This window comes from Nonomuraea sp. NPDC005650 (assembly GCF_040605375.1).
Classification (GTDB): Bacteria; Actinomycetota; Actinomycetes; order Streptosporangiales; family Streptosporangiaceae; genus Nonomuraea.
Genome location: NZ_JBEXCR010000005.1, coordinates 1 through 113468 on the forward strand (window position 1 = coordinate 1; position 113468 = coordinate 113468).

Below are 113468 nucleotides of genomic sequence, written 5' to 3' on the forward strand. Positions count from 1 at the left end.
ATTCCGGCGGCTTCACCAGACGCGCGCCCTGACCAGCCACTATCGGCAGCGCGGCGATCCACTCCCACCGGATCTACGAATGTAGTACGGGGCGGCCCGGATCCGCGAGCCGCCGTTCCCCTGTCGCCTCCAGGAACTGGTCGGCACGCGTGACCTTGCGCCGGAAGTTGCTTGGATCGAGCTTCACCCCCCACACCGTCTCGTAGACTCTGCGCAGCTCGGAGACGGTGAAAGGTTCAGGACAGAACGCCGTTGCCACCGTCGTGCACTCCAGTGGTGACCGGGCCCGCTCCAGCGCGTCACGCAGGATGGTCAGATGGTCGAAGGCCAGCGAGCCGGGATCGATCAGGGTCGATGACACGGGCACCCATAGGCGTCGGAGGCGTCCGTGCCCGCCGTGGGAATGGGCAGGCTGGCGCCAAGGGCAAGGAAGGCCACGGTGATCACGCGACCGCCGGGGTCGCGATCCGGCTCGCCCAGTGAGCCCACAGGCATCTCCGAGCACGATGAGGTGGTCCAAGCCGACGGCTGGGCCAGTGACCTGGTCAATCTGCTGGGCGACGGTCACCGGTGGGTAGCTGCCTGGCGGGAGAAGGGGTACGCCCGGCTACCGGTACGGCGACCTGGCCCGTTGTTCGATGAGATCGTCACCCGCGCACTGGAGGTACATCCACTCCAGCAGGGGAAACAGGCGTCAGCGCGGAATCGCGCCTTGCGATTGCAGGAGCATAAGGGGGAATTTCTGCGTTCGCCGTTGCTTTCTTCAACAATGTTACCGAGCGAGCGATCTGGATGATTAAGACGAAGACCCAGGTCGGCAGTGGCTTCCGCGCGCTCAAAAGGTCCCAGACGTTCCTGGCCGTCCGTAGCTATGTCTTCACCGTCTGCAAGAACGGCCATGCGCGCCGCCCGCGCCCTTCACAACGCCCTGTTCGGTAACCCCCGGATGCCGATCTGCGTACTCACGGGTTGACCTGAACAGTCACATCTACAGATCGTCTACATGTCGCCGGATAGCTGGGATGTGAGGCGACTAATCGTTCTGGAGCTCCAGATCGTTACACGTATTTAGATCCAATTTATGGTGATCTATCTCATATTGATCAGTGATCAAGAAGGCAGGTAAGGATTGTTTGTCATTTCCACAACTTCATTGGAAGGTGGTAAGTGAACGAGTTAGTCAACCTGGCGAGGCCTGCCGGGAAAACGCGCAGGCAGCTCGCCACAGCAACGGCGCTTACGGTGGCAGCGTCGCTGCTGGTAGCTGGTGCCGGCTCTGCTGCCTTGGCCGATCCAGATCCGAAGGTCGCTTCTGGGAGCGCTCCCGTTCCCAGGGTGACAACGTTCCCCCGCCCTGCAGACCCGGACGCGCCGCTGCGGGCGGCGATCGAGGAGGCCAGGAAGCAGGGTAAGCCGGCGGCGGTCGAGGACGTCTACACCGAGTCCTCGCGCACGTGGGCCTATCCTGACGGCCATCTGGCCACGCAATCCTATGGCGGCCCTGCTCAGTTGAAGCAGGCTGACGGCTCCTGGGCCTGGATCGACACCACGCTCGTGGAGCGGGACGGTGTGCTGAAGCCGCGACTGGCCAAAGCCGACGTCACGCTGTCGCTTGGCGGGGGCAGCCCGTTCGCGTCGATGGAACGTGACAAAGGTCAGCGATTTGCCCTGTCGTGGCTGAAGGACCTACCTCGGCCGGAGGTCACCGGCAACGTCGCCCGGTACGTCGATGCAGCTGGAGCCGGCGCAGACCTTGTCGTCACTGCCCTGCCCACCGGCTTTCGGCATGACGTGCTGCTTCGCGAAAGGCCCACGGGCCCGCTGGAGTTCCGGATCCCGGTCGCGACGGACAAGCTGACGCTCTCCACCACCAAGCACGACGGCCTCAAGCTCACCGACAGCAAGGGCAAGACGGTGATGTCGGCCCCGACCCCGCGTATGTGGGACGCGGCCACCGACAAACCCACCACCGACCGGCCAGGTCGCCAGACGACCATCGAGACCGAAGTAGAAACCAAGGACGACCGCACGGTCCTGGTCCTCAAGCCGGACCTCGCGTGGCTGAAGGACCCGGCCACTCAATACCCGGTGACCGTGGACCCCACCACCACCTTGGGAATCACTCAAGAGGTCGGGATCCGATCGCCCAATACTCAGATCAGCCCCGGATACGTCGGACGACGCCAGTACCAGACCTGTTCGCCTTATCCGAACTGCACCCAGTACGAGGACACCAGCCGGGCGCTGATGACCTTCGACACCGCGCCCATCGCAGGCCGCCAGGTCGTCAAGTCCACCATGCAGCTGATGCTGCGTACGGATGCCACATCCTGCAGCGCGTTCCAGGGCATCGTCGCTCAGCGGATCACTCAGTCCTGGGTTGCCGACCAGACCTTCTGGAGCAACCAGCCCACCACCACCGCCGAGGGACGCTCCTCCATCGACCCCTGCTCCCTGCCCCGCACCGCGGGTTCGGTGTGGAGCTGGGACCTCACCGCGATGACCCAGGCCTGGTCCTCCGGGACGCCGAATCACGGCCTGATGCTGCGGCTGTCCACAGAGACTCCGATACCCAAGTCCCTGTGGGAGGACTTTTCCTTCTGGGCGCAGCTGTGGGGCCAGAACGTGCCCAAGCTGAGCGTCGATTGGGTGCTGCCGCCGGAGATTCCCACCGTCACCGCCGAGTCGATCGATTCCCTCAACGGCAACGACGCCATCGCACGCAGCACCAACGTCAAGGTGACCTACAAGTCCAGCGTCCCTGAGGCCACGGGCCTGGACTACACGGTGACCGTGAACGACTCCACGATGACGCCTCCGGCTGCTCAGCTGCCCGCGGGCGAGGCCGCATTCTGGAAGTTCGATGAGACGAGCGGCGCGAGTGCAGCCGATTCCTCCGGCAATATGCGGCCCCTGGCACTGACTGGTTCCTACAGCCGCGTCTCTGGACAACTCGGCCAAGCGCTGACACTGGCCGGCGGGCAGGGCGCTACCAGTGCTCCGGTCCTCAACACCGATCAGAGCTTTACGGTGGCGGCTTGGGTGCGGCTGGACGACAGCACCAAAGCGCAGACCGTTTTCTCGCAGATGGGCGTCAACCAGCCCGGGTTTTCCCTGAAGTATGAGATATCGTCAGCGCCGGAGTACGACCAGCGCTGGTGGTTCACTATGATCACAGCGGATGAGCCGAACACGATCCGCGAGGTTCCGGTGTCTCCCAAGAGCCTGGCGAAGGTCCGCGAATGGACGCACCTGGCGGCCCAGTACGACAACAGCGCCCACAAGATCCGGCTCTACGTGGATGGGGTGCTGGCAGGAGAGCGCGACTACACCGCCACGTGGAATGCCCGGGGTGCCTTCGAGATCGGCCGTGGACGAGTCATCGCCGACAACCTCAAGGGATCGATCGACGACCTCCACGTCTACCAGCGAGTGCTGACGGCAGCCGAGATCCGGACCATGGTCGGCGTGCCTGGCACCACGACCCACAACAACATTCCCTCCGGTCAGGTCTTGGACAAAGTCTTCACCATGGACAACCCGGCGAGCTTCAAGTTCGTCGTCAAAGCCTGCCGCAGCGGCATCACCCCGCCGGCCTGCAACGAGAGCCCGGCCTACCGCATCACCTCTGATGCGCCGGTGTTGCCGTCCGACACAGAGACTGGCCTGGCCGAGCCGACGCAGCCGATCCTTTCCGGCATGGTCCACCGCCCCTCCGGCGGAGCAGTCACGGCGAAGTATTACCTGTATGACAACCAGGGCGCGCCAGTCGGCTCCGCCCCGCTGGGCAGCCGCACGGTCAACGGCGGCGAGCGAGCCTCCTTCCAAATTCCACCTAACACTGTGCAACCCGGCACCACGTACAAGTGGCAGATGACGTCCTGTGTCACCGGCCCGCAAGACCCTGGCAGCGAAGAGGTCTGCACCGCTAAGACGGCCGCTGTCGCTTTCACAACGCCTGGTACACCTCCGCCGCCGCCCACTGGGGACGTCCGGCATCTGACCCTCGGCAAGGACAGCTTCGTCATCAAGACGGCCAAGACCGACCCCACCGCCTGCGGTGGGTCACCATGCACGGTGACCGATGACTCGATGATACGAATCGGCGGTAGCGGTGCCGACAAGACCGCCGCGATGATCGGATTTAGGCTGGACGAACTTCCAGACGATGCCGTACCGGTCGAGGCACTGCTGGATCTCGGCACACCAACGTGTTCCGGCGGTTCATGTCCTCAGGACACGCCGATAACGATCACGCGCCTGGACTCACCGGTCACCAGTGAGACCACAATCGGCACTGTCGTCGAAACCACGAACGATGCCTCAAAGTATTCCGTGACCGTCGCTCAGCCCAAGGTTGACGTCATCGGAGATCAGTACTCGTGGCTGCTGGTGAAGACCGACAATCCGACAACGGTCACTTTTGCGGAGCCGACCGCTTCGACGCCGCCTAGCTTGAAGATTGGCTACACGCCCGCCGGCCCGCCTAGTAAGGTCCAAGACCTCTCCGGTCAGCCCGGCGACGGGGGAGCCATAGTCTCTTGGGCTATCCCTTCCAGCACCGGTTCTCTCGCGCTGCTGGACGGATACGATGTGGAGGCGGTCTCATCGGCGGGCGAGAGCGTGCGCTCCGTCCAGACCACAATGCCCTCGGCAACCATCACCGGCTTGACGAATGGTGAGGCTTACACGATCAAAGTCGCTGCGAAGACGCGTTTCGGCAAAGGAGAGTGGGAAAGCATCTCGCTGACTCCGCGAGCTCTGCCCGCTCCCCCCACAGAATGCGAATCACCGGTCAGCCAGGGGTCTCTCAAGGTGACGGTGCAGGAATACTATCTGCGACAGAGCGGCGTCGTGGAAGGCACCTACCCGGATGTCTGGTCAAGCAGCGTGAGCATGGCGAAAGCACAAAAACAGTCGGACGGCTTGGATCCGCGCAGCCCGGTCACCGCGAAGCTGTCGCTCACCAATCCGATTCTGCTCGCAGAGAGGGAAGGTCTGGAGAAGAGCAACATAGATCGAACGGGCACGTCCGTTTCTCTCAGTAATACGCTTGCCTACACGTCGCCGGACGGAACTCCCACGCTTCGGGCCATCGTCAGCCGGAGTTGGACCGACGTCACGACGGATAAAGACGGCAATCAACTGTCGAAGCCGAGTGACCTGACCGACACGTTCGACTATTCCTTCACAGATTGCGGTGCCGTAAGGCTCATATCCGTGGTCGTCGACGTCGACGTCAGTGACATGGACATGATCCTCGAGGGTCCGGGACCGGACGGGTGCGGGAGCACCTCCTCTATCGCACAAGGCATGGCGGCGGCGGCAGCATCGAATTGGTGCGGTAAGGGCAAGAACGGCGAGACCGTTTTTGGCTACGATCTTAAGTGCGACTTCGGGCAGGACATCTGCCGCTTCGACACTTACGGCAAGCAGAACGTCATGTCTGGCATGAGCTTCGAGTCGGGCGGAGTCCTGCGCTGGTCGGGGGTGCACAATTACACGCTGGGCGGTCCGACGAGCGTGCGGATCGAGGAGCTTCAGGGCTGGAGCCAGGTCAAGATGACGTCGGCTTTCAAAGCCGCGAACAAGAACCTGGTGAAAAACATCAAGGTAAAACTCGCCACCACCGCAAAATTCTTGTTGACGGTGGGAAGCATCAGTATTGACACCGGCGTGGGTGGAGTCGGATTCAGCAAGACAAGCGACTCGGCTTCTTACTCAGTAGACGGCGAAGCAGGAGACCTGTGGGTGCAAATACCAGCCCCCGGCAAGATCAGGCCGTTCACAGTGGACTGTGAGGGAATACTGGGTCTTTGCTGGTTCGACGACATCCGACACGCCATGAATGTCACTGTACAATTCCCGATGAAGGGTGGGCCGCTGGTTGCCGACCCGATGAACCTGCAGAGTTGCTGGTTCAGGGCATCGACGAAGTACTTGTAAGTATGTAGGAGCCGCCGGTGGCCTCGCAGTCCACCGGCGGCTCTGCGATCGAGGGAAAGGAATATCCAGTGGGACTCAGTGATCGCACAGCACGGCTTGTTCGTACTCTTATGTTGTTGCAATCCGCCATTGCGCTGGTCGGACTCACGGCCAAGATCATCCTGATCGTCAATGGATATACCGCTGATCAGGAGATGGTCATACTGCCGCCTCTGTCGATCTTCATTCTCGGGAGCGCCCTTCTTCCAGCCGTGTTGAGCTTCGCGATCGTTCGGCGAATCCGCTGGGGGAGAGGTGTTGTCATCGGTGTCGAAGTTGTCATATCGGCATATTCTCTCCTTGCAAGTTTGAATAGGCCGAACATTTCCTTAATGGCGAATCTCGCCATAGCACTACTAGTCATCATTCTATTGGCCAGTCGGCGGAATTGAGGGTTTGCTCGACTGGAGTCGTGAAAGCTAAGTCGGATTCAATTCGCGATCTGTTATGCTCTGATCGAGCTGAGCATTCGGTAAGCGCTGCGGGGAGCGATATCGAAACTCGCGGGATAGGTGCCTGAAGCCGGTTGTTCGGCGAGTCGGGCGAGGTGTCTTGAACTTGGTTTTGACGCGGTGCCGGATGTCCTCGTCGGGGTGGGTTCGGGCGTGTGGACGGCGGTCGAGACGGCTTCCCTGAGATCGGCTCGGTAGCGACTGGGGTCGAGTTCGAGCCCGGAAGAGGGTGCGTCGCCCGGCTGTGGCCGCGACGGCGGGACGGGTGGCGCTCAACGGGGCCTGCGGCTCCAGGTTCGGTCGGGGCGTTGAGAGAGGCCGAACTCGCACGTCATAAGAGCCGCTATGAGGTTTCTTCTGATGCTGATGGCTTCGGCGGTCTCGAGTCGGTGAGGGGCGCCAGGATGGTCCTGGTTCCACGGCCCGGGTGGGTCGTGGGGGTTGTTAGAGATTCGGATGGCCCCGGTCGGGGCCACTGACCTGGGAAAACGTCCGAAAGATCATCCCGACCATATCCCTGGATCATGGTCCTACGGCTGCATACGGGCGCCCTCGGCTGCCTATCAAGGTCCACTAAGCAAAAGACCTGCGGCCGGGAAGCCGCAGGTCGGGGGCCAAAATACCTGGTCAGATGCGTGCCCCCGGCAGGATTCGAACCTGCGGCACCCGCTTTAGGAGAGCGGTGCTCTATCCCCTGAGCTACGGAGGCGGACGCTCGTAAGCCTAGCGAAAGTCTGGCACTGCGTGGGACGTGGAGGCGGGGTGAGTTTGGTCGGGTTGGTTATGGGTGCTCTGAGCTGCGGTAAAGGCATGACAAGTGGTCAGAATCTTGCGCATCCCGCGTGGATACCGTCTGCCTGTGACCAGGAGGCGATACAAGCAGGCGCGGCGGCGGCCTGTCGTGTTGTTTGGGGCGTTGTTGGCGCCGGCGATCCTTGCTGGAGGGTTGTTGGCTGGGGAGATGCGGGGGTTTGAGGGGAGTGCTCCCGCGGTGGGTCCCGGGCGGGTTGTGCGGGTGGGGTTCGGGCCGGTGGTGGTGCGGGCGCCGGCGCATCCGGATCGGGTGTACGAGGGGAGTGTGCCGGCTCCTGTGCGGGTGGTGAGTCGGCCGCGGGTGGAGGCTGTTCCGCCTGTTCCGCCGGTGCCGGCTGCGGTGGATTCGGAGCCTGGGCGTGAGAAGCCTGTAACGCCGGCTCCGGTGCGGACTCAGGTTGGGTGTCCCGGGGAGTGGGCGGACACCTGGTTGTGGGATCTGTGCCGGGATGGGGAGGGAGGGGTGGGGTTGAGGGTCGGTGGCAGTTTGGTGCCTGGTATCTGAGTGGGCGGTGTTTCGGGGGATATCGGGTGGCGGGATCTGGCTGGTTGTGGGGGGTGGGCGGACAGAGTGCGCTTTTTGTCTCATAACAGCTCTCCCGAGTTCGGTCCGGGCACGCGGGGGGCTGTAGTAACGTGCGTGCCGGACCCAGGTAACGAGTTTGCAAACGGAGGAGTCGAACGTGCCAGCCCCTCGATCAGCGGGTCTGATCGCGGTAGTCATGGCGGTGGCTTCTCTTTTCGTGCCCTCCGAGCAGGGGCGCGCTCAGGCGCAGGTCGTACCGGCGCAGGAGCGGCAGGATCCGGGTGACCTGGCCGGGCTGCGGAAAGAGGCCGAGCGGTCGGCCAAGGAACTGGAGGACGCCACCAAGGCCCTGGAGAAGCGGCGGACGGACATCGCCGCCTCTGAGAAGCAGCTGAAGACCAAACTGGCGTCGCTGCAGGATCTGGAGCGGCGGGTGGCGGTGATGCGGCAGCCGGTGTCGCAGATGGCCGAACTGCTGTATGAGCAGCCGATCATGGCGGACGGGATCGTGCCGTTCCTGTCCGGGACCGCGGACGAGACCACGCTGCGGGCGCTCAGCGACGTGACACAGATCGTCTCCGTACGGCAGCAGGCCGTCGAACAGACCAGCGCGCTGTACAAGCAGGCCGAGGGATTGGCCGCGGAGGCGCAGGAATTGCGGGCGGGCAACCTGCTGGCCGAGGCGCAGCTGGCGGTCGAGGTGGACACGCTGCGGCAGCGTTCCGACAAGATCGTGAAGTCGCTCACCGCTCAGCTCGTGAAGATGGGCATCAAGATCGACAAGGTCGGGCGGGCGGCGCTGGGGTGCAACCCGCTGCGGGCGGCGACGGCCAACGACTATCCCAACGGGCTGATTCCTAAGACCATGCTCTGTCCGTTGCAGCAGAAGGGGTTCAGTCTGAGGGCCGACGCCACCATCGCGTTCGTGAGCCTGAACGAGGCTTACCGGAAGCGGTTCGGGAAGAACATGTGCGTCACCGATGCCTATCGGAGCCTGGCCGAGCAGCAGTCGGTCTACTATCGGCGGCCGGGGTTCGCCGCCGTGCCGGGGCGTAGTAACCATGGGCTCGGGCTGGCCGTGGACCTGTGTGGTGGGGTGGAGAGGTCGGGGTCGACGGAGTTCGTCTGGATGGAGAAGAACTCCAAGAGGTACGGGTGGTTCCATCCCTCCTGGGCCTACAGCGGCCCGTTCGAGCCATGGCACTGGGAGTACGACCCCAAGAACGATTCGCTGCTGTAGCTCTACGCGACCTGTGAGCTGCAGAAGGCGCAGCGGGACGCGGCCTTGGGGATTTCCGACAGGCATTCGGGGCAGTCGCGGGTCTTCGACTCGATCTTGGCGGAGTTGCGGTCTTTGAGGTGCGTGTACGGCTTCACCAGCAGGAAGTAGACCACCGTGGCGACCATCAGGAACGAGATGACCGCGTTGATGAAGTTGCCGTACATGAAGTTGGACTGGCCGATCGTGACCTTGAGCGAGGAGAAGTCGGGCAGGCCGCCGAACGCCGAGATCAGCGGGGTGAGGAGGTCGGCCACGAACGACTGCACGATCGAGTTGAAAGCCGCCCCGATGACGACCGCCACGGCCAGGTCGATGACGTTCCCCTGCATGAGGAACTTCTTGAAACCACTCATGGGAAGATCGTAGCCGAGTGATTACGTTGTGCTAGCTTTGATGGTGATCGAAAGGTGGCCGGTCGTCTGGGCGGACGCGAGTTCGGCGGCCTGGGTCTGAGTGGTGGCGAGCACGACCAAGGCGCCGTGGGACTCGCTCGTGGTCTTGGATGTCTGCGGGATCGTGATGACCCTCACGTCTTCGGCTACTGCGCGGGCCGGGCGGGTTTCCTCGTCGGCCGCCAGGACGGTGATCGTGGCACCGGGGGCGAGGAGGCTCGCGGCCGCCGCGTCGGCGATGCGGACCGGGGCGGCGACCATGCCCGGCGGGAGCCGGTACGAGTGGAGAAGGCGGACATCCGTCAGCGGCTCGCCCTTGCGCATGGGGCTCGCCAGGATCTGCCCCGCCGCGGCCGTGCGTACGGCGCCCGTGGGTGGATGGTTGAGGGCGGCAGGGGTCAGGTCGCCCGGGCCGAGGAGGCCGGGAGACAGGTCGCGGGCGGCCACCAGGACCGTGGGCGACGGCTCGGGGCGGGTGGCGATGAAGGCCGACATGACGGCCAGGGCGGCCAGCGCCGCCGCAACGAGGCGGCGACGGCGGCCGTAGCGGATCAGCCAGGCCCGGATCACGGCAGCTCGAAGGGGAGCTTGATGCCGTCGAGAGCCGACCCGCACGGGCAGGTGCGCTCTTCGGGGAGGGCTTGTACGGTCTCCGCCACCAGGGCGCGCATGCGGGTGACGTTTTGCGCGAAGAACTTCAGGACCTCGTCGTGCGTGACACCCTCGCCGGCCTCGATCCCGGCGTCGTGGTCGGTCACCAGGGAGAGCGAGGTGTAGCAGAGGGCCAGCTCGCGGGCCAGGATGGCCTCGGGGAAACCGGTCATGCCGACGATCGACCACCCGTTGCCGGCGAACCACTGAGACTCCGCCCGCGTCGAGAACCGCGGGCCCTCGATGACCACCAGAGTGCCGCCGTCGACCGTCTCCCAGCCGGTCGAGCGGGCGGTTTTCACCGCGGTGGCACGGCCTGACGGGCAGTAGGGGTCGGCGAAGGAGACGTGGACCGCGCCGTCCACGTCGTAATAGGTCTGGGCGCGGCCTGAGGTGCGGTCCACGAGTTGGTCGGGGATGACCATGGCGCCCGGGCCGTACTCGGCTCTCAGCGAGCCTACGGCGCTGGGCGCGAGCACCTGGCGCGCGCCGAGCATGCGCAGTGCCCAGAGGTTGGCGCGGTAGGGGATGCGGTGCGGTGGGAAACGGTGATCTCGTCCGTGTCTGGGGATGAACGCCACCGAACGTGTGCCGATGCGGCCGACCGTGACGACGTCGCTCGGAGGGCCGTAGGGTGTGGAGAGCTTGATCTCTTCCGCGTCGTCGAGCAGTGAGTAGAAGCCGGAACCGCCGATGACGCCGATGTCTGCGCGAGTGACCATGGGCGAGAGAGTAGCCGGATCGGGGATGGGTCAGGGCGGGCCGAATCCTGTTCTGTGGATAACTCGATTCCGGATCCCGATGGGTCACCAGGGGCAGAGGTCATCGTCTGCCGTTGGCGATGTGCGCATTCAGGCGCGTTGACCCCCCCTCATACGGCTGCGGCGCACGCGTGAGGTGCGCCGTGAGGTGCGCAGGGCCGATGTGGGCTCGCCTAAAGGGTGCGGGTGCAAGGCGGATGGGGTCCTACGCGAGGCACGGTTGAGGGCGATCGTGGGCTGGTGCCTCACGTCCGCCTGACGCGTACATGAAGATCCCGCGCATATGCGAGCGCGCACGGACACCCCGCCCAGGTGTCCATGGCCGCTGGGGCGGCCAGGTCCTGGGTGTGGCTGCCTGGGAAGGTCAGCTGGAGGCCGCGGCGGGGGCGGCGGCGGGGGTGGACGAGCTCGTGTCCGCGGACTTGCCCTCCGCGGGCTTCGACGACGAGGACGACGAGGAAGAAGAGGACGCCGGGGAAGTCGAGGTCGACGACGAGCGGTTGTCGGTCCGGTAGAAGCCCGAGCCCTTGAACACGATGCCGACGGCCGAGAAGACCTTGCGCAGGTTTCCCTCGCAGGCAGGGCAGATCGTCAACGCGTCGTCGGTGAACTTCTGAACGACCTCGAGCTGCTCGCCGCAGTCGTTGCAGGCGTACTGGTACGTCGGCACGCGCTCCTCCTTAAGGTCTGGCACTCGAGGGATGCGACTGCTAATGGTAACCGATTAGGTCAAACGCCTATTCCAGTCCCCGCTCTCCGTACCAGCCCGCCAGCTTTCCGCTGCGGCTCACGGCGCGCAGACGGCGTTCGACCTGGTCACGGCAGGAGGCCGTGGTGACCAGCAGGAGCTGGTCGTCCACCCGGATCCTGGTGCTCCCGGTAGGGACGAAGGATTTGCCGTCGCGGACGATCAGGGTAACCTGCGCCCCGGCGGGCAGGCGGAGCTCGAAGATCTCCACGCCGTGCAGCCGCGAGCCGGAAGGCACCTTGACCTGCAGCAGGTCCGCCTTGAGCTCCTCCAGCGGAGCCGCCTCGACCTCCAGGTCGTGTGCCTCGCCGGGGGCGGCCACCCCGAGGAGCCGGGCCACGAACGGCAGCGTCGGCCCCTGCAGCAGCGTGAACACGATGACGATCACGAAGACCTCGTTGAAGATCTCCTTGGACCCCGTCACGTTCGACGCCCAGGGGATGGTGGCGAGCACGATCGGGATCGCACCGCGCAGCCCCGCCCACGACAGGAACGCCTGTTCGCGCCAGCTCACCCTGCCTATCCGCAGCCCCCGCGCCAGCAGCGAGCTCACCACGACGGAGAGCGGCCGCGCCAGGAGCACCAGGATGGTGCCGGCGATCAGGCCGGGCACGAGGGACGACGGCATCTCCTTCGGGCTGGCCAGCAGGCCCAGCATGACGAACAGCCCGATCTGCGCCAGCCACGCCGCCCCCTCCGCGAACCCCCTGGTCGCCGCCCGGTGCGGCAGCCGCGAATTGCCCAGGATCAACGCCGTCAGGTAGACGGCCAGGAACCCCGAGCCGTGCAGCAGCACGGCGCCGCCGTACGAGACGAAGGTGAGCGAGAGCACGGCGAGGGGGTAGAGGCCGGAGGCGGGGAGCGCGACGCGGCGCAGCGTGTACGCGCCCGCGGGGCCGACGGCCAGGCCGACCGCGGCGCCGATGATCAGCTCGACCGAGGTCTCGAGAAGGAACGTTCCCACGGACGCGGAAGAGCGCGACGCCCCGCTGAGCAGCACCACGGCGATCACCGTGGGGGCGTCGTTGAAGCCGGACTCGGCCTCCAGCACCCCCGCCAGCCGGGGCGGCAGCGGCAGCCTGCGCAGCACGGAGAAGACCGCGGCGGCGTCCGTGGAGGCGAGCACCGCGCCGAGGATCAGCGCCGTCGTCGGGTCTATGCCGAGAATCGCCTGTACGCCCAGCGCGACCACGCCGATGCTGACCGCCACGCCCACGGTCGCCAGGATCAGGGCCAAGGGGACTGAACGCCGCACATGCGACCAGTTCGTGGTAAGTCCACCTTCGGCAAGGATCACCGCCAGCGCCGTCAGCCCGATCTGCTGGGCCAGCTGAGGGTTGTCGAACGGGATCCCGAACCCGGCCTCGCCCAGGACCAGGCCGAAGCCGAGGTACACGAGCAGGCTGGGCAGGCCGGTGCGGTGCGCGATGCGTACGGACGCGATGGCCGCTATGACAATCGCGGCACCAAGAAGAAGCCAGACATCCAGTGTCATCTGGCCCCCTCTCGTACCTGCGGTCACATAAGCCTAGTGAGTCCCCCTGGTGCAACGGCAAAACGGACGTGACGGTCATGAGGCTCCGCCGGGATGCCGTCGATCAGCTCGCCGTCGTGCAGCAGCGCGACCGTCGGGACGTTGGGGCCCACCCTGGCCAGGGCTCGATCGTACGAGCCGCCGCCGCGTCCCAGACGTACACCCGTCGTCCTGTCCACCGCCAGGGCCGGGACGATCACGAGCGCGGCGGTGCGGATGGCGTCGACGCCGCGGCGGGTGTCGACCGGCTCCATGATCCCGAAGCGGCCCGGAGTGAGCGAGTCGGGTCCGTCGTACACCGCCCAATCCAGGTCGAAGTCCTCAAGCAGGACGGGGAGGATAACGGTGGCTCCATGTTTCCAGAGAGCGAACACGAGCCCGTGAGTGTCCGGCTCCGACCCCGTCGACCAGTAGCAGGCCACGAGACCGGCCATCTGAACCCACGGCTGGTCGAGCAGCGTTTCGCGGATCTTGACGGCGTTTGCCCGCTGTTGTTCGGGGGAGAGGGAGGCGCGTGCCGAGCTCAGGTCGCGACGCAGGTTCAGCTTGTCCACAGGTACCTCCACTAGGGTCTACTCATGGCTGACTTCGACCCTGTGACGAAAGCCGTCGTGCCCGCCGCGGGTCTGGGCACCCGGTTCCTTCCGGCGACCAAGGCGACACCGAAAGAGATGTTGCCCATCGTCGACAAGCCCGCGATCCAGTATGTCGTCGAGGAGGCAGCCTCCGCTGGGCTCCTCGACGTGCTCATGGTCACCGGCAAGAATAAACGCTCCATCGAGGATCACTTCGACCGCGCGTTCGAGCTGGAGGAGGCCCTTGAGGCCAAGGGCGACGAGCACCGGTTGTCCCAGGTTCGCGAGCCGGCCTCGCTGGCGACGCTCCACTACGTACGTCAGGGCGAGCCCAAGGGGCTCGGCCACGCGGTGCTCTGCGCCAAGCAGCACGTCGGCGACCACCCGTTCGCCTGCCTGCTCGGCGACGACCTGATCGACTATCGCGATCCGCTGCTCAAGCGCATGATCGAGGTGCGCGACACGTTCGGGGGGAGCGTGATCGCGCTGATGGAGGTGCCCAAGGAGCAGGTCTCCCTGTACGGCGTCGCGACCATCGAGGCCACCGCCGACGACGATGTCGTACGCGTGACCGACCTGGTGGAGAAGCCGCCGGCCGACGAGGCGCCGTCCAACTGGGCGATCATCGGGCGTTACGTGATCGATCCCGCGGTGTTCGAGGTGCTGGAGAACACGCCGCCGGGCCGCGGGGGCGAGATCCAGCTCACCGACGCGCTGCGCACGCTCGCCGGACGCGCCTCCGGGGACGGTGGGCCCGTGCACGGGGTGCTGTTCAGAGGGCGCAGGTACGACACCGGCGACAAGCTTGACTATTTGCGGACGGTGGTGAAGTTCGCGGCGGACCGGGAGGACCTGGCGCCCGAGTTCGTGCCGTGGCTGCGGGAGTTCCTCGATGAAATCGGTTGACGAGCATCTGGCTGAGATCCTGGCCACCGTTCGTCCGCTGGCGCCGCTTGAGCTGGAGTTGGAGCAGGCGCTCGGGGCGACGCTGGCCGAGGAGGTGGTCTCGCCGGTGCCGCTGCCGCCGTTCGACAACTCGGCCATGGATGGCTATGCCGTACGGGCTGCCGATATTTCGGATGTTCCGGTTACGTTGCCGGTGACCGACGATGTGGCGGCCGGGTCCGGGGAGCTGCGGGCCGTGGGGCCCGGGCACGCCGTACGGATCATGACGGGCGCGCCCATGCCCGCCGGGGCCGACGCCGTGGTGCCGGTGGAGTGGACGGACGGGGGGACGGTCTCCGTACAGATCTCGCGCCAGGTGAGCGTCGGCAACGCGATCCGCCGGGCAGGGGAGGACGTGCAGGCCGGCGAGGTCGTGCTCAAGCCGGGCACGGTGATCGGGCCCGCCCAGCTCGGGATCATCGCCGGGGTGGGGCGGCGGCGGGTCCTGGCGCGGCCGAGGCCCAGGGTCGTCGTCATCTCGACGGGCGCGGAGCTGGTCGAGCCCGGCGGTTCGCTGGCTCCCGGGCAGATCTGGGACTCCAACAGTTTCACGCTGACCGCCGCCGTGCGGGAGGCCGGGGGCGAGGGCTACCGGGCGGGTTCTGTCGGGGACGATCCGGGCGTACTGCTCGATCGGCTCGACACCCACCTGGTGCGGGCCGATGCGATCATCACCAGCGGTGGGGTGTCGATGGGGGCGTACGAGCCGGTCAAGGAGGCTCTGTCGCCGCTGGGGACGGTCCGGTTCGAGAAGGTGGCGATGCAGCCGGGGATGCCGCAGGGGTTCGGCGTGCTCGGAGAGGACCAGGTGCCGATCTTCGCGCTGCCTGGCAACCCGGTGTCGTCTTTTGTGTCTTTCAGGCTGTTCGTACGTCCGGCGCTCGACAAGATGCGCGGGCTCCCCGCGAACATCCCCGAATCGATGCCCGCCCGCCTGACCGGGCCGGTGCGCTCGCCCGCCGGGCGGCGGTCGTTCCTGCGCGGCGTGCTGGCTTCGGACGGCACGGTGTCGCCGCTGCACGGTCAGGGGTCGCACCAGCTCGCCGCCCTGGCCTCGGCGAACGCGCTGATCGTGGTCGCGGAGGACGTGACTGAGCTGCCCGAGGGGACGACTGTCGAGGTGATCCGGCTGTGAGCGACTCGGAGGGCTCGGGGCTGACCCATGCGGGCTCGGGGCTGACCCATGTGGATGAGACCGGCGCCGCTCGCATGGTGGACGTCTCCGCCAAGGACGTGACGGCTCGCACCGCCACGGCGACCGGGCGCGTGCTGCTGTCGGGCGAGGTCGTGTCGCTGCTGCGGTCCGGCGAGGTGCCCAAGGGCGACGCGCTGGGCGTGGCGCGGATCGCGGGGATCATGGGGGCGAAACGGACGCCCGACCTGATCCCGCTCTGCCATCCGATCGCGCTGACCGGGGTGAAGGTCACGCTGGACGTCGAGGACTGGGGCGTGGCGATCACCTGCCGGGCGAAGACGGCCGACCGCACCGGGGTGGAGATGGAGGCGCTGACGGCGGTCTCCGTGGCCGCGCTGGCGTTGATCGACATGGTCAAGGCGGTGGATCCGGCCGCGGTGATCACCGATGTGCGGGTGGAGGAGAAACTGGGCGGGAAGACCGGTCGCTGGGCCAGGGAGCCGGAATGATCCGCGCACTCGTGATCACCGTGTCGAACCGGGCCTCGGCCGGGGTTTATGCGGATAAATCCGGGCCGTTGCTCGTGGACCTGCTGCGGCGCGACGCGGGCTGTGAGGTCGTGGAGGGCCCCCTGGTGGTGCCCGACGGCGAGCCGGTCGAAGATGCGCTCCGCGAGGGGGTGGCGCACGGGTACGACGTCGTCGTGACCACCGGGGGCACCGGGCTGACGCCCATGGACCTGACGCCGGAGATGACGGCCAGGGTAATTTCTCGGGAAATTCCCGGTATAGCCGAGGCCATTCGGCAGGCGAATCGGGAAAAGGTCCCGACCTCGATACTGTCCAGAGGGCTGGCCGGGCAGGCGGGCAACACCTTGATCGTTAATTTGCCCGGATCGTCGGGTGGCGTACGCGATGGCGTCGCCGTACTCGCGCCGATTCTTCAGCACGCGGTCGATCAGATCCGGGGCGGCGATCACCCGCGCTGAGCGCGATTCCATGATGCGTGGCGACATCGTGCCCGATGGGGGGATGATGAGAGTTGTGGATCGACTTCGTGGCTGGCCGGTGACCCTCAACGAAGGTCCGGTAGGCCTCCGGCCGCTGCGGCTGAGCGACGTGCGGGTGTGGCGTGAGACCCGGCTGCGAAACGCCGACTGGCTGCGTCCCTGGGAGCCCAGCAATCCGGAGACGCCGCTGTTCAGGACCGGGCTCGGCCCGTACGTCTCCATGGTCGGCACCCTGCGCCGCGAGGCCCGGCAGGGCCTGGCGATGCCGTGGGTGGTCACGTACGGGGGGCGCTTCGCGGGGCAGCTGACCGTGGGCGCGATCGTGTGGGGCGCGGCCCGTTCCGCCCAGGTCGGCTACTGGATCGACGGCGCGCTCGCCGGGAAGGGGATCACCCCCACCGCCCTCGCCATGGCCGTTGACCATTGCTTCTTCACCACGGGCCTGCATCGGCTCGAAGCGAACATCCGTCCGGAGAATCAAGCCAGCCGCCGGGTGGTTGAGAAGCTCGGATTCCGGGAAGAAGGCATTCGGCGGCGCCAACTCCACATCGATGGGGCCTGGCGCGACCACATTTGCTACGCGTTGACCGCTGAGGACATTCCTGGCGGCCTTCTCGTGCAGTGGCGTCGCGCGCGTGAGTCAGCTGCTCACGGGGGGCCTTCCGTCGAAGAGGTTTGACGATCTCGCGACACACCGCACCGAATGCTCGTCAATTAGTGACACGCGGTCTTACGGTGCGTGACGTGAGCACATTGAAGGCGCGACAAGCACACTTGCGTCTTTGTGCTGCCCGGAGGTGGTCGTGAGCAGCGCCTTCCTCTATCTGGTCATCGTCGTGATGTGGCTTTGCGTCCTGATCCCGATGTGGCTGCGCAAAGACAAGACGAACCTGGCCGAACTGGTCGAGCTCGAAGAGCACTACACCGGCGAACACCAGCTTCCCGATCTCGACAACCTGGACCCATCGGACGCGGACGAGGACGACGGGTCGTCTCCTGCCGAGGTCGAGAAGGTCGACGTTCGCCAGTTCCGGCTCCGGCGCCGGGCCATCATCGTGGCCCGCCGGCGGCGGCTGCTGTTCTTCACGGCGCTGCTGGTACTGGCCTCTGTCGTGACGGCCGCGGTCAAGATGATCCCGTGGTGGGGCGTGGCGCCCTCGGTCGTCATCATGTTCGCGTACATGGCGTTTCTCCGCATCGCCGTACAAGTGGATAGGGAACGCCGCGAACGGGGCCGTCAGGCACGCACAGAGCGCCTGCGGCGGGCACGTGAGCGGCGGCGGGCCGCGGAGGCGGCCGCACAGGCGGAGGTCATCGATCTCGCGGCGCTGCAAGCGGACGTCTTGTTCGATCAGTACGCCGAACCGCCCAGGCGGGCGGTGGGCGACTGAAACGATGGCGCGAGGACCCCGCAGAGTTTGCTAACCTGGTCGAGTCCTTGGGGATGTAGCGCAGTCCGGTAGCGCACTTCGTTCGCATCGAAGGGGTCAGGGGTTCGAATCCCCTCATCTCCACCAGGGGCCGTTCTTGAAACGGCTGAACTGAGGTTGACGGGATCCCGTCTGATCATCGCGATCGGGCGGGATCTTGTCGTTTCAGGGGTTTCCGAATCGGGTTCGTCCTGGTTTGGGGATCGCGGAGCAGGTGTCCGGGAAGGCCCGGGTGGTGTCAGGCCGCTGGTGGAGGACCGAGATCCGGCCGTTGGGCATGGCGAAGCCGACGGTGGGCTGGGCGCTGCGGTGGGGTGGCGGGTTTTGTGGCTTATGGGGCGGGTGGTGGTCTGCTCTGGCCTGCGGGTGGCGTGCCGTCGAAGGGCTCGACTGGAGTCTGCGGGGTGTCGGCGGGTGTGATCGGCTCGTTTTGGAGCTGGTGGGTGTGGCGCCACTGGTCGAGGAAGTGGTCGTTGGCGACCGTGACGAGCAATGCGACCAGGATGGTCTGGGCGACGCGGCCGTGGGCGAGCCTGTTCTTGGGATCGCCGAGGTCGAGGTCGTGTCCCTTGAGCCGGCCGTTGATGCCTTCGGTGTTGGCGCGGACAGACTTGTAGGTCCTGATCCAGGCGGGACTCAGGTAGGCCAGGTCCTGGCGGAATTTGTCGAGGTGGCCGAGGTCGTCCTTGTTCAGGGTGATGGTGTGCTGGTGGCAGATCTTCGGCAGATCGCCGGTCTTGTGGTCGGAGGTCGGGGGCAAGATGCGGGGTTTTGCCGCTGGGTGGGCGGCTCGCTGTCGGGCGTCGGTCAGGTCGACCGCGATAGGTCGGCTGGGGCTGCGCTGGTGGAGGCGGTCGAAGCGGGGGCAGGTGACCGACGGGGAGGTGCCTGCTGCCGGGCATTGGAAGCGGATGGTGCCGTCTGCGTTCGCGCTCTGTTTGAGACGCAGCAAGTACGGCTCTCGCGCGCTGATGAGTGCGGTGAGTTCTTGCGATGGCGTGCGGATGGCGGCGTCGTCCAGGCCGGTGGTGGCGGTGGCGAGTCGGCCGGGTATCAGCGGGCAGGCCAGGTGGCCGTCGATGAGCAGCGCGCCGTGGGCGCTGCCCTGCACTCCCCGTTGATCCACTTTGTAGTCGAGGGCGAGTCGGTAGCCGAGTGCGCGTGCGGGCTGGGCGAAGTGGCTGGGTTGCTGGTCGGTGTAGGCGCGGTCGACGGCGGCGAATGCTGCGGGCAAGCCGAGCGCGGCCAGGGGTTTGAGGGTGGTGATGGCGTTGGCGCCGATGCGTTTGTGCGGGGTGTCGAGGACGAGGCCGAGCGCCAGTTGCGGGAAGGAGCCGAGTGCCGGGCGGGTGCGGGCGGCGACAGTGAGGGTGGCGCTGTAGCCGTACTCGGGTGGGCCGTTTCCGGCCGAGTGATGCCAGCCCGCGGTGATCTCGGTGGAGGCGAACAGTTCGCCGGTGGAGCGGCGAGCTCGGGGCGGGCGGGCGAAGACCGGGGCGGCGGTGGTGTCGATGCCGACATCGCCGCGGAAGTGACGGAGGTAGCCCCGGCCTTTGGCCCAGCGCACCGGGGTGAGCACCAGCGCGGTGACGATGTCCTGCAACAGTTCCCGCCTACGCGAGCGTGCTGGGTCGTCATCCTCTCAGGCGGCGGCCAGCGCGTCGGCCTGATGCTGGGGCAGGCGGGCGCGCCGATCGTGGCGGGCTGGATCCAGCACGGTGGTCAGCCGGTCGAAGGCTCGGTAGAAGCGGCGGGAGGAGGCGAGCACCTGGTGGATGTCTTCGCGGTTGATGTCGGGCAGGCCGAGCCGGTGGCGTGCGGCGGCGGTCAGACAGAACGCGGCGATCCGCCAGGCCTCGACGAGAGTGGCCTTGCCGGTGTGGTTGATGGACAGCAGCAGGCAGGTCAGCACCGCGGCGATGGGCAGCCCGGGCGGGCCGGGCCTCGGGCCGAGTTCGGCGTCGATCAGCGGCAGGACGCCGGAGTCGTCCAGCAGCCGGGCGTAGTGACTGACGACCGCGTCGGGGATCTGTGCCCTCTGCTTGGCAGGAGGCCTGGGCCGGGCGGCTCGGGCTCGGGTAGTGCGCGGCGGCCAGGCGCGTGGCTTCGCCGTACTCAACTGGCCTGTTCGTCGGGCCTGCCGCGCAGCAGCGCGACCGCGGTGGGCTCGTCCAAAGCAGGGACGAAATGTTGGTAGCGGGCCAGCGCGGAGGCGCTCATCCCGGCCGCGGCGGCCACCACTCCCAGGTCGATGCGGGCGTTCAGCAGCTCGACGATCCACGAGGAACGCAGCCGGCGCACCGACAAGGCGGGCAGGCCGCCGGTCGGCCGGTGGCGAGCCGTCCAGGAGCTGAACAGGTTCTTGGCATGCCGGGCGGCGCGCCCGGGCCGGAAGACGAAGGCGTCACTGGGCCGGTCGGCGGCATGAACCAGGACGTCCTCCCAGGCGGCGCGGCAGACGATCAACCGCTGCGTGTCAGGGACGGTGACCACCATCGCGCCGGAGCCCAGGTGACGAAGATGCCCTGTCCGGACGGCGGCCACCTCCCCAGAGGTCAAACCGCAACCGAACGCGAGCGCCATCAACGCCAGCGCGTCGCCTCTGGCCTGGCCGGGCAGGCGTTCGGCCCAGCCGCGAAGGCGGCCGAGCTGGGCCGGCGAGTAGGGCGGGCTGACCTTCTTGGGGGCTTTCATCGGCGGCGGCGGCTGCTCGCCGCGTTCCAGCCAGGCCAGCGTGGCGCGCATGTGCCGCAGCCAGGACCGGTAGGTCTGCGCCGAACTCGGCGCCAGATCGGTGCAGCCGGTCAGGACGAACGCGTCAATCGTCTCATGCCGCAACCACACTTCCGGGTCATCGGGCAGGCCGGAGCGGTGACACCACACGGCCAGGCGCATGGTCGCGGTGAGCAGCCGCTCGACCCTGTAGGGGGAGCGGTCGGCGCTGGCGGCGACCAGCATCCGAACCTGCCCGCAGATGTGCTCCCACTCCGGCGGAGCATTTTGCGGCCGGTAGCCGGTGATCTTCGCCGAGGTCGCGGGATCGAGGGTCACACCCCATCCATAGCGGCAGGACAAGCAGCCGTTACGCAGTGCGACGACATCCACCGAAAGGAGTGCTTTGTCATGGTCGGAGGACGCGCGCGCTCGGCCGCCCCCCGGGATCTGGCCGAGGACCCGCAGGCCTGGCCCCACGCGGATCTCGCCGCCCACCCCGCCGCCGCCGTCATCCAGCAGATCGCCGCCACCCTGGCCGGCATCCTGGCCGAACGCCGCCTGAGCCTGCGCGGCCTGGCCGCCGCCTCCGGCGTCAACCGCCAGTCCGTCGCCGACCTGCTGGCCGGAAAGTCCTGGCCGGACGTGGCCACCATCGCCCTGCTGGAGACCTCGCTTGGGATCCGGCTGTGGCCGGAGGGCACTCCGACGCCCCGATGACGACGCCGAACCCCGCGCCGAACCCCGCGCCGAACCCCGCGCCGAACCCCGCGCCGAACCCCGCGCCGAACCCCGCGCCGAACCCCGCGCCGAACCCCGTGATGTTCCCGACGGCATGGTCGAGCCTTCTCTCCGCCGCCCCAGACAACCCGGACATCCGGGCAGAAGCAGCCGCCATTTGGCTCGACAGCCTCCAAGCGATCACCTATCGCGTTACGCTCAGAAGGCGCGAGCCTTCAAAGAGTTAGGTCTGTTGGGTGCTCAAGCAACCCGGTGCCGTCGAGCTGCAACTCGGCGGCACCACTTTTCGATCCAGCCGGCAGACCGGCAAGCGAGCTCAGCTCGTGGCGGCGCTCCCTTCGCCGCCGAACCCGTTCACTCCGGCCGCGATCGTGAACAGGCCCTGCTCCCGCTCGGCCAGCCAGCCATCGTCCACCAGCCGCTTGAGCCGCGCGCGCATCCCCTCCACCTGACCGCGGACATCCTGCTGACCCAGCGCCCGCACCACATCGCGCGCCCGCAGCGGCTGGTCGGAGCTGGCCAGCAACACCACCGCGTCCTTGCGCAGCCCCCGCAGGGCCGGACGCTCCTGGGGAACCTCCTCATGCCCGGCGGTCTCCGGATCGCCGTGGCTCGCCCCATGATGATCGTCGTTGGCAGCTTCGCCGCGTCCCACTTCAGCCGGCTCGTCGGCCGACTCCAGCGCGGTCAGTTCCTCTCGCGCGATGGCCAGTCGTTCCAGGCGCCGCTGTGCCATGGCCAGCCGCTCCTGCAGTTCCTCCATCTGCCTGGACAGCTCGGCGCATTGCTGCCGTGCGGACTCCTCGGCCCGCTCCAGCTTTGTCAGCAGCGACGTCACCATTGCCTCCCTTGCGGCAGTCCCAGACCATCGTCGTCACTCGGCGCATAGCTGCAACTCCACACTGTAGGCGGCGATGGCATCGCTGGCCCTGAAGACTGCAAGATGATCTCCGGCGAAAGACGCCAAGATCGGCAGGGCCGCCGCAGGCGTATGCCGCTGCGGGTGGCCGTTAAAGAAGACGCTCCATCCACAGCGAACTGATGTACTGACCGTTCTTGGCGGCGTACTCGTGGAACGTCCCGACCTCTGTGAAGCCGAACTTCCGATGCAACGCGACCGATGCATCGTTGGGCATGGCGATGCCTACGACGGCCACATGGATCGGTTCGTCGGCAATGCTTTCAAACAGCGCCCGATACAGCGATGTCCCCACTCCCAGGCCTCGGCAACTGGCATCGATCGCGACGCTGAGCTCAACCGTCTCCCGGAAGGCATCGTGATCTCGGTAACGCTGACTGCAGGCATAGCCCACCACCTGACCGTCTCGTCGAGCCACGACCAGTCGGTAAGGGCCGGCGGAGGAGAACCGTTCGAACCAGGCGCGCCGCTCATCCACCCTGATCGGCCGGGTGTCGAAAGACGCGATCGAATTCGCCGCCACGTCGTTGAGGAGGTCGACAATTCCGGGGAGATCGCCCTCATCCCCGATCGCAACCTCAACAGGCCCTGAACCATCCAGCATGCGCACATCGTTCATGAGTTACATTCTGATCAAACCGGGTCTGCCTCGCCACCGCCGGAGCTCAGCCCGCCCGCACACCATCAACAAGAAGGCCACGGACTACTCACCTCACGCAGCTACCGCCTGGGAAACGATCACTTCCCTTCCGGGAAGCGATCTTACCTATGGCCCTCCTGCTCCAGGTCGCACGTATTCGTGAACACCCCACCAGGGGCCGTTCTTGAAACGGCCGGACTGAAGTTGACGGGATCCCGTCTGATCATCGCGATCAGGCGGGATCTTGTCGTTTCAGGGGTTTCCCGAATCTGGTTCGTGCTGGTTTGGGGTCCGAGAGCCGGCGAGATGAGTGGCTCGGGTGCTGTCACGCGGTCGTGTGGGTGTGGTGAATGGCCTGGTGGGCATGGCGAAGCCCTCGGCCTTGCCTGACATCCACCCGCTTGGCACTTCTCGCTCGGGAGGTGCAGAACTGCCTCGGCAGAGTTCGGGAAACGATCACGTGGCGCACGGGAAGCGATCAAGGCGCCTGTCGTGCCGTCTCGCCGATGGGCGCCGCAGAGGTGTCGCCATGGAACAGCTGCCAGCGGGTGAGGCCCGGCTGTTCCGAAGACGGCGTGATCATCTTGCCATCGGGGATGGAGACGTAGGCGGGGGTGGGTAGCGTGCCGTCCCACAGGGTGCGCGCGAAGGCGGGGAGATCGGCGGCCGTGCAATAGGCCACGCGATGTGGGCCGGCGAATGGAAGCAGGCTGGCGGTGAAGTCGACCCGGGGGCCGGACGGCTGGGTGGCGTACGGGCGCGCGACCGTCCGGTCGGCCGTCACTTGTATCTCACCCAGCCGGAACTGCCCCCGCTCTCGTAGGCTGAGCCGATCGTTTCGAAAGGAACGCCCCCGGATCTTGGAGCCGCTCCGCTGCTGACGTGCGTGAAAGGCCCTTTCGGTTATCCGGCGTCGCAGAGCCGTGCCGCGTATGTGCCACGACTGCCCACAGGTTCTCAATTCTCCAGCCGCACTTGGCGATCATGATCTGATCACGCTCGCCTTGTGCGGCTGGAGTGATCACTTCGCGGGGCAGAACAGCGATTTGAGGGCGTTGGTGATGCGCGACGGTACGGTGCTGCGCTCGTCGTTGTCCATGGCCAGGGTCAGGGACACGGCGAACTGCAGACGGCCGTCGGAGGAGGTGATGGTCGCGGCGGTGAAGCCGGGGGCGCTGCCTCCGCCTCCGGCGGCGAACTCGGGGTTGCCGGCGCACGGGCCGCCCGCAGGCGGCGGCGTCTGGCCGGGCGGCGGGTCGGTGATCAGCTTGCTCAGGGACGCCGGCAGGAGCTTGTTCTGGCGGAAGGCGCGCTGGAAGACGCTCATCTCGCGCGTGGTGGAGATCACGCCGCCGGCACCGAGCATGCTGGTGGCGTTCATCATCTTGTCGACATCGCGCATCGTGCCCGTCTCGTCCGGGGCGTAGCCGTGCCCGTGCGGGCCCTTGATACCCTGGCCCGCCTTCGTGGGCAGGTAGGTATGGCGCATGCCGAGCGGGGCGAAGAGCCTGCGGTTGAGTTCGGCCGCCAGTGACCTTCCGGACAGTTTCTCGATGATCATGCCGAGCAGGATGTAGTTGCTGTTGGAGTAGTTGAAGGTCCCGACTTCCACGGGCCGGGCGTTCTTGCGTGAGGCCGCCAGCAGGTCGGTCGGGCGGTAGTTACGCGTGGGGTCGGAGGTGTCCGGGCCGATGTAGTCGGGGATGCCCGAGGTCAGCTGGATCAGGTTGCGTACCGTGATCTCGTCGGCCCGCTCCACCAGGTCCTTCTCCGCCACCTCGGGCAGGACCTTGCTAAGTTTGTCGTCCACGCTCAGCTTGCCTTCCCTGACCAGTTGCAGGACCGCGGTGGCGGTCATGGCCTTGGTCTGCGAGCCGATCCAGTAGCGGGCGCTCGCCGGGATCACGCCGCCCTTGCCGTCGAGCAGGCGGGAGCCGGCTGAGCCCTTCCCGACCCGCTTGCCGTCCACGTACACCTCGCCGATGGCTCCCACCACGTGGCCCGTCTTCACCAAGTCTTCCATCGCCTTCTGCACATCCCCGACCTTGACGGGGGCGGCAGCTGTCGAGGCGGTGGAGGGCGGGGCCGCGCTCAAGACCAGCGCCGCGCAAGCCAGCGAGGCTGCGCCAGTGAACGTCGCTCGACGCAGAATCATGAAGTCTCCCGCTTCCAGGTTCGAATACTCGGCTGTCGAGCCACAAGTTCTAACGAGGGCGGTGTTTCCTCGGCGTTTCCGTGCAGGGCCAGGTGGCTCTGCACGGAGCCCAGAGCACAGGCGCGGACCTTGGCCTCCGCTCCCGCACTCTGGGAAACGATCAGCGCAACGCCGGGAAGCGATCTTCTCGACCGTTCTTCCGGCCCAGGTCGGGGCTATTCGTGAACACCCCACCAGGAAGATGCAGGTGAGAAGGGTCTTTGGAGTAATCCAGAGGCCCTTTTCTCATGTCTGGAAGTCGACGGGAGCCAATCGGGGAGCCATCTCAGTCGGATTCTCTACCCGTGTCGGCTGTCGCCGAAGATGGTGTTCATCGGGTGGGCACCCTTGGTGATCACCGGCCTGAGCTGGTGCCGGTAGACCGCTTCCGTGACGCTGGTGCCCGCGTGCCCGACGAGATCGGCGATGGTCTCGATCGGTACGCCCTGGTCACTCATGATGGAGACGAACGAGTGACGTAGTTCTCGGGGACTCCAGGCGGTTCCGAGTCCCGCTCGTTTGGTGATCTTGCCAAGCCTCGCCGGCCTTGAGCTTGAGGGCGGCTTGGTGGGTGTGGTGTTGCCGGAGAGCCTGCGCCGCCAGCTTGGGCAGCTCCAGCGTGCGGCGTGATTTGCGGGTCTTGGTGTCCCCTCCTTCTCGGTCGGCGCGCCATACGTTGATGGCGAGCTTCCTGTGCTTGAATCCCACCTCCGCCACTGGATGCCAGGTCTTGAGACTCGGTATCCAGGCGACGACGTGATCCCAGCACAGCGCCCGTGCAGGGCGCTCACGCAACCCGGGTGCCCTCTCGGCGGCACCCCCTTGCCGTCGACCCGGACCCCTTGGCTCAAGCCCTCGCAGCAAGAAGGATGACGACGACAAACTCATCAATGGTCAGCGGCGGCCCCGTTCAGCGCCGCGCCGTTGAGGCCCTCAACGATCGAGAACTGCCCGCGCTGGTGTTCTGCCAGCCATCCTTTGTCGATCAGACGCTTGAGACGAGTTCGGACGGCTTCCACCCGCTTGTGAATATCTGGCTCGCCCAACGCCATCGCGACCTCCTTGGCGCGCATCGGGCGACCTGCTGAGGCCAACATGATGACGACCTGCCGGTTAATACCGGTCAATGAGTGCCACGCGGCAGCAAGAGTGTCCGGAGCTCCCATGGACGGCACCGGCTGAAGGTGACGAGACTCGGCGGGGCCTTGACGGTCAGCCTCACCGGTGACCAGTTGGTGCGAGCCCTGGCGTTCTGATCGAGCACTTCCGGCTCGGAATCGTCACTCGCCGCGTTCTTCGCCCGGAGATCCTCCACGGGGTTCCGGCTCGATACCTCGTCTTTGGCCTGCAGTCTGGCCAAGGTGCGCCGAACCGCCGTCAGTTGCTCCAGTCACTCCTCGGCCTCGGCGATTTTCTCGCGCCACGACACGAAGCCAAAGCCAGTTCCGGGTCCATACCCGAGCCGCCTTGCACCGGATCTCCACACTAACCACGCATCAGGCACATACCTGCCTGCTTTGATGGCGCCGTGATCAAGCCAAGGAGGCACTCGACGGAAGCCGGCGACATTCGCTGGGCCTTCGGCTGCGGATTCCCCGTGATCATCGCCCTGGCGTTCGCGACCGTCGGAACCTTCCTCGAGCTTCATCTGGTAGCTCGTGCGCATGTCTACTGCGCTGGTGACCTGAGCGCAGGAGAGAACTTCGCCGGGTCCATCTGGATGGTGAGCCGCCTTGTTCTCTTCCCGGTGGTCTCGGTGGTGTCGGCGCTCATCTCGCTGGCCTTCCAGCTACTCGCCCGACTGCCACGCCTGGCCGGCCGCATGTGGCTGGAACTCCTCCTGCTGGCGCTCACCATCGCCGTCTCGGCCGCCGGTCCGGTAGCCCTGACCCTGTACGACCTGGCCGCCCAAGGCACGCCAGGCAACTGTGTCCTGCCCCGGTGGCCCTCCTGGCTGCCCTCCTAGGACGACGGACTTCCCTCCTCCCTCCAGAGGGATCCTGGGAAGCGACCTTCCGAGCCTCCGCTCCGTTCCAGGTCAGACCAACTCGTGAACACCTCACGCCGAACTCGTGCATAACAGCTTCGACGATCTATCGCTGTCCGCGCCGTCCCTGCGAGGATCTCGAATACCTGTTCGCCCTTAATCGACAGGAGCAGGTGGTGCGCCAGTTCGAGTCGCGCATCCAGGCGGACTGCGGGAGAACGGGCGGCCTCGATCCCGGCCGTCAGCACGTCGCTGATGAAGGTGACAGACGTGCACACGTCGCCGCCTGCAGGGGGGCGAAGCGCATCTCCTCCCCCGCACGGTGCAGGTAGCCGGTGGTGGGCTCCACGGTCACTCGTCGCCTAGAGCTGGAACTGACCCTGCCGGACCTGCACGATCACGGCGGCGGGTGACATCTCGGGAGCGGATCAGCGAGAGTGATCGTCCGTGCACTGGACCGCGCTGATCACAGAGTGCGGGCTTTTTCGCCGTACGCACCGCACAAACCCTACGCATCATCGCCGACCGTGCGGTCTGCAAATTTCTTCAAGACTGAGCGGGCACGTACGGCAGATGCTGGGTGCATGATCGCTCTTGCTCCTCCGTCGACGACGGCTGCCCCCCGGGGCCGGATGCTCGCCGTGCTGCTCACCGGGCAGGTCATGGCGTCCATGGACGGCTCGATCGTGTCAGTGGCGGCGGAGACGATTCGTGACGAGCTGCATGCCGGCAGTGCCGCGATCCAGTTGATCGTGTCGGGCTACCTGTTGACCACCGGAGTGCTCCTGGTCACGTGCGCGCGGATCGGTGACGTTGTCGGACAGCGGCGTGCGTTCTTGCTCGGGCTTGGCTGGTTCACCGGCGCTTCGCTGCTGTGCGGCCTGGCTCCAGACGCGACCGTGCTGGTGCTCGCCCGCATCGTGCAAGCAATGGGGGCGGCGCTGCTCACCCCGCAGATCTTCGCGCTCATCCAGGTGCACTGGGAGGATGCGGCACGCCGTAGGGCGATCGGCCTCTACAGCATGGTCCTCGCCTTGGGAGTCGCGCTGGGGCAGGTCATCGGAGGGCTGGTCGTCAGCGCCGACCTCTTCGGCCTGTCCTGGCGGCCCATCTTCCTGATCAATGTCCCGATCGGCGTGATCTTGCTGGCTGTCGGCCCAGGCCTGCTGCCGAGCTCCCGCACAGACGCGCAGGCGCGTCTTGATCTGGGTGGAGTGGCGGTCCTGACTGTCGCCATGACCGCGGTCACTGCCCCACTCATCTTCGGCCACGACCACGGCTGGCCCGTTTTGGCATGGATCTCGCTGGTGTGTGGCGCAGCGCTGCTGGTGGGGTTCGTCCGGCATGAGACCAAAGCGGGGCACCCGCTGCTGGACCTGGCGGTGCTGCGGCCGAACGGGGTCAAGCCGGGACTGACGGCCTGCTGGATCATCATGGGCTGCTACACCGTCTTCCTGCTCACCCTGACTCTCCATCTCCAAACCGCGCTGGGGTATTCGCCGCTTCAGGCGGGGCTGGCTTTCGTCCCGTACGCCCTGGGGTTCGGCACGCTGAGCTTGAGCTGGCCCCGCTATCCGCAGCGGCTGCAGGCCGCCCTGCCGATAGCGGGCCCGATCGCCTTCGCGGTCGGGGCGGCCCTACTGGTGCTCCTGTTCCGTGATCAGTGGCAGCCGGTCGCGTCCATGCCCCTGCTGCTCCTGGCCGGGGCCGGACACGCCGCCGGGTACAGCCCGCTGATCGCGCAGATCACGTCGCTGGTGGAGCCACGGCTGGCGTCGGCGATCTCAGCATTGAACTCCACCGGTCCCATGCTCGCCGGGGTGACCGCCGTCGCTGGGCTCGGGAGCGTCTACTTCGCAGCGTCTTCCTCCGCCGACGGTCTCCTGCAGGTTGTCACCGCGGTCGCTGTCCTGCTCGCGATCGGTACGACGTGCGCCATCCGGGTCGCGCTGGCTTACCGGGCCGCGGACACGGCTGAGTAACGTGTGCTGCCCACACCGGAGGCTCGACGTGGAGCAGTCGTTCCGACCGGTTCGTGGTCAGAGCCGCTCGTTGATGGCGGCGATCGGCGCAGTCGCTCTTGAGTCGCTGGGAAAGGATCAACTCGCGAGCGGGAAGCGATCTTATGGAGCCCGCGTTGTCGCAGGCCGGCCGTACTCGTGAACACCCCCACCAGGAGGCCGTCGGCGGCGCTTGTGCCTTCACTTGTTCGTCAGGCTCACGCCGATGAGCTTGATGAGGAACCGATCGATCTGCTCTTCAAGAGGCGGCCACGCCAGACCCGGTTCGTTCACCCGGATCGACACGGCGCCGTGCACGGCTGCGCGCAGGTCGAGCGCGAGAGTGGCGGCGTCGCCGGCGGGCGCGAGCCCCGCGTCCAGGCACCGCTGGACGGCAGCCGTGGTGCGCACCGTCAGCTCCTCCTTGAACACCAGGTGCATCCGCTGGTTGAGCGTGCTCTCGTGCAGCACTTTGTACAGGCCCGCGTGGTCGCGGACCCACGTGCCGAGGAACAGCAGGCGCGCTCGTAGCCGGCCCACCGGGTCGCCGTGGACGTACTCCGCCTGATCCAGGTCGGACATGAGGTCGTGCGTGCACTGCTCCAGGGCGGCGAAGACCAGGGCGTCGCGGTCGGCGAAGTGGATGTAGACCGAGGTTGCCGCGATGCCCACCTCGCGCGCGACGGCGCGCAGGGACAGCGCCTCATCGTCGCTCAATTCATCGAGCATCCGCAGCGTGGCATCGATGATGTCGCGGCGCAGCCGTTCCCCCTGGCCTCGCCGGTTACGGCCCCGCGCGGACGAGGGCGAGGTCGAAGAGCTGGCATCCATGGCTCCCATTGTATTGCGACGATCGTTGCCTTACAGTCGTAGCCCTACGAATGTAGGGCTACATCTGTTAACTTAGTGGGGAGATCATGAAGTCGAGGCTTGAAAGCAACAAGCAGACCGTTCTGGCCTTCTACGAGGTGGGTCTGAACCAAAAGGACTTCGAGGCCGCGTCGAAGCTCATCGGCGACCGGTACGTTCAGCACAATCCCCGCATCGCGGACGGCATCGAGGGCTTCGAAGCCTTCATCGGCCAGTTGCGGACGGACTTTCCCACGCTGCGAGCCGAGGTCAAAAAGATCTTCGCCGATGGCGACTTCGTCATCGCACACGTGCACGGCGTACGCGTGCCAGGGCAACTCGGCACGGCCATCGTCGACATCTTCCGGCTCGACGAGAACGGAAAGATCGTCGAGCACTGGGACGTCATGCAGCCGATCCCCGAGACCGCCGAGAACCAGAACGGGATGTTCTAGCCGTGACCACCACGACCGGCACCGGGCGGCATCCCGCCGACGCGACCCTGCCCGACCCCCGGCGCTGGTGGGCGCTGGCCACGGTCGCCACGGTTCAGCTGATGGTCGGCATCGACATGACGATCGTGAACATCGCGCTGCCCTCAGTACAGCGCTCACTCGACCTGTCCGACCCGGCCCGCCAGTGGGTGATCACGCTCTTCGCGCTCTGCTACGGCGGCCTGCTGCTGCTCGGCGGGCGGCTGTCGGGGCTGATCGGCCGCAGGCGGATCCTGCTGGCCGGGCTGATCGGCTTCGCCGCAGCCTCGGCGCTCGCCGGCGCCGCGACCGGCCCGGCGATGCTGCTCACCGGCCGGGCCCTGCAGGGCGTGTCCGGCGCGCTGCTCACCCCGGCCGTGCTGGCCACTCTGGCCACCGCCTTCCCCTCACCCGCCGAGCGCGGTAAGGCGTTCGGCATCTACGGCACCGTGATGGGCAGCTCCTCCGGCCTGGGCGTGCTGATGGGCGGAGTGCTCACCGACTACCTCGACTGGCGCTGGTGCATGTACGTGAACCTGCCCATCGCGGCCCTGGCCGTCACGGGGGTGCTGTACGCCGTGCGCCCGTCCCCACGTGCGGCGGGCGCCCGCATCGACGTCACCGGTGCGGTCCTGGCCACCGCCGGCCTGATGGCCCTGGTCGTCGGGTTCGCCCGGGCCGAGCCCGACGGTTGGGACGCGCCGACCACCTTGGGCCCGCTGGTCGCCGGAGCTTTGGCACTGGTCGCGTTCGTCTGGGTCCAGGCCCGGGTCAAGGGGCCGCTGCTCCCGCTGCGGGTCGTCCTGGACCGTTCTCGCGGCGGTTCGTACCTGGCGGTGTTCGGCCTGGCGGTGGGCATGTTCGCCGCGCTGTTCTTCCTCACCTTCTATCTGCAGAACGTGCTCGGCTATTCTCCGATCCAAGCTGGCCTGGGATTCCTGCCGCTGACCGCCGGTCTCATGATCGGAGTTCGGGCGGTGAGCCCGCTGATGGCCCGCGTCCCGGTGCGGGCGCTGCTGTGTCCCGGACTCCTGACGATCGCGGCCGGGCTCGCCCTGCTCGGCTTCCTGCGGGCCGACAGCGGTTACTGGCTCCACGTACTGCCGGTGTTCCTGCTGGTGGGGCTGGGCACGGGATGGGTACTCGTCACCGCCAACAGCACGGCGACCCTCGGCGCCGGTGCCGACAGCGCCGTGGCGGGAGCCATGGTCATGACCTCACAGCAGATCGGCGCGTCCTTGGGCACTGCAGTGCTCAGCACGATCGCCGGGACGGCTGCGGCCCGTCACATCGGCCACACGCCGGCCGAGACCGCCGTCCATGGCTTCAACGTGGCCAGCTTCGGCGCGGCCGGGTTCCTGTGCCTGGCCGCACTCGTGGTCTTCTTCGTCACGGGTCCGCGCAGACCTCAGCCCTGAGACGCCGCTGAAGAAGGTGGGTTGTGGGCGTGTGGTGCCTCGTCGACGTCTACGGCGACCTGGCCAACTGGTCAAAGCACTCTGCGCGCTCAGCCGCACCGAGGGCCTACCGGGGAAACGATCTTCGATGTTGCTCACCCCGGCATGGCGTTCAAACGCGCCCTCCGCCTGGCGCCACTCCTCATGATCGATTGTAGGGTGAGGCGTTCGCTCCCATCCCCCCGAAACCCTCAGGAAGCGTCCCGTGTTACGTCGTCACCGTTCAGCCCTGCCCGCCCTGCTCGTCACCGGTCTGTACGGCGGCGCGCTGGCGGTCGCCGTCGTCGTCGCCCTGATCTCTGGCGACCTCGGTCCGTTGTGGTGGCTGACGCTGTTCGCGACCGTGACCGAAGGCGTCGCGGCGACAGGGCAGAACCTGCTCCTCCTGGTCCTGGCCGGGCTGTCCTGGACATGGGGGATCTGGCAGATCCTGCGCGGGCCGCTGGCGGGGCCGCCGCCCCAGCAGGACCGGAACATCCTGCGGTTGCGCGTGGCGCTCTACGTCGCGACGGCGGTGACGTGGCTGCTCTACGTCACCGCGTCGTTCATCTGGGTAGATGTGACGGTGATCAACTCTGCGGCGATGTGGTGGGTCGTGCTGGTGTTCATGCGGGTGCTGGGCGGCGACCGGCCGTACATGCGGGGCGCGGGGGTGCTGGGGTACGGCGGTTTCACGGTCATCGGCGTACTCGACCTCGTCGGCTGGCCCGTCCTGGATTGGGCGGAGCTGATCTGCGGCCTGGCCTGCCTGGCCTGGACGGCGCTGGTCCTGTGGGTCCAAAGGTACGACGACCGCTGGGGAACGGCGACCGTCGCGTACGGCATCGCCGCCCTGGTGGTGCCTATCTTTCTGGTACTGGCGGCAATGCCGTTCCCGGGCGAGGGAAGCGCCGTCGAGGCTCTCGGTGTGGTCTCGAGCGTCCTGATCATGATCTGGCTGGCCCGCTCCGCCCACGACCTCGCCGCCCCGCGCCACGAGCCGGCCGCCCAGACTACGTTGGGGGCATGAGCCGACGAGCAGTCGCGTTGTCGGTCATCGCCGCCGCGCTCGTGCTGGCGGCGATGGCCATGGTGATCATTCGGCCGGGCGACCCTGAGCGCGCCGCCCCAGGATCGTGGAACGATCGTGCTCCCGAGGACGTCGCGTCCTACTGGACCACCGAACGCATGCGTGAGGCAGCCCCCGGCTGAGAGACGGGAACAGCGGATCGAGACGTTGATGCGGATGCGGTCGTCGGACGAGTTGGCGCGCGTGGTGTTGCCCAGGCCGTAGCACAGGTCGTTGCCGCTGAAGTCGGTGCGCTGGTAGCCGTCCGGTGGGAAGCCGAAGGAGCAAGGAGCAAAGCGTGAACACCGGACAGCCTCCGACTGCCGACCTGCACGAGCACTATCGGCAACTCCGCTCCGGCCAGCAATGGCTCAACGTGGCCATGTGCTGGACCGTAGTGGTCCCGGACAGCGGACAAACGCTCCCCCTGGACCAGCTCGCCGCCCGGCTCAGCGGAGCTGCGCCGCACCGTCTTCATGAGCCGGCACTGCCCGATGCCCTCGGGCTCCCTTACGACACCGACAATCCTGTGTTCGTCGATTGGTGTGGATCCGCCGCCATGCTCGTGGAGGGCGACTTCCTCGGATCAACCCCCGCCGTGCTCCGGCGGCTCAGTCAGGGGGCCCGGGTCTACAGCGCCTGGTGGAACGTCAACTCCCACAACCGGCTGAGCTTCGCGGCCGGAGGTGAGCTCGTTCTGGCGATCGACGCGTTCGGCCCCGGCAGACCGGAAGACCATGCCGACATCGGCCAATGGCCTGAACTGCAGGCGATGACAGACTTCTTCGTCGACTTCGAGGAACGCGACGAGGACTACGACTGGCAAGCTGCCATGCTCGCGGTCATCGACCAGACCACCGGAGCAAGGCTGACCAGCGAGTGGCTGGAGCAACCACATCCGTACATAACGGTCCGCATGCCTGATGCGGCACGCTGATCCCCTCGGAAGCTCGGCTGGGAAACGATCACGACCCATCTCGGGAAGCGATCTTCGCCAGGACGTTATCGTCGCTGCTCAACCACACTCGAGAACGCCCCATCAGGGGCACGGGATCCCGTCCGAGTGCGGCGGAGGGCTCGGGTGGCGTCAGGCCGTTGGGAAAGTACGCGAAACGGGCTGACGGGCATGGTCAAGCCGGAGACTGGCGCGGTGCTGCACCGGGTCGGTCTGGTTTGTGACTTTGTCTGCCGGGTGGTGGCCTGCTCTGCTCGAAAGGCGGGGCGGCAGATTCTCGGTGATCGACCACTCGCGTGCCGTCTCTGGCAGGATCTCCAAGAGATGCGTGAACGGGTCAGTAGTAGCCCTTCTCGCCGTCGATCAGTTCTCTGATGACGTCCAGGTGGCCGGCGTGCCTGCCGGTCTCCTCGACCATGTGGATGAGCATCCAGCGCAGGCTCGCCGCGGCCGAGCGGTAGTCGGGGTGTTTGCCGACGTCGTCCAGTGAGTGGGTGGCGACGATCTCGTTCGAAATCTGGCACTGGCGCTCGTACTCGTCGAGGAGTTGCGCCAGCGGGACGCCCTCGACCAGCATGTCGGCGTCCTCCACGCTCTCGTCGAACTGCGGGTTGCCGTCGGCGGGGCGGCCCAGGAAGAGCACCTCGAACCAGCAGTGCTCGGTCCAGCGCAGGTGCGAGATCAGGCCCGCCATGGTCATGAGCGGCGAGGTGGGCAGTACCGGCCGGTAGGCGTCCTCCTCCGACAGCCCTTCGCACTTCCATCGGACGATCGCGCGCTGCGTGTCGAGCCAGCCGACAAGCTGGGTGCGTTCGTCGGCGACGAAGGGCGGGCGTACGCGAGGAATGCTCATGAAGGCGGATGGTAGTGCGGTCATCCTGGGCAGCGCACGAGGTTTTCTGCCGTGGCGACACTCCTCTTCTCCGAGGTCTCGGGGCCGCTGGGTGAGCCGGTTCTGACTGGTGCGTGACCGCGAAGCCCTGCTCCACCTTGCGATGGTCGACCTCATGACCCGCCGGCGGATCCATGGCTGGCAGCTGGACCTGGGGTCAGGTAGGGCGAAACGCCCACTTAGTGCTCATGGGCCACTGGAGCCCCTTGAAGCTCACATTTCACTACAAACCAGATGATCGCCTTGAAACCCGCAAACAACACAGCAGCGGATGAACGGCAACAAAACGCCTCCAGACTCGCCTCCAGCAAAATCTTGGAGGTACGTGTTGGGGTACAGCAGACGCGGTTTCCTGTCCGCCGTCGGTGTTTCCGGCGGTGCAGGGGCGCTCTTCGCGACCATGGGCGCGCTCGGTCTCGCGCCGTCCGCCGAGGCGGCCGCGAAGGGAACCTTCGACCCGCCGCAGCAGTCCGACTTCTCGCTCACCGGGCGGGCCACGAAGAAGGTGGTGATCCTCGGCGCGGGGATAGCCGGCCTCGCCACGGCGTACGAGCTGGGCAAGGCGGGCTACGACTGCACGATCTTGGAGGCGCTCGACCGGGTGGGCGGCCGGAACTGGACCATCCGCGGCGGTGACCGCGTGACCGAGCTGGACGGCTCTACGCAGGTCGCGCGGTTCGGCGACGGCGTCTATCTCAACGCGGGCCCGGCGCGGCTGGCGCAGTGGATGGTCACCATGGACTACTGCCGCGAGCTCGGCGTGGACCTGGAGGTCTTCACCAACTCCAACGCCCAGGCCTACATCTACCACCAGAACATGCAGGCCCCCGTCCGCTGGCGTACCGCCAAGGCCGACGTGTACGGGTACGTCTCGGAGCTGCTGTCGCGGGCGACCGACGCGGGGGCGCTGGACGGCGCGCTCACCGCGCAGGACAAGGAGCGGCTGATCGCCTTTCTGTCGAACTTCGGGGCGGTGGGGGACAAGGCGAGCGGGTTCAAGTACACCGGAACCACCCGCCGCGGCCACAGCGTGAACCCGGGCGCGGGCGAGCAACCGGGCACGGTCCTCGGGGCGGTGCCGTCACTGTCGGAGGTGCTGGCGAGCGGCGTCGGGCAGCGGTTCTCGTTCGAGTTCGGCTATGACCAGGCGATGCTGATGTTCCAGCCGGTGGGCGGCATGGACGCGATCCCCAGGGCCTTCGCCGCCAAGATCGGGCGGCAGCGGATCCAGCTGCGCTCCAAGGTCACCAAGATCACCGACCTGCAGGACGGCGTGGAGGTGGAGTACCAGGACCGCCACGGCCGTACCCAGAAGATCAAGGCGGACATGTGTGTCGCGGCGATGCCCCCGCACATCCTCGCCAAGACCGCGCACAACCTCGGCCCGGAGATCCAGGCCGCCCTCGCCACCCCGACCGCCGCGAACGCGGGCAAGATCGGTCTGGAGTACCGCCGCCGCTGGTGGGAGACGGACGAGGACATCTACGGCGGTGTCACCGCCACCGACCTCGACCTGGCCACGATCTGGTACCCCTCCTACGGGTACGGCACGAGGCGCGGCATGGTCGTCGGCTACTACAACTTCGGCGCCCAGGCCGACGCGTACGCCGCGCTGAAGCACGCCGACCGCGAGCGCCGCGCGATCGAGCAGGGCATGAAGATCCACGGCGCGAAGTACCGCGACGAGCTGGCGTCGTCAGTGTCCATCGCCTGGAAACTCCAGCCGCACATCGAGGGCGCCTGGGTGGGCTGGCCGTCCCGCCAGGGCGCGTACCAGCTCCTCAACAAACCGGCCGGCCACGTGTACTTCGCGGGGGACTGGCTGAGCTACATGATCGCCTGGCAGTCGGGAGCCCTGGAATCCGCCCGCAAGGTCGTCACCGAGCTGCACCAGCGCGTCCTGAGCACCTCCTGAGAGGACACCTCCGCATGAAGATCCGCACCATCGCCCTCCCCGCGGCCGTCGTCCTCGTTCTCGGCACCGGTACGGCCGCCGCCAGCCCCACCTGGTCGCCCCGGCCGCAGGAGGTCAAGCCCTTCCTCCCGGCAGGCACCACCAACCCCGCGATCGCCGACGGAGTGGCGCTCGGCAAGCAGGTTGCCTCCTACACCGCCAGCGGCCTGGGCCCGGCGGCGGCCAACACCGGGGCTCCCGCCGACTCTCCCGAGCGCTACGTCGACTTCCCCGGCGGTACGTTGCCTCCGGGCGTCACCGTCACCGAGGCCCAGGCGCTCAACGTGCTCAAGCGCATCAAGGCCAACCTCGCCGCGGCCGGGCTGGGCCTGGCCGACGTCGTCTCCATGCGCGCCTACCTGGAGAAGCCTCCCGGGGCCGAGTCGGCCGACTTCGCCGGCTGGAACCGCGCCTACCGCCAGTTCTTCGCCAACACGGACCTGGCCACCGGCGCGGCCGTACCCGTGCCGCTCGGCACCGCGCCCCCCGCGCCGCCCATGGAGGTCAACCCGGCCCGCCCGGCCCGCGTGACGATCGAGATCGCCAACCTCCCGGTCGCGGGGTGGCTCGTCGAAGTGGAGGTCGTCGCCGCCTACAAGCACTGACCGCCGTACGGGGCTTCGGGCGTGCCCTGCTGCTGGAGCGGATCCGGCAGCCGGCCACGCCCGGCAGGGCTTCCCGCGGCACGCGCGGCCGATCGCGCGGTGTCCGCGGATGTGCCGGCCTGGTTGCCGCCGAGCCCCCGCCGAGCCCCCGCCGAGCCCCCGCCGAGCCCGTGCCGAGCCCGTGCCGAGCCCGTGCCGAGCCCGTGCTGGGCGTCCGGGAACGGCAGGTCGGCCTGGCCGTACGCATGATGATCGAATCGCCCAGCCGGGGCCGCCCCGGCTGGGCGTTCTGATCACACCTTCGCGGAGCGGCCCGGTGTGAATTGCCCGATGCCGGCCTCGGTGACACCCTCCGCGAGGAGGTCGCCCAGGGCATCGCCGACCGCCGGTGCGTACTTGAAGCCACCGCCGGAGAACCCGACGGCGACCGCGACGTGCGCGGCGCCCGGGAGCAGCCCGACGACGGGCCGGCCATCCTCCGTGTACGACTCCACGTGCACCGTGGTCTGCACAGGACGCGGGTTGAGCCCGGGCAGCCAGCGCGCGACGACCTCGCGGATCTCCGCCAGGTGGTCGGCCGTGAGGTGGGGATCCGGGAGTGCCGGGTCGGCCACCTCCGGGTGCGGGCGGCTCTTCACGCCGATCTTCACCGTGGCCCCGTCCTGGCTGGGAAAGCCGTAGATGGAGGCGCCGTCCGGCATGCCGACGCGTTCGAAGACCGGGAAGCGTTCCGCGCCGTACAGTGACAGGTCGTCCGGTGCGAACCAGGTCTGCGCCAGCCGGCGGGCGGTCAGCCTGGTCACTCCGATCGCCTCCCGCAGCCCGTCCGGCAGCAGCGTGGCCGCCCAGGCGCCGGGGGCGAGGACCACCGCGTCGAACGTCTCGTTGTGCGGCCGATCCGCGCCGCTCCGGTAGGTCAGCCCGACGGTCTCGGACCTCACGTCGATGTCGAGGATCTCGGTGTCGTGGTGCACGGTTGCCCCGAGCGTCGCGGCCTGTTCGACCGCGGCGAGGATCGCCAGCTCGGGGCGGAGAAAGCCGGTCGCGGGGTCCTGGACGGCGATGTCCGCGTCCTCGACGGCGTGCTGGGGGAAGCGCTGCCGCAGGTCCGGTGCGTCGAGGATGCGATGAGCCAGCCCCCAGCTTTCACAACTGGTCACGGCCCGCCGGACGGAGGCGCTGTCGGCGGGGCCGAGGATCAGTCCCCCGGTCTGCTCCAGCAGGCGTCGTCCGGTCGCCTCCTCCAGCCGGCGCCACAGCCGCTCGGCCCGGAGAACCAGCGGCGGCAGGTCCGGGTCGCCCATGCTGATGACCGCGAACCGGCGGGTCTGCCCGCCGGAGGCCCCGCGGTGGTGCGGGACGCCCCAGCGGTCGAAGGCGTGCACCTCCAGGCCGCGCTCGGCCAGCTGCCAGGCGGCCATGCTGCCCACCGCTCCGGTTCCGACGATCGCCGCCCTCCTTCGAGCGGTTCCGATGAGGTTCATGAGGCCAGCGCCGGGGCGGCGAGGTATTTGAGGTTCTGGTATTCGACGAGTCCTTCGGCGCCGCCTTCCCGGCCGAGCCCGGACTGCTTGATCCCGCCGAACGGCGCGGCCACGTGGGACAGCAGCCCGCGATTGATGCCGACCATGCCGCTGTCCAACCGGCCCGCGACCCGGGCGATCCGGTCGCTGTCGCGTGCCACCAGGTACGCCGCGAGCCCGAACGGGGTGTCGTTGGCCAGCGCCACCCCCTCGTCCTCGGTCCGGAACCGGCGGATGCCGGCGACCGGGGCGAAGACCTCCTCCTGCTGCAGGAGAGCGTCGGCGCTGAGGTGGTCCAGCACCACCGGGGCGAACCAGCTGCCGGGCCCGCCGGGCACGTCGGCACGCCCCAGAACCGTCGCCCCCTTCGCGACGGCGTCGTCGACCAGCCGGTCGGCCTTGGCGACCGCGCGGTCGTCGATGAGCGGGCCGAGGTCGACGTCCGAGGTTCCCAGCCCGATCCTGATCGCCGTGAGGGCCTCGGTGAGGCGGGCCGCGAACTCGTCGGCCACCGGTTCCTGGACGAGGAACCGGTTGGCCGCCACGCACGACTGACCTCCGAGGCGCATCTTGGCGACGACCGCCTCACGGACCGCGAGGTCGAGGTCGGCGTCGTCGAAGACCAGGAACGGGGCGTTGCCGCCGAGCTCCATCGACGTACGCAGCACGTGCGCGCCGGCCTGTTGCAGCAGCAGTTTCCCGACGGGGGTGGACCCGGTGAAGGACACCTTCCGCAGTCGTGGGTCGGCGATGAGGGCGCCGCAGACCGCCCCCGGATCCGTGGTGGTGACCACGGTGAGAACTCCTGGCGGGACTCCCGCGTCCCGTGCGAGTTGCGCGAAGGCCAGCGTGGTGAGCGGGGTGAGCTCGGCCGGCTTCAGCACGGCCGTGCAGCCGGCGGCCAGGGCGGGCGCGGCCTTGCGGGTGGCCATCGCCAGCGGCACGTTCCACGGGGTGATGAGCAGGCAGGGGCCGACCGGGCGCGGGGCGGTGACGATGTGCCAGCCGCCGTCGGGGGTCGGGGTGCTACGGCCGGAGCTGCGGACCGCCTCCTCGGCGTACCAGCGGACGTACTCGGCGGCGTAACGGACCTCGCCGCGCGCCTCGGTGAGAGTCTTGCCCACTTCGAGGGTGATGAGGGCCGCCAGACGCTCCTCGTCGGCGAGCATCGCCTGGTAGAGCCGGTGCAGGATGTCCGACCGCCGCCGGGTCGGGGTGGCCGCCCAGGCGGGGAACGCGTCGCTCGCCGCGGTCAGCGCGAGCAGGGCGTCATCCGGTTCGCAGTCGGCGACGGCCGTGACCGGCCGGCCGAGCGCGGGATCGGCGACGGCGAAGGTCCGTCCGGAGCGCGGCGCCGTCCACTCGGCGGCCAGGAAGCCGTCGGGCAGCGACTTGGCCGCCGTCTCCGTGAGTTCGCGGTGCCGGGCGATGTCGGCCGGCTGCGGCGCCGACGCCTGCGCGGGCTCAGGCGGACTCGAGGGTACGCGCGCGGTCGAGAGCGGACTTGAGGACGTCGGCGGCACGGGAGATCTCCTCGGCGGTGATGACGAACGGGGGACTGACGTGCAGGGAGTTGTCGGCCAGCAGCCGGGTGAGGACGCCCCGCTCCCGCGCGGCGCGCAGCACGGGGCGCGCGTCGACGTCGGGGGCGAGCTGGACGGCCGCGAGCAGGCCGACCCCGGCCCGGACGTCGACGACGGCTTCGTGGTCGCGCAGGGGGGTGAGGGCCTGGGCCAGGACGGGTTCGAGGTCCAGGACGCGCTCCAGCAGACCTTCCTCCTCGATGATGCTCAGGTTCACCTCGGCGGCGACGCAGGCCGCGGCGTGGCCCGAGTACGTCAGACCGTGGCGGAAGGTCGGGGCGTCGGGGGTCTCGGCGAAGAAGGGCTCCCAGACGCGCCGGGAGACCAGCACGCCGCCCAGCGGCAGGTAGCCGGAGGTGATGCCCTTGGCCATGGTGACGAAGTCCGGCTCGATGCCGAAGCGCTGGCAGGCGAACCACTGCCCGACGCGCCCGAAGCCGGTGATGACCTCGTCGGCGATGAGCAGGATGTCCAGGCGGCGGCACAGCTCGGCCAGCCCGGTGAGGTAGCCGGGCGGGGGCAGCAGCACGCCGCCGGTGCCGATGACCGGTTCGGCGATGACGGCGGCGACGTTGTCGGGTCCGAGCCTGAGCAGCTCCGCCTCGGTGGCGGCCAGGTCGTTCCACGGCACGCGGGCGGTCTCGGGGATCAGCGAGTCGCTGCCGTACCCGTCGCGGTTGCTCTGGATGCCCGTGATGCTCGTACCGAACCCGTGCAGACCGTGGTAGGCGTGCTGGCGGGAGACGATGACGCGCTTGCCGGGCCGCCCGGCCAGCTGCCAGTGCCGGCGCGCGAGCTTGCAGGCGGTGTCGACGGAGTCGGAGCCGCCGCTGGTGAGGAAGACCTTCGCGTCGGGGATGGGGCTCAGCTCGGCGAGGCGCTCGGCGAGCCGGATGGCGGGGCGGTTGGCCATGCCCTGGAACAGGTGGTACGTCTCCAGGACGCTCAGCTGCTGACGGACGGCGTCGGCGACGCGGGTCCGGCCGTGTCCGATGTTGGCGTGCCACAGACCGGCCGGCAGGTCGAGCAGGTCCTGGCCGTCCTCGGTACGCACCGAGGCTCCCCGCCCCGACGCGATGACCGTGAGGGTTTCCTCGATGGTGGACATCGCGGTCTGCGGATGCCACAGGCTGGTGCTCGTCAAGAAAGGCTCCTCATCACGTCGGGGAGGGGAATACAGGGGGAAGGGAGGGTCAGGCGGCGGCCACGACGTCCTCGACGACCTCGGCGTGGATGTGCAGCATCCGGGCCACCAGGCCGTTGCCACGGGTGTACTTCAGGTTCTCCGGCGCCACGGGGTCCTCCTTGCCGGTGAAGAAGGCGGCACCCTGGTCCATCGACTTGTCGGACTTGTCGTCGGGGTAGAGCGGGTTGATCGTGTTCTCGATCTTCGGCCACAGGGCCCGGGCGGCCTCGGTGCTCTCGAACTCCAGCGTCAGCACCAGCGTGTTCGGGATGAGCTCCCCGGCGCACTCACGCAGAACCGAGCCCCCGAGGTAGCCGGGGTGGCCGTCGAGGCTGCGCAGCCAGTCGACGAGGCTGGTGCGGGCCTCCTCGATCTTGGTGGGCTCGGCGACGAAGATGAAGACGTCACGACGCTTGTACATGGTGTTCTCCTGTCTTACCTGTGCGGTCGGGGACTGCGCGGAAGTCACTGCGGGGAGCGCGGCAGGTCGTAGAAGACCGCGCCGCTGGCTCCCTGCGTGTCGTCATGGACGAGCCGGGCGCCGAAGGACTCCCAGAAGGCGACGGCGCCGGGGGAGTGGCGATAGGTGTGCAGGGCGATGGCCAGGTAGTGCCCCTCCTGGTCCGCGCGGTCGAGAACCGCGTGGACCAGGGCCCTGGCGATGCCGCGGCGGCGGGCGTCCTTGCGGACGTAGACGCGTACGAGCTGGCCGTGCCGGCCGTCCTCGTACCGCTCGACGACGTGGTGCGGGGTGAGGCCGGGCTTCAGCCGGCCGCTGCGGATCCCGCCCGTCGCCAGGACCTCACCCGTGCCGTCGTCGGTCACCACGAGGAGGAAAGGACCGTTCCCCGGGGCGTAGTGGGTCAGGGGATCGTCGACGTCGGCGTGGATCCGCGGGTCGTAGGCGTCGCCGAAGTCCTCGGCGATGCTGTGCCGCATCACCGCCTGCGCGCCGGGCAGGGTGTGCTCGCTCAGCGGGTGGATCGACCATCCCGGCGAGCCGTTCACGGGTGTCACGGCGCGCCCGCGCTCTGCGCGGCGAGCTTGGCCCGGTATTCCTCCCGGGCCTGCTTCGAGGCGTGGTGGGCGGACAACTCGTGCAGGTCGTCGGGCATCGCGCCGTCGACGATGGGGTGGACGTGGACGGTGACCCGGTCGAGGTTGCCCACCGTGTGCATCAGGGAGTGCTGCACGTTCTCGGCCACGTTGTGGGCCTCGATCACGCTCAGCCCGAAGTCGACGCCGATCTCGGCGTCTCCCTCCATGCGGTGGCCCGACCAGCGGGCACGGACCTCGCCGACGTTCACCACGCCGGAGACGCCGGCGATGGTGGCGCGCATCCGGTCGATCGTCGCCGGCTCCACGCCGTCCATGAGCCGGCGGATGATGATGACCAGGGAGTTGACCAGGATGCCGCTGATCGCCAGGGCGATGAAGAGTCCGACGATGGCGTCGGCGCGGTCGAACCCGAGCCACACCCCGATCACGCCGGCGATGACGGCGATCGAGGTGTATCCGTCGGCGCGGGCGTGCTGCCCCTCGGCGATCAGCGCGGCGGAGCCGATGCGACGGCCGGTCCGGATGCGGTACACGGCCACCATCTCGTTGCCGATGAAGCCGACGGCCCCCGCGGCGAAGACCCACCACAGGTTGGTCAGCGGGTGCGGGTTGATCAGCGCGTCGATCGACTCCCAGATGATCAGCACGATCGAGGCGACGATGACCAGGGAGATGAACAGCCCGACCAGGTCCTCGGCGCGCCGGTAACCATAGGAGTACTTCTTGGTCGCCGCGCGCCGGCCCAGCCGGAAGGCGATGATCAGGGGGATCGTGGTCGCCGCGTGGCCCAGGTTGTGGATGGTGTCGGCCAGCAGGGCGATCGACCCGGACACCGCGACGATGACCATCTGCCCGATCGCGGTGGCCATCATGCCGGCCAGCCCGATCCAGGCCGTGCGGATCCCGTCCTGGGCCGACTCCTCGGCGCTCTGGATCGCGTCGTTGGCGTCGTGGGCGTGCGGGATCAGCGTGTGCTTGATCTTCGCCCACAGGCCGGTCCCGTGGTCGTGGCCATGGTCGTCGCCGTGACCGTGACCGTGGCCATGCCCGTGTCCGTGCCCATGCCCGTGGTCGCTGTCGTGGTCGGTGTCGTGGTCGGTCTTGGCCGACGCCTCGGCTACGTGGTGGCCGTGATCGGAGTGTCCGTGCCCGTGGCCGTGCCCGTGGCCGTGGTCGTTCACGGCGGCAGGAGTGTCATCGTGCCCGTGCCCGTGGTTGTTCACGGCGGCGGGGGCGTCATCGTGTGGGTGGTCGTGGCCGTGGCCGTGGCCGTGGCCATGCCCGTGATCGTCTGGGGTCGTGGAAGCTCGCATCGAGAGTCCGTTCATGCCGGCGGAGGGTGAGTCGCGGGGCCGAGGGGGTGAGTCGCGGGCCGGGAGGGTGAGTCGCGGGGCCGGGAGAGAGGGGGGCGCGGGGGGTCGCGGGGCCGGGGAGAGGGGCGGCCGGCTGCCGAGTGGCGCCTGCCGCGCCATCACATCTTGTCCACAACAGCCAGCGGCGGTCAACTGTTGTCAACAATCTGCCCGATTGCACTAAGGGCGTACAGGCAATTAAGCCAGGGCCAAGACCTGGAGATAGTTGCGAAACCGGCTTATGAAGATCGATAGAAGTCGGGGAAACATACTCGTTACAAGCAGGCTGCTCAGAATTGTTGACAGCAGAGAATCGGATGCTTAGCGTTCCAGACACCACACGGCCGGTCGCCTCGGGCGGCTCGCACCGGGTGTGATATCTCGCCGCTCAGCCGGCGGCCCGCTCGCATTGACGGGCTCCGGCTCTCACCGGACCGACCACCGACGCTCCTGCTCCCACCGGACCGACCCCCACCGGAGGAACTGCTCGTGGACCTGACCAGCGTGCGCCCTAAATACATCACTTTCGATTGCTACGGGACGCTGACCAGCTTTGATCTCAACCTCACCGTCAAACCGCTGGTCGCCGACCGCGTCTCCGAGGAGGACATGCCGATCTTCCTCAAGGACTACCGCGCGTACCGGATGGACGAGATTCTCGGTGAGTTCAAGCTCTACCCCGACGTGCTCAAGGACTCCTTCAAACGAGCCTGCGAACGCTGGGGCATCGGCTACCGCCCCTCCGACGGCGAGGCCATCGTGGCCTGCGTGCCGACCTGGGGTCCCCATGCGGACGTTCCCCCGGCCCTGGCCAAGCTCGCCGACGCCTACCCCCTGGTGATCCTCTCCAACGCCGTCGACGAGACGCTGCAGCACAACGTCGACCAGCTCGGCGCCCCCTTCCACAAGGTGTTCACCGCCGAGCAGGCCAGGGCGTACAAGCCGCGCTACCAGGCCTTCGAGTACATGCTCGACCAGCTGGGCTGCGAACGCGACGAGATCGTGCACGTCTCCTCGCACATCTGGTACGACCTGATCCCCGCCCACGAGCTGCGGATCCCCCACAAGGTCTACGTCAACCGCGGCTACGACCCCTCCACACCCTTCTACCAGTACGCAGAAACCGCCGACCTGTCCGGCGTCCCCGCTGTGCTGGGTCTCTGACATCGGAAGGAGGATGTCGTGAAGCTGACCAGCTACTGGCTCGACACCGCTGAACCCGCCGGCGACTTCCGCCGCACCGAGCTCCCTGACCACGTCGACGTCGCGGTCATCGGTGCCGGGCTGACCGGCCTGTCCACCGCGCTGCATCTGGCTCGCCGCGGCGTCAGCGTCGCCGTGCTGGAGTCGCACACCGTGGGATGGGGTGCCTCGGGCCGCAACGGCGGCATGGCCACGACCGGCCTGGCCATCTCCTTCCCCGCCGCGGTCAAGCGGTACGGCGCGGAGCGCGCGACGGCGATGTTCATCGCGTACGACGACGCGATCGACACCGTCGAGAAGATCGTCACCGACGAGGAGATCGCCTGCGACTTCGTGCGCTCCGGCAAGCTCACCCTGGCCGCCAAACCGGCGCACTACGCCGCTCTGGAGCGTTCGGCGGCGATGATCGAGAAACTCGTCGGCCGCTCGGTCCAGTTGGTCCCCCGGGGCCGCATGCGGGACGAGCTCGGCAGCGACCGCTATCACGGCGCGCAGGTCGACCCGAACGGGGCGGGCGCCCACGTCGGGAAGCTGGTCATGGGGCTGGCCCGCGCCGCCGTCGGCCACGGGGCTCTGATAGCGGAGAACGCCGCGGTAACCGGCGTCCGCCGCATCGGACAGGGCCAGGGGCATCGGGTGCAGACCACGCGCGGCGCCCTGACCGCCTCGGAGGTGCTGATCGCCACCAGCGGGTACACGGGATCGCTGACCCCGTGGCTGCGCCGCCGCATCGTGCCGATAGGCAGTTTCATCGTCGTCACCGAGCCCCTGCCGGACGACCTCGTCGCCCAGCTCATGCCGCACCGGCGGATGGCGTCGGACACCAAGAACCTGCTGTATTACTTCCGTCCCACGCCGGACAACCGGCTGCTGTTCGGCGGGCGGGCCCGATTCGCCCTGTCGGACGCGCAGTCGGACCTCAAGAGCGGCGAGATCCTGCGCAAGGCCGTCGCCGAGGTGTTCCCGTCGCTGCGTGACGTCCGGCTGGACTACTGCTGGGGCGGGCTCGTCGACATGACGATGGATCAGATGGTCCATGCCGGCGTGCGGGACGGGTTGCACTACTCCGTCGGCTACAGCGGCCACGGGGTCCAGATGGCCACCCACATGGGCAAGGTCATGGCCGACGTCATCGGCGGCGACCCCACGGTCAACCCCTGGAAGGGTCTGGCCTTCCCCCCGGTCCCGGGTCACTTCGGGCCGCCCTGGTTCCTGCCGGCCGCCGGGGCGTTCTTCCGTGCGCTCGACGCCGTGCGCTGATCGATCCGCGAACGTGTGACGGCCCGGAGGTCCCCGAGTGTTGTACGTGCTGAGACGGTTCGCCGTCCTCGTGACGACCCTGCTGGTCGCCTCTTTCCTGGTGTTCCTCATCCCCTACGTCACGCCCGGCGACCCGGCCGCGCGGATCCTGCGGGCGCGGGTGGGCGACCTGGTCCAGGACCCGCAGTCGCTGGCCCGCCTCCGGGCCGAGTACGGGCTGGACCGGCCGCTGCTCCAGCAGTACCTGTCCTGGCTGGGCTCGGCGCTGCAGGGTGATCTCGGCCGGTCGTTCACCAACGGCACGGAGGTTCTCCCTCAGCTGATGCGGGCGCTGTCGGTCACCGCCTCGATCGCCGTCATCGCCCTCCTGCTCGCCCTGCTGGTGGCGGTCCCGCTGGGAGCCGTCTGCGCGGTACGGCGCGGCACCACCCTTGACGGGGCGATCACCGGCGTCACGCAGGCTTTCGTGGCCGTGCCGGAGTACTGGCTGGGCCCGGTCCTGGTCCTGGTCTTCGCCCTGAAGCTCGGCGCCCTGCCCTCCTCCGGCTGGCAGGGGGTGGAGTCGATGGTGCTGCCCTGCCTGACCCTGGCGCTGCGGCCGATGAGTTACTTCACCCAGGTCGCCCGCTCGTCGATGATCGAGGTACTCGAGGCGCCCTACATCACCGCCGCCCGCGGTCGCGGGCTGAGCTTCGCCCAGACCATGCTGCGGCATGGGCTGCGCAATTCCGTCCTGCCGGTCCTGACCCTGTTCGCGGTCTGGCTGGCCGGCCTGCTCGGCGGGTCGGTCGTCGTCGAGGTGATCTTCTCGGTCCCCGGGGTGGGGCGGCAGATGTACGACGCGGTCATCAACAACGACGTCCCGCTCGTCCAGGGCGGGGTCGTGGCGGTCGTCGCCCTGGCGGTGCTCATCACCACCCTCACCGATGTCCTTTACACCGTCATCAACCCGACTGCGAGGGCGAGCCGTGTCCGTGCTTGACGTCTTCGGCGACGACGCCCGTCGCGACGAACCCGGCGCCGCCCCTCCGCCGTCACCGGTCGAGACCGCCGCCGCCCCCGCTCGGCGCGGGCGCGGAACCTGGCCGCCGGCGTTGCTGGCCGGGTCTATCCTGTTCGGCGTGATCGCCACGCTCCTGCTGCTGGCACCGTGGCTGGCGCCCTATCCGCCGGCGCAGCAGGACCTCGTCGCGCGTCTCGAAGGCATCTCCGGGGCCCACCTGCTGGGCACCGACCACCTGGGCCGCGACGTGCTCAGCAGGCTGCTGGACGGGGGCCGGTTCTCTCTCGCCGTCGCCTCGGTCACGCTGGTGATCTGCGCCGTCACCGGCACTCTCGTGGGGTTCGTCTGCGCGCGGCGGGGCGGTCTGCTCGACACCGTCGTCATGCGCATCACCGACATCCTGCTGGCCTTCCCCGAGATGGTGGTCGCGCTCTTCCTCGTCGCGGTCCTCGGCACCGGTGACCTGACGCTGGTGCTCGCCCTGACCATCGGCGGGTGGACCCCGTTCTGCCGGCTGGCCCGTGGCGTCGCGCTCGAACTCAACGGCCGCGACTTCATCGAAGCGGCCCAGGCTCTGGGGTGCTCGGGGTGGTTCATCATCCGCCGCCACCTGTTTCCCAACGCCATGCCCCCGTTGCTGGCCCACGCGGCGGTGCGCTTCGGCCACAAGCTCATCACCGCCGGCGCCCTGTCCTTCCTGGGGCTCGGCGTCCAGCCTCCGTCCTCCGACTGGGGTTCGATGTTGTCCGAGGCCATCCCCTACCTCGATCGCGCGCCGCTGCTGGTCCTCGTACCCGGTGCCGCGATCTTCATCGCCGCTCTCAGCGTCACGCTCACCGGCCGCGGCCTGGAGACGCGACGGGCGCGGGCAGGGCGGTCCTCATGACCTGCGGAGCTCCGCTGCACCCGCGCGGCGGCCAGACCGAAAGTGCTCACCCGCTCCCGCGACTGCAGAACGTGAGCGGTGGGAACACCACACAAACCCGGAGAAGCACACTCATGAGCCATCAGGCCCCGGCGAGCAAGACCTCGAAGCGGACGCTGACGGAGGTGGTCACGGGGCTGCTGCGCGACCGCATCCTCGGCGGGGAGTTCTCACCCGGAACCCAGATGAACGAAGTCGAGCTGGCGGCCTACTTCGAGGTCTCGCGCGGCCCGTTGCGCGAGGCGATGCAGCGTCTGGTGCAGGAGGGCCTGCTGGTCAGCTACCCCCGCCAGGGGGTCTTCGTCCCCACCTTGACCAGAGAGGACCTGGAGGACATCTTCGTCGCCCGCCAGGCGATCGAGCGGGAGGCGCTGCGCCGGGTCACCGCCCGGGGGGTTTCCGCGGCCCTGGTCGCCGAACTCGAGGTGATCGTCGCGCGGATGCGGGACGCCGTCGGCCACGCGGACGAGAGCGCGCTGGCCGCCCTGGACCTCGCCTTCCACCGCCGGCTGGTCCATGCCGCCGGCAGCACCCGGCTGGATCGGCTGTACGGACTCATCGCCAACGAGATGCAGCTGTGTTTCCGGATGATCGTCGACAGCTACAACGACCGTTCCAAGCTGGCGGCCGAGCACGAGCAACTGCTGCACGTCATCGCCAGCGGTGACAGGCCCGCCGCCATGGCACTTCTGGACCGGCACTTCGCCCAGGTCGGCGAGCTCCAGCCGACGGCCTCGGACCAACCGCCCAAGCGCGACCTGCACCCCCACCCGCATCACCACCAGGGCCCGCGCGACCGGATCTTCCACGAACACGCCGACGGCTTCCACCACGGCGACGACCAGCAAGCCCCACCGCATCCCCGGGAGCAGCCATGAGCGCGCGTCTGGAGGTCCGTGACCTCACCGTTCACGCAGGGCGGCCCGGACAGGCCCCGCCCATCCTCGACCGCATCAGCCTGACCCTCGACTCCGGCGAGGTGCTGGCCCTGGTGGGCGAATCGGGGTCGGGCAAGAGCATGACCGCCCACTCGGTGCTGCGCATGCTGCCGACCGGGTTGCACATGCACGCCGAGGGCCTGCGGCTGGGCGACCTGGACCTGCTCGCCGCCTCCTCACGGGCGTTGGACGGCGTCCGCGGCCGGCGGATCTCCATGCTCTACCAGCAGCCCAAGCGCATGCTCGACCCGACCGCCACGGTCGGCAGCCAGGTCGCCGAGCCGCTGCGACGGCATCTCGGCATGAGCCGGCACGCCGCCCGCCGCCGGGTCGTGGAGCTGCTCGCCGCGGTAGGGATCCCCGATCCCGAACGCCGCGCCGGCGACCATCCGCACCAGATGTCCGGCGGCATGGCCCAGCGCGTCATGATCGCCATGGCGCTGGCCGCCCACCCGGACGTCCTCATCGCCGACGAGCCCACCACCGCCCTCGACGTCACCGTCGAAGCGCAGATTCTCCGGCTGATCGCCGCCATGCAGGTCGAGACCGGAATGTCGGTCCTGTTCATCTCCCACGACGTCACCACCGTCGCCTCCATCGCCGACCGCATCGCCGTCATGTACGCGGGCCGCATCGTCGAGGACGGACCGGCCGACGAGATCATCACCGCCGCCAAGCACCCCTATACCCAGGCGCTGTTGCGCTGCTCCACCCTGCAGTCCGACGACACCGGCCATCTGCACACCATCCCCGGCAACGCCACCTCGGCCCGCGCCGTCAGCCACGGCTGCCGCTTCCGCCCGCGCTGCGCCGTCGCGGACGGCGACACGGAGCTGGGCTCCCACTGCGACACCGAGGAACCCGATCTCGCCGGCTGCGGCACCCACCGCAGCTCTCGCTGCTGGGTCACGATCGACCCCCGACGACAGGTTCCGGCATGAACGACCCCGCGCAGAACTCCGACATCGCCGTCATCGACCGCGTGACCAAGCACTATCCGCTGTCGCGGAACGGGTTCGGGCGCCGGCCGCACGTGCACTCCGTCGACGACGTGTCCCTGCGCATCCGTACGGGGGAGGTGCTGGGGCTGGTCGGCGAGTCGGGCTCGGGCAAGAGCACTCTGGCCCGGCTCCTGCTCGGCCTCGTACCGGTGGACTCCGGACAGATCGACGTCGACGGCCTGAGGGTCGGCAAGCTGCGCGGCGCCCAACTGCGCCAGCTGCGCCGGGCGGCGCAACTGGTCTTCCAGGACCCGCACTCCGCGCTGGACCCGCGGATGACGTTGCAGGAATCGATGCTCGCCCCGCTGCAGCAGCACCGCATCGGCACGCCGCAGGAACGCCTGCGGCGGGTCGCCACCGCGCTGGCGGAGGTCGGCCTGGACCACAGCTTCCTGGAGCGGAGGCCGGGCGACTGCTCCGGCGGCCAACTGCAGCGGGTGGTCATCGCCCGAGCCCTCCTGCTGGAGCCCAAGCTGCTCGTCTGCGACGAGCCCGTGTCGGCCCTGGACGCCTCGGTGCAGGCGACCATCCTGAACCTGCTGGTCGATCTGCGCCGCTCACGGGCGCTGAGCATGCTGTTCATCTCCCACGACCTGAGGGTGGTCAAGTTCCTCGCCGACCGGGTGGCGGTTCTCTACCTCGGGCAGGTCGTCGAGATGGCCACGCACGACGACATCTTCACGGGTGCCCTGCACCCCTACACCCTGGCGCTGCTGCATTCCGGTCAGGGACACCGCATCGACGCCGGTGCGCAGGACCAGCTGAGGGGCGAGCCGCCCAGCCCCGTCTCCCCGCCTCCCGGCTGCCGCTTCAACACCCGCTGTCCGCTGGCCACCGACCAATGCCGCACCGAGCAACCCGACCTCGTCGACGCCGGAAACGGCCACCACGTCCGATGTCACCGCTCCGCGGAGAGCAGGAGCCGGCTGGTCGTTGAGGAGATTCCCGTATGAGCGAGCGTAGCGAGCGACCAATTAGACACAGCCCTGTCAGGCTCATGGGCCCGACGAAGGAGGGCGCATGAGCCTTTTGAGCGGATGCGCCGCCGAAGCAGGCGCGCTGCCCGTCACCACCCGCTGGAGCCCACCCGGCAAGGCGTTCGCCGGCGGACGCTGGCGGGAGACGGAGCGGCACACCGTCGTCACCGACCCTGAAACCGGCGCCTTCCTCGGTGAGGTCGCCGACAGCACCGCCGCGGAGGTACGCGCGGCCGTCGACGCGCTCGTGGACACCTTCCGGGTCAGCACCGCCGCCGACCGTGCCGACTGGCCGCTGTGGCGGCGCCGGGAGGCCCTGCACCGCGCCGCCGAGCTGCTGAGGCAGCAGGCCGAACGGTTCACCGCCATCGTGGGCTCCGAGGGATGCAAGACGATCAGAGACGCCCGCCGGGAGGTGGCGAGAGCGGCGGAGACGCTGCAGCTGTCCGCCGGCGCGGGGCACGCCCTGCAGGGCAGCAGCGTGCCGTTCGAGGACACCTCCCGTGGCGAGGACCGGCTCGGGTGGAGCAGCAGGGAACCGCTCGGGGTCGTCGCCGCCATCACCCCGTTCAACGACCCGCTGAACCTCGTGGCGCACAAGGTCGGCCCGGCGCTGCTGGCCGGCAACGTCATCGCGGTCAAGCCGCACGAGGCGACGCCGCTGTCCGCGCTCGCCCTCGCCGAGCTGCTCCTTGAGGCAGGCGTGCCCGGCGACCGGATCGCCGTGCTGCCGGGCGGCCCGACCGCCGGGCGGGAGCTGGTGTCGCACCCCGGCGTCGACGTCGTCTCCTTCACCGGCGGGGTACGCACCGCCGACGAGGTGGCCCGCCTGGCCGGCGCCCGGACCCTGCTGATGGAGCTGGGCGGATCCAACCCCGTCATCGTCGACCACGGCGTGGACCTGATGGCGACCGCGCAGGCGATAGCCGAAGGGGCGTTCGGGTGCGCGGGACAGAACTGCCTGTCGGTGCAGCGGGTCTACGTGGTCGCCCAGCACTACGACGAACTGCTCGGCCACCTGACCCACATGACCGCTCACCTGAGCGTCGGCAGCAAACATGACGAGAGCACCGACGTCGGGCCGCTGATCGACGTGGCGGCCGCGCGGCGCGTGGAGCACCGGGTCGAGGAGGCCGTCGCCCGCGGCGCGGTCGTCCGCGCGGGAGCCGTCCGTCAGGAAGCCACGTACCAGCCGACCATCCTCACCGACCTCGCCCCCGACGATCCCATCGTCACCGACGAAATCTTCGGCCCCGTGGTCAGCGTGCTGGCCGTGGCCGACCTCGAAGACGCCGTGAACCAGGCCAACCGCGCGGCCACCAGCCTGCAGGCCGGGGTCTTCACCCGCGACACCACCGCGGCCCTGCGCACGGCCCGCCGCCTGCGGGCCGGCGCGGTAATGATCAACGACACCTCCGACTTCCGCATCGACGCCATGCCGTTCGGCGGTTTCCACCGCAGCGGCATCGGCCGGGAAGGCGTCACCAGCGCCGTCGTGGCGATGACCGCACCCAAGGTCATCGCGGCCCGGCTGACCTCCATCAGCTGAGCTCGCTCACCGGCAACCATCCGTCCGCTGCCCATCCGACCGGGACAAACGAACGTCAACCGGTCATGCCGTGGTGCCCATTCCCTTGCTCGCCCCCCAAATGACGTTCGGAGGAACACCAGCATGGCACGCACCCTGAACACCCTCGCCAGCTTGTCGACGGCCCTTGTCGTCCTCGTCGGCTGCTCATTCGACTCCGGCAGTCCCGACCCCACCGCGAGCGGCAGCTCCAAGCTGGTCATCGCCGACCTGTGGGCGCCCGACTCCGGGTACGCCCTGGAGACCGACGACGCCTTCACCCTCACCCGCGCCGGCTGCCTGGAGACCCTGGTGGCCGTGGGCAAGGACAACCAGGCCCAGCCCGCTCTGGCGACGGAGTGGAAGCAGACGGCGCCCAAGTCCTGGACGTTCACCATCCGCGAGACCAAGTTCCAGAACGGCACCGCGCTCACCGCCAAGGTCGTCGCCGACGATCTCAACCGGCTGCTGAAGGCCACGGCGCCGCCGCGCAGCTTCGCCCCCAGCGTCATCGCCTCGGTCACCGCCGTCGACGACCGGACCGTACGGATCGACACGCCCGAGGAGGACCATTTCCTGCCGCTCCGGGTCAGCGTCCCCAACACCGGGATCCTCGCCCCTGAGGCGTTCTCCGGCAGCACCACGAACCCGGTCGGCACCTGCACCGGACCGTTCAAGATCGCCAGCATCGGAACCGGCCAGTCGCTGTCGCTGACCGCCAACGCCGACTACTGGGGCGGGGCCGTCGCCCTCGGCAGCGCCGAGATCCGCTACGCCGAGAGCGGCGCCACCCGCGCCACCCAGCTGCGAGCCGGTGAGGTCTCGGTGGCCGCCAACCTCCCCGTCACCACCCTCACCACCCTGAAGGGTGACAACAACATCACGCTGCAGCAGACGCCGCTGCCCCGCACCACCGGCCTCTACCTCAACACCCGCAAGGCCCCCTTCGACAAGGTCGAGGCCCGCCGCGCGATCCAGAAGGCCATCGGACTCGACGCCATCGTCAAGGCGGTCTATGAGGGCACCGCCACCGCGGCGGCCGGACCGTTCACCCCCGACGAGCCCTGGACGCCGGCCGAGCTGAAGCCCGTGCAGGGAACCGCCGCGGACGCCAAGGCCGCGATGACCGAGGCCGGCATCGACCCCGCCTCCCTCAACTTCGAGCTCATCGCCTATTCCGACCGGCCCGAGTTCGCCGACCTCGCCCAGGTGATCCAGGCGCAGCTGGCCGAGGCCGGCATCACCGTGAAGATCCGCACCGGGGAGTACGCCTCGGTCGAGGACGACCTCATGAGCGGCAACTTCCAGGCGACGCTGCTGTCCCGCAACCACCTCATCGACCTGCCCGAGCCCATCAGCATGCTGCGCACGGACGAAACCTGCAAGGGCAGCTTCAACCTCGCCGGATACTGCGACTCGAAGGTCGACGCCCTGGTCGAGGAGGCCGGGAGCACGGCGGACTCGGCCAAGCGCCACACCCTCTACGGCCAGATCGCCACCCAGCTGGCCACCGACGTGGCCTTCGTCCCGCTCGTCCACGAGAGCCTCACCATGGGCGTCGCGGACAACGTCCAGAACCTGCCGACCGACCCGCTGGAGCGCACCCTGCTCACGAAGGACACGAAGCTGTCGTGACCACGACTACCCAGGAATACACCGGCACCGGGACGACGCGGCGCCACGTCGTCGACGTCGTCCCCGGTGACGGCATCGGCACCGAGGTCGTCCCCGCCGCCGTGCGCTGCGTCGACCGCCTGGCTGAGACCTTCGGGTTCGCCATCGAGTGGCGCGACCGCGCGTGGGGGTGCGACCACCACCGGGCGCACGGGCGCATGATGCCCGTCGACGGCCTCGAACAGCTCGCCTCCGGCGACGCCATCCTGCTGGGCGCCGTCGGAGCGCCGGACATCCCCGATGACGTCACCCTGTGGGGTCTGCTGATCCCCATCCGCCGGGAGTTCGTGCAGTACGTCAACCTCCGGCCGGTCCGGTCGCTGCCCGGAATCCATTCGCCGTTGCGCTCGGACGCCCCGATCGACCTGGTCGTCGTACGAGAGAACGTCGAGGGTGAATACAGCGAGGTCGGCGGCCGGGTCAACCGCGGCCGGCCCGGCGAGTTCGCCGTCCAGGAGGCGGTGTTCACCCGGGCCGGCATCGAACGGGTCGCGCGCTTCGCCTCCGACCTGGCCCGGGAACGTTCGGGCCGGCTGATCTCGGCGACGAAGTCGAACGGCATCATCCACACGATGCCGTTCTGGGACGAGGTGGTGGCCGAGGTGGCCGCCGGCAGCGGCGTGGAGCTGGAGAAGGTGCTCATCGACGCCCTGGCCGCCCGCCTCGTGCTGCGGCCGGAGAGCGCCGACGTCATCGTCGCCTCCAACCTGTTCGGCGACATCCTCTCCGACCTCGCCGGTGCCCTGGCCGGGTCGATCGGGGTCGCGCCCAGCGCCAACCTCGACCCCACCAAGACGTACCCGTCGATGTTCGAGCCGGTGCACGGATCGGCGCCCGACATCGCCGGCAAGGGCATCGCCAATCCGGTCGGCACCCTGTGGGCGGCGGCCATGATGCTGGACCATCTCGGCGAGGCCGCCGCGGCGGCCAGTCTCGTGTCGGCCTTCGAGCACGTCCTCCGTACGGGGACCGCCACCGCCGATCTCGGCGGCACGGCGAACACCGAGCAGTTCACGACCGCCGTCCTCCAAGCCCTCGCCGAGGGACCTCCGTGAGCACGGACCGGCGATCCGAGGCGCGGCCGGACCCGCTGGACGCGACCGCCGTCCGGCGGCGGCTGCACCGGCGGCCCGAGATCGGCTTCCTCGAGATCGAGACCGCGGACCTCGCCTGGAGCCTGCTGTCCGACCTGGGCTGGCGGCTACGCGGCGGCCCCGACCTCGTCGACGTGCACGATCATCCCGGTCTGCCGAGCCGCGAGGAGCTCGACGCCGCCGTCCAGCGGGCCGCCGCGCGGGGCGTGCCGGCGGCGTCGGTGCGCCGTTTCCGCGACGGAAACACCGCCTTCGTCGCGGAGCTGCCGGGCGATCGACCGGGTCCGCTGGTCGGCCTGCGGGTGGACATGGACGCCCTGCCGATCCAGGAGAGCCGCTCCGGCGGCCACCACCCCGCGGTCCAGGGGTTCGGCTCGGGCATCGACGGCTCGATGCACGCCTGCGGGCACGACGGGCACGTGGCCATCGCGCTGCGGGCGGCGGCCCTGCTGTCCGACAGGAGCTTCCCCGGCACCGTGCGGCTGCTGTTCCAGCCCGCCGAGGAGGGGGTCCGCGGCGCCGCTCCCATGGTGGCCGCCGGGCTCGCTGACGACGTGGACGTCATGCTGGCGGTCCACCTCGGCTTCGGCACCCCGGACGGATGCGTCGCGGCCGCGACCGAGCTGTACGGGACCTCGAAACTGCGCGCGGAGTTCACCGGGATCGCCGCCCACGCCAGCGGAGCGCCGGAACAGGGCCGCAACGCCCTGCTGGCGGCGGCGACCGCCGTTCTGGGCCTGCACGCGCTGCCCCGCTACGCGCGGGCGACGACCCGCGTCAACGTCGGGACCCTGCACGCACCCGGTGCGGCGAACATCGTCAACGCCTACGCCGTCCTCGACGCGGAGGTCCGGGCCGACGGCGCCGCCGAGCACGACGACCTGGAGCGGCGTGCCCGCGACGTCCTCCACGGCGCGGCCGCCATGCACGGCGTCACGGTGGACATCGCCAGAACCGGCTGGGCGACCAGCGCGACCACCGACGGCGCGCTCCTCGGCAGGATCGAGACCCTCGCCCCGAGCTGCGGCCTGCGCCTGCTGCCACCGCGGCCCCTGGGCGCGAGCGACGACGCGACGCTGTTCATGCGGCACGTCCAGGAACGCGGCGGACTCGCCGGATACCTTCTCGTGGGTGCCGGGGCGTACGGGCCGCATCATTCGCCGACCTTCGACCTGGACGAGGCCGCGCTGGCCCCGGCCGCCGACCTCCTGGCCGCGCTCATCCGATCCTGAGGTTCTGAGTGGCTTGCGCCCTACGACCCGGCCCGAGGCTGAGCCGGGCCGGGCCGGTCCGGAAAGAGGGCGCGCAGGGCGAGGTCGGCGATCTCGCGCAGCTCCTGGCGGGTACGGCCCCCGGCGGCCTGGACCGCGATGCCGTCGGAGACGGTGTGGACGAGCCGGGCCAGGGTGGCCGGTTCGTGGCCGGGAGGCAGGTCGGGGGCCTGTTCAAGGCGCCGCCGAAGGGCCGTCTCCCCGGCCATGCGACAGGCCCGCGCCAGCTCGCGGACGGGGGCGGCGTCGGGACCGCACGCCTGGACGGTGTTCACGTTCAGGCAGCCGCCAACCGGGTGCCCGGCCAGGTGCTGCTCCATGGATTTCTCGACGGCGGTGCCACCGCCTCGGTCGCGGTGTACGGGGAGAGCGGGAGCCTCGCCGTCCCCGACGCGTACCGCACGGTCCCCTTCGACCCGGCGGCCGGACCGGTGGCCAACGTGGCGGCGCTCTACCGGGAGATCGCCCCGGCGTTCACCGGGGGGCGCCCCGCGTCCCCCGACTTCCACGCCGCCGCGCGCCATCACCGGGTTCTCGCGGCGATCGAGCGCGCCGCGGAAAGCGGCGGCACGGAACCCGTCTCATGACGGGGTCAGTCACCCCCACACGGCCTTGCTGAGGATGGCGCCCAGACCCGGCGTCTTCCAGTGGTCGACGACGATCACCTTTTTGGCCTTCACGTACCAGACGCGCTGGATGTAAGAGGCGACGTTCTGCTTGCTGCCGTGGCAGGACACCTTCCACTCGGTGAACCGCGCCTGCTGTCCGGCCCCGAACGCCGCCTTGGAGGTCTTGACGCGGGTGGCCTGCCCGCTGCCGTACTTCTTCATCGGTATGCACTCGGTCACGCCGCTGCTGGGGTGATAGGGCTGGTCAGGCCGGTACGAGCTGCCCTCGGACGCGTACTTGACCGCCTGGGGGCCGCCCAGCAGGAAGCTCTTGCACTCGGCGGCCCGGGGAGAGCAGGCGCCGGTGACGACCCGCAGGTTGACGCCCTCCTTCTTGACCTGCCACTGGGCGGGGACCTGGAGGGTGAACCCCTGGAACGTCACCGGCTTGGTGGCGACATGAGCGGGCGAACCGGTCAGGGCGAGGGAGGCGCTGAGCGCGACAGTCAGGATCATGGGCCGTGATCCTAGGGTGACCACGCTCGGCATCGTCAAGATTGTCAGGATGTGCGAAAAAGCACGCCGGTTTCGCAGAACCAACTGAGCGATCTCCGCATCCAAAGTCTTCATGGAAGTTCTCGGTGCGCGCGTGCCCGACCCCGGCCGGCGGCGGGCGGTTCAGGGGTCAGCCGGCGCTGTCGAGGGCGAACCGCTCGGCGAACGCGGACATCTCGGCGCGCTGCTGTTCCGGTTCCGCCGAGGCGGGGCTGACCACGAGGCGGGTCACGCCTTGCGCGGCGAGGGCCTCGACCTGTTCGGCGGACAGGTCGATCGACCCCCATCGGGTGTACTCAAGCGCGCCGGGGTCGCGGCCGGCCTCCGCGGCGGCGGTTCGGGCCAGCTCCCATTGGGTCGCGCGTTCCTCCGGGGTGAGCCGCCCGCCGGGGAAGTAGCCGTCGCCGCGCCGACCGGCGCGCCGGGCGGCCACCCTGCTCGACCCGCCGATGTGGATCGGCAGGTGGGTGGCGGAGTGCGGCTTCGGGTAGCTGGTCACGTCGTCGAAGCCGAAGAACTCGCCGTCGAAGCTGACGCCCTTCTCGTCGCCTTCCCACAGCAGCCGCAGCACGTCGATGGCCTCGTCGGTACGTCGTCCGCGGGTGCCGAAGTCGACTCCGATCGCCCTGGCCTCGCCGGGCAGCGTGCCCAGCCCCACGGTGAGCAGCCGCATCCGTCCCTTGGACAGCACGTCGATGGTCGCCAGGCGCTTGGCCAGGACCACGGGGTGGTGGTACGGCAGCAGCAGCACGGCGGTGCCGAGCAGGATGCGCCGGGTGGCCGCCGCGACGAAGGCCAGGCAGTCGAGCGGATCGGGGTAGGGCAGGGACGGCGGGAACGCGAACGGGCCGAGCGTGGCGCCGGGATACAGCACGACGTGCTCGGGCAGGTACAGCCCCTCGAAGCCGCACTCCTCAGCATCGCGGGCGAAGGCGACGAGCCTGTCGGGGTCGAGCCCGTCGGCCGTCGAGTAGCTGATCGCGAATTTCATCGTCATCCTCAGGGTCGGAATTCGCGGTCACGCTACATCCCTGACGTCAGTGTCAAGGCAAACGCGGCTCACTCCTGAGGCGAGCCGAACACGACGGCGAGAAGCCCGGGAGGTGGTGCTCGTGCCGGACAGCGGCCACAACCTCCCCGAGGAGCAGCCCGAGCTCGTCGTCGAACACCTGACGCGGTTCTTCGCCTGACGAACGCGAGCTCGAAGGTCTAGGTCACGCACAGTCGTCGACGCCTCACGGGTGGGCGCGAGGCGGCTGTCAGACCGATAGGGTCAGATGGCGCAAATCGATCAGAGGGGTTCAAACGGAACCGTGCGCCTCTCCCCGATCGGCCGGCTCGCACGACAGGAGAGACGATGATGTACCCCCCGTCCGGCTCCGGGCCGGGGTCCCATCCCCCTCAGCCGTTCCCCGGGCCTCCCCACCCGTACGCACCCGGGCAGCCGCCCGCGCCGGAGCCGTACCCGTACCCGCCGGAGCGACCCCGGCGCAGTGCCTGGCGGGTCGTCTTGGGGTTGGTCATCGCGGGGTTCGGGCTGCTCGCCGTGCTCGGCGGTGGCGCGCTCATCGCGCACGCCTACTCCAACAGCCGGCAGGTCATCCACAACCCGGAGTACTCCAGGGAGCTGTGGCGCAACGTGCCCGTCGAGATGCTGTTCCCGCCGCAGCTCGGCCGGGAGCACCCCGACAAGGGCTACACCTCCCCGAACGACGAGCGCGGCTGGACCAGGGCCGCGATCTCCACCGACACGTCCTGCCGGGCGGGGCTCTCCGGCGAGCTGGCCCGGGTGGCCGCGAAGCAGGGCTGCGTCGCGACCCTGCGCGCCACGTACGTGGACGACACCGGAGGGACGGCCGCCACGGTGGCCCTGGTCGCGTTCCGCGCCCTGGGCTCCGGCGCCGATCTGGAGGGCATCGTCCGTGAGGCGCAGCGGAAGCCGGACCACGCGGTCCGCGCTCTGGCCGCGCCCGGCACCCGGTGGAACGACTCCGCGCGCACCGGGAACGGCGGGCGGATCGTCGGGGACGCGCCCATGTTCGTGGCGGTCACCACGGGACCGGCGGACGGCCGCAGGCCCGGGCGGCTGCCCGAACCGTGGGGCAGGAGGGATTTCCCGCAGCGGGAGGACCGCGACGCGTGGGCGTACACCGCCCAAGGGCTCGCGGAAAGCCTGGCCACTCGGCTGTACGCCGAGACCCGGAAGGTAGGGGCATGATCCGCAGGTTGACCTGCGCGACCGCACTGGTCGCGGGGCTGGTCGCGGCCACCGCAGCGCCGGCCGTGGCCGAGGCGCCGCGGGGCTGGGAACAGCAGGCCATGAAGGTGGCCGCCGCGCAGCGGCTCGGACAGGGCAAGGGGATCACCGTCGCGGTCCTGGACACCGGGGTCGTGAAGAGCCATCCGGAGTTCCGCGGACGGGTGACGAACGGCCCCGACTTCATCGGCGGCGGCGCCCGGCCCGGACAGTCGTTCTGGGGCGAGCACGGCACCGCGATGGCCTCCAGCGTGCTGCGGGTCGCCCCCCAGTCGCGGGTGCTCTCGGTACGCGTGATCTGGGACCGGGAGGACCCGGCGCGCAAGCGCGCGGAGGCCGCCGCCAAGTCCGGGCAGATCGCCGCCGACAAGGAGAGCGTCAAAGCGGGCACCGCGCTGGCCAAGGGCATCCGGTACGCCGTCGACAAGGGCGCCCGGGTGATCTCCATGTCCCTCGGCACCGACGAGTGGGGCCTGGGCAGCGGCTACGACGAGACCACGGCCGCGGCCGTCGACTACGCCCTCGGCAAGGGGACCATCCTGCTGGCCAGCGCGGGCAACGGCGGATCCACCGACCCGCTGGAGGTCGACGCGAACAACGTCGTCTCCTACCCGGCCGCCTACCCGGGAGTGATCGCGGTGGCGGCGACGGGGCCCGGCGGCGTGCGGGCGAAGTTCTCCCAGGTGCACACGTACAACACGATCAGCGCGCCCGGCGTGGACATCTACGCCGCGGACAACGGCGGCGGCTATCGGGCCGGCGACGGCACCTCCCCCGCCTGCGCGCTCGCGGCGGGCACGGCGGCGCTGATGTTGTCCCGCAATCCCGACCTGACGCCCCGGCAGGTGCGCGACATCCTGGTGCGGACCGCCAGGAAGCCGCCGTCGGGCTACAACGTGTTCCTCGGCTTCGGGCTGATCGACGCGGCGGCGGCGGTGCGGGCGGCGGGCGCGGCCAAGGACGCCAAGATCGCGGCCGCCCCGTACAAGGGGAAGGAGCACTTCGGCGGCGGGCCGGTCGCCGCGCCGACCTCCAACCCGCCGATCGACATGACCTACGTGGCCGTGGGAGGCACGGCCGCCGGAGTGGGGCTGCTGTTCGTGCTGGGCGCGGTCCTGCTGATGCGCCGGCCACGCGCGCGCCCCATGCCCGGCCCTCCCGTGGGCGGCGCCCGACGCTAGAGCGTCACCCCAGGTGTGATCTCCACTTCGACGTCGACGAACCGGTCGACGAACGGCACCGCGGCCCGCACGCCGAAGGCGGTCCGGTCGATCCTGGCGCGAGCCACCAGGCGCCACTCCCCGCCGGACGATCGGGACTCGGTCACCTCGAAGCGCACCTCCTGGGCGACTCCCCGTACGGTCATGATCCCGGCCATCGCGGCGCTGCCCGCGCCGGTCGGAGCGATCGTCCGGCTGGCGAAGGTCAGCTCGGGGCACCGGGCCACGTCGAGAAAGCGGCGCGAGATCACGTCGCGGTCCCGGCGCGGCCGGCCGGTGGTGAGGCTGGCGGCGTCGACGGCGACGTGAACGGCGGAGCGTGCCGGATCCTCGGCGACGGTGATCTCGCCCTCGCGCACCGCCAACGTCCCGCGCACGGTGTTGAGGCCGAAGAATTCCTTGATCGTGAACCGTACGGAGGCGGTGCGCGGGTCTATCCGGTAGCGCCCGGGGGCGATGGTCTGCTGCGTCATGGTCAAGCCTCTCCTCGTGCTCGGTGCCGGGTCGCCTCTATGACCCGGGCCGATCGGAGGATGTGACCGGCGGCGGATCGGTCGAGGACCGTCGGGTCGACTTCGGGTGTGACCGGCGGCGGATCAGTCGAGGACCGTCGGGTCGACCTCGGCGAGGCGCTCGGGGTTCCTGAGCACGTCGATGGCGACGATCCTCCCGCGGGTGACGGTGAAGGCCATGACCGAGAACACCTGCCCGTCCACGACGGCCACGACTCCGGCGACCCCGTTGACCAGCGCCGGTCGCGCGAACGGGGCGACCCGGGTGTACGTGAGCGCCCGCGCGGCCACGGCCTGCGCGCCGCGGACCGTGACGGTCCGGCCCGAGGGCAGGCCGGGGTCGCCCCGCAGCACCACGTCGGGGTCGAGGACGGCGACGAGCGCGTCGAAGTCGCCGTCACGGGCGGCGGCGAAGAACGCGTCGACGACCTCGCGCTGCCGGGCGAGATCGGGGTCGGGGGTGGGAGCCTGGCCCTGCACCCGGCGGCGGGCGCGGCTGGCGAGCTGCCTGGCCGCGACCGGAGTGCGGTCGATCATGGGGGCGATCTCGTCGAACGGCACCGCGAACATGTCATGCAGCACGAAGGCGAGCCGTTCGGCGGGCGTCAGCGTGTCGAGCACCACCAGCAGCGCCAGCCCGACCGAGTTCGCCAGCAGCGCCTCCTCCTCGGGACCGCCGCCGTCCGCGCCGCTGATGATCGGATCGGGCATCCGCGCCTCAAGAGGCTCCTCGCGCCGCTGCTCGCGCGAGCGCAGCATGTTCAGGCACACCCGCGCCACCACCGTGGTCAGCCACGCGGCGAGATTGTCCAGGTTGCTGTGGTCCGTCCGGCTGAGCCGCAGCCAGGATTCCTGTACGGCGTCATCGGCCTCGCTCAGCGAACCGAGCATCCGATAGGCGACCGCTCGCAGCCGGGCCCGGTGCTCCTCGAAACGCTCCGCCAGCCACTCGCGCTCATCCACCGTGTCACGTTCCTTCCTCGCGGGGTGTCGTACCAGTAGACCCGCGAAGTCCACCAAATGTGACCAGGGAGGAAACCTATGAGCGACCTGCAGGCCATCGCAGATCGTTTCGAGATCGAAGCGCTGCGCGGCGAGTTCACCGACGCGGGAATGATGCGCGACTACGACCGGCTCGCGTCGCTGTTCACCCCGGACGGCGCGTGGCGGATTCCCCACGTCGGCGTAGAGATCGTCGGCCGGGAGGAGATCCGTGCCGGGATCGAGCGGTTACGGGGTCTCTGGGAGTACATCGTGCAGACCGTGCACCCGGGCACGATCCAGCTTCAGGGTGACACCGCGGCCGGCCGCGCGTACGTCGCGGAGTTCGGGCGCTTCCGCGACGGCAGCTCGCACCTGAACTACGCCATCTACCACGACCGCTACCGGCGCATCCCGGACGGCTGGAGGTTCGTGGAGCGGGTCTACGAGCTCAGGTACCACGACAGCACTCCGCTGACGGGCTCGGTGCCCGACGCCCGCGTACTGACGAGTCTCCCGATCGACGCCACGTCGCTCTGACGCGGCGCGGGCCGGGCGAGCACGGCGGCGTGCTCGCCCGGCCCGGCCGGTGACGGGGTTCGTTACGGCGTCACCGGAACGCCGCCGAAGGTCACGACGAGGCGGCCGTCCGAGGCGAACGACCAGTTCAGGGTGCCGCTGTAGGAGGAGCAGCGGGACCCGTTCGAGCCGGACCAGAACTGGTTCGAGCTGTCGGAGTTGCCGACGATCCGGTCGTTGGTGCCGCTGCCGCTGCGGCACGAGACGTTGTTGCGGAACACCGAGGTGCCGGCGTCGAACGAGAAGTTGCGCTCGGTGTTGTCGATGCTGACGTTGTCCGACACCGACATCGTGCCGGGGTTGCGGTTGTAGGTGAACCCGTGCTTGCCGTTGCGGTACGCGATGTTGCGCCGGATGGTGTGGTTGACCGCGATGTCCTCGCCACCGAGCTTGTAGCCGTTGCGGTCACCGTTGCCGGCCTGGCCGCCGTTGCTGAGGGTGCCGTTGTTGTACGACAGCGAGTCCTCGATGGTCACCGCGCCGATGGCTCCCGTGTCCGTCTTGGTGTAGAGGTCCCAGCCGTCGTCGATGTTGTTGCGCGACACGCAGTAGCGGAAGACGTTGCCGGAGCCGACGGTGAGCTTGGCGGCGAAGCCGTCGGCGTCCTCGCCGTCGGAGTCGGCGTTGTCGTGCGACAGCGCGCTCAGGATGAGGTTGTTGGCCGGCCACTGATCGCGGGGGGTGTCCGAGGCGATCCGCGAGAGCTGCAGCCCGGTGTCACGGTTGAAGCGCGTCTCCGTGCGCTCGATGATGTTGTTGCTGCCGCCCACGAAGATCCCGTTGTCGCCGGCGCGTTCGACGATGATGCCGTAGACGTGCCAGTACGACCCGTTCAGGGCGAGGCCGCGGTTGGCCGAGTCCTCGCTCTGGGCCGAGAAGTTCAGGATCGGGGTCTCGCCCGGGTAGGCGGACAGCTTCTTGCGGGCGCTCGAGGTGCCGTTGTTGCCCGCCGCGATGGTGACCGTCGACGAGAAGTTGTAGGTCCCGCCGCGGACGTAGATCGTCCCGCCGGCGGCGATCCGGGTGATCGCCGAGGTGAGGGTCGTCGGGTCCGACTGCGTCCCGGTCGCGCCGTCCCTGCCGTTCGGCGCCACGTACAGCGTGGCACCCGACGGCGGGGGAGTCGTGCCCGCTTCGACGTCGATGTAGTCGACGTTGGGCAGGCCGTTCGCGGTGGTCGGGTTGAGCTGGATGGTGTTGCTGCCCGACCTCAGCGTCACGGTGAGCGTCTTGGTGACCCAGGTGTCCCACGTGGCGGTGCCCTCGTACGAGACGTTCTGGACGGTCGAGCCGTTGACGATCAGGTCGGCGGGCCGGGCGGTCGTGGTGCCGTTCGCGAACCGCACGCCCACCGTCGCCGTCCCGGCCGCGCCGGCGTTGACGGTGAACTGGGCGCCGGCGCCGATGGCGTTGTTGGCGTTGCAGAATCCGCTGCCCGAGTATCCGGACCAGTTGCTGTCGATGGTGCCGGTGCAGACCGCGGGCGAGCTCTCCGCCTCGTACCGCGTCGGGGCGGCCTGTGCGGCGGTCGGTGACAGTGCGACGAACACACCGGCTAACAGGCCGGCGCAGGTGAGGACGGCTTTCAGGCGCATCATCGTTCTCCATGGGGTCGGTACGGTGGCGCGGGCGAAACCGATGGCCACAGTAGGAAAGCGCTTTCCCCCCGTCAATGCGTCACTGCAACCCCGCTGACCCGGAAAGCATCGCCGCTGGCCAGGGATTCACCACAGGCCCGAACCGCCGGTGAAACTTTCATCCCGCCCGCGAAACCGGGCCGCGGTGTACGACCGCGCCGGGCCCAGAGGTGTTCCGGCGAGCGTGAAAGCATTCCCTCCCTTGCGGCAAGAACGGGTGTGATCGTGTACAACACGCGTAACGGGACGGATCGGCTGGTGGTCCCTGGTCTCTTCGACCGCTATTTCGCTGAGATCCACCGATACATCGCTCGCCGCCTGCCCGCGGACGACGCCGACGACCTGGCCGCCGAGGTCTTCCTCGTGGCGTTGCGCGGCGGAGCGTGACTGGGACGGTCACGGGGACCCGGTGCTGGATCGGGTCCTCGATCGGGTGGACGCCGCGCGTTTCACCGGCCCGCTCGCGGGGGTGCCGCGATCCTGCGCCTGCTGGCCGAGCTGCCCGGCACCACGGTGCATGGCATGGCGACCGATCCGCTGGGCAGGCAGGCGTTGTCCGTCACCTTCACCCGTGACACGGGATCTCCCTCGTACACGCATGAGTTCCTGGACCCGCGGACCGGCGCCATGCTGTCCCGGGCCGGCTACGCGCCGGGGAGCTCCGGGGGCGACATCCTGATCTACACCGCGCGCACGCCCGAGACGGGGTGGACCGCGCAGCGGCCCCTTCTGCCGAAGTCCTGCGAGACCAGGTGATCACCGTCGGGCGGGCAGGCCCGCCCGACGGTGATCTACCATGCTGCCATGCAGCACCTTTGTGACTGACCAGCACATGTCCGGCAGCCCGCGCCCCCGCGGAGCCGACGACGTCGCCCTTTTCCGACACCGCTGGAGTCACCGAGTGTTCTCTGCATGCCGCCGGCCTTCCGGCAACCTCTTCGCGCTGGTGCGCGCCAACCCCGATTTCCGGCGCCTCCTCGGCGCCTGTGCGCTGAGCCTGACGGGCGACTGGTTCGCCTTCGTCGCGTTGAGCGGTTTCGTCTACCACAGCACCGGCTCGCCGGGGTGGACGGCGCTGCTGTTCGCGATCAACTCCCTTCCCGGAGTGCTGCTGTTCCCGGTGATCGGCCCGCTCACCGATCGCTTCGACCGGCGGCGTCTTCGGATCGCCTGCGACCTGGGCTCGGTGGTCCCGGTCGCCGGCCTGCTGGTCGCCTTCCACACCGGCTCGGTGGCAGCGGCTCTGGTCTGCCTGGCCGTTCTGTCGGTGTTCGCCGCGGTGGCCGGGCCCATCCCCGAGGCGGCGCTGCCCAACCTCGTCTCCGGCAAGGACCTGTCAGTGGCCCAGACCGCGCTCGGCAGCCTGTACTCGGCCGGCCTGCTGGTCGGGGCGGGGCTCGGGGGCGTGGTCACCGCCGCCTGGGGCCCCTCGGCCACGCTCGTCGTCGACGCCGCCTCGTTCGTCCTCTCCGCCTTGCTCGTCGCGCGGATCAAGCGGTCGTTCTCCAGCGCCGTGTCGACGCGCCGGCTGCGGATCCGGGCCGACACCGCCGAGCTCTGGCGGTTCCTGCGGGCCACCCCGGTGGCCGCCGCCTGGCTGTGGCTGACCGCGGGGCTCCGGCTCTGCTACGGAATGGTCGGGCTCCTGCCCGTCTATGCCCTCGACCGCTTCCACGTCGGCGACGCGGGCGTCGGCGCCCTGTACCTGGCGCAGGGGCTCGGCGCCGTGCTCGGCCCCTTCGCGGGCAGGTGGCTCGCGGGCGGCCCTTTCGCGGGCAGGCGGCTCGCGGGCGGCTCGGCCCGTCGACGGCTGTACGTGGCCGCGGCGGCCCTGGCCGTCTTCGGGCTCGGATACCTGGTCCTCGCCCACGTCTCCGGACTCGGCCCGGGCATGGCCGCCGCCCTGGCCGGCCACCTCGGGGTGGGCGCGTGCGCGATCCTCGCCCTCAACGGCCTGCAACTGGCGACGCCCGATCACCTCCGGGGACGCGTCATGGTGCTCGTCTTCAGCCTCTCGTCGGCGCTCCAGGGCGTGTCGACACTCGCGGTCGCCCCCATGACCGCGGCCATCGGCATGACCGACACCACCCGCGTCCTCGGGCTTCTGGCGGTCGCGTACGCGATCGTCTGGTCCACGCGCGTCCGGGACTGACGACGGCGTCAGAGCCGCCGCGGCCGCTGGCCGTCTCGGTGAACGTCACCACATCGCCGACCACCGACTCGACGCGAGCAGCCGTAATCCTGTGACGGCATTCTGAGCTGACCCCCAAGTCCCCACGGGTGGGCGGTGGCACCATGGTGAGTTCCGCTTGGTGGGGGGATTGGGGGGTCTTGTGCTTGATGCCGGGCCGTTGCGCAGGAACAAGCAGTTCCAATTGCTCTGGGTCGGCAGTGCCGTCTCCCAGGTGGGCATGGAGCTGACGAAGCTGGCGACGCCGCTGCTCGTGCTGGCGCTCACCGGATCGCCGGGGTGGGCGGGGGTCGTCGCGGGCGCGCGTACGGCCGCGTCCGTCGTGGCGCAGGTGCCCGCCGGCGTCTGGGTGGATCGGTGGGACCGGCGGCGCACGCTGATCGCCGGCCAGGCGCTCCAGACGGTCAACGCGGCGGTCCTGGCCGCGCTGATCCTCGCGGATCGGGCGCTCATCTGGCACTTCGTCGTGGTCGCGGTCATCGACGGAGGATGCGCCGCCTTCCTCGGGCCGGCGCGGACGACGGCGATCCGCGGGGTCGTTCCGGTGGAGCAGTTGCCGAACGCATACGCGCAGGAGGAGGCCCGCAATCACGCGGCCAGGCTGATCGGGCCGCCGCTCGGCGCGCTGCTGTACGGGTTCGGGCGGGCTGTGCCGTTTGTCGTGGACGCGGTCACGTTCCTCGTCGCCATGGTGTGCGCGGCCGGGGCGAAGGTGCCGCGGCGGCCCAGGAGCGAGCGGACCGGCCGGCGGAGCATGCGCAGGGACACGGGGGAGGCGGTCGCCTGGCTGTGGCGGCAGAAGGGGCTGCGGGAGGTCTGCGCAGCGGTGATGATGCTCAATCTGCTGGGCTCCGCGTTCTTGATCCCCTTGATCGTGCTGGTCGGCGAGCGCGGCGGCGGGGCGCTGAACACCGGGACGGTGCTGGCCGGGCTGGGGATCGGCGGGCTGGTCGGGGCGCTGCTGTCCGTGCGGGTCGGCGGGCTGCTGCCGCCGGGGAGGCTGACTGTCGTCTTCGCCGCCGTCTTCGGGGTCTCGATCATGGCGATGGCCCTGCCGTTCGGGCCGTGGTGGCCGATGGGGCCGCTGGCGCTGTTCAGCCTCACGACTCCCGCGTTCAACGTGGTGACGAGCGTGGTGATCACGCGAATGGCCCCCGAGGAACTGCTCGGCCGGGTGGACGCCGTCCTGAGCACGGCCGGGTTCGGGCTCTCGCCCCTCGGGCCCGTGCTCGGCGGCGCGCTGGCGACGGCTCTGGGCGGGGCGGGCTCGCTCGTGCTCGTCGGCGGGTTGCTGCTGCTCACCGCCGCCGGGGCCGCGCTCAGCGGCGACCTGCGCCGCTTCAGCGGCTAGAGCCGCCGGAGCCGCCGCTCGCCGTCCGCCGCTCGCCGTCCGCCGCTCGCCGTCCGCCGGCGCCATCCGGTGAACCCGGGTACGTCGCGCGCGCCGGCGTACGGCATGGTGAACTCCTCTGCGGCGTCGTCACGCCCGATCAGGGCGACGGCCGGGAACGGCGCGTTGTCGCGCCACGCCTGCCGTCCGCGAAGAAAGGTCCCTTCGCCCCGTCGCCCTGACGACGAGATCAGCGGCGGGTCAGTTGCGCAGGACCTGGTTGAGCAGCGTCGTGACCCCGAGGGTGTCCAGGAGCGACGAGTTGTTCCCCGTGACCTGGACGGCCGGGCCCTCGACGCTGATCCAGTTCTCGGTGTTCGCCCAGTTCGCGCTGCTCAGCGAGGTCTCGCCGCTGGTCCAGTTCTCGGCGCTCGCCCAGTTCTCGGTGCTGCTCATCGCGACGCAGGGCACCGTGCCCGTCCAGACCCGGTCGAACAGCTGCGTGACGCCGATGGAGGTCAGCAGCGACCCCGCGGCGACCGGCGTCGTGCACGGCTGCGCGGGGACGGGGGCGAACAGGCCGTTGACCAGGCCGACGACGCCGCCCGTCTTGTACGTGGGAACGCCCGTCGAGTTCGTGCTGCCGCACGCCCTCACCTGGTCGAGCCAGCGGCGGACCAGGTCCTCGTCGTACGACACGTACGACTTCGGGCTGCCCAGGTAGCTCGTGCGGCTGGACCACGACGGACCGAGCGCCGTGCTGTAGTAGATCGATTCGGACACTGCCCCGACGTTGTCCCTGGCGCCCGCGGCCAGGGGCGCGAGCGGCCTGTCGTAGCTGAAGAGGCCGTTGTCGCCGCACGAGACCGTCTTCGCGGTTCCCTCTTCCGCGGCCGCCGGCCCGGCGGCCAGCAGCAGGCCGGAGGTCGCGGCGAATGCGGCGATGGCGTGCTTGTACATGGTGCTCCCTGCGGATGGTATTCAGGTTATCCGCAGAGATCATTACCCTTAGTGATGGTTGAATTACTTCATAGTTGTATCTAGCCCTCTTTACCGTGAGGTCCTATTCTCGCAACTCGTGAAACTTCGCATGTTCGCGGCGCTGATGGGCGCCCTCGTGATGCCCTTATCGGGGACCGCCCAGGCGGCTGCATACCCCGTCAAATCCGACCAACTAACCGCCAACCCGCTCTATGAAGCGGGCGCACTGCCGACGACCACCTGCGTCGAGCCGGCGCTCAAGCCGAACAATCGCAAGCAGGCCCGCGCCTATCTCGACGCGATCGTCGCCTGCCTGGGAACCACTTGGGAGCAGCACCTCACGAGTGCCGGCCTGACCTACCGGCCGGTCAAGGTCCGGCACATGGACCGGATTCCGAAGAAGTACTGCGGCTTCGACATCGGAAAGCAGAATTCCCAGGCCTGGTACTGCGACCGCACCGAAACGCTGGTCTTCCAGCTCGGTAAGGACTGGCTGGAGGATCCGGACGACCTCTGGCTGTTCGACACGGCGGCCTCCATGTACGGCTACCACGTGCAGAAATTGGTCGGAATCGCCAAAGCCTACGATAAATTGCCCTACGGTAAAAAGGCGGAGTTGGCCGAGCAGGAGCGTCGCGAGAGCCTGCAGACCGAATGCTTCGGGGCCGCCTTCATCAAGAGCGTCTGGCCGATCGAGGGCAGGAACCTGAGCGACTGGAACGTCCTCGTCCGGCTCATGCAGAGCGACGACCCCGACACCATCCGCGAGTACGGCAGCAACGCCTCGGCGCGCTACTGGCTCAAGCGCGGATTCGCCGCCGGCGACCCCGGCTCGTGTAACACCTGGGCGGCTTCCCCGTCCAAGGTCGCCTGACCGAACGGCCGCGGTGGTCCACCGGGCCACCGCGGCCGGCTCGATAAGATCATCACATGTATCCCCCCATCGAGCCGTACGACCACGGTCTGCTCGACACCGGTGACGGCAACCTCGTCTACTGGGAGGTCTGCGGCAACCCGGAGGGGAAGCCCGCGCTCGTCGTCCACGGCGGCCCCGGCTCGGGGTGCAAGACGGGGGTGCGCCGTCTCTTCGACCCGGAGCGCTACCGGGTCGTCCTGTTCGACCAGCGAAACTGCGGTCGCAGCCGCCCGCATGCCAGCGACCCGTCCGTCGACCTGAGCACCAACACGACCCACCACCTCGTCGCCGACATGGAGCGGCTGCGCGAGCACCTCGGCATCGACAGGTGGCTGCTGTACGGCGGCTCGTGGGGCTCGACGCTGATGCTGGCCTACGCCGAGGCGCATCCGGAGCGCGTGTCGGAGATGGTCATCGTGGCCGTCACGACCACGCGCCGCTCCGAGATCGACTGGCTCTACCGCGGCGTGGGGCAGTTCTTCCCGGAGGAGTGGGAGCGCTTCAGGCAGGGCGTCCCGGAGGCCGACCGCGACGGCGACACCTTCGCGCTGCTGGCGGCGTACTCGCGGCTCATGGCCGACCCCGACCCCGAGGTCCGCGCGAAGGCGGCCAGGGACTGGGTCACCTGGGAGGACGCGGTGATCTCCATGGAGCCCAACGGCAAGCCCAACGCCTACAGCGACCGCCCGCCCGAGGCGGTGCTGGCGCTCGTCCGGATCTGCTCCCACTACTTCTCCAACGCCGCCTGGCTGGAGGAGGGCGTGCTGCTGCGGGAGGCGGGGCGGCTGGCCGGGATCCCCGGCGTGCTGATCCACGGCCGGCTCGATCTGGGCGGCCCGCTCGTGACGGCCTGGGAGCTGGCCAGGGCCTGGCCGGACGCGAAGCTGGTCGTCGTGGACGACTCGGGGCACACCGGCAGCGGCACGCTCTCCAAGGAGCTGTCCGCCGCCCTCGACGGCTTCGCCGGGCGCTGAGGGACCCACGGCTCGCGATCGTCTGGGGCGTAAGGACGGCGCCAGTGGTGACCATCGCCTCGCCGTCGGTCGATTCCGAACGGATGAGCCGCGGGTCCGCAGGGACAGCGCGCCGGCAACCGCCCACTCGCTGACCTGCAGCAACAGTAGCTTCGCCAGATATCTGGACACCACCGAATTTAACGCCCGTGCGCGGAGGATTCCCCTGCTGTGCCCGCGACCGTCACCCGCGGTCGTCTCGAAAATGTCTCATAAAGTGTCTCAATATTAAGCGGACAGGTGGCGGTAGAGGGTGGCGCGGGAGACGCCGAGGGTGCGGGCGATCTCGGCGGCCGTGTGCCGGCCCGAGTCGTGCATGCGCCTGGCCCGCTCGACCGCCTCCGGCGTCATCGCCCCCGGCCTGCCGCGGCGGCGCGCGTCCCGCGCCGCCGGCTCGGGACGCTCCTCCAGCAGGCGTTCGACCCCGGCCAGCACGGCCGGGCGCAGCATCTCCGCCGGCAGGTCGGCGAACATCACGACGGGGTCGCTGAGCATGCCGAACGCCTGCGCCGCCCGGATGCGGTCCACGTGGTCGGCGAGCGGGCCGGCGATGAGGTGCTGGGCCAGGTAGGCGGCGTCCCTGAACCGCTCGAAGACCGACCCCTCCGAGGCCAGTGCGAGGTCACGCATCTGCAGCCGCAGCAGGTCGCGATGTGCCAGCCAGACGTCGAGCAGGCCCTCGATGACCGCCCACCGCTTCTGCCGCTCGTCGCTGCCCGGCGCGCGGTTGGCCGCGTCGATCGCGGCCTCCATGTCGGCCAGCAGCGGCTCGGCCAGGGCCGCGATGATCTCCTTCTTGCTGGGGAAGTGGTAGAGGACCGCGGTCTTGGTCAGCTCCAGCCGCTCCGCGATCTCGCGGATCGAGGTGGCGTGATAGCCCCGCGCGGCGAACAGGTCGTGCGCCACCTGGAGGATCCGTGAGCGAGTGTCGTCCGTCACGCCGCCGATTCTAGACCTTGCCTGACCGTTGGTCGGGAGCCTATAGTCCTGAACTGACCAACGGTCAGGAGGGTGGACGGCATGACGGAGATTCTGGTGGTAGGGGCGAGCATCGCCGGGCAGACGCTGGCGTACTGGCTGGCCAGGCACGGGATGCGGGCCACGATCGTCGAGCGGGCGCCCGGGCCGCGCACCGGCGGCAACGGGGTGGACCTGCGGGACGAGGCGACCGAGGTGGCCGAGCGGATGGGGATCATGCCGCGGGTCAGGGCCGCCGCGGCGGACGTGCGGGGCATGAAGTTCGTCGACGCGAAGGACCGGGCCGTGGCCCGCATGGACCTGAGCGGGAACGGCGAGATCGAGATCATGCGGGGCGACCTGGTGGCGCTGCTGCACGAGGTGGCCGGGCCGGAGGTGGAGTACGTCTTCGGCGACTCCGTCCGGTCGATGGAGGAGGACGGCGGCGGCGTCACGGTGTCGTTCGAGAGCGGCTCGACGCGGCGGTTCGACCTGGTCGTCGGGGCCGACGGGCTGCACTCCTCGGTGCGGCGGCTGGCCTTCGGGCCCGAGGAGGGGGCCCTGCGGCACATGGGGCACTACTTCGCGTTCGCGAACGCGGACTCCGCGCTGGGGGAGGACCGGTGGGTGACGATGTACAACCTGCCGGGCAAGATGGCGGGGCTCTACCGGTCGGGGAACCACGCCCAGGCGAAGGCGTACTTCATCTTCAGGTCGGAGCCGCTGGCGTACGACCACCGCGACGTCGGGCAGCACAGGACGCTGTTGCGGGGCGCGTTCGGCGACGAGACGTCCTGGCGGGTGCGCGAGCTGCTCGACGGGGCGCTCGCCGACCCCGACTTCTACTTCGACGCGCTGAGCCAGGTGCGGCTGCCCTCGTGGTCGTCGGGGCGGGTGGCGCTGGTGGGGGACGCCGCCTACTGTGCCTCCCCGGCATCGGGAGCAGGGGCGGAGCTGGCCGTCGTGGGGGCGTACCGGCTGGCCGAGGCGCTCGCGGGGGCCTCCGACCACCGGGTCGCCTTCCAGCGGTACGAGGCGGGGCACCGGGCGCTCGTCAAGGACAAGCAGCAGATCGGGTCGAACGTCCGCATGATGGTGCCGAGGAGCCACCTGGGAATGTGGGCCAGGAACGGCCTGGTCCTGTCGATGGGGCTCCTCGCCCGGTGCGCCTAGCGGGCGTTCACAGGACGCGGGCCACGAGCAGGGCCGCGAACACGAGCAGCGCCGCCCCGCACCCTGCCTCCAGGAGCCGTACGGCGAGCGGCGGCAGCGCCCGGCGCAGCAGCGCGATGAGCCCCGCGGAGATGAAGCACCAGGCCAGTGAGGAGACCATGAAGCCGGTGAAGAAGGCCGCCAGGCTCGCCGGCCCCGCGTCCTCGCCCAGCGCGGTGCCGACGGCGCCGGCCGCGCCCGACCAGTACACGATGTTCCAGGGGTTGCCGAGCGACATGGCGGCCCCGACCGTGATCGCGCCCCGCCCTGTCCGGTCGTCACGGGGAGCCTCGGGGCGCGGGAAGACGGCGTCACGGAGTCCCGTGACGCCGAGCCAGGCGAGCAGGAGGCAGCCGGCGACCGTCAACGGCACGCGCAGGGCCGGGACCGTGAACAGCGCGCCGACCCCGGCCAGCCCGAGCAGCGCCCACACGGCGTCACCCGCCAGCGACCCGACCTGCACCGCGAACGCCGGGCCGAAGCCGCCCCGCACGCCCCGCCGCAACGACTCGCTGAACACCGCTCCCGGCGCCGCGTTGAACAGCAGCCCGATCCACAGGGCCAGCATGAACACCTCGGACACGGCGCTCACTCCGGCGGCCGGGGCCGCGCGGAGCCCTGTCCGAGGCAGCGGCCCGGGGCGATGGCGCACCCGTCGTGGCCGTGCCGGGGGAACCCGCCGGACGCCGGCCTGATCACGGCCGGTCGCGTGCCGTTCAAGTCCCTGACCTGCATGTCGGACAGATTAGGTCATACGGGAGGCACAAGGGCGAAGTAGCGGTCGAGCATGCTCTTGTCGCCACGCACGTCGAGGCCGTCGGCCGGGATGCGACGCCAGAGGAACAGCATCAGGTCCGACGCGCTCCCGGCCAGCTCGACGTCGGACCGGCCGCCGTCCGAACCGGGGGAGAGCCGTACGTCCCGGCCGTCGAAGTGGACCGCCCAGTCGCCCTCGCCGTCCGTGCGCCGGAAGCGGAACCGCTCACCCGCTCCGGCGGGCGCCCCCGTCCACTCCCGCCGCGCGGGCGCCATGACCTCGAACGTCTGCGCGATCGCGTCGGCCGCCACGTCCTCGGCGATCGGGTGCGGAACGCCGACGGCGTTCTCGGCGTCCCAGCGGTGGATGGCGGCCTCGATGGTCTGCATCCGCACCCAGAACCCGACGGTCTGCTCCTTCGACCACGTCCACGAGGGATCGTCGGCATCCCGCTCGTCGAAGAGCGCCCCCAGCCGGGCCGCCCCCTCCTCGAACCAGTCGAGCACCTCGTCCCGGATCGGCCCGAGGTTGGGTGCGTTCTGCGGATCGGGCCACCCCGTGAGGTCCGGCGGCAGCCCGGCGAAGGAGAGGTCGGAGGCGTCCGGTGGCCGGTCGAGCCGGTCGGTGATGATGCTGAACACACTCCGGTGCACGGCGCCCAGATGGATCAGCAGATCCGCGACCGACCAGCCGGGGCAGGACGGCACCGCGGGCGCGGCGCCGGCCGCCTGCCGGGCGGCCTCCTGGAATGCCCGGGTCTCCCGATGAAAGCGTGCTGCGGGTTCCATGCCACTCACTGTGCCTCAGCCGGGTGTTCCTTCTCCACCGGATTCGCCGGTGACGGCCGTCCGGCCGCGTGGGCGACGGCGGCGGTGACGAGGGCGGCGGCGACCAGCAGGGCGCTCAGCCACAGGGGCGACCGCAGCCCGAGCCCGGCCCCGATGCTCACGCCGCCCAGCCACGGGCCGAGCGTCGCGCCCACGTTGAGCGCGGCCGTGGCGAAGCCGCCGGCCAGGGTGGGCGCGCCGGTGGCCGCGTACAGGACCTGCGAGATCAGCGTGGAGCCCACGGCGAACGAGAGCGTTCCCTGGACGAACACCAGCACGATCGCGGGCACCGGAGCCCCGGCCGTCAGCGCGAAGAGGGCCCAGCCGGCGGCCAGCGCCGGCCCGCAGATCACCAGGAGCCGGATCGGCCGCCGGTCGGCCACCCGCCCGCTGACGGTCACCCCGGCGAACGAGCCCAGCCCGAACAGGGCCAGCATCAGCGGCATCCAGGCTGCCCCGATCCCGGTGTCCCCGGTGAGGAGGGGCGTGAGGTAGGTGAACGTGCAGAAGGTGCCGCCGTTCACCAGGCCGGCCAGCACGAGGAGGACCAGCAGCCGCGGCCGGCGCAGCGCCCGCAGCTCACCGAGGGCCCGCGGACCGGCCGGGTCGGGGGCGCCGCCCGGCACGGACCGGAGCACGGCGACGATGGCCGGGACCAGCGCGACGGCGACCGCCCAGAACGCCGAGCGCCACCCCCACACCTCGCCCAGCAGCGCGCCGCCCGGCACGCCGGCGACGCAGGCGATCGTGACGCCGCCGAGGAGCACGGACGTGGCGCGCCCCTTGGCGTCGGCGGGCGCGAGCGCGACGGCGGTCGCCATGGCCACCGCCAGGAACCCGGCGTTGGCCAGCGCCGCGATCACCCGGGTGCCGAGCAGCACGCCGTAGCTGGTGGTGAGCGCGCCCACGACGTGCACGATCAGGAACGTGACCAGGAAGGCCAGCAGGGCGAACCGCCGGGACCAGCGCAGGCTGAGCACCGCCATGAGCGGCGCCCCCACCACCATCCCGACGGCGAAGGCCGAGGTGAGCAGCCCCGCGGCGGGGATGGACACCTGCAGGTCCCGCGCGATGCCCGGGATGAGCCCGGACAGCATGAACTCGGACGTGCCCTGGGCGAAGACCGCCAGTCCGAGCAGGTAGACAGCGAAAGGCATGAGAGAACTCCGCGACCGTATCGAGGATCGACAGGGAAGCGGGCAGGCCGAAGGAAGGTCCTGCCCCGTTGAGGAACCGGCCGCATCACGAAGATCCGCACGGCTCGCGGAGAGCCCGGCGTCAACGCGAGACAGCCACCGGATGACCGGTGGCTAGCGTCTTGACGCTTCGGGGCTGGACATGAGGGCGAACGTAGCAAGACCCCCCGGCTCGGCGCAAACGCTTATGCGCCCGAACGCAGGAACTCCAGCACCAGAGGGCTCGCGACCTCCCTGAACTCCTCGAAGTACGCGTGCCGCGCCCCCTCGATCATCCGCAGCTCCGCCCCGGGGATGCGGCCGGCCAGCAGCGGGGCGTTGGCCGCCGGGTTGAACACGTCGTCGGTGCCGTGCACCACCAGCGTGGGCGCGGCGATGGAGGGCAGCGCGTCCCAGCTGTCGTGCCCGGCGCTGGCCGCCAGGTGGCGGCGGCGCGCGTACATGGGCATGGCCGGGTCGCCGACCGTGCGGTGCGGGCCCGGGTGGGTGGCCAGCCAGGCGGGCGTGTACATGAGCTCCAGCAGCGCCCGCTCGGCGGCCGCCCGGTCAGGCTGGGCCAGCGACCTGCGCACGTCGTTGTCCCGCTCGATCCCGTGGGCGCCGCCCGGCGAGCTGCAGCCGAGCACCAGCGACCCGACCCGCTCTGGATGGTCGGCCGCCAGCCACTGGGCCACCCGCCCGCCCATTGACGTCCCGTACACGTGCGCCTTCGCCACGCCCAGCTCGTCGAGCACGGCCAGGACGTCGCCGGCGAACCCGCGGGTGGTGTACGGCTCGTCGGGTTTGTCGCTGCCGCCCGTGCCGCGGTAGTCGAAGGTGATGGTGCGGAACTCCTGCTCGAAGTCCGGGCGCACGGGATCCCACCAGCGGTGTTCGTTGGCCTGTCCCTGCAGGAGGACGAGGGGCTGCCCGCCGCCGCGGACCTGGTAGGACAGCTTGACGCCGTCCACGGCTGTCGCAAGTGGCATGTTTAGCATCGTAGGGGTGTCCGGTGAGCGGGCTTGGCTCCGACGTACCCGGTGAGAGGCACACGAGAGAGGACTCGGTCACCATGAAGTACATGATCCTGTCGTACGGCACGCAGCGGGACTACGACGCCCTGTCCGGCAAGGACTCCGAGGGGCAGCCCGCCTGGTCGCCGGAGGACGTGGCGGCGATGCACGGGTTCATGGAGGCGTTCAACAAGGAGCTGGAGGAGTCCGGCGAGCTGGTCGAGACGCGCGGGCTGGTCGCGCCCGTGCACGCCAGGCGGGTCCGGTTGCGCGACGGCGTCCCGGTTGTGACGGACGGGCCGTACGCGGAGACGCAGGAGGTGCTCGCGGGCTACTGGATCGTCGAGTGCGCGAGCTTCGACCGGGCGACCGAGCTCGCCGGACGCCTGTCGAAGTGCCCGAGCCCCGGCGGTGTCTGGGACGGCAGCGTGGCCGACGTCCGGCCGATCGCCGAGGGCGTCGCGGAGCTGGAGTTCTGATCGGCGGCATGGAGGCCGAGGACCTGCTGCGCGAACTGGCGCCGCAGGTCCTCGGCGCGCTGGTGCGGCGGTACGGGCATTTCGCCACGGCCGAGGACGCCGTCCAGGAGGCGCTGCTGGCGGCCGCGCTGCAGTGGCCGGAGGAGGGCGTACCGGACAATCCGCGGGCGTGGCTGATCACCGTCGCCGCGCGGCGGCTGACCGACCTGCTGCGCAGCGAACAGGCGCGCCTGCGCCGCGAGGACGCCGTGGCGGCCTGGACGCTGCCGGAGGACTGGCTGGCGCCCGCCGCCGACCAGCCGGCGTCCGGGGCGGACGACACGCTCGTCCTGCTGTTCATGTGCTGCCACCCGTCGTTGTCGCCGGCCGCGCAGATCACGCTCACCTTGCGCGCGGTCGGCGGCCTGACGACGGCGGAGATCGCCCGCGCGTTCCTGGTGCCGGAGGGCACGATGACGCGCCGCATCACGCGGGCCAAGCAGCGCGTCAAGGACAGCGGCCTGCCGTTCGGGCTGCCCAGGGCGGAGGAGCGGGCCGAGCGCCTCGGCGTGGTGCTGCACGTGCTCTACCTGATCTTCAACGAGGGGTACGCCAGCACGTCGGGGCCCGAGCTGGTGCGCGCGGAGCTGTCGGCCGAGGCGATCCGGCTGGCCCGCATGGTGCACCGGCTGCTGCCCGACGACCCCGAGGCGGCCGGGCTGCTCGCGCTCATGCTGCTCACCGACGCGCGGCGACCGGCGCGTACGGGCCCCGACGGCGCGCTGATCCCGATGGCCGAGCAGGACCGCGGCAAGTGGCACGCCGGCCATGTCGCCGAGGGCGTCGAACTGGTCACCCGGGCGCTCTCCCGCGGCACGCCTGGCCCCTACCAGCTCCAGGCGGCGATCGCGGCCCTGCACGACGAGGCGCCGAGCGCGGAGGAGACCGACTGGCCGCAGATCGTCGCGCTGTACGAGCTGCTGATGCGCATCGCCGGCAACCCCGTGGTGGCGCTCAACCACGCCGTCGCCGTGGCCATGGCCCGCGGCCCGCTCGCGGGGCTCCGCCTGCTCGAACCCCTCCAGGAGCGGCTGCCGGACGACCACCGGCTGCACGCGGTGCGCGGGCACCTGCTGGAGCTGGCGGGCGACCACGCGGCCGCCCGCGAGTCCTACGAGGAGGCGGCCAGGCGCACGACCAGCTTCCCGCAGCAGCGCTACCTGCGTGGCAGGGCCGCGCGGCTTTAGCCTATTTCGCCTCGACGTACCATTCGCGGCCCAGCAGCCAGCCGAACACGGGTGCGGGGAGCTGCACGAGCACTCTCGCGACGGCGGACATCCGGCCGTTTCCGCTGATCTGGGAGTGGTGGGCGGCCAGCGCCCGCTGTTTCTGGGAGGCGTAGCGGCGCACGTCGATCCGGTGGGTGATGGCCTTGCCGGGGCTGTACGCCTTCGCGAGCTCGCGTTCGTCGTAGCGGAGCGGGATCCGGAGCAGGCGGATCAGGCGTACCAGGCGGACGGCGACGTCGCGCGGGGCCGTGGCCTCCAGGACGCGGGGCACCCCGGCCAGCTCGGCGGCGCGCTTGCCGACCTCGTGCACCTTGACGTGGTCGCGGTGGCCGTACCCGCCGTTGGGGTCGTAGCTGAGCAGCAGGTCCGCCTTCTCCTCGCGCAGGATCGCGGCGAGCCTGGCCGCGGCCTCCTCCGTGCTCGCGCGCACGAAGCGCGTCCGGTCCGGCGGGTCGGGATGCAGGTCCTTGCCGTGCCCGCTGTCGGCGTAACCCAGGTGCTCGACGCGTGCCACGCCCAGCACGGCGGCGGCGGTGCGCAGCTCGTCCATCCTGGTCGTGCCGCCCTCCGCGACGGACTTCATGACGCCGTCCGTCGCGACCACGACGATCACGCGATGGCCCTCGGCGGCGGCGCGGGCGAGCGTGCCGCCGGTCAGGAGCACCTCGTCGTCCGGATGGGCGTGAAACGCCAGGAGTGTCGCCATAGCCGGACACCCTACCGCTCGTTAATGGGATTGACGGAGTGAGTACTCACTCCGTACCTTCGAAGGTATGACGAACACCGCAGGCCGGCGCCGCGCGCCGGCGATGAGCCCAGAACAGCGCCGCGAGATGATCGTCCGGGCGGCGCTTCCGCTGGTGGTGGAGTACGGCACCTCCGTGACCACCGCCCAGGTCGCCCGCGCCGCGGGCATCGGCGAAGGCACGATCTTCCGGGCCTTCGGCGACAAGGAGACGCTGCTGGCCGCCTGCATGGCGGAGGCGGCGCGGCCCGACGACACGCTCGCCCACGTGGCGGCGATCGCGCTGGACCTGCCGCTGGAGGAGCGGCTGGTCGAGGCCGCGGACGCGCTGCGCGGCTACCTGGCCCGGATGGGCGCCGTGGCGGGCGCCCTGGCCGCCTCGGGCGGCTTGCGCCGCGACCCCCCGGGCGGCGCGCCGCCCGAGGGCGCGCCTTCGGAGCAGGCAGGCGCCGGGCGGGCCCTCTCGGGGCGGGAGGCGTCGATGGCGGCCACCCGCGACGTGCTGTCCGGGCTCTTCGAGCCCGAGCGCGACGACCTCAGGCTGTCCCCGGAGCGGCTGGCCGAGGCGTTCCAGTTCCTGGTCCTGGCGTCCGGGCGGGGGACGTCGTCCCCGCTCACCTCGGCCGAACTGGTCGACCTGTTCCTGCACGGCGCGCTGAAGGGCGGTGCGGCCGGGTGATCGACCTCCGGTGGGGTGGGGCCGGCGGTCGCGTTGATCGGCGGGGTGGCGGGGATGCTGGCCTTCGCCGCCCTCCTCGCCATGCGCGACGTCGCCGTCGCGGGCCGGCCAAGGTCCCGGCCCGCGCGACTCCTTAGAGGCGGTTGAGAAATTCGTGTCGTGGCGGGGAATGTTCGGCCGGTGGGTGTGGTTACATAGATCGTGGCCGGTGTGTCCAGTGTCCCCGGGCCTCACCTATTGCCTTCGCGGAATACCGTTCGGCTGGAGCCGCGTTGTGCCTTTCGCCGAGAGGCGACCTGCACACCGGTTGCCATACGTTGAGCGCCCGCCCTCCCCGGAGGGCGGGCGCTCAGTGCTTTGCATAGTTCAGTGCTTTGCGTAGTACGGATCCGTGACGCCCCCAGGGGAGCTCAGCGCCTCCATGTCGAGCCCGGTCAGCCGGGCGCCCGCCTGGTAGGCGCTGTCCAGGAACTCCAGTACGGACGAGACCGGATCACCCATCGCACGCACGTCGTCGTACCGGAGGATGGCCAGGTGGCTGCCCCGGGCGGGCAGCCACTCGGCCTCCAGGGGCCGCAGCGGCTCCATCTCCAGGCCCTTGGGCTCCGGCGCGGTGTAGGAGTAGAACGCCGGCCACGGCCGCTCCTTGTCGCCGAACCAGAAGCCCGAGCTGATGACCTCCCAGCTGTACGCCTCCCGCGTGACCGGGTCGGTGTCCGGCGAGACCCGGACCACGCGCCCGGTGAACCGCGTCACTGCGATGTCGAACGTGTGCCAGAAGTGGTGCACCGGCGAGGTCTTGCCGGCGAAGTCCGCCGCGAAGCGGTCGAGGAGCTGCACCACCTGCGACAGGATCCGCCAGTAGCGGTTGATCAGCACCGGGTCGTACCGGGCGTGCAGGGTGTCCTCGGCGAACGGCGTGTCGTCGCCCAGGTCGAACGGCACGGCCCAGATCTCCGGCCGGAGCCCCAGGCCCGCGAGCGTGTCGAAGAGCCGGTCGTGGAACGTGGCCACCGACCGCCCGATCAGGCTGAACTCCGCGCTGCGCCCGTCGAGCACGTCCACCACCAGCCGGTGGCGCACCAGGTCGAAGTCGATGCTGAACAGCGGCTGCTCGCCCAGCCCGCCCATCGGCCGCGAGGTGAGCCCGCGTCCGGTCGGGTGGAAGGGCACCTGCCACCAGTGGTTGCGCCGGTTGCTCGACGACAACCGGATCTTCCCCACGATCTGCGCGAACCTGTGAAAGGTCTCCTTGGCCTCCGCCCATTCTGCGAGCGGCATGGCTGGGAACAGCTCCATGACATCAATGGTAACTACCGTACGTAATGGGACAGTTCCCAAGGGTCATGTGCGGAGAAGACTTCGACTCCGTGGTCGTGCGCGAGCGAGCGCAGGCGCTCCTGGCTGGACATGCGGCGCTCGGCATCGACCTGGGCGCTGACCTGCACGATGTCCATCAGCGGGTGCGGCTGCGGCTCTCGGGCCAGTTCGCCGTGGTAGAAGTACGCGTCCCCGGCGTGCAGCAGCCAGCGCTCGCCGTCGTTGACCGCCACTCCGGCGTGCCCGCGCGTGTGCCCGTCCAGCGGCACGAGCAGGAAGTCCTCGCCCAGCCCGGTCAGCGGGTGTACGCCGTCCACGCCCAGCCATCGGGTGCCCGTGCCCGGATAGGTCACCCATTTCGGCGAGTGGGCCCAGTGGCCAGGGCGGTAGCGGCGGTTCGGGGCCTGGGCGATCGCGTCCTCCAGTTCGACCTCCATGACGTGCACCTGCGCGTGCGGGAAGTCGGGCAGGCCGCCGCTGTGGTCCACGTCCAGGTGGGTCAGCACGATGTGCCGTACGTCGAGCGGGTCGTGCCCGAGCGCGGCGACCTGCCGCACGGCCGTCTCGGCGGGCGAGAGCACCGGCTCGACGAGCTCGGTCCACTCGCGTTCCAGCATTTCCTCGGGCTTGGCCAGGTCGTCGAGGCCCAGCCCGGACTCGACCAGGACGAGCCCGGAGGAGGGCGTCTCGACCAGCAGCGCGTGGCACACCACGGAGGCCGCCGGCTGTCCGTCGAGGGATTCGACCTCGCGCATGGAGGCGAGGTTCAGGTGGTGAATTCGCATGGGCACTAGACTGCGACTTGAAGTGCGGTTCAAGTCAAGGAGCCAGGTCGTGGACGACACGTTGATCGACATAGGCGAGGTGGCCCGGCGGAGCGGCATGGCCGCGTCGGCGCTGCGGTTCTACGAGCGCAAGGGCCTCATCGAGGCCGATGGGCGCAACGGGCTGCGCCGCGCGTACCGCCCCGAGACGATGGAGCGCCTGGCGCTGATCGCGTGCGCCCGCGACGCGGGGTTCACGCTGTCGGAGATCGCCGAGTTCCTGCGCGCCCGGCCGTCCGACGCGCGGCTGCGCGAGCGCATGGCGGCCAAGGAGCGCGAGGTGTCCGAGCGGGTGGCGCAGCTCACCCGGCTGCGCGACAGCCTGCGGCACGCGGTGACCTGCGAGCACGACCCGCTCGTGGAGTGTCCGGAGTTCAAGCAGGCCGTGCGCCGCGTGCCGCTGGGCTGAGCGCACTCCGTCAGCCTGGGCTGACGTACTTCCTCGGTCGCAGGGCATGGGCGCGCAGCGCGGCCAGGGCCGCGAGCTGGCCGGAGCGGTCCATCCGCACCGCCAGGTCGTCGCTGAACGCCAGCCCCAGGGCGGTGAGCTGCGAGACCAGGTCGGCCACCGGCGCGGCGACGTCCTCCACGGTCGTGGTGGGATGCCAGCCCTCGCCGCCGACCACTTCCGCCACGCGCTCGCGCAGCTCCGTGGGCGACATCAGCGTGCCGTCGGCGATCAGCATCAGCGCGGCCTCGCGCGCCGACACCTGGAACTCATGCTCTCCTCTCGCCAGCAGCAGGCGCGTGACCGCCGACCACATGGCCGACTTCGATTTGAGCAGCCGCCGGCCGTAGTCGGTGATGACCAGCTTCGAGCCGTCGCGGCTGATCGCGCCGAGCTCGCGCTCGGCCAGCTCGCGCAGCCTGAGCGCCTCGGGCGAGGGGGCCAGCCGCAGCGGCAGGCTCTCCCCGGAGGCGGCCAGGCTGAGCAGACGGTGTAGCGGGGGCAGGGGTTGCGGGGTGATGGGCGCGTGCAGGCGCACCTCGAACGGCTGGGCCAGCTCGCGCCTGGCCGGGCCGCGCCCCAGCACCCAGCGGTTGAGGCGCTCGCCGTGCACCCGGTTGCGCCAGCTGTCGCCGCCCAGCTCGGAGCGGGGCTCGGTGAGCCAGCGGCGGGTCAGGGCGGCGCGGTCGACGGTCTCGCCGGCGACGATCGCCAGCTCCAGGGCGGCGGAGCAGGCGAGGTGCGCGCCCAGCTCCTCGGGCCCCATGATCATGCTCCACTGGAGTTCGGGCACGTCGGGCGGGAGCACGCCCGTGGCTTCGAGCGCCTGTTGGTAGGCGCTGGTGCCGGCGTCCTCGCCCTCGCGGGCGTAGGTACGCAGGATCTGGAGGGTCGTGGGTGACACGCACAGAGCGGCGTACCGCTCCATCCCGCCGAGCTGGAGCAGCCGGCCGAGCGAACGTGCCAGACGTTCGTGGTCGCCGCCCACCTTGAGCGGCAACGTGTACCAGAGGAACTCGCAGACGTCGAGCTGGGTCACCGTTTCCAGCGGCTCCCCAGCCGTCAGCCATTCGACGGCGGTCCTGGCCTCCTCGGCCAGCTCCGGCTGAGAGCGCTCCAACTCGGCGAGCAGGGCGGTGACATCCGGTGCACTCATGCCTCGAAGTTTGCCGTATCGACCCCTGGCCTGACGATGACCGAATCCGGTGCGTATTGGGTCTTGCACAGCGATAACCCTAAGAAACCACTATTGGGCGGACGATAAGCAGATCATATCCACCGTTTCTCGAACAACATGCGGGCCTTCCACTCGGTGTACGGGATGAGTTCGGCGGACAGGATCGGGTGCAGCCACCAGAAGTTGATCAGCGCGAGCAGCGTGAACGCGCCGACCACGGCGGCCCCGACGGTGCGCCGGATCGGCATCGCCCCCGTGGCCGTCGGTTTCGACGACCCGATCAGCAGCCCGGCGCACAGCGTGATGGCCAGCACCATGAACGGCACCATCGGGATGGCGTAGAACAGGAACATCGTACGGTTGTCGGCGATGGCGAAGTAGACCCACGGCACCAGGCCCATGGCGTACGCCAGCAGCACGGCCCCCGCCCGCCAGTCGCGCGAGGAGACGTACCACGCGATCAGGGCCACCAGCGCGGCCACCGCCCCGAACCAGATCACCGGCGTGCCCACGCCCAGCACGGCCTCGGAGCAGTCCTTGACGCCGCACGTGTTCTGCCTGCCCTCGTAGTAGAAGGCGACCGGGCGCAGCAGCAACGGCCACTGCCAGGGCTCGGACATGTACGGGTGGGAGGTCTCCAGCCCGCTGTGGAAGGTGTAGACCTGCCACTGGTACTTGATCCACGACCGCATCGAGTCGAAGACGAAGAAGATCGGGTTGCCCGGGGTGGTGGCCTGGGCCCAGTTGCGCCCGTAGCCGGTCGCGTTGACGAACCAGCCGACCCAGGTGGCCATGTAGGTGAAGAACGGCACCACGGCGAACGCCAGGAACGCCTGCGGCGCGTCCTTGTTGAACGCGCCGACGTAGGGATGCCGCAGCCCGACCGCCCGGCGGGCGCCGAAGTCCCACATCACGGACATGATCGCGAAGGCCACCGCGAACGCCAGCCCCGACCACTTGACCGACATGGCGAAGGCCAGGCAGACCCCGGCGGCGATCCGCCACCACCTGATCCCCAGCGAGGGGCCGTACGGCGAGATCGGGGAGTTCTCGTACCAGGTCACGAGCCGTTCGCGGGCCTGGTCGCGGTCGACCACGAGGCAGGCGAACGCGGCCAGCACCCAGAACATCAGGAAGATGTCCAGCAGAGCCGTGCGCGAGAGCACGTAGTGCAGGCCGTCGAGGGCCAGCAGCAGGCCGGCGAAGCAGCCCAGCAGCGTCGAGCGCGTCATCCGGCGGGCCACCCTGGCCAGGACGAGGATCGACAGCGACCCGATCAGCGCGGCGGCGAAGCGCCAGCCGAACGGGTTGAGCCCGAACAGCCACTCGCCTGCGCCGATCATCCACTTGCCCAGCGGGGGGTGGACCACGTAGGAGGCGCACTTGTCGAGGGTCGCGGACGTGCACGACTGCCAGATGTCGGTGTTGCCGGCGATGATCGCCTTGTCGGCGTCCTTGACCGTGGTCCGCTCGACACCCCAGGTGATCAGCGAGAACGCGTCCTTCATATAGTACGTCTCGTCGAACACCACGGCCTTGGGATGGCCCAGGTTGATGAAGCGCAGGACGGCGCCGAAGAGGGTGACCACCAGCGGGCCGATCCAGCCCCACAGGATGCTGCCGCGCATGGGCGGCACGACACGATCGCGTACGGACATCGTCTTGGGAAGGCTGTCGCCGACCTCCGAGCTCTCGTTGGCCTGGTATGGGGAATCGGTCACCGCCATTCGGACATCGTACGGGCCCCAAGCCGATAGCAAACGCAGAAACACGGTTATTTGGGATGCCCTGCCACAATGGTCTGGTGACTGGAGACGGCAGGTTGGTGCTGGCAGGAGCCCCTATCGGCCAGGCGGGTGACGTCTCGCCGCGGCTGCGTGAGGTGCTGGGGAGCGCCGACGTGGTCGCCGCCGAGGACACCAGGCGGCTGCGCAGGCTCGCGACCGAGCTGGGCGTGGAGATCGCGGGCCGTGTGGTGTCCTATTACGACCAGAACGAGGTGGCCCGGGCAAAAGAGCTCCTGGAGACCCTGAAAGAGGGCCGCACGGTCGTGGTCATCACGGACGCGGGCATGCCGGGGGTCTCCGATCCCGGCTACCGCCTGACGCGCCTGGCGGTCGACGAGGGCATCACGGTCACCGCGCTGCCGGGGCCGAGCGCCGTCACCACCGCGCTGGCCGTGTCCGGGCTGGCCAGCGACCGGTTCTGCTTCGAGGGCTTCCCGCCGCGCAAGCCCGGCGAGCGGGCCCGCCGCCTGGCCTCCCTGGCGCGCGAGGAGCGCACGATGGTGTTCTTCGAGTCGCCGCGCCGGCTGGCGAGCTCGCTGGAGGCCATGGCCGCGGCGTTCGGCCCCGACCGGCAGGCCGCCGTGTGCCGCGAGCTGACCAAGACGTACGAGGAGGTACGCCGGGGCGGGCTCGGCGAGCTGGCCGAATGGGCGGCGAAGGAGGTCAAGGGCGAGATCACGCTCGTGGTCGCCGGATACGCGCCGGGCGAGGGCGAGCCGGACCTGGACGAGCTGGTCGCCGAGGTCGACCGCAGGGTCGCCGAGGGCACGCAGCGCAGGATCGCCGTCGCCGAGGTGGCCAAGGAGGCGGGCATCCCCAAACGCGAGCTTTACGACCTGGTTCACAGGAGATCCCCTACGCCATAGGGTGCGCATGGTGAGGAACTGGGGGGTTTCCGCTCAGCGACTGGTCCCGCCGATGCCGGGGACCCCCATGCTGGGCTGGGCCGGGCCGATCCTGGTCGCGCTCTTCGGCGGCCTCCTGCGGTTCATCAGGCTCGATGAGCCCGAGGCTGTCGTCTTCGACGAGACGTACTACGCCAAGGACGCGTACTCGCTGATCACGCACGGCGTGGAGCGGACCATGCTCGGCGACGCCAAGAACCCGATCGCCGACAACCGCCTCATCGCCGGCAACCTGGACATCTTCAAGCAGTGCCCCCAGCCCGACGACTGCGCCTCGTTCGTGGCGCACCCGCCGCTGGGCAAGTGGATGATCGGCGTGGGCGAGTGGCTGTTCGGGATGGACCCGTTCGGCTGGCGCTTCGCGGCGGCGCTGTTCGGCACGCTGTCGATCCTGATCATGGCCAGGGTGGCCCGCCGGATGACGCGCTCGACGCTGCTGGGCTGCCTGGCAGGGCTGCTGCTCTCGCTCGACGGCCTGCACCTGGTGCTGTCGCGCACGGCGCTGCTGGACATCTTCCTGATGTTCTGGGTGCTGGCCGGGTTCGCCTGCCTGGTGGCCGACCGGGACTGGGCCCGGCGACGGCTGGCCGACCTGTTCGAGCGCGGGCCGATCACCGAGCTGGGGCCGCGCCTGGGGCTGCGGCCGTGGCGGCTCGCGGCCGGGCTCTGCCTGGGGGCGGCGTGCGCGGTGAAGTGGTCGGGGGTCTTCTTCCTGATCGCGTTCGCGGTCATGAGCCTCATGTGGGACATGGGGGCCAGACGGGCGCTGGGGCTGCGGCAGCCGTACCGGGGGGCGTTCTCGTACGACCTGCCGGGGGCGTTCGCGGCCATGGCGGTCGTGCCGGCGGTCGCCTTCGTGGCCTCGTGGACCGGGTGGTTCGCCACCTCCGGCGGCTGGGGGCGCAACTGGGCGCAGGCGACCTCGTCCGGGCCTTTGTTCTTCGTGGTCGACTCGGTGCGGTCGTGGCTGCAGTACCAGGTGCAGGTGCTGGGCTATCACAGCAACCTGCACGAATATCACCCGTACATGTCCGAGCCGTGGCAGTGGCCGCTGCTGATCAGGCCGGTCTCGTTCCACTATCCGGCGGACCTGCCGTCGTCGGCGTGCGGGGCCGACAAGTGCTCACAGGCCGTGCTCGGGGTGGGCACCCCGGCCGTGTGGTACGCCGCCGTGCTGGCGCTGATCGGCCTCGTCGCCTGGTACGTGGCCACGCGCGACTGGCGGGCCGGGGCGGTGCTGCTGAGCGTCGCGGCCGGTTGGCTGCCGTGGTTCTACTACGCGCTCGCCGACAACCGGACGATGTACCTGTTCTACATGATCCCCGTCGTGCCGTTCATGGTGCTGGCGATCGTGCTGGTGGCGGGGCTGGTGCTGGGCAGGCAGGACGCCCCCGCGTCCCGGCGGGCGACCGGGGCCGCGGTGGTGGGGGCGCTCTCGCTCCTCGCGCTGATCAACTTCTGGTGGCTCTATCCGGTGCTGACCGCCGAGACGATCACACACGCAGACTGGTGGGCTCGGATGCTGATGAGTTCTTGGGTGACCGCCGCGCCCAAGTGACGCCGCGGCGCAGCGTGATCGCCGCGGCGACGCAGGCCAGCGGGACGGCCGGGAGCACGTACCGGTAGTCGAACTCCGCCGTCGCCGCCGGGGCCAGCAGCAGGCCGACCGCGCCCAGCCACGGCAGCGCCACCGGGCCGCCGAACTTGCGCCACCTGACCGCGACGCCGTACAGGCCGATCAGCAGGATGCCGCCGAGCATGATGCCGCGCAGGTAGAACACCTTCTGGTAGCCGCTCATGATGTCGGCCCACGGGTGCACGATCCGGGTCTCCGGCGGGCCCTGCTCGTAGCTGAACGCGTCGGTGTCGGTGCGGCCGCCCGCGTACGACGACCACTTCGGCAGCCGCTTGGGCTGGCCGCTCTCGTCCGGCTCGACGTACGGCTTGAACTCGTACATGCCGTAAGTGGAAGGGTCGGGGAACATCGGCCGGCCCCAGTGGAACGAGCGGAAGAAGTCGCGGGTGACCACCTTCAGGTAGTCGCCGGGCTGCGAGAGGATCGCCCGCGTGGCGAACGCGCTGGCCGCGTCGTTGGTGATCTCGCTCCACTTCTTGTTGATGCCCCACCGGTGCAGCACCTCGCCGGTGCCGGTGCCGTCGCCGTTGCCCTGGCCCCACAGGTACCACTGCGCGTAGTCCTTGCGCTGGCTGACCGGGTCGTTGATGCACAGCAGGAGGAGCTGGACCTCCTTGTACTTGTCGATCTTCATCTTGTTGCAGTCGGCGAAGATGGCCGTACGCATGTAGAGGATGAGACCGTCGCTGTTGGTCATCGCGAACTTGCCGTACGCGGAGGCGAACCAGCCCATGTACGCCATCACCGGCACCGCGCAGACCGTGATCACGGCGACGATCGGGCGCCAGCCGGTGCGCTTGACCAGCAGGTAGAGCACCACCAGCGCCAGGATCGGCAGGCCGATCGAGCGGGTCAGCCACGTCAGCGCCAGCAGCAGGCCGACGACCGCGCCCGCCTGCCACGACAGCCGCCGCTTCCACAGCACCAGCGTGATGACGCCCACCACGAGCAGCGTGAACATGGAGTCGGACATCACCATCTGCTCAAGCTGGATCTGGTACGCGTCCAGCAGCACCGGCGCCGCCGCCAGCGTGGCGCCCCACTTCGGCAGCCGGAACTTGATCCGCAGCAACGCGTAGATCAGGCAGGCCGTGGCCAGGCCCATCAGGTGCTGCGTGAAGATCACCAGCGCGAAGCTGTGGAACGGCTTGAGCAGCATCAGCCAGAAGCTGTAGCCGTCGGGCCTGATCGGGTGCGGGCGCGGGTGCAGCGCCACCGAGACGTACTCGTAGGAGTCGTTGAACCACATGGCCGGGCCGTAGCCGAGCATGGTGATGAGCCGCAGCACGGCGCCGACGCCGAAAACCGCGGCGAACACTCGATGCCGGCGCAAGAATGCCAGCCAACGCGCTGCCCGGCCTGGGGCGGAGTGGTCCACAGGGGTAATCTCCGCGACGCTCACCATGCTGTAAAGAATGCCAGTCGTTTTTGGGTCTTGACCCGAGCACGGTTGGGCAGAGGGCATGATGGTTCACTGGAAGAGTCTTAACTGAAGGGTAGACACGTGGAACTGACGGTGGTCATGCCCTGCCTCAACGAGGCGGAGACCGTGGAAGTCTGTGTACGCAAGGCGCTGGCGTGCATGGAGGAGCACGGCATCGAGGGCGAGGTCCTGATCGCCGACAACGGCAGCACGGACGGCTCGCAACAGCTCGCCCGCGACGCCGGAGCCCGCGTGGTCCACGTCGACGAGAAGGGCTATGGCAACGCCCTCATGGGCGGAATCAGGGCGGCGCGCGGCAAGTACGTCATCATGGGCGACGCCGACGACTCCTATGACTTCACCGCGCTGCTGCCGTTCGTGGAGCAGCTGCGCGACGGCGCCGACCTGGTGATGGGAAACCGGTTCAAGGGCGGCATCGCCCCGGGCGCCATGCCCCCGCTGCACCGCTACCTCGGCAACCCGGTGCTGTCGTTCGTCGGCCGGCTGTTCTTCCCCTCGGCCATCGGCGACTTCCACTGCGGCCTGCGTGGCTTCCGGCGCGACTCCATCCTCAATCTGCAGCTGCAGACGGGCGGCATGGAGTTCGCCTCCGAGATGGTGGTCCGCTCGACGCTGTCGGGCCTCGACGTGCGCGAGGTGCCCACCACGCTCTCGCCCGACGGCCGCTCCCGCCCGCCGCACCTGCGCTCGTGGCGCGACGGCTGGCGCCACCTGCGCTTCCTGCTGCTCTACAGCCCGAAGTGGCTGTTCTTCTACCCCGGCGTGCTGATGATGATCGTCGGCGTGATCGCCGGGACGGCGCTGACGTTCGGCCCGGTGGAGATCGGGGAGCTGGCGTTCGACGTCGACACCCTCGTCGGGTCGTCCGCCCTGGTGGTGATCGGCTTCCAGGCTGCCCTGTTCGCCGTGTTCACCAAGGTCTACGCGGCCGAGGAGGGCTTCCTGCCGGAGTCGCCGCGCATCCGGCGGCTGATCGACATCGTGAGCCTGGAGAAGGGGCTCGTGGTCGGCGGCCTGCTGGCGCTGGCCGGTCTGATCGGCCTGGTGATGTCGCTGTTCCACTGGCAGGTGCGCAGCTTCGGCGAGCTCGACCCGCGCGAGTCGCTGCGTATCGTCGTGCCCTCCGCGACCGCTCTGATCATGAGCTTCCAGACGATCTTCGCGGCGCTGTTCATCAGCATCCTCGGCATCCGCCGCACCCGTGAGAGCTCCATCGACGTGGCCGCCAAGGCCGCCGAGGAGGCCGCGGAGGCGGTTTCCCTCGAAGAGTCCTCCAAGCGATAGCCGTTCCTCGCGGCGGGGTCCGTACGGGCCCCGCCGACGCGGGGGATTCGGTCCGAGACGGACAGGGAGCCCCGTAGGCTAAGGACTATGTCCCAGCACATCTTGACCGCCGTCGCGTGGCCGTACGCAAACGGCCCCCGCCACATCGGGCACGTCTCCGGGTTCGGCGTGCCGTCCGACGTCTTCAGCCGCTACCAGCGGATGGCGGGCAACAAGGTGCTGATGGTGTCCGGCACCGACGAGCACGGCACGCCCATCCAGGTGCAGGCCGACAAGGAGGGCGTGAGCGCCAGGGAGCTGGCCGACCGCTACAACCGCGTCATCGCCGAAGACCTGACCGGGCTCGGGCTCTCTTACGACCTGTTCACCAGGACGACGACGAAAAACCACTACGCCGTCACACAAGAGATCTTCAAGGGCCTCTTCGACAACGGCTATATCTTCCCCAAGACCACGATGGGTGCCATTTCCCCGTCGACCGGCCGTACGCTGCCCGACCGCTACATCGAGGGCACCTGCCCCATCTGCGGCTACGACGGCGCGCGCGGCGACCAGTGCGACAACTGCGGCAACCAGCTCGACCCGATCGAGCTGATCAACCCCAAGAGCCGCATCAACGGCGAGACGCCCACGTTCGTCGAGACCGAGCACTTCATGCTCGACCTGCCCGCCTTCACCGAGGTCCTCGGCTCCTACCTGCAGTCCAAGCAGGGCGAGTGGCGGCCCAACGTGCTGAAGTTCGCGCTCAACCTGCTCGGCGACCTGCAGCCGCGGGCGATCAGCCGCGACCTCGACTGGGGCGTGCCGATCCCGCTCGACGGCTGGCGCGACCAGCCCAACAAGCGGCTCTACGTGTGGTTCGACGCGGTGATCGGCTACCTGTCGGCCTCCATCGAGTGGGCCCGGCGCTCGGGCGACCCCGACGCGTGGCGCCAGTGGTGGCAGAACCCCGACGCCCGCGGCTACTACTTCATGGGCAAGGACAACATCGTCTTCCACGCCGAGATCTGGCCGGCGATGCTGTACGGCTACAACGGGCAGGGCGACCGCGCCGGCACGCCGGGCTCGCTCGGCACGCTGGAGGTGCCGTCCGAGGTGGTCTCCAGCGAGTTCCTGACCATGGAGGGCAAGAAGTTCTCCTCGTCCAGGCAAGTAGTAATTTACGTAAGAGATTTCCTGGCGCGTTACGACGCCGACGCCCTGCGCTACTACATCGCGGTGGCAGGTCCGGAAAATCAGGACACCGACTTCACCTGGCAGGAGTTCGTCAACCGCAACAACGGCGAGCTGGTCGCGGCCTGGGGAAACCTGGTCAACCGGTCGATCTCCATGGCGGCGAAGAACTTCGGGGCCGTGCCCGAGCCGGGCGACCTCACCGACGCCGACCGGGTGCTGCTGGAGCGCTCGCGCAACGCGTTCGCGCCGGTGGGCGCGGAGCTGAGCCGCTCGCGCTTCAAGAACGCGATCAACGAGGCGTTCGACGTGGTCCGCGAGGCCAACAAATACCTGGCCGACCAGGAGCCGTGGAAGCTCAAGGAGGACCCGGAGCGGCAGAAGTCGATCCTGCACGTCGCGCTCCAGGTCGTCGACGACGCCAAGACGATGCTCACGCCGTTCCTGCCCAGCTCGTCCAACAAGGTCGCCGCCATGCTCGGCGGCGAGGGCGTGTGGTCGGGCATGCCGGAGATCCGCGAGGTCGACGAGGACGGCGGCACCCCCTACCCGGTGATCACCGGCGAGTACGACGGGGCGGCCCGGTGGGAGCACCGTCCGATCAAGCCGGGCACCCCGCTCGCGCCGCCCGTGCCGCTGTTCAAGAAGCTCGACCCGAAGGTCGTGGACGAGGAGCTGGCCCGGCTGGGCGAGTGACCTCGTAGGCCCCGTAGTCCTTGAGGCTGATGGCGCCGGCGGTCTTCCTGACCGACTTCGCCATCAGCCCCCTCCACGGCAGATACGGCAGGAGCCGGTAGTTCTGGTTCATGAACCAGGCCATGAACCTGTTCTCCGGCACCATGAACCTGCTGACGCCCACGGCCGACTGCTGGCACCCCTCGGCGTAGGCGCGCACCTCCCGCTCGTAGCGGGCGAAGGCGGCGCGGTGGTCGCCTCCTGCCGCGGCCAGCTCGCCCGCCAGCACGTACGCGCTCACCATCGCCAGCCCGGTGCCCATGCCCGACAGCGGCGAGGCGCAGCACGCGGCGTCGCCCAGCAGCACCACCCGGCCGCGCGACCAGGAGTCCAGGCGGACCTGGCTGATCGAGTCGAAGTAGAAGTCGTCCGTCCGCCGCATCCTGCGCATCAGCTCAGGAACCTCCCAGCCGACGCCCTCGTACGCCTGCTCCAGGAGCTCCTGCTGGCGGGCGACGTCGTGCCGGTCGTAGTCGAGCGGCGGCGAGCCGAACCAGAACACGGCCTTGGCCTCGGCGTTCCCCCTCGCGCTGTAGATCGCGGCCATCTTGCCGGGGGCGTTGTAGGCGTGGCCGCTGTGGTCGAGCCCGAGGTAGTTGTCGATCGTGAACACCGCCGAGTAGAGGCCCAGGTACGACAGCTGGTCCTGGCCGAAGGTCAGGGAGCGCACGTTCGAGTGCAGGCCGTCCGCGCCCACCACGAGGTCGAAGCGCCTGGCCGGGCTCCGTTCGAAGGCGACCGTCACCCCGTCCGCGTCCTGGTCGACGGCCGTGATGGAGTCGCCGAAGATGTACTCGGTGTGGGGCTCGGTGGCGTCGTACAGGATGCGGGCCAGGTCGCCCCGGAGGATCTCGACGTCGCCCGCGAACAGGTCGGCGGGCATGGCCACGAGCTTCTTACCCGCCTCGTTCACATTCCACATGGCGCCCATGTGGGTCTGCTCACGTTCGACGGCGTCCAGGATGCCCATCTTGCGAAGGACGGTCAGGTGCGCGTCGCCGCGGAAGTCCACGGCGTAGCCGCCCTCACGGAGGGCGGGGGCGCGTTCGACGATGGTGGTGCGGTGGCCGTACCGGGTGAGCCAGAGGGCGAGCGCGGGGCCGGCGACGCTCGCGCCGGAGATCAGGATGTCCATGCCCCCGACCCTGCCGCCCCGGTCTCACCGCGCCCTCACCGGTCGCTCACCGGCCACTGCGGGCGCTGGGAGAGGGCGTCCTGGGCGCCGGTGACGGCGGTGATGGCATTCAGCGGCGACCGGTCGACGACCTCCTCGGGCACGCCGGCGAGTGCCAGCGCCTCCCGGTGCGAGAGCCGCGCGCCCGCCCGCCGGGCCCGCGCGTAGGCCCCTTCGCCCAGCGCCGCCCGTACCCGCTCCGCGACCTCGGGCTCCTGGGGCAGCTCGATGCCCCGCATGGCGACGGCGGCCCCCAGCAATGTGGCCGCGAGCTCGGCGCCGTCGTCACCGAACGCCAGCGCGGCCAGCGCCTCGAACGCCCGGGCGCTCTCGGGCAGCGCGCCCGACTCGACCGCCCCCGCCACCGCCCGTTCGTAGGACGCTCTGGCCGCCTTCCGATCCCCTTCGGCCTCGGCCACCCGGCCCAGGCCGACGTGGAGCCGGGCCAGGTTCCCCGCCGATTTGACCCATCCGGGGTCCGACTGCCGCAGCGCCCGCTCGTACAGCTCCCGCGCCCGTGCCAGGTCGCCTTCCGCGACGGCCACGTCACCGAGCCCGCGCAGCGCCGAGGCCAGATACGTCGGCAGGCCCGCCCGTTCCGCCAGCTCGGCGGCCCGCTCGTAGTCGGCCCGCGCCCCGGCCGGATCCGTCCCGATGCGGTGATCGCCCCGGTTGCACAGCAGATCGGGCAGATCCTCCTCGGCCCCGAGCTGCACGGCCAGTGCGATCGCCTCCTCCGTGCGCGCCACGGCCGTCGCGTCGTCGCCGCAGTTGCCCGCCAGCCACGAGAGCCCGTCCAGGGCCAGCGCCATGCCCCAGCGGTCGCCGAGCTGCCTGAACTGGTCGAGCGCCACCGTGAGATCGGCCTCCGCCGAGGCGAACTCCCCGGCGGCCATCTGCGGATAGGCCCAGACGAACCGGGCTATCGCCTGCTCCCACGGGTCTCCGTCCCGCGCGGCCCGCCGCAGCACCGTGAGCGCCACCGTCGGATCGATCGAACCCGCCGTGACCATCGGCCACAGGAACGTGACGAGCGGATACCGCCGCGCCCCGGAACCGCCGGTGACCATCGTCCCGGCCCAGCGCTTGTGGCTCTCCCAGGCGTCCCTGCCGGTGCTCCCGGCCAGCGCGGACAGCAGGCACAGCACGTACGCCTCGCCCAGCTCCGGATCCGGCGCGGGACCCGCCGCCTCCAGCAGCGCCACCGCCGGGCCGGTCGCGGCGGCGCGTATACCGCGCATCCACAGGTACGACGACTGCGCCGCCAGCAGCCGCATGCCGAGCGCCACCTCTCCCGAGTCCGCCGCCCAGCGCAGCGCCGCCTGCAGGTTGTCGTGCTCGGCGGCCAGCAGGTCGAGGTGGTGGAGCTGGTCGGCGCCGCGCAGGTGCGGGTCCGACCGCTCGGCCAGGTCGAGGAAGTACGCGGCGTGCGCCCGCCGTACGGTGTGCGCCTCGTCGGCGAGCTGCTCGGCGCAGAACGCGCGGATGGTCTCCAGCATGCGATAACGACCTTCGCCCGCTTGGCCCGCTTGGCCCGCCTGGGTCGCTTGGAGGAGTGACTTGTCGGCCAGGGAGTCCAACAGGTCCTCGGCGTCCGCCAGCCCGCACACCTCGGCGGCGGCCCGGGCCGTGGCGCCGCCGGAGAAGACGGTCAACCGCCCGGCCATGGCCTTCTCCCGGTCGGTGAGCAGCTCCCAACTCCACGCGACGACCGCGCGCAGGGTCTGGTGCCGGGGGTCGGCCGTCCGGCTGCCCCGCGACAGCAGGCTGAACCGATCCTGGTCCGCCAGCCGTACGGCCAGCTCGTGGGCCCCGTGCGTACGCATGCGGGCGGCGGCGAGCTCGATGGCCAGGGGGAGCCCGTCGAGTGCCGCGCAGATCCGCTCGACCGACTCGTCCGGGGTGAAACCCGGGCGCGCGGCGGTGGCCCGGTCGGTGAAGAGCCGGACGGCGTCGTCCGGGGTGAGCGGGTGCACCGGCCACAGGTGCTCGGCCGTGATGGCCAGCGGCTCGCGGCTGGTGGCGAGGACGCGGAGGTCGGGGCAGGCGGAGAGCAGGCGTTCTGCGAGCTCGGCGGCGTCGTGGACGACGTGCTCGCAGTTGTCGAGAACCAGCAGCATCGGCCGCCCGGCCAGCGCCGCGACCAGCCGGTCCGTCGGGGCGGACCGGTCTCCCGGGCCGATGGCGTGGCCGGCCAGCAGGCCGCTCTCGCGCACGCCGAGCGCGCCGAGCACCACCTGCGCGAGATCCACACCCACCGCCGTCACGCCCGCATGGACCGCGCGGAAACTCGCGTCCCCGCCACCACCCACCACGCCGCCACGTGCCGCACCGTCAGTTGGCGAGCCGCCACCTATCGAGGCCAGCTCGACCAGCACCACCTCGACCGGCTCCCGGTTCCCGCCCGAAGGCGTCCCACCGGTCGTGTGGGCGGCCGGTTTCCGATCGTCGCCCTCGGGCGTCTCGGCGATCGAGCGGGCGACCTCGATCGCCAGCCGGGTCTTGCCCGCGCCGCCCGGCCCCAGCAACGTCACCAGGCGCGCGGAGCCGAGCAACGCCGACACCGCCGCCACGTCGCCGTCTCGCCCGACGAAGCTGGTCAGCCGGGCGGGCAACGTGCGCCGTACGGAGGGGGGAAGGACCGGCGGCCCACCCTCCCCGCGCAGCAGGCGGCCGTGCAGGTCGGCCAGCTCGGACGACGGATCCGTGCCCAGCTCGTCCGCCAGCAGCCGCCGCGTGTCCTCGAACACCACCAGCGCCTCGGCAGGCCGTCCGTCCGCCTGCAGGGCACGCATGAGCTGCCCGCGCAGCCGTTCCCGTAAGGGGTGCCGCTCGATCAGCTCGCCCAGCTCCGCCACGACCTCGCGATGGGCGCCGCGCCGCAGGTCGGCCTCGATCCGGTCCTCCAGCGCGGCCAGCCGCCGCTCCTCCAGGAAGGCCCCGTGTTCGGAGTCCAGGTCCGCGACCGCCGGCCCCCGCCACAGCGCCAGGGCCTCCCGCAGCAGCCCGGCGGCCCGGACGGGGTCCCCGCCGTCCGCGAAGGAGTCCCGGCCGGCGTCGGCGAGCCGCAGGAACCGGTGGGCGTCGATGTCGTCGGGCGCCGCGAGCAGCCGGTAACCGAGCTCGGTCAGCTCGATCGCGACCCCGTCCCGCCGGAGCCGGGACACCTGCGAGTGCAGGGCGTGCACCGCGTCGCCGCGCGTCCGATCCCCGTACAGGACGTCGACGAGCCGATCCCGGGTGACCACCTCTCCGGGGCGGAGTAGCAGCAGCGCCAGCAGCGCCCGCCGGGCGGGGCCGCCGAGCGGCACCTCGCCCCCGTCCGCGCGCCAGGCCATGGTGCTGCCGAGGATGCCGAACCGCATGGACGCTACTTTAGGACTCGTGAGCAAGCTTCCCGCCGCCCCAGAGCCGCTTTCGGCACCTGTGTTCGACAGCCACTGCCATCTCGACATCATGGTCGGCAACAGGCAGGCGTCATCCGGCGATCCGGTGGCACAGGCCGCGCAGGCGTCGGAGGCCAGTGTTCGGAGCATTCTCGAGGACTCGCGGGCGGTCGGGGTGACGCGGCTGGTCACCATCGGCTACGACCTGAGGTCCTCCCGGTGGAACGCCGAGGTGGCGGCCGAGCAGGAGGGCGTGTACGCCGGGGTGGCCATCCACCCGAACGAGGCCCACGAGGCCACGTCGGAGGTCCTGGCCGAGATCGAGAGCCTCGCCGGGCGGCCGGACGTGCGGGCGGTAGGGGAGACCGGGCTCGACTACTTCCGCGACTGGGCCAGCAAGGAAGATCAGCACGCGAGCTTCCGCGCGCACATCGAGATCGCCAAGCGCACCGGCAAGGCCCTGGTCATCCACGACCGCGACGCGCATGACGACGTGCTGAGGGTGCTGGCGGAGGAGGGCGCGCCGGACAAGGTCGTCTTCCACAGCTTCTCGGGCGACGCCGAAATGGCAAAAAAGTGTGTCGACGCTGGATATTTCATGTCTTTCTCTGGCCCGGTCACGTACAAGAACGCCGCCTACCTGCGCGAGGCGGCCGAGACCGCGCCCCAAGAGCTCATGCTCGTCGAGACCGACGCCCCGTACCTGCCGCCGGTCCCGCACCGCGGCAAGCCCAACGCCCCGTACCTCATTCCCATCACTTTGCGTTGCCTGGCGGAGGTCAAAGGGATCCATCCTGATCAGTTGTGCGAGGCGATCAGTACCAACGGAGTCACAGTCTTCGGCGAGTGGTGACCATCTTTTGATGAACCCGCGGATGGGCGGACGGGTGCGGCACTAACGTTCGGGCGGTCCTGACCGCTACCGGAATCGGGCGGCCCCTGGCCGCGACCGGAGGTGCTTCGTGCGAGGAAAGAGGCGCGCGCCTCGCCCCCCGATCCCGTGGCGTTCACCGTGGACGCCGGTCGTTGGCCTGGCGGGCATGGTGGCGCTGGGGGCGCTCGTGTCGGTGTCGTTCCTGGTCAAAGAGGTCGTCGTGATCGTCGACGGCAGGCAGTCGCAGGTCCGCGCGTTCGCGGGGACCGTACGCGACGTGCTCGCCGAGGCGGGGGTCTCGGTGGGGTACGGCGACCTCGTACGCCCCGCCGTGCAGGAGGACGTCACCGACGGATCCACCATCGAGGTGCGCCACGCCCGCCCGATCCTCCTGACCCTGGACGGCCACACCAGCCGCCACCTGGTCACCGCCACGAACGTCGGCGACGCCCTCGCCGAACTCGACCTCACCCCGGCGGCCGGCAAGTTCTCCGCGCCGCCGGACGACGCGGTGCCGCTGTCGGGGATGGAGCTGACCGTCTACACCAGGCGCAAGGTGTACGTGGTCGCGGGGACGAGCCGGATCACCTCCCGTACCACGGCCAGGACCGTGCGCGAGGTGCTCAGGCAGAGGCGCATCCCGCTGCGCCGCGGCTACGTGGTGACCCCGCCGCTCGGCAGCTTCCCCGAGGACGGGACGGTCATCACGGTCGCACCGCCGCGCACCATCCCGATCCGCCCGGACGTCCTGCGGCTCAACTGGCAGGCCCTGGCCATATGCGAGGCCCAGGGCAATCCGGTGGCCTACAACCCGAACGGGCCGTACTACGGGATGTACCAGTTCAGCCTGCCCATGTGGCAGGCCGCGGGCGGTATGGGGATGCCCAGCACGTGGCCGGTGGAGGAGCAGACGTACCGGGCGCAGGTGCTCTACCAGCAGATGGGCAACCGCTGGCAGAGCCAGTGGCCGAACTGCGCCGACCGCCTCTTCGACTCCCCCCAGTAACCCACCACCCCACACCCCGACCCGCACACCTGCCCGACCACCGAACCCCACGCAACCTGCGCCGGCCCGGCCCACACGCCTGCCGATCGGTCGGCCCACCCAGCCTGCGCCGGTCCTGCCCGTATGTCCGCCGGCCCCCGTGAGCCGCGCCTGGGGCCGTACGTCCGCCAACCCCCGACTCCGTCTGGCCCCGCCTGGCTCATCCCCGCCACGCACCGGCCTCACCATCCCCGACCTCGCCTGGCCCAAGCCCGCCTGGCCCGATTGCGCCCGATGCGTATGCCGCTCTCCCCGAAGGCGTCCGGCAGCTCCCCATCCCCCCTCAAGGCACCCAGCCCGCGTCGGCGAAGCACCCACGCGGCGCTCGCCCGCCACCGCAGGGCCTCAGGCGAAGGACGCCGGTTCACCCCGCCAGAGACGCCCCGAAGTCCGCCCCCTTGGGCGGTTTGATCGGCTGAAGGGTCTCGGCGTTCCGCCCGGCCACCGTCACCTGCCCGTACGGCGGCGCATCCGGCTGCCCCACGAACAACTTGTTGCCGCTGAAGGCCACCGACCACCCGAACAGCCCGTCACCAGTGGCCAGCCGCCGATCCTCGGCCGCGTCCTTCCAGGACACCACCCGGACCCCGCCCCCGTACGGAGCGCCGATGGCCAGCCGGCCATCCGTGGACGCGGCCATCGAGAACCCGAACGCCTGCTTACCCCCCTGCGTCACCCTCCGCGTCGGCTTCCTGCCGGGGTCGAGGAGCTGCACGTACCCGGCCCCGGGCGAGCTCACCGCGTACCCGGAGCCCTCCCCGTACGCCACCGAGTAGCCGAACCTGTCACCCGAGACGTCGGTCGGCGAGTCCAGCTTGAACGACGTGATCTTGGGTGCCAGCACGTCGTCGATGAAGACCGTCGACCCCGAGTCGATCTTGCCGGTCTCCACCTGGCGGCCGGCGCCGTCATCGTTCTCGTACGGGACGCCGACGACCAGCTCGTTCTTCGGCCCGAACGCCATCGACCAGCCGAACTGGTCGCCGACCTCGCTGTTGCCCCGCACATCGTCGGTTTCCTGGCTGATCCTGCGCAACTGGCCGGTGCCCTTGCGCACGTAGATGGCGCCCACGTCGGGAAGCCGGCCCTCGTCCTCGTACGGCGCGCTGATCGCCAGCAGGTCGCCACGCGCGGCCAGCGACCAGCCGAAGTGCGCGAACCGCTGCGGCTGGGCCGCGGTCAGCCGCTGGGGAGGCGCGGCGCCGCCGCCGTAGACGACGTACGCGGCGCCGGCGTCCTCGGTGCCGTCCACGTCCGCGTACGGCGCGCCGATCACCAGGTCGGCGCAGGCGTCGGCGTCGACCTTGGCCAGCCGTACGGACCAGCCGAAGCCGTCGCCCGCGGCCAGGTCCGGGAGGGTGACAGGGATGACCTTGTCGCCCGACAGCACGTTCACCGCGCCCTTCTGGCCGTCCCCGAACGGGTCGCCGACGGCGACGTCGTCCACCCCGTCGCCGTCGAAGTCGGCGGCCCCGGCGCAGGCCGCCGCGCCGCTGTGCATGAGCGGGGTTCCCGTCGCGAGCATGAGCGCGATGAGCGTGGAGCGGATCATCACAGCGCGACCTCGATCTGCTTGCCGTTCTCGAGCATGGTCGCCGTCATCTTCACGGGTTTGCGGTACATGGCCAGGTCGAACACGAACGCGCTGTCCACCCGCCCACCCGGCAGGATGGCCGGGGGCAGGGTGAGGGCGGCAGGGTCGTGTTCGGCGCCACGGTCGTCGACCATGGTGACGACGGGCTGGATCAGCTGCCTGCGCTCGCCGCCCGGGTTCAGCATCGTCCAGCGGATCACGCAGAGCTGGCCCTGGGTCGCGACCTTGCCCTCATATTCCTTCAGCCCGCACTCCGGCGCCGACGCGACGATCGCGACGGGGTCGTCGAAGTTCGCGCCCAGCGCGAAGCGGCGGCCCACGTCGTTCGGGCCGGTGGTGCCGGCCGTCTGGGTGGGGGTGCCGGAGGTGGCGGTGGTGACCGTGGTGCGGGCGGAGGTGACGATCAGTACGGCCACCGTCACGACGATCGCCAGCACGGCGGCAGCGGCGGCGATGAGCCACCGGGTGCCCTTCGTCCTGGAGCCGCCGAGGGTGTCGGGTTCGTCGCCCACCAGGGTGCCGCCGGGCGGTCGGGTGTCGGGCGGCCGGGTGTCGGTGCCGGGCAGGCTGCCCTGCCGCAGCTGCGCCGGGACGTCCTGCCCGCGCGAGCGCTCGGCCAGCTCCTCCTGCTTCTTCTTGGCCAGGGCCTCGGCCTGAGCCTGCTCCCGCTGCCGCGCCTGCGCCTCCCAGCGCGCGAACTCCTCCTTGGCGGCCTCCTCCTCCCTCCGCGCCAGCTCCTCGACCGACGGTTGCCCCTGCTGAGGGGGCGCGGTGGACGCGGCGGCGGCCTGGCTGCCGAACGAGCCCGGCACGCTGGGGGACTTGCCGGTGGCGTCGCTCGGCGGGGGAGTCGTGAACGTGGCCGTGACGTCAGGCTCGTCCACGACGTTCTGCGGTGGCTGCCACTCGTTGAGCATCTCGGTCGCGACCAAGGTGGGCGGATCGGCGGGGCGCGCCGGCGCACTGCCTCCCACCAGGGCGATCAGGAGATCCTGTGCCGAGGGGCGCACGGCGGGGTCCATGGAGGTGGCCCGCCGTACTAACTCGTTGAGCGGCGCGGGTAGCGCGCCCAGCTCGGGCGGGGTGTTCAGCACGCGCGTGGCCAGCGTGATGGGGTCGCCGCGGCCGAACGGGTGCCGCCCGTTGCCCGCGTACGCCACCAGGCAGCCCCAGGCGAAGATGTCGGCCGCCGGGCTGACCACCTCGCCCCGCACCTGCTCGGGGGCCCACCATCCGGGGCTGCCCAGCAGTTCGCCGGAGAGCGTGAACCCGGTCTCCCGGTCGAGCGCCCTGGCGATGCCGAAGTCGATCACCCTGGGCCCCGACAACGAAAGGATCACGTTCGCCGGTTTCAGGTCTCTGTGGACGAGTCCGGCCACGTGGATCGCCGCCAGCGCCGCCGCGACCCCCAGCGCGACGCCGTGCAGCGGCCCCGGTTCCAGAGCCCCATATTTCGAGATCTGGTCAGAGAGTGGGGTGCCCGCGATGTACTCGGTCACCATGTACGGACGTCCGTCCCCGGTGTTGCCGTTGTCCAGCACCTGGGCAGTGCAGAACGAGGCCACCCGGCGCGCGTTCTCGACCTCCGCATGGAACCTGGCCGCGAACCCCTCCTGATTGGCGAACTCCGCCTTGACGACCTTGAGCGCGACAAATCGCCCCGTCGGTGCCCGCGCGAGGAAGACGGTTCCCATGCCGCCCTCGCCGAGCCGGCCAAGCAGCCGGTACGGTCCGATTTCCCGCAAGTCCGTCGGGCGGAGCGGCGCGGCGCCCGTTGGCTCCATGAGGGACGTCCCTTCCTGTTCCACGCCATCCTCTCCTTTGGTCTCCCCAAGCGCCATCGATGGTTCTTCGATGCGAGAGACTGGTTGGATGATGAGGCTGTTGGGCCCTGCAGAAATACGTATTTTGGCGGACAAGCTAGATCTCCGTCCGACAAAAAAGCTAGGCCAGAACTTCGTGATCGACGCAGGGACCGTCCGGCGCATCGTCCGCGTGGCCGATCTTTCGGAGAACGACGTGGTCATCGAGGTGGGGCCGGGCCTCGGCTCGCTCACCCTCGCCCTCCTGCCCTCGGCCGCGCACGTGGTGGCCGTCGAGATCGATCCGGTGCTGGCGGACCAACTCCCGATCACGGTGGCCGACCGCGGGGGGCTCGACAAACTCACGGTCGTGAACGCGGACGCCATGAAGGTCACCCCGGACGACCTGTCCGGCTTCACCCCCACGGCCCTCGTCGCCAACCTCCCCTACAACGTGGCCGTCCCCGTGGTCCTGCACCTCCTGGAGGTCCTGCCGTCCCTGCGCAAGGGCCTGGTCATGGTCCAGTCGGAGGTCGCCGACCGCCTCGCCGCCGGCCCCGGCTCGAAGGTGTACGGAGTGCCGTCGGCCAAGGCCGCCTGGTACGCGGACGTCCGCCGCGCCGGCCCCGTCGGCCGTACCGTCTTCTGGCCCGCCCCCAACGTCGACTCCGGCCTCGTCTCCTGGGTCCGCCGCGACCCGCCCACGACGAGCGCGTCGCGCGAGGAGGTGTTCGCCGTGGTGGACGCCGCCTTCGCCCAGCGCAGAAAAACCCTGCGCGCGGCCCTGTCGGGATGGGCGGGCAGCGCGGCCCAGGCGGAGGAGGCACTGCGAGGGGCCGGCGTGGCCCCATCCACCCGCGGCGAACAACTCGACATCACGGCCTTCGCCCGCATAGCCGAACACAAACCCTAACCCCAACCCCACCAGCGCCACCTCCACCGGCGCTGACTTCACGGGTACCGACCCCAGCAGCCCAAGCTCACCCGCACCAGCCCCGCTGATCCTGACCCCACCAGCCCAGCCCCACCAGCCCCAGCCCCACCAGGTCCATCAGCCCCACAGTCCCAATAGCCTCACCAGTCCCACCGCCCTCTCCAACGTCGCGCCCCCAACCTCAACCCCGCCGTTCCCACCCCCCTCCCAACCCTGCCGTTTCCACCACCCCAAGCCGCCCTTTTCCACAGCCCACCCCACCCAACCCCCCGCTTTCCACAGAATCACGTTCGGCCCAACCCCACCCCCCGCCCCCACATGATCCTGGCCTCCACACCCACCACACGGTCAGGAGGACACCATGATCACCCTCGCCACCTTCCTCAGGCTCACCCTCGGCGGCGGCCTCTTCGGAGGGCTCATCGCGGTTCTGACCACCCTCGCCACCACCGCCCAAGCAGCTGCCGCCGCCGCGACCCCGCCCCAACGCGGCAGCACCCAAGACCGCAGAACCATGACCCTCACAACCGAAATCGGGCCCCTTCAACGCACCTCAGACGAAAGGGCCACGGATCCCACGACCGGACTCGGGCGACTCCTCCGCACCCCCACCGGCAGGACCACCCTCACCAGGGGCCAGATCGCCGTCTCAGCCGCCCTCAACCAACTGGGAGTCTCCTTCTCCTGGGGCGGCGGCTCAGCAAAGGGCCCCACCATCGGTATCGGAAGAGGCGCCGGCACAAGGGGCTTCGACTGCAGCGGCCTGACCCTCTACGCCTGGTCAAAGGCCGGAGTCACCCTCACCCACTACACCGGCGCCCAGTTCCGCCAGGGCCGCAGAATCCCGTTCCGCGCCCGGCGCACAGGCGACCTGCTCTTCTTCGGCGGCGGCACGGGTGACCCCACCCACGTGGCCCTGTTCCTCCAGGACGGCCTCATGATCCACGCCCCAAGGACAGGCGACGTAGTCAGAAAAACGAATTTCCTCGCCTCGCCGTACTTCCGCTCCACCTACCGAGGCGTCGTACGCCCAGGTTGAGCACAGACCTTCACCAGCTCTCCCACCAGCCCGGAGAGCAGCTCCTGATCTTCCTCCCTGGACGGCTCGTACTCCATGAGCCCCAACCCCACCACCTCGAACCGCTCGGCGACAGCGGCAACGAGCGAGAGCAACTGATCAGGCTGCAGCCCACCCGGCGTAGGACACCCCACACTCCGGAAAACCAGCGGATCGAGCACATCGAAGTCGACATGAACGTAGACCACGGGCCCACGCCCCTCAGCGCCATCCTCCCCGAAAGCCCCGGCCCCACAGTCCTCGATCGCCGCCACAAGCCCCGCGGCATCCACCACCGGAAGATGCCGAACCCCGTTTTTCTCAACGAAATCAGCCTCACCCGAATCGAGATCCCGCACCCCTGCGAGCACGATCCGCCCAGGCGCCAACGGCTCCCGACCCACCAGCCCCTCGGGTCCTTCCCCGGTGAGCGCCCGCAGCACCATCCCGTGATAGGCCCCGGAAGGCGATGACTCAGGCGTGTTCAGATCCCCATGAGCATCGAACCAGACGACAACCAGCCGATCCCCGTACCGCTCCCGAGCCGCCCCGACCGGCTCAAGCTCAACCCCGCAATCCCCGCCGACCGCAACAAGGAGCCCACCGTGAGCCTGCCCAACCGCCGCACGCACCTTCGCAGCCGTCGAACGGAGATCGTCATCGACCTCCACGCACACCCGCCGGTCCGCGCCCACCATCTCAGCCAGCAGCCGCGCCCCTTCCCGCAGCCGCTCAGCCGTAGGAGCCCCGGACCCCCGCCACTGGCCCACCTCAACGACCGTCACCCCGGCGTCCACGGCCACCTCGGCCTCCTTGCTCCCGCATGGCGAATCGGATGGTCAGGACGGTACCCGAGCACCGAAGGCAGGCGAAAAGAGGGCCAACAGCAAGAGAGGTCAGACCAGGGTGGCGCCCTGGACCGGGCCGTGGGCGGCCACGGCGGTGTGGGCGGCGCCCGTGGTGGTCAGGCTGAGGGCCAGGTCGCGAGCGTGGAGCGCGTCGATGGCCAGGAAGGCGCAGGTCGGGCCAGACCCGGAGACGATCGCGCCCAGAGCTCCGTGCTGGCGGCCCGCATCCAGGGTGGGCGCGAGTTCCGGCCTCAGGTTGAGCGCGGCCGGCTGGAGGTCGTTGCTCAGATGGGCGCCCAGGGAGTAGGCGTCGCCCGTGCCCAGCGCCTCCATCAGGGAGTCGTCCAGCTGGGGCCAGGGCACCTCGGCCCCTTCGGCCGCCCTCAGACGGTCGCATTCGGCGTACACGCTGGGCGTGGAGAGCCCGCCGTTCGCCAGCGCGAACACCCAGTGAAACGTGCCCCCGGTGGGCAGCTCGCTCAACTGCTCACCACGGCCGGTGCCCACCGCCGTGCCGCCGAGCAGCGAGAACGGGACATCACTGCCCAGGTCACCGGCGATCTCCATGAGGTCCTCGAACGGCAGCCCCAGCCCCCACAGCTCGTTGCAGGCCACCAGCGCACCGGCGGCGTCCGCGCTGCCGCCCGCCATCCCGCCCGCCACGGGGATGTCCTTCTGGATGATCAGATCCGCCCCGTACGTGCGACCCGCGTGCTTGGCGAGCGCCCGAGCGGCCCGGATCGCCAGGTTGCTCTCATCGGTCGGCACCTGGTCGGCCCACTTGCCGTTCACCGCCACGGTGATCGACTCGGACTCCTTCGCCACCACCTCATCGAAGATCGATACCGCGTGGAAGACGTTCACCAGGTCGTGGTAGCCATCTTCCCTGAGCGGGCCGACAGAAAGCTGCACGTTGACCTTCGCGGGCACACGTACGGTCACCGAACTCATCGATCTTCTGCCACTCTCATCACTTGCCGGGGTCAAGGACACTCGATGTTATCGAGGCCCGCCGCCCTGACATGCGGTTCTCGAAAGATGACCAAGGGAACGGCCAACTCCTCAACACGCAGAGTCAAGTTCGTAGACATTTGCCCCAGAACCTGACCGGCGACAAGAAGTCATCCAACCATCCCCCACCCCTTCCTCCCAATGGCCCGATTCCATTGGCGGGCTGGGCGTGGGGTGATGTGGCGGGAGGACCGGAGGTGCGCAAGATCCCGGGCGTTGGGTGGGCGGAGAGCCGATACCCTGAGGAGGTCATGAATCTGGTCAATCTTGAGTCGGTTTCCCACGCGTACGGGCCCAAGCCGCTTCTCAGCGACGTCTCCCTGGGCGTTGAGGCGGGCGAGCGCATCGGGGTCGTCGGGCGTAACGGGGGCGGGAAGACGACCCTCCTGTCCGTGATCGCGGGAGCGGTGCGGCCCGACAAGGGGCGGGTCACCCATAACCGGGGCCTGCGGGTCGGGTTCCTGTCGCAGCAGGACACGCTCGACGCGGGCACCGCCGTGCGCGAGATCGTCCTCGACGGGCGGGCCGAGCACGAGTGGGCGGGGGATCAGCGCGTACGCGAGATCCTCGCCAACCTGATCGGTGATCTCGATCTCGACGCCACGGCGGGCGATCTGTCCGGTGGGGAGCGCAGGCGTACCGCGCTGGCGCGGTTGCTCATCGACGACCACGACCTGATCATGCTGGACGAGCCCACGAACCACCTCGACATCGAGGCCATCGCCTGGCTGGCCGGGCATCTGGCGGCGAGGAAGAGCGCGCTGGTGGCCGTGACGCACGACCGGTGGTTCCTTGATGCGGTGTCGAGCCGTACGTGGGAGGTCGTGGACGGGCGGGTCGAGCGGTACGAGGGTGGCTATGCCGCTTATGTGCTCGCGAAGGCCGAGCGGGCGCGGATCGCGCAGGCCGCCGAGGAGCGCCGCCAGAACCTCATGCGCAAGGAGATCGCCTGGCTGCGCCGTGGCCCGCCCGCGCGCACGTCCAAGCCGAAGTTCCGCATCGAGGCCGCCCAGGCACTGATCGCGAACGAGCCTCCGGCGCGCGAGACCGTCGAGCTGATGAAGTTCGCCGCGGCCCGCCTTGGCAGGACCGTTTACGACCTCGAGGACGTCACCCTGCACGCCGGCGGGCCGGACAGCGGGCCGCTGGTGCTCGACGATCTCACGTGGCAGTTCGGGCCGGGCGACCGCATCGGGCTGATCGGGGTGAACGGCTCCGGCAAGTCGTCGGTGCTCCGCCTGCTCTCGGGCACGGTGGTGCCTGACTCCGGGCGCGTGATCAAGGGCAAGACGGTTCGCCTGGCGCACCTGTCCCAGGAGCTGGCCGAGGTGGATCCGACCCGGCGGGTGCTGGAGTCGGTGGAGGAGATACGCAAGTACCTCCAGGTCGGAAAGCGGGAGTGGACGGCCTCTCAGCTGCTCGAACGCCTGGGGTTCAGGGGCGAGGCGCAGTGGAAGGTCGTCGGCGACCTGTCCGGCGGCGAGCGGCGGCGGCTGCAACTCCTCCGGCTCCTCATGGACGACCCCAATGTCCTGCTGCTCGACGAGCCCACCAACGACCTCGACATCGAGACGCTCAACGAGCTCGAGGACCTGCTGGACGCCTGGCCCGGCACGCTGCTCCTGGTGAGCCATGACCGCTACTTCCTGGAGCGGGTGACCGATCGGTGCGTGGCGCTGCTCGGTGATGGCAAGCTCTCGCTGCTGCCCGGCGGGGTGGACGAATATCTCGAACGTCGCGCGGCCGGTATGGCCCTGACCGCCCGTGTCGGCGCCTCGGTGAACTCCACGACCACGCAGCCGTCCAGCGCCGCCACCGTATCGGGCGGTGCCGCGAGCACGGCTCTGCCCGATCAGGCGAAGGCCGGGATGGCGGGGCTGTCGGCCAAGGAGGAACGGGAGCTGCGCAAGGAGCTCAATCGCCTGGAACGCCAGCTCGACAAGCTGAGCGACCAGGAGTCCCGCCTCCACGCGGCCATGGCGGATGCGGCCAGCGACTACGAGAGGCTGGGCTCGCTCGACGCCCAGTTGCGCGAGATCACCGCCCAGAAGGACACGGTCGAAGCGGAGTGGCTTGAGGTGGCCGAGCAACTGGGCGACTGACGCCGCCTATCGCCGCCCGCCCGGCTGTCCGCCCGCCCGTTCGTCCGCCCGCCCGTCCGTTCGCCCGTTCGCTGGATGGCTCGGCGGCCGGTGCCGGGCTCCGTCCGGGAGAGGAGGGCACGGTCGGTGCTCCGACCCAGAGGCGGTGGCCCAAGGGTGGTGCCTTCGGGGCCACGGTGCCCTCGGAACGATGGGTCGTGGTCTCGTCCTGTGGTGGCTGAGGGGCCGTGGTGTGGTGGTCGGGCCATGTCCTGTGGTGGGTCTGGCCCCGTGATGTGGTTGCAAGGTCCGTGGTGTGGTGGGCGGGGCCTCGTCGTGTGGTGGTTGAGGGGCGTGGTGTGGTGGGCGGGCCGCGTCCCGTGGGGGGCGGGGCCCGTGGGGTGATGGCTGGGTCCGTGGGGTTGTGGTTGGGGCTGCGGGGTGTGGGGTTGGAGGGTGGGGGAGTACGAGGTTAGTGGGGGGCGTCGAAGGGGGTTAGAAGGGTGCGGAGGAGGGCGGAGAGGGTGCGTTGATCGTCGGGGCCGAGGCCGGACAGGAGTTCGCGTTCCCGTCGCAACAGGTCGGCGAAGGCCGCGTCCACCCGGGCGACGCCCGTGTTCGTCAGGGACACCAGGACGCCGCGGCGGTCCTCCGGGTCGGGGCGGCGGCGCACCAGGCCCGCCTGGGCGAGCCGGTCGATGCGGTTGGTCATCGTCCCCGAGGTGACGAGCGTGGCCCGCAGCAGGGCACCAGGGCTCAGCTCGTACGGCTTGCCGGCCCGTCGCAGCGCCGTCAGCACGTCGAACTCCCACGGCTCAAGGTCGTGCTCGGCGAACGCCGCCCGCCTGGCCCGGTCGAGATGCTTGGCCAGCCGTGACACCCTAGAGAGCACCTGGAGCGGCTCGACGTCGAGGTCGGGGCGTTCTGCGCGCCAAGCCGCGACGAGGCGATCGACCTCGTCTCTAGCATCCTCCGTCATGACACAAGAGTGTACTGTCTTGACATCGAGATATCTCTCTCGATATCAATTATCTTCATGTCAAGAGATATCTGGGACCCGGTAACGTACGCCGTCTACGCCGACGAGCGGTCGCGGCCGTTTATCGAGCTGATCTCCAGAGTCGGGGCGGTCGACCCCGATTATGTCGTGGACGCGGGCTGCGGCAGCGGTGAACTCACCGTTGAGCTGGCCAAACGCTGGCCCCGCGCGACCGTGGAGGGCTTCGACTCCTCGCCCGCGATGATCACCAAGGCCCGTGGGCTGCAGTCCAAGGTGAGGTTCGCGGTGGCCGACGTGGCCATGTGGCGGCCCGACCGGCCGATGGACGTGATCGTCTCGAACGCCGTCCTGCAGTGGGTGCCGGAGCATCGCGCGGTGCTGGAGCACTGGGTTGAGGACCTGGCCCCCGGGGGCTGGCTGGCGTTCCAGGTGCCGGGGAACTTCGACGCGCCCAGCCATGTCGCCATCCGCGAGCTGTGCGCCTCCCGCGCCTGGTCCGACAGGCTCGGCGGCGTGCTCAGGGCCCATCCGGTCGACGACCCCGTCGACTACCTGGACCTGCTCAACCAGGGTGGCTCTCAGGTCGACGCGTGGGAGACGACCTATATGCACGTGCTCCAGGGGGAGAACCCGGTGCTCGACTGGGTCTCCGGCACCGCCCTGCGCCCGGTCTTCGACCGGCTCGACCCGGACGAGCAGCGGCGGTTCAGGCAGGACCTGGCCAAGCTGCTCGCCGAGGCGTATCCGGCCAGGAGTTACGGCACCCCCTTCCCGTTCCGGCGGATCTTCGTGGTGATGCAGAAATGATCAGGGCCCTCCACCACGTCCAGCTCGCCGCGCCCCGGGGGAGTGAGCCGGAGCTGAGGCTCTTCTACGAGGGCGTGCTGGGGCTGAGGGAGGTGCCCAAGCCCCCTGAGCTGGCCAAACGCGGTGGGGTATGGTTCAGGGGCGAGGGTGTGGAGGTCCACCTCGGCATCGAGGACAACTTCAGGCCCGCGCGCAAGGCGCACCCCGCTTTCCTGGTGGACGATCTCGACGCGTACGCCACCGGCGTGGAGCCCGATCTCCTCTTCCCGGGCTACCGGCGGATTTACCTCGCGGACCCCGTCGGCAACAGAGTCGAGCTTCTGCAGGTCGTGTGATGTTCACCTCAAAGTGGCATGATGTTCCGAAATCGGACTCTTGCGAGGTGTAGTGGGCATCGAGATCGAGGACAAGTTCGACGTTCCTCCCGAATACGCGATTCCGGACCTGAGCCGTCTGGCCGAGGTGGTCGGCCCGAGGAGCTTTCAGCTGGTGGCTCTCTACTACGACACCGCCGACCTGCGGTTGGCCGCCCGAGGCGTCACGCTCCGGCGGCGACGAGGTGGCGACGATCCCGGCTGGCACCTGAAACTCCCCAAGGCCAAGGGGGTACGCCAGGAGATCACCCATCCCCTCACCCGTAGCACCAAGATCGTGCCCGAAGAGCTGGCCGAACTCGTCCGCGCCTACACCCGCGGTGCCGAGCTCCAGCCGGTCGCCGAGCTGGACACCCGCAGGACCATCACCGTCCTGGTCGATGGCGACGTCAAGCTCGTCGAGGTCGCCGACGACCGCGTCAAGGGCACGGTGTTCGGGGAGGAGCCCAAGGTCGTACGGTGGCGCGAGGTCGAGGCCGAGCTGTACGCCCCCGACCGCCAGGCCGTCCTCGCCAAGGTCGGCAAGCGCCTCAGGAAGGCCGGCGCGACGCCCGCCACGAGCGCCAGCAAGCTCGCCAGACTGCTCGAACCCGCCCCGCTCCCCAAGGCCCCCACCGAGCCGGGCACCGCGGGCGAGATCGTCGTCGCCTACCTGGCCGGTCAGGTGAACGCCCTCCTCTCGCAGGACCCGCGCGTACGCAGGGCCGAGGACGACGCCGTGCACCAGATGCGCGTGGCCGCCCGCAGGATGCGCAGCGCGCTCAAGGCGTTCAAGAGCGTCGTCGCCGACACCGCCCACGTCCAGGACGAGCTGCGCTGGCTCGGCAACGTGCTCGGCGAGGCCCGCGACCTGGAGGTGATCAGGGCCAGGTTCGCCAAGGAGCTGGCCAGGCTGGAGCCCGAGCTGATCCACGGCCCCATCCAGGCCCGGCTCGGCACGGACCTGCTCGAACGCGAGCAGGAGGCGTACGGCCGCATCAAGGAGACACTCAGCGGCGACCGCTACTACCTCCTCCTCAACGCGCTCGACCAGCTCGTCTCCGCCCCGAAGCTGGAGAAGGCGGCGGCCAAGCCAGCCCAGGAGAAGCTCACCGACATCGCGGCGGCCGGCTGGAACAGGGTGACGAAGGCCTACGAAACCGCTCAGGCCATAGAAGACCCCGAACGCCGTGAAATAGCCATGCACGACGTGCGCAAGGCCGCCAAACGCGCTCGTTACACCGCCGAAGCGCTCCAGCCCACCCTCGGCGCGAGCATGTCCAAGCTCGCCAAACTCTCCGAGAACGTCCAGGAAGTCCTGGGAACGCACCAGGACGGCGTGGTCGCGCAGGAGACACTGGCGAAGGAGGCCGAGAGCGCCCGCCAGGCAGGTGAGGACACGTTCACGTACGGCGTGCTCATCGGCCTCGAACGCAGCGCGGCCGACCAGGCTTACGCGGAGTTCCCCAGAGTCTGGGCAGAGACGGTCAGGGCGGTTATGAAGGTTCTATGAGGAACCTTCCCACCATCCCCTTCGAGCGCGGCAACCTGCTGGAGGTGCCCGCGGCGTACCGCGAGCTGCGGGCAGAAGAGGGCA

108 protein-coding genes, 2 tRNA genes and 1 pseudogene (1 of these 111 running past the window's edge) are annotated in these 113468 nt (G+C 69.6%); 60 read left to right on the top strand and 51 right to left on the bottom strand.

Features of this window, described 5'->3' with window-relative positions; all coding sequences use genetic code 11:
- Window positions 1-109: 109 nt before the first annotated feature.
- Window positions 110-489 (bottom strand): annotated as a pseudogene (locus ABZS69_RS09745) (NUDIX hydrolase); the annotation flags it as partial.
- A gap of 678 nt (window positions 490-1167) precedes the next feature.
- On the opposite strand from ABZS69_RS09745, the gene ABZS69_RS09750 reads away from it, so the two are divergent.
- Both ABZS69_RS09750 and ABZS69_RS09755 read left to right on the top strand, forming a co-directional pair.
- On the top strand, window positions 1168-5946 hold the full coding sequence (locus ABZS69_RS09750) for a LamG-like jellyroll fold domain-containing protein (protein WP_355369133.1): 4779 nt from the start codon (window positions 1168-1170) through the stop codon (window positions 5944-5946).
- Window positions 5947-5963: 17 nt separating this feature from the next.
- Complete coding sequence (locus ABZS69_RS09755) at window positions 5964-6377, top strand: hypothetical protein (protein ID WP_355369135.1); 414 nt, start codon at window positions 5964-5966, stop codon at window positions 6375-6377.
- A gap of 696 nt (window positions 6378-7073) precedes the next feature.
- On the opposite strand, the gene ABZS69_RS09760 is transcribed toward ABZS69_RS09755, so the two are convergent.
- Window positions 7074-7146: transfer RNA gene (locus ABZS69_RS09760), tRNA-Arg, on the bottom strand.
- Between the two features lie 832 nt (window positions 7147-7978).
- On the opposite strand from ABZS69_RS09760, the gene ABZS69_RS09765 reads away from it, so the two are divergent.
- Window positions 7979-9016 carry a D-alanyl-D-alanine carboxypeptidase family protein gene (locus ABZS69_RS09765; RefSeq protein WP_355369137.1) on the top strand — a complete coding sequence of 346 codons (1038 nt, stop codon included), beginning with the start codon at window positions 7979-7981 and terminating at the stop codon, window positions 9014-9016.
- A 2-nt stretch (window positions 9017-9018) separates the two neighbouring features.
- Here ABZS69_RS09765 and mscL read toward each other — a convergent pair whose 3' ends face one another.
- The 6 genes from mscL to ABZS69_RS09795 all read right to left on the bottom strand — a co-directional run bounded on the left by mscL (window position 9019) and on the right by ABZS69_RS09795 (window position 13698).
- On the bottom strand, window positions 9019-9411 hold the full coding sequence (gene mscL, locus ABZS69_RS09770; RefSeq protein WP_355369139.1) for a large conductance mechanosensitive channel protein MscL: 393 nt from the start codon (window positions 9409-9411) through the stop codon (window positions 9019-9021).
- Between the two features lie 21 nt (window positions 9412-9432).
- On the bottom strand, window positions 9433-10020 hold the full coding sequence (locus ABZS69_RS09775) for an RcpC/CpaB family pilus assembly protein (RefSeq protein WP_355369140.1): 588 nt from the start codon (window positions 10018-10020) through the stop codon (window positions 9433-9435).
- A complete protein-coding gene (locus ABZS69_RS09780) occupies window positions 10017-10823 on the bottom strand; it encodes an S-methyl-5'-thioadenosine phosphorylase (protein ID WP_355369142.1) in 807 nt (268 codons plus the stop codon). The genes ABZS69_RS09775 and ABZS69_RS09780 overlap by 4 nt, the downstream gene beginning before the upstream one ends.
- A 403-nt stretch (window positions 10824-11226) precedes the next feature.
- Entirely contained in the window at window positions 11227-11532 is a 306-nt protein-coding gene (locus tag ABZS69_RS09785; RefSeq protein WP_355369144.1) for an FmdB family zinc ribbon protein, read from the bottom strand.
- Window positions 11533-11599: 67 nt separating this feature from the next.
- Window positions 11600-13105 (bottom strand): potassium/proton antiporter, encoded by a 1506-nt coding sequence (locus tag ABZS69_RS09790; RefSeq protein WP_355369146.1) that lies wholly within the window; start codon window positions 13103-13105, stop codon window positions 11600-11602.
- A 23-nt stretch (window positions 13106-13128) separates the two neighbouring features.
- Complete coding sequence (locus tag ABZS69_RS09795; RefSeq protein ID WP_355369148.1) at window positions 13129-13698, bottom strand: 5-formyltetrahydrofolate cyclo-ligase; 570 nt, start codon at window positions 13696-13698, stop codon at window positions 13129-13131.
- 24 nt (window positions 13699-13722) lie between these two features.
- On the opposite strand from ABZS69_RS09795, the gene galU reads away from it, so the two are divergent.
- The 7 genes from galU to ABZS69_RS09830 all read left to right on the top strand — a co-directional run bounded on the left by galU (window position 13723) and on the right by ABZS69_RS09830 (window position 18325).
- Window positions 13723-14625 (top strand): UTP--glucose-1-phosphate uridylyltransferase GalU, encoded by a 903-nt coding sequence (gene galU, locus ABZS69_RS09800; protein ID WP_355369150.1) that lies wholly within the window; start codon window positions 13723-13725, stop codon window positions 14623-14625.
- On the top strand, window positions 14612-15799 hold the full coding sequence (glp, locus tag ABZS69_RS09805; RefSeq protein WP_355369152.1) for a gephyrin-like molybdotransferase Glp: 1188 nt from the start codon (window positions 14612-14614) through the stop codon (window positions 15797-15799). The genes galU and glp overlap by 14 nt, the downstream gene beginning before the upstream one ends.
- Window positions 15796-16308: a cyclic pyranopterin monophosphate synthase MoaC gene (gene moaC / locus ABZS69_RS09810; protein ID WP_355369154.1), complete on the top strand. Its 513-nt coding sequence runs from the start codon at window positions 15796-15798 to the stop codon at window positions 16306-16308. The genes glp and moaC overlap by 4 nt, the downstream gene beginning before the upstream one ends.
- The gene (locus ABZS69_RS09815) at window positions 16305-16787 is read left to right on the top strand and encodes a MogA/MoaB family molybdenum cofactor biosynthesis protein (protein WP_355369156.1); all 483 of its coding nucleotides are present in this window, start codon (window positions 16305-16307) and stop codon (window positions 16785-16787) included. Before moaC ends, ABZS69_RS09815 begins: the two co-directional genes overlap by 4 nt.
- A gap of 46 nt (window positions 16788-16833) precedes the next feature.
- Window positions 16834-17487, top strand: a complete 654-nt coding sequence (locus ABZS69_RS09820; protein WP_355369839.1) for a GNAT family protein — start codon at window positions 16834-16836, stop codon at window positions 17485-17487.
- A gap of 124 nt (window positions 17488-17611) precedes the next feature.
- Entirely contained in the window at window positions 17612-18199 is a 588-nt protein-coding gene (locus ABZS69_RS09825) for a hypothetical protein (protein WP_355369158.1), read from the top strand.
- Between the two features lie 49 nt (window positions 18200-18248).
- A tRNA-Ala gene (locus tag ABZS69_RS09830) sits at window positions 18249-18325 on the top strand.
- 244 nt (window positions 18326-18569) lie between these two features.
- Here ABZS69_RS09830 and ABZS69_RS09835 read toward each other — a convergent pair.
- The 3 genes from ABZS69_RS09835 to ABZS69_RS09845 are packed head-to-tail and all read right to left on the bottom strand — an operon-like array spanning window position 18570 to window position 21289.
- Window positions 18570-19841: a hypothetical protein gene (locus ABZS69_RS09835; RefSeq protein ID WP_355369160.1), complete on the bottom strand. Its 1272-nt coding sequence runs from the start codon at window positions 19839-19841 to the stop codon at window positions 18570-18572.
- A gap of 39 nt (window positions 19842-19880) precedes the next feature.
- Window positions 19881-20357 carry a hypothetical protein gene (locus tag ABZS69_RS09840; protein WP_355369162.1) on the bottom strand — a complete coding sequence of 159 codons (477 nt, stop codon included), beginning with the start codon at window positions 20355-20357 and terminating at the stop codon, window positions 19881-19883.
- Window positions 20354-21289, bottom strand: coding sequence for a hypothetical protein (locus ABZS69_RS09845; protein WP_355369164.1), 936 nt, complete (start codon window positions 21287-21289; stop codon window positions 20354-20356). The genes ABZS69_RS09840 and ABZS69_RS09845 overlap by 4 nt, the downstream gene beginning before the upstream one ends.
- Window positions 21290-21361: 72 nt before the next feature.
- Here ABZS69_RS09845 and ABZS69_RS09850 point away from each other — a divergent pair, with 72 nt between their 5' ends.
- Window positions 21362-21670: a helix-turn-helix transcriptional regulator gene (locus ABZS69_RS09850; protein ID WP_355369166.1), complete on the top strand. Its 309-nt coding sequence runs from the start codon at window positions 21362-21364 to the stop codon at window positions 21668-21670.
- Window positions 21671-22007: 337 nt separating this feature from the next.
- On the opposite strand, the gene ABZS69_RS09855 is transcribed toward ABZS69_RS09850, so the two are convergent.
- The 6 genes from ABZS69_RS09855 to ABZS69_RS09880 all read right to left on the bottom strand — a co-directional run bounded on the left by ABZS69_RS09855 (window position 22008) and on the right by ABZS69_RS09880 (window position 26610).
- Entirely contained in the window at window positions 22008-22532 is a 525-nt protein-coding gene (locus tag ABZS69_RS09855) for a hypothetical protein (RefSeq protein ID WP_355369168.1), read from the bottom strand.
- Between the two features lie 169 nt (window positions 22533-22701).
- A complete protein-coding gene (locus ABZS69_RS09860) occupies window positions 22702-23229 on the bottom strand; it encodes an N-acetyltransferase family protein (protein ID WP_355369170.1) in 528 nt (175 codons plus the stop codon).
- Between the two features lie 499 nt (window positions 23230-23728).
- A complete protein-coding gene (locus ABZS69_RS09865; protein ID WP_355369172.1) occupies window positions 23729-24034 on the bottom strand; it encodes a hypothetical protein in 306 nt (101 codons plus the stop codon).
- Between the two features lie 237 nt (window positions 24035-24271).
- Window positions 24272-25273, bottom strand: a complete 1002-nt coding sequence (locus ABZS69_RS09870) for a serine hydrolase domain-containing protein (RefSeq protein WP_355369174.1) — start codon at window positions 25271-25273, stop codon at window positions 24272-24274.
- A 470-nt stretch (window positions 25274-25743) separates the two neighbouring features.
- Entirely contained in the window at window positions 25744-26262 is a 519-nt protein-coding gene (locus ABZS69_RS09875; protein WP_355369841.1) for a tyrosine-type recombinase/integrase, read from the bottom strand.
- A gap of 69 nt (window positions 26263-26331) precedes the next feature.
- A complete protein-coding gene (locus ABZS69_RS09880) occupies window positions 26332-26610 on the bottom strand; it encodes a BlaI/MecI/CopY family transcriptional regulator (protein WP_355369176.1) in 279 nt (92 codons plus the stop codon).
- Between the two features lie 431 nt (window positions 26611-27041).
- On the opposite strand from ABZS69_RS09880, the gene ABZS69_RS09885 reads away from it, so the two are divergent.
- Entirely contained in the window at window positions 27042-27410 is a 369-nt protein-coding gene (locus ABZS69_RS09885; protein WP_355369178.1) for a hypothetical protein, read from the top strand.
- Window positions 27411-28015: 605 nt separating this feature from the next.
- A complete protein-coding gene (locus tag ABZS69_RS09890; protein ID WP_355369180.1) occupies window positions 28016-29413 on the top strand; it encodes an MFS transporter in 1398 nt (465 codons plus the stop codon).
- Window positions 29414-29632: 219 nt separating this feature from the next.
- Here the strand turns inward: ABZS69_RS09890 and ABZS69_RS09895 are convergent, their stop codons facing one another.
- Entirely contained in the window at window positions 29633-30262 is a 630-nt protein-coding gene (locus ABZS69_RS09895; RefSeq protein WP_355369182.1) for a TetR/AcrR family transcriptional regulator, read from the bottom strand.
- A gap of 86 nt (window positions 30263-30348) precedes the next feature.
- Here ABZS69_RS09895 and ABZS69_RS09900 point away from each other — a divergent pair, with 86 nt between their 5' ends.
- From ABZS69_RS09900 to ABZS69_RS09920, 5 genes are all read left to right on the top strand, one after another.
- Window positions 30349-30735 (top strand): nuclear transport factor 2 family protein, encoded by a 387-nt coding sequence (locus ABZS69_RS09900; RefSeq protein ID WP_355369184.1) that lies wholly within the window; start codon window positions 30349-30351, stop codon window positions 30733-30735.
- 2 nt (window positions 30736-30737) lie between these two features.
- The gene (locus ABZS69_RS09905; RefSeq protein WP_355369186.1) at window positions 30738-32171 is read left to right on the top strand and encodes an MFS transporter; all 1434 of its coding nucleotides are present in this window, start codon (window positions 30738-30740) and stop codon (window positions 32169-32171) included.
- A 244-nt stretch (window positions 32172-32415) separates the two neighbouring features.
- A complete protein-coding gene (locus tag ABZS69_RS09910; RefSeq protein WP_355369188.1) occupies window positions 32416-33219 on the top strand; it encodes a hypothetical protein in 804 nt (267 codons plus the stop codon).
- On the top strand, window positions 33216-33401 hold the full coding sequence (locus tag ABZS69_RS09915; RefSeq protein WP_355369189.1) for a hypothetical protein: 186 nt from the start codon (window positions 33216-33218) through the stop codon (window positions 33399-33401). The genes ABZS69_RS09910 and ABZS69_RS09915 overlap by 4 nt, the downstream gene beginning before the upstream one ends.
- A gap of 155 nt (window positions 33402-33556) precedes the next feature.
- Window positions 33557-34195: a DUF6461 domain-containing protein gene (locus ABZS69_RS09920; RefSeq protein WP_355369191.1), complete on the top strand. Its 639-nt coding sequence runs from the start codon at window positions 33557-33559 to the stop codon at window positions 34193-34195.
- 355 nt (window positions 34196-34550) lie between these two features.
- On the opposite strand, the gene ABZS69_RS09925 is transcribed toward ABZS69_RS09920, so the two are convergent.
- Window positions 34551-35066 (bottom strand): DinB family protein, encoded by a 516-nt coding sequence (locus tag ABZS69_RS09925; RefSeq protein ID WP_355369193.1) that lies wholly within the window; start codon window positions 35064-35066, stop codon window positions 34551-34553.
- Between the two features lie 364 nt (window positions 35067-35430).
- Here ABZS69_RS09925 and ABZS69_RS09930 point away from each other — a divergent pair, with 364 nt between their 5' ends.
- Both ABZS69_RS09930 and ABZS69_RS09935 read left to right on the top strand, forming a co-directional pair.
- Window positions 35431-37020 carry an FAD-dependent oxidoreductase gene (locus ABZS69_RS09930; RefSeq protein WP_355369195.1) on the top strand — a complete coding sequence of 530 codons (1590 nt, stop codon included), beginning with the start codon at window positions 35431-35433 and terminating at the stop codon, window positions 37018-37020.
- A 14-nt stretch (window positions 37021-37034) separates the two neighbouring features.
- Window positions 37035-37664, top strand: coding sequence for a Rid family hydrolase (locus ABZS69_RS09935; RefSeq protein ID WP_355369197.1), 630 nt, complete (start codon window positions 37035-37037; stop codon window positions 37662-37664).
- Window positions 37665-37957: 293 nt separating this feature from the next.
- On the opposite strand, the gene solA is transcribed toward ABZS69_RS09935, so the two are convergent.
- Genes solA through ABZS69_RS09965 form a run of 6 tightly spaced genes read right to left on the bottom strand, consistent with a single transcriptional unit; the run spans window position 37958 to window position 44328 of the window.
- The gene (gene solA / locus ABZS69_RS09940) at window positions 37958-39148 is read right to left on the bottom strand and encodes an N-methyl-L-tryptophan oxidase (protein WP_355369199.1); all 1191 of its coding nucleotides are present in this window, start codon (window positions 39146-39148) and stop codon (window positions 37958-37960) included.
- Entirely contained in the window at window positions 39145-40710 is a 1566-nt protein-coding gene (locus ABZS69_RS09945; protein ID WP_355369201.1) for an NAD-dependent succinate-semialdehyde dehydrogenase, read from the bottom strand. Before ABZS69_RS09945 ends, solA begins: the two co-directional genes overlap by 4 nt.
- A complete protein-coding gene (locus ABZS69_RS09950) occupies window positions 40652-41914 on the bottom strand; it encodes an aspartate aminotransferase family protein (RefSeq protein ID WP_355369203.1) in 1263 nt (420 codons plus the stop codon). Before ABZS69_RS09950 ends, ABZS69_RS09945 begins: the two co-directional genes overlap by 59 nt.
- Window positions 41915-41963: 49 nt before the next feature.
- Window positions 41964-42377, bottom strand: coding sequence for a hypothetical protein (locus ABZS69_RS09955; protein WP_355369205.1), 414 nt, complete (start codon window positions 42375-42377; stop codon window positions 41964-41966).
- 44 nt (window positions 42378-42421) lie between these two features.
- A complete protein-coding gene (locus tag ABZS69_RS09960) occupies window positions 42422-42964 on the bottom strand; it encodes a GNAT family N-acetyltransferase (RefSeq protein WP_355369207.1) in 543 nt (180 codons plus the stop codon).
- A 5-nt stretch (window positions 42965-42969) separates the two neighbouring features.
- Window positions 42970-44328, bottom strand: coding sequence for a cation diffusion facilitator family transporter (locus ABZS69_RS09965; protein WP_355369209.1), 1359 nt, complete (start codon window positions 44326-44328; stop codon window positions 42970-42972).
- Between the two features lie 528 nt (window positions 44329-44856).
- Between ABZS69_RS09965 and ABZS69_RS09970 the strand changes: the two genes are divergently transcribed.
- From ABZS69_RS09970 to ABZS69_RS10020, 11 genes are all read left to right on the top strand, one after another.
- Window positions 44857-45531: a haloacid dehalogenase type II gene (locus tag ABZS69_RS09970; protein WP_355369211.1), complete on the top strand. Its 675-nt coding sequence runs from the start codon at window positions 44857-44859 to the stop codon at window positions 45529-45531.
- Between the two features lie 18 nt (window positions 45532-45549).
- Window positions 45550-46830 (top strand): FAD-binding oxidoreductase, encoded by a 1281-nt coding sequence (locus ABZS69_RS09975; RefSeq protein ID WP_355369213.1) that lies wholly within the window; start codon window positions 45550-45552, stop codon window positions 46828-46830.
- 37 nt (window positions 46831-46867) lie between these two features.
- Window positions 46868-47812, top strand: coding sequence for an ABC transporter permease (locus tag ABZS69_RS09980; protein WP_355369215.1), 945 nt, complete (start codon window positions 46868-46870; stop codon window positions 47810-47812).
- On the top strand, window positions 47799-48719 hold the full coding sequence (locus tag ABZS69_RS09985; RefSeq protein ID WP_355369217.1) for an ABC transporter permease: 921 nt from the start codon (window positions 47799-47801) through the stop codon (window positions 48717-48719). The genes ABZS69_RS09980 and ABZS69_RS09985 overlap by 14 nt, the downstream gene beginning before the upstream one ends.
- A gap of 113 nt (window positions 48720-48832) precedes the next feature.
- Window positions 48833-49636, top strand: coding sequence for a GntR family transcriptional regulator (locus ABZS69_RS09990; RefSeq protein ID WP_355369219.1), 804 nt, complete (start codon window positions 48833-48835; stop codon window positions 49634-49636).
- A complete protein-coding gene (locus tag ABZS69_RS09995; protein ID WP_355369221.1) occupies window positions 49633-50637 on the top strand; it encodes an ABC transporter ATP-binding protein in 1005 nt (334 codons plus the stop codon). The genes ABZS69_RS09990 and ABZS69_RS09995 overlap by 4 nt, the downstream gene beginning before the upstream one ends.
- Window positions 50634-51650 carry an ABC transporter ATP-binding protein gene (locus ABZS69_RS10000; RefSeq protein WP_355369223.1) on the top strand — a complete coding sequence of 339 codons (1017 nt, stop codon included), beginning with the start codon at window positions 50634-50636 and terminating at the stop codon, window positions 51648-51650. Before ABZS69_RS09995 ends, ABZS69_RS10000 begins: the two co-directional genes overlap by 4 nt.
- 67 nt (window positions 51651-51717) lie before the next feature.
- Window positions 51718-53223, top strand: a complete 1506-nt coding sequence (locus ABZS69_RS10005) for an aldehyde dehydrogenase family protein (protein ID WP_355369225.1) — start codon at window positions 51718-51720, stop codon at window positions 53221-53223.
- A 123-nt stretch (window positions 53224-53346) separates the two neighbouring features.
- Window positions 53347-54876, top strand: coding sequence for an ABC transporter substrate-binding protein (locus ABZS69_RS10010; protein WP_355369227.1), 1530 nt, complete (start codon window positions 53347-53349; stop codon window positions 54874-54876).
- Window positions 54873-55970 (top strand): tartrate dehydrogenase, encoded by a 1098-nt coding sequence (locus ABZS69_RS10015; protein ID WP_355369229.1) that lies wholly within the window; start codon window positions 54873-54875, stop codon window positions 55968-55970. Before ABZS69_RS10010 ends, ABZS69_RS10015 begins: the two co-directional genes overlap by 4 nt.
- The gene (locus ABZS69_RS10020) at window positions 55967-57241 is read left to right on the top strand and encodes an amidohydrolase (protein ID WP_355369231.1); all 1275 of its coding nucleotides are present in this window, start codon (window positions 55967-55969) and stop codon (window positions 57239-57241) included. Before ABZS69_RS10015 ends, ABZS69_RS10020 begins: the two co-directional genes overlap by 4 nt.
- A gap of 20 nt (window positions 57242-57261) precedes the next feature.
- Here the strand turns inward: ABZS69_RS10020 and ABZS69_RS10025 are convergent, their stop codons facing one another.
- Window positions 57262-57600: a hypothetical protein gene (locus ABZS69_RS10025; protein ID WP_355369233.1), complete on the bottom strand. Its 339-nt coding sequence runs from the start codon at window positions 57598-57600 to the stop codon at window positions 57262-57264.
- Between ABZS69_RS10025 and ABZS69_RS10030 the strand changes: the two genes are divergently transcribed.
- Entirely contained in the window at window positions 57589-57867 is a 279-nt protein-coding gene (locus ABZS69_RS10030; protein ID WP_355369235.1) for a hypothetical protein, read from the top strand. The genes ABZS69_RS10025 and ABZS69_RS10030 overlap by 12 nt on opposite strands.
- 9 nt (window positions 57868-57876) lie before the next feature.
- Here the strand turns inward: ABZS69_RS10030 and ABZS69_RS10035 are convergent, their stop codons facing one another.
- Window positions 57877-58404 (bottom strand): hypothetical protein, encoded by a 528-nt coding sequence (locus ABZS69_RS10035; protein WP_355369236.1) that lies wholly within the window; start codon window positions 58402-58404, stop codon window positions 57877-57879.
- Between the two features lie 169 nt (window positions 58405-58573).
- Window positions 58574-59434 carry an LLM class F420-dependent oxidoreductase gene (locus ABZS69_RS10040; RefSeq protein ID WP_355369238.1) on the bottom strand — a complete coding sequence of 287 codons (861 nt, stop codon included), beginning with the start codon at window positions 59432-59434 and terminating at the stop codon, window positions 58574-58576.
- A gap of 49 nt (window positions 59435-59483) precedes the next feature.
- Between ABZS69_RS10040 and ABZS69_RS10045 the strand changes: the two genes are divergently transcribed.
- From ABZS69_RS10045 to ABZS69_RS10055, 3 genes are all read left to right on the top strand, one after another.
- On the top strand, window positions 59484-59633 hold the full coding sequence (locus tag ABZS69_RS10045; protein WP_355369240.1) for an alpha/beta hydrolase: 150 nt from the start codon (window positions 59484-59486) through the stop codon (window positions 59631-59633).
- 167 nt (window positions 59634-59800) lie between these two features.
- Window positions 59801-60661: a hypothetical protein gene (locus ABZS69_RS10050; RefSeq protein ID WP_355369242.1), complete on the top strand. Its 861-nt coding sequence runs from the start codon at window positions 59801-59803 to the stop codon at window positions 60659-60661.
- Window positions 60658-61881: a S8 family serine peptidase gene (locus ABZS69_RS10055; protein ID WP_355369244.1), complete on the top strand. Its 1224-nt coding sequence runs from the start codon at window positions 60658-60660 to the stop codon at window positions 61879-61881. The genes ABZS69_RS10050 and ABZS69_RS10055 overlap by 4 nt, the downstream gene beginning before the upstream one ends.
- Here the strand turns inward: ABZS69_RS10055 and ABZS69_RS10060 are convergent.
- Window positions 61878-62393 carry a YceI family protein gene (locus tag ABZS69_RS10060; protein ID WP_355369246.1) on the bottom strand — a complete coding sequence of 172 codons (516 nt, stop codon included), beginning with the start codon at window positions 62391-62393 and terminating at the stop codon, window positions 61878-61880. The two genes, ABZS69_RS10055 and ABZS69_RS10060, sit on opposite strands and share 4 nt — an antisense overlap.
- Window positions 62394-62516: 123 nt before the next feature.
- Window positions 62517-63395 carry an RNA polymerase sigma factor SigJ gene (sigJ, locus tag ABZS69_RS10065; protein WP_355369248.1) on the bottom strand — a complete coding sequence of 293 codons (879 nt, stop codon included), beginning with the start codon at window positions 63393-63395 and terminating at the stop codon, window positions 62517-62519.
- 78 nt (window positions 63396-63473) lie between these two features.
- Here sigJ and ABZS69_RS10070 point away from each other — a divergent pair, with 78 nt between their 5' ends.
- Window positions 63474-63953, top strand: a complete 480-nt coding sequence (locus ABZS69_RS10070) for a nuclear transport factor 2 family protein (protein WP_355369250.1) — start codon at window positions 63474-63476, stop codon at window positions 63951-63953.
- A gap of 62 nt (window positions 63954-64015) precedes the next feature.
- Here ABZS69_RS10070 and ABZS69_RS10075 read toward each other — a convergent pair whose 3' ends face one another.
- Window positions 64016-65587 carry a carbohydrate-binding protein gene (locus tag ABZS69_RS10075; RefSeq protein ID WP_355369843.1) on the bottom strand — a complete coding sequence of 524 codons (1572 nt, stop codon included), beginning with the start codon at window positions 65585-65587 and terminating at the stop codon, window positions 64016-64018.
- A gap of 267 nt (window positions 65588-65854) precedes the next feature.
- On the opposite strand from ABZS69_RS10075, the gene ABZS69_RS10080 reads away from it, so the two are divergent.
- From ABZS69_RS10080 to ABZS69_RS10095, 4 genes are all read left to right on the top strand, one after another.
- Window positions 65855-66016 carry a hypothetical protein gene (locus ABZS69_RS10080; protein ID WP_355369252.1) on the top strand — a complete coding sequence of 54 codons (162 nt, stop codon included), beginning with the start codon at window positions 65855-65857 and terminating at the stop codon, window positions 66014-66016.
- Window positions 66017-66151: 135 nt separating this feature from the next.
- On the top strand, window positions 66152-66385 hold the full coding sequence (locus ABZS69_RS10085) for a hypothetical protein (protein WP_355369254.1): 234 nt from the start codon (window positions 66152-66154) through the stop codon (window positions 66383-66385).
- A 145-nt stretch (window positions 66386-66530) separates the two neighbouring features.
- Window positions 66531-67781, top strand: coding sequence for an MFS transporter (locus ABZS69_RS10090; protein ID WP_355369256.1), 1251 nt, complete (start codon window positions 66531-66533; stop codon window positions 67779-67781).
- A gap of 181 nt (window positions 67782-67962) precedes the next feature.
- Window positions 67963-69171, top strand: coding sequence for an MFS transporter (locus tag ABZS69_RS10095; protein WP_355369258.1), 1209 nt, complete (start codon window positions 67963-67965; stop codon window positions 69169-69171).
- A gap of 240 nt (window positions 69172-69411) precedes the next feature.
- Here the strand turns inward: ABZS69_RS10095 and ABZS69_RS10100 are convergent, their stop codons facing one another.
- Window positions 69412-70110, bottom strand: a complete 699-nt coding sequence (locus ABZS69_RS10100; protein WP_355369260.1) for a hypothetical protein — start codon at window positions 70108-70110, stop codon at window positions 69412-69414.
- A gap of 118 nt (window positions 70111-70228) precedes the next feature.
- Here ABZS69_RS10100 and ABZS69_RS10105 point away from each other — a divergent pair, with 118 nt between their 5' ends.
- Together ABZS69_RS10105 and pip are read left to right on the top strand one after the other, a co-directional pair.
- Window positions 70229-71005 carry a neutral zinc metallopeptidase gene (locus ABZS69_RS10105; RefSeq protein WP_355369262.1) on the top strand — a complete coding sequence of 259 codons (777 nt, stop codon included), beginning with the start codon at window positions 70229-70231 and terminating at the stop codon, window positions 71003-71005.
- Between the two features lie 56 nt (window positions 71006-71061).
- Window positions 71062-72021, top strand: a complete 960-nt coding sequence (gene pip, locus ABZS69_RS10110; protein ID WP_355369264.1) for a prolyl aminopeptidase — start codon at window positions 71062-71064, stop codon at window positions 72019-72021.
- Window positions 72022-72288: 267 nt separating this feature from the next.
- On the opposite strand, the gene ABZS69_RS10115 is transcribed toward pip, so the two are convergent.
- Window positions 72289-72999 carry a TetR family transcriptional regulator gene (locus ABZS69_RS10115; protein WP_355369266.1) on the bottom strand — a complete coding sequence of 237 codons (711 nt, stop codon included), beginning with the start codon at window positions 72997-72999 and terminating at the stop codon, window positions 72289-72291.
- An 81-nt stretch (window positions 73000-73080) separates the two neighbouring features.
- Between ABZS69_RS10115 and ABZS69_RS10120 the strand changes: the two genes are divergently transcribed.
- Window positions 73081-74190 (top strand): FAD-dependent monooxygenase, encoded by a 1110-nt coding sequence (locus ABZS69_RS10120; protein ID WP_355369268.1) that lies wholly within the window; start codon window positions 73081-73083, stop codon window positions 74188-74190.
- A gap of 7 nt (window positions 74191-74197) precedes the next feature.
- Here the strand turns inward: ABZS69_RS10120 and ABZS69_RS10125 are convergent, their stop codons facing one another.
- The 5 genes from ABZS69_RS10125 to ABZS69_RS10145 form a co-directional block, all read right to left on the bottom strand.
- Window positions 74198-74812, bottom strand: a complete 615-nt coding sequence (locus ABZS69_RS10125) for a LysE family transporter (RefSeq protein WP_355369270.1) — start codon at window positions 74810-74812, stop codon at window positions 74198-74200.
- 5 nt (window positions 74813-74817) lie between these two features.
- Window positions 74818-74964, bottom strand: coding sequence for a hypothetical protein (locus ABZS69_RS10130; RefSeq protein WP_355369272.1), 147 nt, complete (start codon window positions 74962-74964; stop codon window positions 74818-74820).
- A 15-nt stretch (window positions 74965-74979) separates the two neighbouring features.
- On the bottom strand, window positions 74980-75774 hold the full coding sequence (locus tag ABZS69_RS10135; protein WP_355369274.1) for a maleylpyruvate isomerase family mycothiol-dependent enzyme: 795 nt from the start codon (window positions 75772-75774) through the stop codon (window positions 74980-74982).
- Between the two features lie 5 nt (window positions 75775-75779).
- Window positions 75780-76970, bottom strand: a complete 1191-nt coding sequence (locus tag ABZS69_RS10140; RefSeq protein ID WP_355369276.1) for a Cmx/CmrA family chloramphenicol efflux MFS transporter — start codon at window positions 76968-76970, stop codon at window positions 75780-75782.
- Between the two features lie 224 nt (window positions 76971-77194).
- Window positions 77195-77977, bottom strand: coding sequence for an alpha/beta fold hydrolase (locus tag ABZS69_RS10145; RefSeq protein WP_355369278.1), 783 nt, complete (start codon window positions 77975-77977; stop codon window positions 77195-77197).
- Window positions 77978-78060: 83 nt separating this feature from the next.
- Here ABZS69_RS10145 and ABZS69_RS10150 point away from each other — a divergent pair, with 83 nt between their 5' ends.
- Window positions 78061-78480, top strand: a complete 420-nt coding sequence (locus ABZS69_RS10150) for a YciI family protein (protein ID WP_355369280.1) — start codon at window positions 78061-78063, stop codon at window positions 78478-78480.
- A gap of 8 nt (window positions 78481-78488) precedes the next feature.
- Complete coding sequence (locus ABZS69_RS10155; RefSeq protein WP_355369282.1) at window positions 78489-79706, top strand: DUF6596 domain-containing protein; 1218 nt, start codon at window positions 78489-78491, stop codon at window positions 79704-79706.
- 1 nt (window position 79707) lies between these two features.
- Here ABZS69_RS10155 and ABZS69_RS10160 read toward each other — a convergent pair whose 3' ends face one another.
- Window positions 79708-80454, bottom strand: a complete 747-nt coding sequence (locus tag ABZS69_RS10160) for a PIG-L family deacetylase (RefSeq protein ID WP_355369284.1) — start codon at window positions 80452-80454, stop codon at window positions 79708-79710.
- A 67-nt stretch (window positions 80455-80521) separates the two neighbouring features.
- Here ABZS69_RS10160 and ABZS69_RS10165 point away from each other — a divergent pair, with 67 nt between their 5' ends.
- Window positions 80522-81172, top strand: a complete 651-nt coding sequence (locus ABZS69_RS10165) for a TetR/AcrR family transcriptional regulator (protein ID WP_355369286.1) — start codon at window positions 80522-80524, stop codon at window positions 81170-81172.
- A gap of 366 nt (window positions 81173-81538) precedes the next feature.
- On the opposite strand, the gene ABZS69_RS10170 is transcribed toward ABZS69_RS10165, so the two are convergent.
- Complete coding sequence (locus ABZS69_RS10170; protein ID WP_355369288.1) at window positions 81539-82471, bottom strand: DUF5996 family protein; 933 nt, start codon at window positions 82469-82471, stop codon at window positions 81539-81541.
- Window positions 82472-82485: 14 nt separating this feature from the next.
- Window positions 82486-83277, bottom strand: a complete 792-nt coding sequence (locus ABZS69_RS10175; RefSeq protein ID WP_355369290.1) for an MBL fold metallo-hydrolase — start codon at window positions 83275-83277, stop codon at window positions 82486-82488.
- 49 nt (window positions 83278-83326) lie between these two features.
- On the opposite strand from ABZS69_RS10175, the gene ABZS69_RS10180 reads away from it, so the two are divergent.
- Window positions 83327-83725, top strand: a complete 399-nt coding sequence (locus ABZS69_RS10180) for a MerR family transcriptional regulator (RefSeq protein ID WP_355369292.1) — start codon at window positions 83327-83329, stop codon at window positions 83723-83725.
- 10 nt (window positions 83726-83735) lie between these two features.
- Here ABZS69_RS10180 and ABZS69_RS10185 read toward each other — a convergent pair whose 3' ends face one another.
- The gene (locus ABZS69_RS10185) at window positions 83736-84920 is read right to left on the bottom strand and encodes a hypothetical protein (RefSeq protein ID WP_355369294.1); all 1185 of its coding nucleotides are present in this window, start codon (window positions 84918-84920) and stop codon (window positions 83736-83738) included.
- A 113-nt stretch (window positions 84921-85033) separates the two neighbouring features.
- Window positions 85034-86668: a phospholipid carrier-dependent glycosyltransferase gene (locus ABZS69_RS10190; RefSeq protein ID WP_355369296.1), complete on the bottom strand. Its 1635-nt coding sequence runs from the start codon at window positions 86666-86668 to the stop codon at window positions 85034-85036.
- Window positions 86669-86745: 77 nt separating this feature from the next.
- Between ABZS69_RS10190 and rsmI the strand changes: the two genes are divergently transcribed.
- Both rsmI and ABZS69_RS10200 read left to right on the top strand, forming a co-directional pair.
- Window positions 86746-87594, top strand: a complete 849-nt coding sequence (gene rsmI, locus ABZS69_RS10195; protein ID WP_355369298.1) for a 16S rRNA (cytidine(1402)-2'-O)-methyltransferase — start codon at window positions 86746-86748, stop codon at window positions 87592-87594.
- Window positions 87595-87646: 52 nt separating this feature from the next.
- A complete protein-coding gene (locus ABZS69_RS10200) occupies window positions 87647-89191 on the top strand; it encodes a phospholipid carrier-dependent glycosyltransferase (RefSeq protein WP_355369300.1) in 1545 nt (514 codons plus the stop codon).
- On the opposite strand, the gene ABZS69_RS10205 is transcribed toward ABZS69_RS10200, so the two are convergent.
- Complete coding sequence (locus tag ABZS69_RS10205; protein WP_355369302.1) at window positions 89127-90602, bottom strand: hypothetical protein; 1476 nt, start codon at window positions 90600-90602, stop codon at window positions 89127-89129. The two genes, ABZS69_RS10200 and ABZS69_RS10205, sit on opposite strands and share 65 nt — an antisense overlap.
- Before the next feature lie 171 nt (window positions 90603-90773).
- Between ABZS69_RS10205 and ABZS69_RS10210 the strand changes: the two genes are divergently transcribed.
- The gene (locus tag ABZS69_RS10210; protein ID WP_355369304.1) at window positions 90774-91997 is read left to right on the top strand and encodes a glycosyltransferase family 2 protein; all 1224 of its coding nucleotides are present in this window, start codon (window positions 90774-90776) and stop codon (window positions 91995-91997) included.
- Between the two features lie 87 nt (window positions 91998-92084).
- Entirely contained in the window at window positions 92085-93866 is a 1782-nt protein-coding gene (gene metG / locus ABZS69_RS10215) for a methionine--tRNA ligase (protein WP_355369306.1), read from the top strand.
- Here metG and ABZS69_RS10220 read toward each other — a convergent pair.
- Window positions 93811-95040: an FAD-dependent monooxygenase gene (locus ABZS69_RS10220; protein ID WP_355369308.1), complete on the bottom strand. Its 1230-nt coding sequence runs from the start codon at window positions 95038-95040 to the stop codon at window positions 93811-93813. The genes metG and ABZS69_RS10220 overlap by 56 nt on opposite strands.
- 35 nt (window positions 95041-95075) lie before the next feature.
- Window positions 95076-98444 carry a BTAD domain-containing putative transcriptional regulator gene (locus ABZS69_RS10225; protein ID WP_355369310.1) on the bottom strand — a complete coding sequence of 1123 codons (3369 nt, stop codon included), beginning with the start codon at window positions 98442-98444 and terminating at the stop codon, window positions 95076-95078.
- Between ABZS69_RS10225 and ABZS69_RS10230 the strand changes: the two genes are divergently transcribed.
- Together ABZS69_RS10230 and ABZS69_RS10235 are read left to right on the top strand one after the other, a co-directional pair.
- Entirely contained in the window at window positions 98443-99318 is an 876-nt protein-coding gene (locus tag ABZS69_RS10230; protein ID WP_355369845.1) for a TatD family hydrolase, read from the top strand. The genes ABZS69_RS10225 and ABZS69_RS10230 overlap by 2 nt on opposite strands.
- 187 nt (window positions 99319-99505) lie before the next feature.
- Window positions 99506-100345 (top strand): ubiquitin-like domain-containing protein, encoded by an 840-nt coding sequence (locus ABZS69_RS10235; protein ID WP_355369312.1) that lies wholly within the window; start codon window positions 99506-99508, stop codon window positions 100343-100345.
- Window positions 100346-100748: 403 nt separating this feature from the next.
- On the opposite strand, the gene ABZS69_RS10240 is transcribed toward ABZS69_RS10235, so the two are convergent.
- Both ABZS69_RS10240 and ABZS69_RS10245 read right to left on the bottom strand, forming a co-directional pair.
- The gene (locus tag ABZS69_RS10240) at window positions 100749-101936 is read right to left on the bottom strand and encodes a hypothetical protein (RefSeq protein ID WP_355369314.1); all 1188 of its coding nucleotides are present in this window, start codon (window positions 101934-101936) and stop codon (window positions 100749-100751) included.
- Window positions 101936-103786, bottom strand: coding sequence for a serine/threonine-protein kinase (locus ABZS69_RS10245; RefSeq protein WP_355369316.1), 1851 nt, complete (start codon window positions 103784-103786; stop codon window positions 101936-101938). The genes ABZS69_RS10240 and ABZS69_RS10245 overlap by 1 nt, the downstream gene beginning before the upstream one ends.
- A gap of 46 nt (window positions 103787-103832) precedes the next feature.
- Here ABZS69_RS10245 and rsmA point away from each other — a divergent pair, with 46 nt between their 5' ends.
- Window positions 103833-104693 carry a 16S rRNA (adenine(1518)-N(6)/adenine(1519)-N(6))-dimethyltransferase RsmA gene (rsmA, locus tag ABZS69_RS10250; RefSeq protein ID WP_355369318.1) on the top strand — a complete coding sequence of 287 codons (861 nt, stop codon included), beginning with the start codon at window positions 103833-103835 and terminating at the stop codon, window positions 104691-104693.
- A gap of 382 nt (window positions 104694-105075) precedes the next feature.
- Complete coding sequence (locus ABZS69_RS10255) at window positions 105076-105753, top strand: NlpC/P60 family protein (RefSeq protein ID WP_355369320.1); 678 nt, start codon at window positions 105076-105078, stop codon at window positions 105751-105753.
- On the opposite strand, the gene ABZS69_RS10260 is transcribed toward ABZS69_RS10255, so the two are convergent.
- Together ABZS69_RS10260 and ABZS69_RS10265 are read right to left on the bottom strand one after the other, a co-directional pair.
- Complete coding sequence (locus tag ABZS69_RS10260) at window positions 105726-106574, bottom strand: arginase family protein (protein WP_355369322.1); 849 nt, start codon at window positions 106572-106574, stop codon at window positions 105726-105728. The genes ABZS69_RS10255 and ABZS69_RS10260 overlap by 28 nt on opposite strands.
- Window positions 106575-106667: 93 nt before the next feature.
- On the bottom strand, window positions 106668-107570 hold the full coding sequence (locus ABZS69_RS10265) for a 4-(cytidine 5'-diphospho)-2-C-methyl-D-erythritol kinase (RefSeq protein WP_355369327.1): 903 nt from the start codon (window positions 107568-107570) through the stop codon (window positions 106668-106670).
- A 311-nt stretch (window positions 107571-107881) separates the two neighbouring features.
- Here ABZS69_RS10265 and ABZS69_RS10270 point away from each other — a divergent pair, with 311 nt between their 5' ends.
- On the top strand, window positions 107882-109732 hold the full coding sequence (locus ABZS69_RS10270) for an ABC-F family ATP-binding cassette domain-containing protein (protein WP_355369329.1): 1851 nt from the start codon (window positions 107882-107884) through the stop codon (window positions 109730-109732).
- A gap of 451 nt (window positions 109733-110183) precedes the next feature.
- Here the strand turns inward: ABZS69_RS10270 and ABZS69_RS10275 are convergent, their stop codons facing one another.
- Window positions 110184-110690, bottom strand: a complete 507-nt coding sequence (locus tag ABZS69_RS10275; RefSeq protein ID WP_355369331.1) for a MarR family transcriptional regulator — start codon at window positions 110688-110690, stop codon at window positions 110184-110186.
- Between the two features lie 57 nt (window positions 110691-110747).
- Here ABZS69_RS10275 and ABZS69_RS10280 point away from each other — a divergent pair, with 57 nt between their 5' ends.
- The 4 genes in view from ABZS69_RS10280 to ABZS69_RS10295 are tightly spaced (at most 40 nt apart) and all read left to right on the top strand, a layout consistent with a single transcriptional unit that may run on beyond the window.
- Window positions 110748-111518: a trans-aconitate 2-methyltransferase gene (locus tag ABZS69_RS10280; protein WP_355369333.1), complete on the top strand. Its 771-nt coding sequence runs from the start codon at window positions 110748-110750 to the stop codon at window positions 111516-111518.
- Window positions 111515-111853: a glyoxalase gene (locus tag ABZS69_RS10285; protein WP_355369335.1), complete on the top strand. Its 339-nt coding sequence runs from the start codon at window positions 111515-111517 to the stop codon at window positions 111851-111853. The genes ABZS69_RS10280 and ABZS69_RS10285 overlap by 4 nt, the downstream gene beginning before the upstream one ends.
- A gap of 40 nt (window positions 111854-111893) precedes the next feature.
- On the top strand, window positions 111894-113384 hold the full coding sequence (locus ABZS69_RS10290) for a CYTH and CHAD domain-containing protein (RefSeq protein WP_355369337.1): 1491 nt from the start codon (window positions 111894-111896) through the stop codon (window positions 113382-113384).
- Window positions 113381-113468, top strand: the 5' end (the start) of a protein-coding gene (locus ABZS69_RS10295) for a cytochrome P450 (protein ID WP_355369339.1). It continues 1088 nt past the right edge of the window; the window shows 88 of its 1176 coding nt (coding positions 1-88); the start codon lies at window positions 113381-113383; the stop codon falls past the right edge of the window. Before ABZS69_RS10290 ends, ABZS69_RS10295 begins: the two co-directional genes overlap by 4 nt.

What these genes read in the sequence shown, in the direction of transcription:
- ABZS69_RS10265 (WP_355369327.1), bottom strand. Translation starts at nt 107,570, where the DNA reads ATGAGTTCGGTGACCGTACGTGTGCCCGCGAAGGTCAACGTGCAGCTT.
- metG (WP_355369306.1), top strand. Translation starts at nt 92,085, where the DNA reads ATGTCCCAGCACATCTTGACCGCCGTCGCGTGGCCGTACGCAAACGGC.
- ABZS69_RS10225 (WP_355369310.1), bottom strand. Translation starts at nt 98,444, where the DNA reads ATGCGGTTCGGCATCCTCGGCAGCACCATGGCCTGGCGCGCGGACGGG.
- ABZS69_RS09860 (WP_355369170.1), bottom strand. Translation starts at nt 23,229, where the DNA reads ATGAACGATGTGCGCATGCTGGATGGTTCAGGGCCTGTTGAGGTTGCG.
- ABZS69_RS10005 (WP_355369225.1), top strand. Translation starts at nt 51,718, where the DNA reads ATGAGCCTTTTGAGCGGATGCGCCGCCGAAGCAGGCGCGCTGCCCGTC.
- ABZS69_RS10185 (WP_355369294.1), bottom strand. Translation starts at nt 84,920, where the DNA reads ATGAGTGCACCGGATGTCACCGCCCTGCTCGCCGAGTTGGAGCGCTCT.
- ABZS69_RS10275 (WP_355369331.1), bottom strand. Translation starts at nt 110,690, where the DNA reads ATGACGGAGGATGCTAGAGACGAGGTCGATCGCCTCGTCGCGGCTTGG.
- ABZS69_RS10160 (WP_355369284.1), bottom strand. Translation starts at nt 80,454, where the DNA reads ATGGCGACACTCCTGGCGTTTCACGCCCATCCGGACGACGAGGTGCTC.
- ABZS69_RS09880 (WP_355369176.1), bottom strand. Translation starts at nt 26,610, where the DNA reads ATGGGAGCTCCGGACACTCTTGCTGCCGCGTGGCACTCATTGACCGGT.
- ABZS69_RS10050 (WP_355369242.1), top strand. Translation starts at nt 59,801, where the DNA reads ATGATGTACCCCCCGTCCGGCTCCGGGCCGGGGTCCCATCCCCCTCAG.
- ABZS69_RS10175 (WP_355369290.1), bottom strand. Translation starts at nt 83,277, where the DNA reads ATGCGAATTCACCACCTGAACCTCGCCTCCATGCGCGAGGTCGAATCC.
- ABZS69_RS10285 (WP_355369335.1), top strand. Translation starts at nt 111,515, where the DNA reads ATGATCAGGGCCCTCCACCACGTCCAGCTCGCCGCGCCCCGGGGGAGT.
- ABZS69_RS09850 (WP_355369166.1), top strand. Translation starts at nt 21,362, where the DNA reads ATGGTCGGAGGACGCGCGCGCTCGGCCGCCCCCCGGGATCTGGCCGAG.
- ABZS69_RS09900 (WP_355369184.1), top strand. Translation starts at nt 30,349, where the DNA reads ATGAAGTCGAGGCTTGAAAGCAACAAGCAGACCGTTCTGGCCTTCTAC.
- ABZS69_RS10010 (WP_355369227.1), top strand. Translation starts at nt 53,347, where the DNA reads ATGGCACGCACCCTGAACACCCTCGCCAGCTTGTCGACGGCCCTTGTC.
- ABZS69_RS10075 (WP_355369843.1), bottom strand. Translation starts at nt 65,587, where the DNA reads ATGCGCCTGAAAGCCGTCCTCACCTGCGCCGGCCTGTTAGCCGGTGTG.
- ABZS69_RS10025 (WP_355369233.1), bottom strand. Translation starts at nt 57,600, where the DNA reads ATGGAGCAGCACCTGGCCGGGCACCCGGTTGGCGGCTGCCTGAACGTG.
- ABZS69_RS09780 (WP_355369142.1), bottom strand. Translation starts at nt 10,823, where the DNA reads ATGGTCACTCGCGCAGACATCGGCGTCATCGGCGGTTCCGGCTTCTAC.
- ABZS69_RS10070 (WP_355369250.1), top strand. Translation starts at nt 63,474, where the DNA reads ATGAGCGACCTGCAGGCCATCGCAGATCGTTTCGAGATCGAAGCGCTG.
- ABZS69_RS10220 (WP_355369308.1), bottom strand. Translation starts at nt 95,040, where the DNA reads ATGGACATCCTGATCTCCGGCGCGAGCGTCGCCGGCCCCGCGCTCGCC.
- ABZS69_RS10165 (WP_355369286.1), top strand. Translation starts at nt 80,522, where the DNA reads ATGACGAACACCGCAGGCCGGCGCCGCGCGCCGGCGATGAGCCCAGAA.
- ABZS69_RS10235 (WP_355369312.1), top strand. Translation starts at nt 99,506, where the DNA reads ATGGTGGCGCTGGGGGCGCTCGTGTCGGTGTCGTTCCTGGTCAAAGAG.
- ABZS69_RS10150 (WP_355369280.1), top strand. Translation starts at nt 78,061, where the DNA reads ATGAAGTACATGATCCTGTCGTACGGCACGCAGCGGGACTACGACGCC.
- ABZS69_RS09990 (WP_355369219.1), top strand. Translation starts at nt 48,833, where the DNA reads ATGAGCCATCAGGCCCCGGCGAGCAAGACCTCGAAGCGGACGCTGACG.
- ABZS69_RS10135 (WP_355369274.1), bottom strand. Translation starts at nt 75,774, where the DNA reads ATGGAACCCGCAGCACGCTTTCATCGGGAGACCCGGGCATTCCAGGAG.
- pip (WP_355369264.1), top strand. Translation starts at nt 71,062, where the DNA reads ATGTATCCCCCCATCGAGCCGTACGACCACGGTCTGCTCGACACCGGT.
- ABZS69_RS10040 (WP_355369238.1), bottom strand. Translation starts at nt 59,434, where the DNA reads ATGAAATTCGCGATCAGCTACTCGACGGCCGACGGGCTCGACCCCGAC.
- ABZS69_RS09895 (WP_355369182.1), bottom strand. Translation starts at nt 30,262, where the DNA reads ATGGATGCCAGCTCTTCGACCTCGCCCTCGTCCGCGCGGGGCCGTAAC.
- ABZS69_RS09890 (WP_355369180.1), top strand. Translation starts at nt 28,016, where the DNA reads ATGATCGCTCTTGCTCCTCCGTCGACGACGGCTGCCCCCCGGGGCCGG.
- ABZS69_RS09965 (WP_355369209.1), bottom strand. Translation starts at nt 44,328, where the DNA reads ATGCGAGCTTCCACGACCCCAGACGATCACGGGCATGGCCACGGCCAC.
- ABZS69_RS09870 (WP_355369174.1), bottom strand. Translation starts at nt 25,273, where the DNA reads ATGGAAGACTTGGTGAAGACGGGCCACGTGGTGGGAGCCATCGGCGAG.
- galU (WP_355369150.1), top strand. Translation starts at nt 13,723, where the DNA reads ATGGCTGACTTCGACCCTGTGACGAAAGCCGTCGTGCCCGCCGCGGGT.
- ABZS69_RS10085 (WP_355369254.1), top strand. Translation starts at nt 66,152, where the DNA reads ATGGCGACCGATCCGCTGGGCAGGCAGGCGTTGTCCGTCACCTTCACC.
- ABZS69_RS09790 (WP_355369146.1), bottom strand. Translation starts at nt 13,105, where the DNA reads ATGACACTGGATGTCTGGCTTCTTCTTGGTGCCGCGATTGTCATAGCG.
- ABZS69_RS09995 (WP_355369221.1), top strand. Translation starts at nt 49,633, where the DNA reads ATGAGCGCGCGTCTGGAGGTCCGTGACCTCACCGTTCACGCAGGGCGG.
- ABZS69_RS10000 (WP_355369223.1), top strand. Translation starts at nt 50,634, where the DNA reads ATGAACGACCCCGCGCAGAACTCCGACATCGCCGTCATCGACCGCGTG.
- ABZS69_RS10100 (WP_355369260.1), bottom strand. Translation starts at nt 70,110, where the DNA reads ATGTACAAGCACGCCATCGCCGCATTCGCCGCGACCTCCGGCCTGCTG.
- mscL (WP_355369139.1), bottom strand. Translation starts at nt 9,411, where the DNA reads ATGAGTGGTTTCAAGAAGTTCCTCATGCAGGGGAACGTCATCGACCTG.
- ABZS69_RS09815 (WP_355369156.1), top strand. Translation starts at nt 16,305, where the DNA reads ATGATCCGCGCACTCGTGATCACCGTGTCGAACCGGGCCTCGGCCGGG.
- ABZS69_RS10140 (WP_355369276.1), bottom strand. Translation starts at nt 76,970, where the DNA reads ATGCCTTTCGCTGTCTACCTGCTCGGACTGGCGGTCTTCGCCCAGGGC.
- ABZS69_RS10055 (WP_355369244.1), top strand. Translation starts at nt 60,658, where the DNA reads ATGATCCGCAGGTTGACCTGCGCGACCGCACTGGTCGCGGGGCTGGTC.
- ABZS69_RS10120 (WP_355369268.1), top strand. Translation starts at nt 73,081, where the DNA reads ATGACGGAGATTCTGGTGGTAGGGGCGAGCATCGCCGGGCAGACGCTG.
- ABZS69_RS09820 (WP_355369839.1), top strand. Translation starts at nt 16,834, where the DNA reads ATGAGAGTTGTGGATCGACTTCGTGGCTGGCCGGTGACCCTCAACGAA.
- ABZS69_RS10035 (WP_355369236.1), bottom strand. Translation starts at nt 58,404, where the DNA reads ATGATCCTGACTGTCGCGCTCAGCGCCTCCCTCGCCCTGACCGGTTCG.
- glp (WP_355369152.1), top strand. Translation starts at nt 14,612, where the DNA reads ATGAAATCGGTTGACGAGCATCTGGCTGAGATCCTGGCCACCGTTCGT.
- ABZS69_RS10190 (WP_355369296.1), bottom strand. Translation starts at nt 86,668, where the DNA reads ATGGCGGTGACCGATTCCCCATACCAGGCCAACGAGAGCTCGGAGGTC.
- ABZS69_RS09925 (WP_355369193.1), bottom strand. Translation starts at nt 35,066, where the DNA reads ATGAGCATTCCTCGCGTACGCCCGCCCTTCGTCGCCGACGAACGCACC.
- ABZS69_RS10060 (WP_355369246.1), bottom strand. Translation starts at nt 62,393, where the DNA reads ATGACGCAGCAGACCATCGCCCCCGGGCGCTACCGGATAGACCCGCGC.
- ABZS69_RS09955 (WP_355369205.1), bottom strand. Translation starts at nt 42,377, where the DNA reads ATGTACAAGCGTCGTGACGTCTTCATCTTCGTCGCCGAGCCCACCAAG.
- ABZS69_RS09915 (WP_355369189.1), top strand. Translation starts at nt 33,216, where the DNA reads ATGAGCCGACGAGCAGTCGCGTTGTCGGTCATCGCCGCCGCGCTCGTG.
- ABZS69_RS10240 (WP_355369314.1), bottom strand. Translation starts at nt 101,936, where the DNA reads ATGATCCGCTCCACGCTCATCGCGCTCATGCTCGCGACGGGAACCCCG.
- solA (WP_355369199.1), bottom strand. Translation starts at nt 39,148, where the DNA reads ATGAACCTCATCGGAACCGCTCGAAGGAGGGCGGCGATCGTCGGAACC.
- ABZS69_RS10145 (WP_355369278.1), bottom strand. Translation starts at nt 77,977, where the DNA reads ATGCCACTTGCGACAGCCGTGGACGGCGTCAAGCTGTCCTACCAGGTC.
- ABZS69_RS10130 (WP_355369272.1), bottom strand. Translation starts at nt 74,964, where the DNA reads ATGCAGGTCAGGGACTTGAACGGCACGCGACCGGCCGTGATCAGGCCG.
- ABZS69_RS10200 (WP_355369300.1), top strand. Translation starts at nt 87,647, where the DNA reads ATGCCGGGGACCCCCATGCTGGGCTGGGCCGGGCCGATCCTGGTCGCG.
- rsmA (WP_355369318.1), top strand. Translation starts at nt 103,833, where the DNA reads ATGCGAGAGACTGGTTGGATGATGAGGCTGTTGGGCCCTGCAGAAATA.
- ABZS69_RS10155 (WP_355369282.1), top strand. Translation starts at nt 78,489, where the DNA reads ATGGAGGCCGAGGACCTGCTGCGCGAACTGGCGCCGCAGGTCCTCGGC.
- ABZS69_RS10270 (WP_355369329.1), top strand. Translation starts at nt 107,882, where the DNA reads ATGAATCTGGTCAATCTTGAGTCGGTTTCCCACGCGTACGGGCCCAAG.
- ABZS69_RS09935 (WP_355369197.1), top strand. Translation starts at nt 37,035, where the DNA reads ATGAAGATCCGCACCATCGCCCTCCCCGCGGCCGTCGTCCTCGTTCTC.
- ABZS69_RS09855 (WP_355369168.1), bottom strand. Translation starts at nt 22,532, where the DNA reads ATGGTGACGTCGCTGCTGACAAAGCTGGAGCGGGCCGAGGAGTCCGCA.
- ABZS69_RS10280 (WP_355369333.1), top strand. Translation starts at nt 110,748, where the DNA reads ATGTCAAGAGATATCTGGGACCCGGTAACGTACGCCGTCTACGCCGAC.
- ABZS69_RS10230 (WP_355369845.1), top strand. Translation starts at nt 98,443, where the DNA reads ATGGACGCTACTTTAGGACTCGTGAGCAAGCTTCCCGCCGCCCCAGAG.
- ABZS69_RS10255 (WP_355369320.1), top strand. Translation starts at nt 105,076, where the DNA reads ATGATCACCCTCGCCACCTTCCTCAGGCTCACCCTCGGCGGCGGCCTC.
- ABZS69_RS10170 (WP_355369288.1), bottom strand. Translation starts at nt 82,471, where the DNA reads ATGGAGCTGTTCCCAGCCATGCCGCTCGCAGAATGGGCGGAGGCCAAG.